This window comes from Pseudomonas sp. (assembly GCF_030690725.1).
Taxonomy (GTDB): Bacteria; Pseudomonadota; Gammaproteobacteria; order Pseudomonadales; family Pseudomonadaceae; genus Aquipseudomonas.
This window is the reverse complement of sequence record NZ_JAUYGD010000034.1, coordinates 1-111,271: the sequence shown is the minus strand read 5'-3', so window position 1 is coordinate 111,271 and position 111,271 is coordinate 1. Positions and strand designations below refer to the sequence as shown.

Below are 111,271 nucleotides of genomic sequence, written 5' to 3'. Positions count from 1 at the left end.
GTCCATCAGAAACAGCCGATCCTGCAGCTGGAACGCGGCGCCCAGATAACGGCAGCGCACCCAATCCTCACCCTGCACGTCGGCGCTGGCGGAACGCTCCTGACGCTCCTGGCGCTCGAACAGAAAGTCGCCGTCTTCCTCCCACAGCTGCACCAGCGACAACAGCACGGTGCCCGGCACCGACATGCAGTTGGAGTATTCGAAGTAGTAGCCGCAATAGCGCGACAGGTTGCCGGCATGCGCGCGCAGCGGCTTGAGCAATTCCATCAGCGCGTCGCTGCGCGCACCGGCATCCTGGCCCGGCGTGCGCGCGCCAATCAGGTCAGCAAACTGCTCGGCGGGCAAGCTCAGCTCGTAGGCCTCAACGCCGAAAAAGTCGCAGATGCGCTTGAGGTTGTAGGCCGTTGGTCGGCTCTGTCCGCTCAGGTATTTATTGAACTGGGCGCGATTGATCGCGAGCTTGCGGCAAACCTCGGCGATTGACCGGTAATGGCCACACAACAGCTTTAGATTGGGGCCTAGATGGTCGGACATGGCGGTTTTCCTGGTGATGCGAGCGGCGCGATTCTAGCATCAACTCGCGTCAGTTCGCCGCCATCCGCGAAATTGCACCACAGCCGCGTCTGCTCAACCATTCGGCCCCGCCCATATTTCCTTCACAAAACAACAAGAGAGACCTCACTGCCATGCTCGATATTCTCAACGACCTGATCTGGAGCAAGCTGCTGATCGTGATGCTGATCGGCCTTGGTCTGTACTTCACCATCGCCTCGCGTTTCGTCCAGTTTCGCTACTTCGGCAGCATGTTCCGCATCTTCAGTGAGGCCTTTCAGCGTCAGCCGGGCCAGCTCAGCTCGTTCCAAGCGCTGATGCTCTCGGTAGCCGGCCGCGTCGGTGCCGGCAACATCGCCGGTGTGTCGGTGGCAATCATGCTCGGTGGCCCGGGCGCGATCTTCTGGATGTGGGTCGTAGCCCTGGTCGGCATGGCCACCAGCTACTTCGAGTGTTCCCTGGCGCAGCTGTACAAGCGCCGTGAAGACGACGGCACCTACCGCGGTGGCCCGGCCTTCTACATCCAGCACGGCCTCGGCCAGCGCTGGTTGGGCATTGTGGTGTCGATCCTGCTGCTGGTGACGTTCGGCTTCGGCTTCAACGCCGTGCAGTCCTACACCGTGGCCAGCTCGATGCATGACACCTTCGGTCTGCCGACCTATGTCAGCGGCCTGATCCTCACCGTGGTGATCGGCCTGATCATCTTCGGCGGCATCAAGCGCATCGCCAAGTTCGCTGACGTGCTGGTGCCAGTGATGGCCTTCTCCTACATTGCCATGGCGCTGTTCGTGATCGGCAGCAACATCGACGCCGTCCCGGCGACCCTGGTGCTGATCTTCAAGAGCGCGTTCGGTCTAGAGCCTGCGTTTGCCGGTGGTATTGGCGCGGCCATCCTGATGGGCGTGAAGCGCGGCCTGTTCTCCAACGAAGCGGGCCTCGGCAGTGCACCGAACGTCGCCGCCGTTGCTGAGGTCAAGCACCCGGTAGCCCAGGGCATCGTGCAGTCGCTCAGCGTATTTATCGACACAATCATCCTGTGCAGCAGCACCGCACTGATCATCCTGCTGTCGGGCGTGTATCAGCCAGGCACCGAAATGGCCGGCGTCGTGCTGACCCAGACCGCCGTCGCCAGCGTAGTCGGTGAGTGGGGCCGGGTGTTCGTTACCGTCGCACTGCTGCTGTTCGTGTTCACCACCCTGATCTACAACTACTACCTGGGTGAAAACGCCCTGGGCTTCTTCAGCAAGAAGCGCGCACCGGTAGTGGTCTACCGCGTGCTGGTAGTGGCTCTGGTACTCTGGGGTTCGGTACAGGATCTGGGCACCGTGTTCGCCTTCGCCGACGTGACCATGGGCCTGCTGGCAATTGCCAACCTGATTGCTCTGGTGCTGCTGTTCAAGGTCGGCCTGCGCCTGATGCGCGACTACGACAACCAGATCAAGGCCGGCATAGAGTCGCCAGTATTCGATGCGAAGAACTTCGCTGACCTGGACCTCGACCCAGCTGCCTGGCCTAACGCGGCGCAAAACGCCCCGGCCAACCATGCGGAAATCGGCAACAGCGTGCATCAGCGCTAAGTCGCTGCTAAAGCTGCATTAGCTGTAATAAACAGGGGGCTTGGCCCCCTGTTTTCTTATAAGAACAATGAAAGTACGGAGACCCCCTGATGGGTTGTGAAAAACTTCTGGTGCTCTACACCGGTGGCACCATCGGTATGCAAATGAGCGCCACGGGCCTGGCCCCGGCGTCCGGCTTCGATGCACGCCTGCGCCGCCAGCAAGTGCTGGAGTCCCAGCCACTGCCGCAATGGACCTTCCGCGAGCTGCTGCCGCCCATCGACAGCGCCAATATGAACCAGAGCAACTGGCTGGCGATGGTCGCGGCGATTCGCGCCGGCATCGAGCAAGACGGTTGCGATGGCGTGCTGCTGCTGCACGGCACCGACACCCTGGCCTACAGCGCCGCCGCCCTGAGCTTTCTGCTGCTGGGCTTGCCGGTACCGGTAATCCTCAGCGGCTCGATGCTGCCGGCCGGCGCCGAGGGCAGTGACGCCTGGGGCAACCTGTTCGGCGCCATGCGCGCGCTGCAGGCTGGCGTCACCCCAGGCGTGCACCTGTATTTCAATGGCGCGCTGCTGCATGGCGCGCGGGTCAGCAAGCTGCGCAGTGATGCCTTCGATGCTTTCCACGTGCTGCCGCGCAAGCGCCAAAGTGCCCGCGCCGAGAGCATCCCGGTCAGCATCGAATACCGCCAGCCGCGCAAGCCGGTCAACCTGGCCGTGCTGCCGTTCTATCCCGGCATCCAGGCCAGCCACCTGCACGCCGTGCTCGACAGCGGCGTGCAAGGCCTGCTGCTGGAGTGCTACGGCAGCGGCACGGGCCCTGCGGACGACGCCGAACTGCTCGGCGTGCTCAAGGCTGCGCATGAGCGCGGCGTGGTAATGGCCGCAATCAGCCAGTGCCCGCACGGCCATGTCGAATTCGGCGTGTACGCCGCCGGCAGCCAACTGGCCAGCGCTGGGCTGATTTCCGCCGGCGGCATGACCCGCGAAGCGGCCCTGGGCAAGCTGTTTGCCCTGCTCGGTGCCGGCCTGAGCCAAGCCGAGGTGGAGCACTGGTTTGCCTTGGATCTGTGTGGTGAACGGGCCGAATAAGTAGCTGCTTGCCGACGTACAAGTCGCTATAGTCGCGCCCCCGGCGAGTCCGCTCGCCAACCTACAGACCACTCAACCACCGACTTACAAGGACGTACCTGCATGTCGTCGCTTCGCCTCGTCACGTTTCTGCTGCTCGCGCTGGCCATCACCGGCTGCTCCACCAAGGCCTACTTCAAGCTGCCCGAGCACAGCACCATCAGCGTCAACCAGCGCACCGAACAGCACCCGCAAGGCCTGGTGAAAACCCGTCCGTTCTTCTGGAACCGCACAGCGGGCGTGCCGTATCGGCTGACCAGTGTCACCGGCGAAACCCTGAGCGAAGGCAAGCTGCGCACGCGCTTTCGCGTGGTGTCGATCTTCTGGCCGCCCTACAGCATCATTTACTGGCCCATGGGCTTCGGTCAGCGTTGCTACGACCTGAGCAGCCATCTGCCGGCCGAATGCTCGCGTGAAGACCTGGGGATGCTGATCCAGGATTACCGCGCCACACGCTAATGGAGTGAATGGCGGCAAACAGGGTCAAACCATCTACCCTGTTTGCAATGCCTATCACCCAGCTACTGACGCCAAGGAGGTTGCCGCCATGCCCGTGCGCATTCCCGTCGAGATCCGTCCGGTCACCAGCGCCGACCATGCCGTCTGGCTGCCCCTGTGGCAGGGCTATCAACGCTTCTATATGACCGAGATAGCCGCCGCGACCAGCGACATCACCTGGCAGCGCTTTCTCGACCCGGCCGAGCCGATGCACGCCGCGCTAGCCTGGCATGACGGCCAGGCGATTGGCCTGGTGCACTGGATCTACCACCGCTCGACCTGGACCCCTGGCGACTACTGCTACCTGCAGGACCTGTTTATCGCCAAGGATATCCGCAGCAGCGGCGCCGGCCGTCAGCTGATCGAACACGTCTACCGCGAGGCTCAGGCTCAAGGCTGTTCGCGCACCTACTGGCTGACCCACGAGAGCAACAGCAAGGCCATGCTGCTGTATGAGCGCATCGCTGAACGCTCGGGCTTTATCCAGTACCGCAAGCTGTTCTGAGAGCCTGTTTATGATCTGCTGCGCGTCGGCCCTGCTGCGTTAAAAACAGGCTCGGAATGCTCATTTACAGCTCGTAAACTCCGCTTCCTCGCCTGTTTTTGCCTTGCATGGCTCTAGCTCGCGATATCATAAACAGGCTCTTCGCCAGCTGACCTTCTGGTCAGAAATTCCACCCTGCACTCTTGCCGCAGGCCAATTACGGCGCTATCTTCTGCGCCACGCCCGGCCACCTGCGCCGGCCGCGCACCTGGATCAGCAGACAGGGTAAACACTGAGCTGGCTAACCTGAACCCAACTTCAGAGGAGCCAACTCAATGGCTGCTACACGTATCTGGATCAAAAACCCCCTCGCCATCTTCACCGCCAACACCCTCGACGCCGCCGGCGGGCTGGTGATCGAAGACGGTGTGATCAGCGAACTGCTCAAGGCCGGCCAACAGCCGAGCCAACCCTGCAATCGCACCTTCGATGCCCGTGAGCATGTGGTGCTGCCGGGCCTGATCAACACCCACCACCACTTCTACCAAACCCTGACCCGCGCCTGGGGCCCGGTGGTCAATCAGCCGTTGTTTCCCTGGCTGAAAACCCTCTACCCGGTATGGGCGCGCCTGACCCCTGAGAAACTCGCCCTGGCCAGTAAAGTGGCCCTGGCTGAACTGTTGCTGTCCGGTTGCAGCACCGCGGCGGACCACCATTACCTGTTCCCCGGCGGCCTGGAAAACGCCATCGACGTGCAGGTCGAAGCCGTGCGCGAATTGGGCATGCGCGCCATGCTCACCCGTGGCTCGATGAGCCTGGGCGAAGCCGACGGCGGCCTGCCACCGCAACAGACCGTACAACAGGGCGAAGTGATCCTGGCCGACAGCCAACGGCTGATCCATGACTACCACCAACGCGGCGATGGTGCGCAGGTGCAGATCGCCCTGGCGCCCTGCTCGCCGTTCTCGGTGACCCAGGAAATCATGCGCCAGAGCGCCGAGCTGGCCGAGGAGCTGGACGTGCGCCTGCACACCCACCTGGCGGAAACTCTCGACGAAGAAGACTTCTGCCTGCAGCGCTTCGGCCTGCGTACCGTGGATTACCTGGACAGCGTCGGCTGGCTCAGCTCGCGCACCTGGCTGGCCCACGGCATCCACTTCAACCCGGATGAAATCGCCCGCCTGGGCCAGGCCGGCACCGGTATCTGCCATTGCCCAAGCTCGAATATGCGCCTGGCCTCGGGCATCTGTCCGACCCTTGATCTGGAAGCCGCCGGCGCGCCGATCGGCCTCGGCGTGGATGGCTCGGCCTCCAACGATGCCTCGAACATGATCCTCGAAGCGCGCCAGGCTTTGTATATCCAGCGCCTGCGCTACGGTGCCGAGAAGATCACCCCGGAATTGGTGTTGGGCTGGGCCAGCAAGGGTTCGGCCAAACTGCTGGGGCGCAGCGATATCGGCGAGCTGGCCGTGGGCAAGCAAGCGGACATGGCCTTCTTCAAGCTGGATGAGTTGCGCTTCTCCGGCAGCCACGACCCGATTTCCGCGCTGCTGCTGTGCGGCGCCGACAAGGCCGACCGGATGATGATTGGCGGCCAGTGGCGGGTGATCGACGGGCAGATCGAAGGCCTGGATGTGGCCAAGCTGATCGCCGATCACCGCCAAGCAGCCAAGGAGCTGATCGCCGGCTAAAACGCCGACTATTCCACCGCGCTGCCAGGTGCCAAATGCCAGGCAATAAAAGACCGGCCCTAGAGCCGGTCTTTTTTATCGCGCAGATCAGTGCCACATGCCCTTGATCTGACTCAACGTCAGGCCATTGATCAGGCAGTGGTTGGGGTTACCGCGCAGTGGGTCCTTGACCACATGGCCACCGAAGTTGATCACGGTGGTGGTGTTGCCGCTCATATAAGCGCCCCAGACGCGGGTGGTATCCGTGACCACCAGGGCGGCAGCCGTCTGGCTGCCGCTGCTGGCACACAGGGCGGAGACCTGACGCAACCGGCCATTACTGTCCTGGTCTTCCTTGTCGTAGTTAGCGTTCGTGTTGGCGCCGCCGCCGCGCACGATCAGTACACCCTTGGCAACGTCTTCGGCCTGCGCCGGCGATACGCTGCCAGCGCACAGCGCGGCAAGCAGGATGCAGGCGGCGATATTTTTGTGGCTATTGAGGAAATTTTGCATGGTTGCTGCCCTCCATGGGCTAAGCGAGTCGATTAATGCTAGGGCCTGGACGCCTGCCCTGGCCCCAGCCGATGTCACATCGCGATATCGTTGGCGTGGGTCTGACCCGGCCAGACGCCGGTCATCTCGATCTCGCGCTGGCCGGTCAGCCACTGGCCAAGCGGGTTCGGCCACTTGAAGCTGTACTTGTCGCTGTTGATCACACCTTTGAAGCTGATCTCGGCGGCGATGTTGGTGGCACTCAGCGGGATATTGCCGATGGTCTTGGACAGGCCACCGCTCAACGAGAACGACTCGTGCTGCGGCCCTTGTGGGGTGTCGTAGCTCAGCTTGATATCGGTGATATAGGTGCAGCCCGGTTTGTTGTTGAACAGGATCTGCAGCGCACCCAGGCGGGTAATCCAGTTGGGGATCAGCAGGTTGCCGTCGTAAGAGGCGAAGGTGTAAGCAATCGGCACCGAGCCATTGGCCAGGCTATTCGGGGTGGTGGGCCAAAGATGCTGGTCGATCTGCTTGGTCTCCTTGGAGGAGACATACGAGCCTTTGCCATTGGCGCCGGCCAGCATGTCCTGCACAGCACCGGCCGAGCCGCTGATGGAAAAGGACGAGCTGTTGTCCTGAGAGCCGATATTCAGGCCGCTGTTGGCGTAGATCACGCTGGTGACCACACCGAAACCCTGAGCGATATTGCCGCTGCTACCCATGCTCACTGCGGACGCCTGCTGGGCCATCCAGCTCAGGGTTTCCGGCTTGCTCAGCACGGTGAGGTCACTGATAAAGCTCTCGCTGGAAATGCCGAACTCCGAGGCCATCGAGCCGACATTGGCGAACTCCCAGGTGATTTCCGTGCCGGCGGTGATTTTGGTGCCGCTCTCCGGATCAGTGGCCGAACCATCCAGGTTGACGTTGGCCTGGCTGCGTTTGACGTTGCTGGAAGAAAGCTTCCACTGGTTAGGCACACCACGGCTGCTGATGGCGATGCCCGGCGTGGCTTCCTGCACCAAGGTGAAATCCCCGCTATCCGGAGAAACAATACCGACGGCACCGACCTTGAACTTGGGGTCGAGGGTCCAATTGCCCCAGTAAGCAGGACGGCCGGCGCGCAGAAGATCGGTAAACGTACGATTCCAATTCATGACTGTAATCCTTGCAGTTATCTAAATGGAGTGCACCGCAACTCATGCCGCGGCACGTACGCCGAATAAGGCAACTCGTTTGCAGCCCTGATGAGCCCCATGGAGTTAGTCGACGATTAAACTCTGGCGACTAACCGGATAACTGGATATTGGGCAAATTCGGTATATCTGGGGAAGTATTTCCATCTCGGTCTATTACTTGGCAAGCGCTAACTTCTGGTCCTCTCTGGCGCATCAGAAAGGATTGACAATGTGCTTACGCCGCGCGAGGTTCAGGCCCTGTCACTTATCGCCCGCGGCTGCACTGACCGGGATATATCCGCACTATTATGCGTGTCCATAAGTACCGCCAGAAAACATCGAGAACACTTGCACAGCAAACTTGCACTGAATAAATCTGCGCAGCTGGCTATTTATTATCTGGAAACTTTCCCGACACTTGAAACAACTAATAAAACACCGCTAAAGAGCGGCAAATTAAGTGCGCGCGAATTACAGATCGTGCAGCTATTTGCCCAAGGACTGAGCGATAAGGAAGTTGCCCGCCGACTTGGCATCAGCGACCTGACCGTGCGCAAGCACCGCAGCAATATGCAAGGCAAGCTGGCCGTCGCGAATATCTGCGAGTTGCTCTATGAAGCAGTGGTAAGCGGTTGGCTGGTGCTACCGCTAAGAGCACCAACGAAGGCGGACAACGCAGCTGATCGGGCCAACCCCACAACAGTTGGACAAGGCCACGGGCGGCTGCTTAGTTGATTATTCGGGCCGCTGCTAACGCTGGCGGCCTTTGCCCGTCGCCCTGCCTGGAGCCACAGCATGAACAGACTGCCCACCCTCATCGCCCTGTTAACGGCCAGCGGCCTGGCCCATGCCGCCAATCTGCCGGCATTCGAGGTCACTTGCCCGACCGACCTCAGCGTGCGCGCCGAGGCCGGCGGCCCGGTGTATATCAACGACAAACAGATCGTTCTGCACAAGCTCAGCGAGCAGTTCTTCGAGGCCAAGGGTGAAGGCGTTACCCTGTCCATCAGCCTGAATGCTGCCGGCACGCCGACGGTCTCCTACACCGGTAAACAGGGTGCCAACGGCATCTGTGAAAAGACCGAGAAAGCGCCGCAGGAAGAGGCATCAGCAACCGACGAATCAGCGGAGCCAATGGCCGACTGATCAGTTGTAGGAGCGGGCCATGCCCGCGAAAAGCGAGCGTCAGAACACCGACCAGCCAATCCGCTCGCTGAGCAGCTCCAGCGCCTTGATCCCGGCCAGGGAGTTGCCGGCGGCGTTCAGTTCCGGCGACCACACGCACACACTGAAACGCCCCGGCACCACGGCGACGATGCCGCCGCCGACGCCGCTCTTGCCCGGCAGGCCGACGCGGTAGGCAAAGTTGCCCGCTTCGTCGTACAGGCCGCTGGTGGCCATGATCGCGTTGACCTGCTTGCTCTGCCGCACGCTGAGAATCTGCTGCCCGCTGTGCTTGCAGAAGCCGTCGTTGGCCAGAAAGCAGAACGCCCGCGCCAGGTCGACGCAGCTCATACGCAGCGCGCAGTAGCTGAAATAGCTGCGCAGCACCGCCTCCACGTCGTTGTGGAAATTGCCGAAGGACTGCATCAGATAAGCTGCCGCCGCGTTGCGCGCGCGGTGCTGGTATTCCGACTCAGCCACGTGCCGGTCTACCACCACCTCGGGATTACCGGCCAAACGGCGCACGAAGTCGCGCATCGACAACACCGGCGCGGCAAAGCGCGACTGGTTGATATCGCAAATCACCAGGGCGCCGGCGTTGATAAACGGATTGCGCGGGCGGCCACGCTCGAACTCCAGCTGCACCAGTGAATTGAACGGCTGGCCAGACGGCTCGTGGCCCAGGCGTTGCCAGATATCCTCACCGGAATGCTCAATCGCCTGCACCAGGCTGAACACCTTGGAAATGCTCTGCACGGAGAACGCCGTGTCCACATCACCGGCGCAGTACAGCTCGCCGTCGTTGCTGTACACCGCGATACCCAGTTGCTGCGCCGGCACATCGGCCAGCGCCGGGATGTAATCGGCCACCTTGCCCTGACCAATCAGCGGGCGGACTTGATCCAGAATTTCATTCAACAACGCTTGCATGCTCAGGCTCGCACAAGGTCCGAGCGCGCCTCGGACAATGGCAGATAGACGCTTGCCTGGCGGCGCTGATCACACCCCACGCCAATCAATCCCGGACTGCGCTCACGCTTGTTCGGGCTACCTCGTCAGACCCGTAGGGTGGATGACGCTTTTCTCATCCACCGTCGCAGTTTGGTGGATGGATAAAGCGTCATCCACCCTACGCCCCAGAAGGCGCCCGTTAAAACTTTTCCGCGCGCAGCACTTCAACCTGGGCCAGGTAGCAGACCATGGCGTAATTGGCGTAGTAGCGCGCCTGCAGGTGGGCGGCGATGCGTTCGGCGACATCGCGGGTACAGATGATCTCCACACGGATATTGCCTTCGGTGTCCCAGCCGGCGCTGCGTACGCCACGGCCGCCACGACCACGGGCGTCGGAAATGGTCCAGCCCGGCGCGCCGAGCTGTTCCAAGTCAGCCACCAGCTTTTTCTCCAACGCGGCTTCGCAGATCACGGTGAGCAGGGTGCGGATATGTGCGTCCATTTCAGAGCCCCCAGGCCATCAGCTGTTCGGCCAGCATCAGGTACAACGGGATGCCGACGATGATATTGAAGGGAAAGGTGATACCCAGCGACGCCGTTAGCGACAGCGACGGGTTGGCCTCGGGCAAGGCCAGGCGCAAGGCCGCCGGCACAGCGATATAGGACGCCGACGCCGCCAGCGTGGCCAGTACCGCTGTGCCGCCCAGGCTCAGGCCCATAAAGCGGCCAAGCAACGCGCCGATCAGCGCGCCGAGCAACGGCATCAGCAAGGCAAAACCGAGCAGGCGCAGGCCGAACTGTTTGAGCGAACCCAGCTGGCCAGAGGCAATCAGGCCCATCTCCAACAGGAACAGCGCCAGCACCGGCTTGAACATACTGGTGTAGAACGGCTCCAGCGGTTTGATCGCCTCCTTGCCGGCAATCGCGCCGATGATCAGGCCACCGAGCAGCAGCATGATGCTCTTGCCGAGAAAGATCTCCCGGCCCAGTTCGCCCCAATCGGTATCGCGGGCAATGCCCTTGGCCAACAGAATGCCGACCAGAATCGCCGGGATTTCCAGAATGGCGACAAACAGCGGCATATAGCTTTCGAACTCGATGCCCTTGGCCAGCATATAGGCCACCACCACGGCAAAGGTCCCGGCGCTGACCGAGCCATAGTGCGCCGCCACCGCTGCAGCGTTGACCCGGTCAAAGCCCAGGCCGCGCAGCACGGCAAAAGCCAGCAGCGGCAACGCCACGCCCAGGCCCAACACCCAGGCCGCCTGGCCGAGCAACTGCCAGCTGGCCTGTTCGGCCAGCTCCACGCCGCCGTGCAGACCAATGGCCAGCAACAGAATGATCGACAGCGTTTCATACAGCGCAGGCGGCAGTTTCAGCTCGCTTTTCAGCAGACCGGCCAACAGACCGAAGACAAAGAACAGCACCACCGGGTCCAGACTCACCGCGCATTGCTCCTGTATTGAACTGCTATTCAGACGCCTGCCGCGTCACCACCTGCTCGAATAAAAGGTCATGCCCCCACCACGCGTTGTGCTGATACCCGCAGTTTTGCCCAGTCTCCTGCTGAGAACAGCAGAACCCTGCACAGCGGGGCATAACCGAAAAAAAGGAGCCGTACGGCTCCCAGGGGACTCAGGCACTTGGCCCAAAACCCTTGCCGACGCGACGAATAAGCCGCGCCGGCGGTATAAAAAGAAGCCCCAAAAAAACCATTCAAATGCCTGTTCAAACAGCCGGGGCTTCCGAGGTTAACCTTCGATTTCCACCAGTACGTCGCCCGGGTTGACCCGGTCGCCCTTGGCCACATGCACCGCTTTCACGGTGCCGGCAATCGGCGCCTGCACTTCGGTTTCCATCTTCATCGCTTCACTGATCAGCACCGCCTGGCCGGCCTTGACCGTGTCGCCGACCTTGACCAGCACATCGACGATATTGCCCGGCATGCTGGTGCTGACATCGCCCGGTGCGCTGGCTTGCTTGCGCTTACCGCTGGCACCCGCGACAAAATCATTCAGCGGCTCGAACACCACTTCTTCCGGCATGCCGTCGATGGACAGGTAGAAGTGGCGCTTGCCGTCGCTCTTCACGCCAACGCCGGTGATGTCGACGCGGTAGCTTTCGCCATGCACATCCACCACAAACTCGGTCGGCACGCCTTCACCACCGGCCGGGGCCACGCCGCCGGCTTCCGGGATTGGCAGCAGCACTTCCGGGGTCAGGGTGCCGGCGGCGCGTTCTTCAAGGAACTTGCGCCCGATATCCGGGAACATGGCGTAGGTCAGCACGTCTTCTTCGGATTGCGCCAGGCTGCCGATTTCTTCGCGCAGCTTGGCCATTTCCGGCTTGAGCAGATCGGCCGGGCGCACTTCGATCACGTCTTCGCTGCCAATCGCCTGCTTGCGCAGCTGCTCGTTGACCTTGCCCGGTGCCAGGCCGTAACGGCCCTGCAGGTACAACTTCACCTCATTGGTGATGGTCTTGTAGCGCTCGCCTGCGAGCACGTTGAACACCGCCTGGGTGCCGACGATCTGCGAGGTCGGGGTTACCAGCGGCGGGAAGCCGAGGTCTTCACGCACCCGCGGGATTTCCGCGAACACTTCGTTGATGCGGCTCAGCGCGCCCTGCTCTTTCAACTGATTGGCCAGGTTGGACATCATCCCGCCCGGCACCTGATTGACCTGCACGCGGGTGTCGACGGCGGTGAACTCGCTTTCGAACTGGTGGTACTTCTTGCGCACGGCGTGGAAGTACAGGCCGATCTCCTGGATCAGCGCCAGGTCCAGGCCAGTGTCGTACTCGCTGCCCTTGAGCGCGGCGACCATCGACTCGGTGCCCGGATGGCTGGTGCCCCAGGCGAAGCTGGAGATGGCGGTGTCGATATGGTCGGCGCCCGCTTCAATCGCCTTGAGCTGGCACATCGAACCCATGCCGGCGGTGTCGTGGCTGTGGATAAACACCGGCAGGTCGACTTCCGCCTTCAAGGCCTTGACCAGATCAGCCGTGGCATAGGGCGTCAGCAAACCGGCCATATCCTTGATCGCGATGGAGTCGATGCCCATCGCTTGCATGGCCTTGGCCTGCTTCACGAACGCTTCGACGGTGTGCACCGGGCTGGTGGTGTAAGCGATGGTGCCCTGGGCATGTTTGCCGGCGGCCTTCACCGCCTCGATGGACACGCGCAGGTTTCGCACATCGTTCATCGCATCGAAGATGCGGAACACGTCAATGCCATTGACCGCCGCCTTGGCCACAAAGGCGCGCACCACGTCGTCGCTGTAGTGGCGATAACCGAGCAGGTTCTGCCCGCGCAGGAGCATCTGCAAGCGGGTGTTGGGCAAGCCGGCCTTGAGTTTGCGCAGACGCTCCCAGGGGTCTTCCTTGAGGAAGCGCACGCAGGAATCGAAGGTCGCGCCGCCCCAGACTTCCAGCGACCAGTAGCCGACCTGATCGAGCTTGGCGCAGATCGGCAACATGTCATCAAGGCGCATGCGCGTGGCGATGATCGACTGGTGGGCATCGCGCAGGATGGTATCGGTGACAGTGATCTTCTTGCTCATGTTCTCTGCTCTCCTGTAGCCCGGATGCAATCCGGGGCCGCAGTTCCCGGATTACATCCGGGCTACGATTCGTTAAAGGCCGGCGTGGGCAGCAATGGCGGTGGCAATGGCGATGGCCAGGTGCGACGGGTTGCGCTTGATCGAGTACTCGGTCAGCTCCGGGTGCGCCTCGACAAAACTGGTGTTGAACTGGCCGCTGCGGAATTCCGGATTACGCAGGATTTCCTGGTAATAGGCGGCGGTGGTTTTCACCCCCTGCACGCGCATGTCGTCGAGTGCACGCAGGCCACGGGCCAGGGCTTCTTCCCAGGTCAGCGCCCAGACCACCAGCTTCAGGCACATGGAGTCGTAGTACGGCGGAATGGTGTAACCGGTATAGATCGCCGTGTCGGTGCGTACGCCCGGACCGCCGGGGGCGTAGTAACGGGTGATTTTGCCGAATGAGGGCAGGAAGTTGTTCTTCGGGTCTTCGGCGTTGATGCGGAACTGCAGGGCATAGCCACGGTGGATGATGTCTTCCTGCTTGACCGACAGCTCCAGGCCCGAGGCGATGCGGATCTGCTCGCGGACGATGTCGATGCCAGTGATTTCTTCGGTGATGGTGTGCTCCACCTGCACCCGGGTGTTCATCTCCATAAAGTACACCTCGCCCTCGGCGAGCAGAAACTCCACGGTGCCGGCGTTCTCGTAACCCACCGCCTTGGCCGCACGCACGGCCAAATCGCCGATATAGGCACGCTGCTCGGGGGTCAGCTGCGGGCTGGGGGCGATTTCGATCAGTTTCTGATTGCGCCGCTGGATCGAGCAATCGCGCTCGAACAGGTGCACCACATTGCCGAAGCTGTCACCGAGGATCTGCGCCTCGATGTGCTTGGGGTTGACGATGCATTTTTCCAGAAACACCTCGGCGCGACCGAAGGCCTTGGTCGCCTCGGAGATCACCCGTGGGAACGCCTGCTCCAGCTCCTCACGGCTGTTGCAGCGACGAATACCACGACCGCCGCCACCGGAAGTGGCCTTGAGCATCACCGGATAACCGATGCGGTCGCCCTCGCTCAGCGCCTCGGCGATATCCGCCACGTTGCCTTCGGTACCTGGGGTGACCGGCACGCCAGCCTTGATCATGCTGCGGCGCGCTTCGGTCTTGTCGCCCATGCGGCGGATCACGTCCGCACTCGGGCCTATAAACTTGATCCCACGTTCGGCGCAGATATCCGCCAGTTCGGCGTTTTCCGAAAGAAAACCATAGCCGGGATGCAGCGCATCGCAGCCAGTTTCCACCGCCAGGTTGACCAGCTTGCGCGGGTTCAGGTAGCCGGCCAGCGGGTCGGCACCAATGCCGTGGGCCTCGTCCGCACGCTTGACGTGTAGCGCCTGGCGGTCGGCATCGGAATACACCGCCACCGAACGAATGCCCATTTCGGCACAGGCCCGCACGATACGCACGGCAATCTCACCGCGGTTGGCTATCAGAATTTTCTTGATCACGAGCCAGCATCCTCGATCACGTGAGCAGGCAACCGACAAATCCGGTCGACGTGTGACCGCAGCAGCAGTAGCGGTCAGGCACTCACGCTACGCCGGCTTGGTGATTAACCAAAATCAATAATTATTGGGTTAGCCATTAGCTAAAGCTTATAGTTGAGCCTGATCGACTCCGACACACAGGTGCTAATCATGCGTAAGTCTTTGCTGCGTATGACATTTCGTCAGATTCAGGTGTTTCGCTCGGTGTGCAGTCACCTCTCCTACAGCCGCGCGGCGGAGGAAATGGCCCTGACCCAGCCGGCGGTCAGCCTGCAGATTCGCCAACTGGAAGAACTGATCGGCCAGCCGCTGTTCGACTATGTCGGCAAAAAACTCTACCTGACCGAGGCCGCCGAAGCCCTGCAACGCGCCAGCGCGGATATTTTCGGCCGCCTGGAAAGCCTCGACATGCAGCTGGCCGACCTGCAGGGCTCGCTGCAGGGACAGCTGAGCCTGGCGATTGAATCCAGCGCCAAGTACTTCGTTCCACACCTGTTCGCCGCTTTTCGCCAGCAATACCCGGAAGTCAACTTACAGCTGGTGGTGACCAACCACAGCCAGGCACTCAGACGCCTGAACGCCAACCGCGATGACCTACTGATCATGTCGCGGGTGCCTACGGACATGAATCTGGAGTTTCTGCCCTTCCTTAATAACCCGATCATCGCCGTGGCGCCGCCCGATCACCCGCTGTGCCAGCACGCACAGCTAAGCCTGCAGGACCTCACCGCCTTTCCGCTGCTGATCCGTGAAGCCGGCTCCGGCACGCGCCAGGCCTGCGAGGAGTATTGCCACCAGAAGCGCGCGCACTTCGCCCAAACGCTGGAAGTCGGCTCCATGGAAGGCCAATGCGAAGGGGTTATCGCCGGCCTTGGCCTGGCTTTACTGCCACGCCACGCCGTGCGCCGCGAGCTGGAATGCGGCGCCCTGCGCGAGCTGCCGGTAGCCGAACTGCCACTGCTGCGCAGCTGGTGCCTGGTGCACCCGCGCAGCAAATACCTGTCACCGGTGGCCCAGGCGTTTTTCGCCTTCGTGCGCGATCAACGCAGCCTGATCAACACGCTGGCTGAGCGTTTTGCCGAGCCCATCGGCGACGCTACTCCCAGGCATATAACCAGCCCACTGCACTGACCCGCCCCTCGCTGAAGGCCACCAGCAGCTGATCATGCTGACCGCGCCAGTGATAACTCCACAGCAGCGGCCCCGGACTGCCTTGCCATTCAGTGCGGCGCTGCCAATCGGCGTAGTCCGCCTGATCGACCGTTACTTTGGCATCCGGCTCGCCTAGCAGCGCCAGCACCGCCGGCGTATCGCTGCGCGCAGCCAGCACCTCGGCGGCCAACGCCTGCATCAGTTGGTGCTTACGACCCTGCCAGGCATCCAGATCCTGGCGCCACTCGCCCCCGGCAAAATGCCCCTTGGCCTGCCGCAGCTGCGTCCACTCAGCCGCCATCGCGTGCGCCTTATCTGCACCAACCTGCTGCTCGGTTCCGCCTGAAGCACAGCTCACAGCCAGCCCCAGAGCTAGCAGCAGCACGCCCATGCGCAATCCGTTGATCCCTTGCATACATCCCTCCTACGCGGTTGCCATACATAGCCAGTAGCCATCATTTTCGCGGGCATCGTGTCGGCTATATGTCGTGAAAATACGAAAAACGACAGCGATCTACGAAGAAATTGACAGGCTTTAAAGCGCCTTCTAAGTTCCTTTGCACTCTTGTACCAGATCGGCCTGCCTCCCATAACAAGATGTTCAGCGGCATGCAGTAGCGCCAACGCATTCGGCATCAAGAGCTTCCACTGCCAAACATCCCTCGCCCTCCACAAGGGGGCAAAAAACACACCGTTCCTTACCGGGGGCGGATAAACAATAAGTGAAGGATAGGAATCTCAAGAATGAGAAAGCGGAAGTTAACCCTCGCCATCAGTGCCAGCATCACCGCGCTTTGCATGCTCAACACGGTTCAGGCACAGGCCCACCCCCAAGAAGACTTTATGCTGCTGGAGCAGGAAAAAGCCGCCAACCAGGTGTACAAGGCGTTTTTCCCCAACGAAGACCTTGCCCGTAAAGCGGCCATCAGCTTCCACGGCCAGTTGCTTGAATCGCACTATGAGCAGGGCTACCTGATCATGGAGCTGACCGAGGAAGAGCAGGAAAAACTCGCGGTCTTCGGCTTCACCTTCGAACCGGCCAAGGAGTTTATTGCCAAGCGCAATGAAGTCCTCACGCTGATCCAGAATCGCCTGCAACAACGCAGCCTGCAAAGCGCAACGGCGATGAGTGATACAAGCCTGGCCAGCATCCCTGGCTACGCCTGCTATGAAACCCTGGAGAGCACCTACAGTGTGGCCAGCGGCATGGCCAGTCAGTTTCCCGGTATCGCCCAGTGGTTACTGGTAGGCCAGTCCTGGGAAAAGCTTAATGGCCAGGGTGGGCACGACATCGGCGTGCTCAAGCTGACCAACAAAGCCATTACCGGCAATAAGCCCAAGCTGTTTATCAACAGCGCCATCCATGCCCGCGAGTACACCACCGCGCCGCTGGTGCTGGATTTCGCCCGTTGGCTGGTCAACGGCTACGGCACCGATGCCGACGCCACCTGGATTCTCGATCACCACGAGGTCCACTTGATGCTGCAGACCAACCCGGACGGTCGCAAGAAAGCCGAAACCGGCCTGTCCTGGCGCAAGAATGCCAACCAGAACTACTGCGGCGCCAACAGCAACAGCCGCGGCGCCGACCTTAACCGCAATTTCACCTTCGGCTGGAACAGCACCAACGGCCAAGGTTCCAGCGGCAGTGCCTGCAATGACACCTACCGCGGCCCCAGCGCCGGCTCCGAACCGGAAATCCAGACCCTGGAAGCTTATGTGCGCAACCTCTGGCCGGATCGTCGCGGGCCCGGCAAAAACGATGCAGCGCCAAGCGACACCAGTGGTATCCACCTGGATATCCACAGTTACAGCGAACTGGTGCTGTGGCCGTGGGGCGATACCAGCCAGGCCGCACCCAATGGCAGCGCGCTGCAGACCCTGGGGCGCAAGTTCGCCCTGTTTAATGGTTATACGCCGCAGCAGTCCATTGGCCTTTATCCAACCGACGGCACCAGTGATGGCATCAGCTATGGCGAACTGGGTGTTGCTGCCTACACCTTCGAGCTGGGCACACAGTTCTTCCAGACCTGCACGGTCTACCAGAACACCATCAAGCCGAAGAACCTGCCTGCCCTGATCTACGCGGCCAAGGTTGTCCGCACGCCTTACATCACCCCTGGCGGCCCGGACATCAGCAGCCTGGCACTGAGTGGCAATGCCGCCAGCGGTGTGCCTGCCGGCACCCTGGTGACGTTGAGCGCCACCGCGAGTGACCTTGGTTTCAGCACCCGCAATGGCACCGAGCCCACGCAGAACGTTACCGCTGCCGAGTACTACATCGACAAGGCGCCCTGGGAATCAGGCGCTCAGGCGATGCCTCTGCAACCCCTGGACGGCAGCTTCAACGGCAAGACCGAAGGCCTGACCGGCAGCATCGCCACCACCGGGCTGCAGCCTGGCAAGCACACCGTGTATGTCCGCGCGCGGGATGCGTCCGGCACCTGGGGTGCGGTCTCGGCGGCATTTCTGGTAATCGGCACCGGTACGCCGCAGCCGAACTACTGCAGCGCAGCCAGCGGTAATGCCAACGATGAGTGGATCAGCCAGGTCAGTTTCGGCAGCTTCACCCGCAGCTCCGGCGCCAGCACCTACAGCGACTTCACCGAGGCGCGGATTGGCCAGGTGGTGAACCTGCAACGAGGTAGCAACAGCCTGCGCCTGACGCCGCAATTTGCCGGCTCGGCCTACAACGAGTACTGGAAGGTGTGGGTCGACCTGAACAAGGACGGCGACTTCACCGATGCGGGTGAAGAACTGTTCACCTCCGCGCGCGCGCTCAGCACGGTGGTGAATGGCAACCTGGTGATCCCCGCAGGCGCCGCCACCGGGAAAACCCGCATGCGCGTAGCCATGCGCTACAACACCGCGCCCGTGCCGTGTGGCACCTTCAATTACGGTGAAGTGGAGGATTACACCGTCAATATCGAGTAAGGCCTGGCAGCCTGGGGCCGTCGTATGCGGCTCCAGGCTTGCTACCCACCGGCACGTATTCAGCGCGCCGTTGCTGCCGCGTCTTTCTTAGACCCCGCCTGCAGACTGTGCAGGTAGCTGGTCGCGATCAACTCCGGAAAATCGATCAACTCATGCTGCAGCTGACGCTGCTCGGCATAGCTTTCAATCGCGCGGCGATATTCCATGCGGCGCTGATCCAGCAGCTTGCGCCGGGCCTTGGCGTCGCTGCTTTCGTGAGACTGCGGTTTATCCAGATAGCCAGACATAGGGTGCAACTCCCAAGCTGAATAAGGGGAGTACCAGCATCGACCCTGGATATGACGCTTTGATGGCCACGCGATAACGTGGCGATGAAATCAGTCTTCGACGCTCTTATGCGCCTTGGGCGACAGCCGCAGGCTACGCAGACTGCGCTTGACGCTTTTCAGGTGGTTAACCAGGCCGGGGCCACGGGCCATGGCCACGCCCATGGCGAGCACGTCGATCACCACCAGGTGGGCGATACGCGAGGTCAGCGGGGTGTAGATTTCGGTGTCTTCCTGCACGTCGATGGCCAGGTTGACCGTGGCCAGATCAGCCAGCGGCGTCTGGCTCGGGCACAGGGTGATCAGCGTCGCGCCGGTTTCACGCACCAGGTTGGCGGTGATCAGCAAATCCTTAGAGCGCCCGGACTGCGAGATGCAGATGGCCACGTCGGTAGGCTTCAGGGTCACCGCACTCATCGCCTGCATATGCGGGTCGGAATAGGCCGCCGCAGTCAGCAGCAGGCGGAAGAACTTGTGCTGGGCATCCGCCGCCACCGCGCCGGATGCGCCAAAACCATAAAACTCCACGCGCTGGGCATTGGCGATGGCCGCGATGGCCTGCTGCAGCGCCTGGGTGTCGAGCTTCTCGCGCACCTCGATCAGGGTGTGCAGGGTGGTGTCGAAGATCTTCAGGCTGAAGTCCGCCACCGAATCGTCTTCATGAATCGCGAACTGGCCAAAGCTGGCGCCTGCGGCCAGGCTCTGCGCCAGCTTGAGTTTGAGGTCCTGAAAGCCAGTGCAGCCAATCGCCCGGCAGAAACGCACGATGGTCGGCTCGCTGATGCCAACGCTGTGCGCCAGCTCAGCCATGGAGCTGTGCATGACCGAGGCCGGGTCGAGCAGAACATGGTCGGCGACCTTAAGTTCCGATTTGCGGAGGAGATGACGCGACTGGGCAATGTGCTGCAACAGGTTCACAGGTTTAGGCTCGGCATTTGGCTAACGAATCCATCTAGCACGCCGCATTGGAGTCATGACTCGGTTATGATCGGCGTACGACGGGTTGTAGTGGTCTTGTAGTTATACTACATGGCCGCCGCCCTCGCACGGTTAAACCGAGTCGGAGTTCCCACCTTGAGCATTCCCTGCGACATGCTGGTGTTTGGCGGCACCGGCGATCTGGCCCTGCATAAACTGCTGCCAGCGCTCTACCACCTGCATCGCGCTGGCCGCCTGCATGGCGACACACGCATCCTCGCCCTGGCCCGCAGTGCCCATAGCCGCACAGCCTTTCAGGCCCTAGCCGAACGCCATTGCCGCGCTCAAGTGGCGCGTAACGACTTCGACAACGACACCTGGGCCAGCTTCGCCGCGCGCCTTGATTACTTCGCCATGGACGCCAGCCAGAGCGCCGACTTTGGCCGCCTGGGCAAGCGCCTGGGCGAAGACCATGAGCGCGTGCGCATCTACTACCTGGCCACCGCGCCGGATCTGTTCGAAGACATCGCCTCGCACCTGAAGGTCGCCAGTCTGGCCGGCCCCAAGGCGCGCATCGTGCTGGAAAAACCCATCGGCCATTCGCTGCAGTCGGCGCAGGCGATCAACGCCGCCATCGGCGCGGTGTTCGATGAGTCACGGGTATTCCGTATCGACCACTACCTGGGCAAGGAGACGGTGCAGAACCTGATGGCGCTGCGCTTCGCCAACGCGCTGTTCGAGCCGATCTGGCGCGCCGGGCATATCGACCACGTGCAGATCAGCGTGTGCGAAACCCTCGGCGTGGAAAACCGCGGTGCCTACTACGAAAAAGCCGGCGCCATGCGCGACATGATCCAGAACCACCTGCTGCAGCTGCTCTGCCTGGTGGCCATGGAAGCGCCGGTGCGTTTCGACGCCGAAGCGGTGCGCAACGAGAAGGTGAAAATCCTCGAAGCGCTGAAACCCATCACCGGCCTCGACGTGCAGGACAAGACCGTGCGCGGCCAGTACACCGCCGGCAAGATCGGCGGCCAGGAAGTGCCGGCCTATTACTTCGAGAAGAACGTCGACAACGACAGCGACACCGAAACCTTTGTCGCCGTGCAGGCCGAGATCGACAACTGGCGCTGGGCCGGCGTGCCGTTCTACCTGCGCACCGGCAAACGCCTGGGGCACAAGACTTCGGAAATCCTGATCCAGTTCAAACCGGTGCCGCACCAGCTGTTCGGCGGCGGCGAAGCCAACCGCCTGCTGATCCGCCTGCAGCCGGAAGAGCGCATCAGCCTGCAATTGATGGGCAAAAGCCCAGGCAAGGGCATGCACCTGCAGCCGGTGGAGCTCGACCTCAACCTGGCCGATGCCTTTCACAAACAGCGCCGCTGGGATGCCTACGAGCGCCTGCTGCTCGACGTGATCGAAGGCGACTCGACACTGTTTATGCGCCGTGACGAAGTCGAAGCGGCCTGGAACTGGGTCGACCCGATCATCAAGGGCTGGCACCAGCACTACCAGAGCCCGCGCCCCTACCCGGCCGGCAGCGACGGCCCGGAGCAGGCCAGCAACCTGCTGGAGCGCCATGAACGGCAGTGGATGGAGTAGCGGCGCCAAGAACCTAATGAGCTATACAACTAGCAAACCGGAATAGGGTAACCAAACGGCTTTAATGAGGTATTTTCAAACACAATACCCCATTTAAAGTCTATGATTGCCCCATTTAGGCAGCTTGAGCTTACATTTCCATGCATTCGCTTACTCCCGAGTACCTTGCCGCGCTTCGCTTCGATGGCACTCAGGCCGCCACACTGCGCGCATTGGGCGAACATCAGGGCAAGCAACAGCTCTACGCCGCTCAGTCTCCCGAAACCCTCAAGAGCCTGTGCCAGATCGCGGTAGTTGAATCCACCGAGTCATCCAACCGATTGGAAGGTGTAGTCGTCGCACCCTCCCGGCTGAAGTCTCTGGTCATCCGTAATGCAGCACCGAAGAGTCGCTCCGAACAGGAGATTGCAGGCTATCGCGATGCCCTGGCGCTGATCCATGAATCGGCTGCGCACATGAACTTCAACGATGGCGTGGTGCTGCAATTGCACACCATGCTGTATCGCTACATGCCGCAGACCGGCGGACGCTGGAAAGCCACCAACAATGACATCATCGAACGCCATCCGGACGGCACGTCACGGCTGCGCTTCCAACCGGTCGCCGCTCATTTGACGCCAATGGCGATGGCCGATATGACCCGCTACTACGCCACCGCATTGGACCAACATTTGGCCGACCCACTGGTGCTGGTGCCGCTGGCGATGCTCGACTTCCTATGTATTCACCCCTTCCCGGACGGCAACGGCCGCATGTCTCGCTTGCTGACCCTATTGCTGCTCTACCACTTCGACTACGCCGTGGGCCGCTACATCAGCCTGGAGCGCATCTTCGAGGAAACCAAGGAAGGCTATTACGAGACGCTGGAAGCCAGCTCACAGGGCTGGCATCAAGGGCAACACAACGTCAAACCCTGGCTCGACTACTTCTGGGGAGCTCTGCTGCGGGCCTACCGCGAGTTCGAGGAACGTGTCGGCACCATTGAGCGCGGTCGAGGTAGCAAAGGCGACCGGGTGCGCGCGGAAGCCCTGGGGCGAACCCTGCCGTTTTCGATTTCGGAGATCGAGGAAGCCTGCCCAGGCGTGAGCCGGGACATGGTGCGGCTGGTACTGCGGGCAATGAAATCAGAGGGGTTGATCGAATCGACCGGTAAAGGCCGTAGCGCGAAGTGGCGTCGCACGGCGTAAAAACAAGGGGCTTAGCATGAAGTTTAATGAAGACACCCGAGTCAAAATCCCGGTCATCCTCCATCTGATGCGGCTGGGCTATCAGTACCTGTCGCTCAAGGATCAAACCTGGGATCAGTGACCATCATCGACGTGCCGCTCCTAGATGTAGCTTTTGTGTGCCGGGATCAATAATCCCGACTCCCATCAGCTAGCACACCTAGGCCAATTGCTGCTCAAACACCTGTAGCACGGCTTCCGGCAACTGCTTGCGCAAGCCATCGCCGCTGATCAACAGCAGCAGCGGCAACAGCTTGCGCAAAGTCGCCGGCTGCAATCCGGCGCAGACATCCGCCTGCCGCGCCAGTGACAAGCCGCCCAGCACCTGAGCAGCCACCGGCAGATTGCGATCCAGCACTGCCGCTTCGGTGAGTTTGCACAGGTAGCCCGTGGAGAAGCTGCGCAGGCTCTCGCTGATCAGCGGCATATCGACAATATGTCGAGCAATCTGCAGCACATGGTCGACATCGTTGATGCCGTAGATCAGCACCTTGATCTGCTTGGCCGACAGGCACTCGGCATACAGCGCTGCCGTGGCAAACGCACCATCGGCGCAGAGCTGACGCGCCACCTCAAGATGCAAGCTGTCCGGCAGGCTCAGGTAAGTATCGAGGATCAGCCGCGGGTCGAGGTGCGTGGTCACCGCAGCGGCAAATTCGATGGGCATGGCCATGATCAGTTCACGCAATTGCCCAGGCGGCATATGCGGCGCCAGCAGCGCGGCCTTCTCGGCCCCCAGTTGCTGCACCAGCCCCAGCTTGACGCTTAACGGGGCCATGGCCTGGGACGCCAACAGCAGACGCAGGCCAACACTCAGGCTCGCGGGTTTGCGCATACGCACCTCTATTCAATCCGGACAGGCCCGCAGGATTGCCCGCGCGCAGCACAAAGGCAGCCATCTTTGATCCGGTTGCGCGCCCGCCGGGCGAGCAGCGCCCGGCACAGGTGGGAATAGAGGAAACACCTAACGAAAAGCCGGCGACTTATGCCGCGCTGGCGGCCGGCCGTGCGCCACGCCAGAAGTACAGCAGCACGATGGGCAGCGCCAGCAGCCCCAATACACCGGCACTGATAAACAGACTGGCAAAACCCAGCTGCTCGGCCAGCCAACCGCTGGTGGCGCCCACCAGCCCGGCCAGCAAGAGTTGCACACTGGCCTGCAGGGTAAAGTCCGCGCCCTCATGCTCGGGCCGGCACTGGCGCATCATCACCGCGAACAGCGCCACCGTGGACATGCCATCCGCGGTCTGCTCGAACAACGCCACCAGATAGACCAGGCCGATGCTGCCGCCGGCATTTACCAGTACTGCCATGGCAGCGATGCCGCAAGCCTGCAACAGACCGAACAGCAGCAGCGCGCGCAACGCGCCGATGCGCGCATACAGCAGGCCGCCAAGCAACGCACCGGCAATCCCGGCCAGGCTGCTGATAAGGGTCAGCTGGCCCAGTTCGGCATTGCTCCAGCCCTGATCCACCAGCATCGGCTTGATCATCGGCGAACCCAGCGCATCGCCCAGCTTGAAGCTCAGCAGCACCGCCAGCCAGAACAGCATGCCGGGCTGCAGCAACAGGCCACGGTAATGCCGCAGCAATAGTCCCGGCCCGGCCGGTTCCGCCTGCGCCGGCTGAAACGGCAGCTCGCGCCGCTCGTTAAAGCGCCAGATCGGCAGCGTCATCAGCACCAGCAGCCCCGCCACCAGCGCCACACTCAGGTTCCAGCCCAGCGCATCCATCGCCAGCAGCAGACCACTGCCGCTGACCAGCATGCCGACCTTGTAGCCGCCCACCTGCAGGCTATTGCCCAGCCCGCGCCAGCGCTCCGGCAGCAGGCGCACGGCCAGGCCGTCGGTGGCGATGTCCTGGGTCGAAGCCGCCAGGTTGACCAGCAGCAACAGGCCGATCAGCAAGATGAAGTGGCTGTCGAACAGCCGCGCGGGACTCATCAGCGCCAAGGCCGCCACCACGCTGATAACACCCAACTGCAACGGCAGAATCCAGCCGCGGTGATGGCCCAGGCGCGGCGAAGCCAGCCGATCCACCCACGGCGCCCAGAGCACCTTGAGCAGCCAGGGCAACGCCAACAATTTGAGCAAGCCGATCAGCGCCAGATCAACGCCGTGCTGACGCAACAATACCGGCAGCGAATGGGCCAGCAGCCCCGAGGGCAAGCCCTGGGCGCAATACAGCGAGGCCAGCAGAATCAGCGTGCTACGCGGGGGAGCAGAAAGCAGTCGGCTCATGGCAATAAAGGGTTTGTCCGGATAGTCATAACGGAATACTTGGCGGGTGCGACAGGATCAACCTTTACCCTCGACAAGTCGTTTGATTAGAATGCTGGCCGATTGCCACGCTTAGTCGGAAATAGCCTGGTAAATGGATTTCTTATAATCATCAAGGAATAAAGGAATGATGATCAAACGCTGTCTGGCACTCTCTATCGCCGCCGTACTGGCTGGCTGCCAAGCTACTGGTGAACAGTACCAAGCCGATGTCTTCGACGCGAGCCAGGTCAATACTCAACAAGAAGCTAAAACCGTCAAGATCCTTACGGTTTCGCCCACCAAAATCAAAGTCAGCAACGAGAAAAACCAAAAAGCCGCGATGATGGTGGGTGGTTTGCTGGGCGCTGTTGGCGGCGCGGCACTGGGTGCGCAGAATCACCGTGATACAGCGATTGTTGGCGGTGTGGCCGGTGGCGCTGCGGGGGCGATGGCCGGCTCGCTGGTTAATGACACCACGCTGGTACCTGGAGTGCTGATCGGTTACACCGAAAACGGCAAGATCTTCACCTCCGCACAAGTAGGCCGCCCTTGTGAATTCAAGATCGGTGAAATCTCCCTGATGGTCATGATGCTGTCCAACGAGACGCGCATCCAGCCTAATGCCGCCTGTCCTGAACCAACTAAAGGCTGAGGGGCATGCAGATGAAGCATATCGTTCTGGGCTCAGCCCTGGCGTTGCTGGCGCTGCCAGCCCTGGCCAATCAGTTCGACCAGCTGTACCAAATCGAACAGGAAACCAAGCAGGCGCAGGCCAATGCTGAAGCGGAGCGCATCCGCCAGGCCGCCGCCGAGCAAGCACGTGCAGATGCCCGCGATGAAGCTAATCGTCGTCAACGCGCTGCAGCACAACAAGCAGCCGCCCAAAAGGCTGCCGCACAGCGCCAGCTTCAGGAAGCTGAAAACAAGCGTGTTCGCACCCGCGAAGAAGGCTTTGAAGACGAGCTGCGTGCACTGGAGTTGGAAGAGCGCAAGCTGGAACTGCAGGCTAAACGCGCACGCGCGGCACGGGCCAATGACTATATCGACGCTGAACTGCGCGAGAGCGCAGCCAGAACCGATGTCATCCAGTCGGATGCGGATGCCTCACGCAATGTGACCTCGGGCACCAAGGCCTTGCTGGAAGACACGGGTAAAGCCGAAGTCAATCGCTCCAACCGCCTGTTCGGCGAATAGCCAAACACCTGCCCACACCTAGCGCTGTGGGCAGGCACTCATCAAGAGAGTTCATCATGCTGCGTTTAGTAACGCTGGTAGCCGCCAGTTTGCTGCTGGCTGCCTGCAAAGAAGAAAAAGCCCCCGAGTTCCCGACTGTTGATCTGCATGGCCGCTTGGTAGTCGATCAGGAGATGACCATCAGCCGGCAAGCACAGGGTATTCAGGGTGAATACTTCAAACGTGTGCTGACCGTGAATGGTCAAGACATGGCGTTTTCCGACTTTATCAAGCAGTACTGTGCAGACAGCAACACCCGCAATGAAACCTGCCTAAAAGCCTTCCGCATCAAGAAAATCGACGACGTCAGCGGGGCCACCCGCTTTCTCCCCAACGGTCTCTGACCGCCAAAGCGCGCCTGCTTGCAGGCGCGCTTGCGGTTCCTGCGACACCCAACTAATCGCTAGAACTTGCTGGCCTGCTCGCGCAGCAGCTGGGCGAACTGTTCGGCCGGCACCGGTTTGCTGATCAGGTAACCCTGGATCTCGTCGCAGCGCTGGCTCTTGAGGAAGTCCATCTGCGCCTGGGTTTCCACGCCCTCGGCGACCACCTTGAGTTCCAGGCTGTGGGCCATGGCGATGATCGCGCGGGTGATCGCGGCGTCTTCGCTGCCGGGGGTGAGGTCGCGGATAAAGGTTTGGTCGATCTTCACGTAATCCACCGGGAAGCGCTTGAGGTAGCTCAGCGAGGAATAGCCGGTGCCGAAGTCATCGATCGCCAGCTTGACCCCCAGCTCGCGCAGTTGCTGGAAGGTGCTGATCACGCTTTCGACGTTATCCAGCAGCTGGCTTTCAGTCAGCTCCAGTTCGAGGAACTGCGCGGCCAGGCCGGTTTCATCGAGCACCTGGCGCACCAGGCTGAGCAGGTTGCCCTGGCGCAGCTGATGCACCGAAAGGTTCACCGACACGCGAATCTGCGCCAGCCCCTGCACCTGCCAGGCACGCGCCTGCAGGCAGGCCTGACGCAGGACGAATTCGCCGATGGCGCCGATCAGCCCGGTTTCTTCGGCCAGGCCGATAAAGTCGCTCGGCGGCACCAGGCCCAGCTCCGGATGGCGCCAACGCACCAGCGCCTCGGCGGCGTTGAGACTGTCGGAGGCCAGGCATAGCTTGGGCTGGTAGAACACTTCCAGCTGGCCTTCGTTGATGCCTTTGCGCAGCTGGTTTTCCAGTTGCAGGCGCTCCAGGGTGCAGGCCTGCAGGTTGTCGGTGAAGAACTGGAAGGTGTTGCCGCCCAGGTGCTTGGCATGTTGCATGGCCATATTGGCCTGGCTGACCAGGGCGGAAATCTCCCGCGCGTTGTCCGGCAGCAGGCTGATGCCCAGGGAAGCGCTGACCACCAACTCATGACCGCCCACGGTCATCGGCACGCGCAGCTTGCTCAGCAAGCGGCTGGCCAGGCGCGCCAGGCTGGAGAGGCTGCCGTAGGAGTCGATCAGGATGGCGAATTCGTCACCGGACAGGCGCGCCAGGGTGTCGGCTTCCGGCACCGCCTGGGTCAGACGGCGACTGACCTGGCGCAGCAGCTGATCGGCCACTTCATGGCCGAGGCTGTCGTTAAGCAGTTTGAAGCGGTCCAGGTCGACGTGCAGCAGGGCGATGCTGCGTCCGCCCTGCCGTGCGCGCTGGCTGGCCTCGTGCAAACGCTCCTTGAACAGGCTGCGGTTGGCCAGGCCGGTCAGCTCGTCGTAGTGCGACAGGTAGCGCAAACGCTCTTCGGCTTCCCGGCGCGACGACAGATCGGCGAAGAAGCCGACAATATGGCTGACGCTGCCCCGCGCATCGCGCACCACGTTGAGCTGCAGCCACTGCGGGTACAGCTCGCCGTTCTTGCGCGTTTCGATCAGCTCGCCGCGCCAGGTACCGCTGTTTTCCAGCTCCAGGCGAATCAGCTGGTACTGCCGGCGGCTGTCGCCACTGCTGATCAGGCTGATCACGCTTTTGCCGACCACTTCATCCTGGCGATAACCGGTCACGTCGCTGAAGGCCTGGTTGACCGACAGCAGGCGATAGTCGGGGTCGAGGATCACGATGCCTTCGCTGGCCGCCTCGAACACCGTGGCGGCCAGTTGCTGCTGCTGTTCCTGTACCTTGCGCGCGCTGATGTCGCGGCGGGTGCCGAGCATGCGCAGCACGCGGCCCTCGGCGTCACGCTCGACCGCGCGGCCCCGGTCTTCGATCCACACCCAGTGGCCCTGGGCGTGTTTGATGCGGTATTCGACCTGGTAGTCGTCGCTGCGCCCCTTCATATGTTCGACCAGGGCGCGGCGCAGCACCGGCAGATCATCCGGGTGCAGGCGCGGCTTGAGGTCGCGCAGCATCACCTGCACTTCATGGGGTTCCAGGCCGAAAATTTCCTTGAGCCGCGAGTGGTGCACTTCATCACTCTGCAGGTCCCAGTCCCACAGGCCCAGCTCGCTGGCTTCGATGGCCAGGGTCAGGCGCGCGCGGCTCTTGCTCAGGGCGTAGGTGGTTTCATCCAGCTCCAGGGTGCGCTCGGCCACGCGCATCTCCAGCTCGCCATGGGCCAGGCGCAACTCGCGCTCGGCGCGGCGGCGCTGTTCCACTTCATGGGCCAGCTCACCGTTGAGCCCTTCGGCCTGCATCTTGGCGTGCTCCAGATTGCTGATCAGCGCCTGGTTGTGAAAACGCTGCAGCAGGCTGCGCTGCACCAGGCGGTTGACCTGCCAGGCCACCACCAGCAGGGCCAGCAGCAGAATGCTGCCAAGCAGGCCCCAGCCGCGCTGCAGCGGGTTATCACTGAGCAGCAGATAGCCCACCGAAGGCAGCAGGCAGGGCAAGGCAAAACTGAGGAAGGCGGTAAAGCTGATGGCATAGGCCACGCTGGCCGAGAGAATCGCCGCAGCAATCAGACCGTAGACCAGCGCTTGCAGGTAGAACACATCCGCCGGCACCAGGGCGATGGCGGCAAACGCCAGGGTCAGCCCGGAAGCGCCCGCGCCGAACAGAAACAGCCGGCGCCAGTGGCGTTCGGCCTGACGGCTGGGCAAGGCGTTAGTGAAAGCGCGTACCTGCACCAGGCGCAGCACGGCGAGGATCACCAGCCAGATCGCCCAGCTGACCAGCAACACATGTGGCAGCGCGCCCCACAACAGGAAGGCACACACCACGCCGCTAAGCAGCATAAACAGGGTCGGCACCTGCGAGCCCTGATAGAGCATGCGGGTGCGTTCGGCGGCGATATCTGTAGCAAACAACTGGGCCACTTCCCGCCCGGAAGTCGGCTTGAAGCCATTGGCGCCAGCGTATGGAGTCGATGCGGTCATAGGCGATTTTCTTATAGTGGTTGCCTAAACGTCGGCGCAGCATACGCGAGCTAGACGCTTCGCCCAAGCCAGACGTGCGCTAATTCACAGTACAAATACCCAACTTTCGATGAGCGCGGCCACAGCCCGTCTACGCCCGCCGGGCTGACTCACCGGTCGTCCACTAAAACCCCTGGTTTGCCCTGTCTGGCGCAGCCCCCTAGAATGCCGCGATGCAAAATGACCCCGAACTCCTGATTGCCTCTCTTAATGATGCCCAACGCCAGGCTGTAGCCGCGCGCGTGGGCCGCCAACTGGTGCTGGCCGGTGCTGGCTCCGGTAAAACCCGCGTGCTGGTGCACCGCATCGCCTGGTTGATCCAGATCGAGAATGCCTCGCCGCACAGCATCCTGTCGGTGACCTTTACCAACAAGGCCGCTGCCGAAATGCGCCACCGCATCGAGCAGATGCTCGGGCAGAGCCCGGCCGGCATGTGGGTTGGCACCTTTCACGGCCTGGCTCATCGCCTGTTGCGCGCGCATTGGCAGGAAGCCGGCCTGGCCGAGAACTTCCAGATTCTCGACTCCGATGACCAGCAGCGCATCGTCAAACGGGTGATCCGCGACCTCGGCCTGGATGAACAGCGCTGGCCGCCGAAACAGGCGCAGTGGTTTATCAACGGGCAGAAAGACGAAGGCCTGCGGCCGAAGAATATCCAGCCCGGCGGCGACCTGTTCCTGGCCACCATGCTGAAGATCTACGAAGCCTACGAAGCGGCCTGCGCCCGCGCAGGCGTCATCGACTTCTCCGAGCTGCTGCTGCGCGCCCTCGACTTGTGGCGTGACAAGCCCGGCCTGCTGGAGCACTACCAGCGGCGCTTCCGGCACATCCTGGTCGACGAATTCCAGGACACCAACGCCGTGCAATACGCCTGGCTGCGCATGCTCGCCAAGGGCGGCGATAGCCTGATGGTGGTGGGCGACGACGATCAGTCGTTCTACGGCTGGCGCGGGGCGAAAATCGAGAATATCCAGCAGTTCTCCGACGACTTTAGCGATGCCGAAGTGATCCGCCTGGAGCAGAACTACCGCTCCACCGCCGGCATCCTCAAGGCCGCCAACGCGCTGATCGCCAATAACCAGGGGCGTCTGGGCAAGGAACTGTGGACCGAAGACGGCGACGGCGAGCCGATCAACCTGTATTCGGCGTTCAACGAGCACGACGAAGCGCGCTATGTGGTCGAGTCGATTGAGGACGCCTTGCGCAAGGACGGCCACAAGCGCAGCGAAAACGCCAATCTCTACCCCTCCAACGCCCAGTCGCGGGTGCTTGAAGAAGCCCTGCTGCGCGAGAAAATTCCCTACCGCATCTATGGCGGCCAGCGCTTCTTCGAGCGCGCGGAAATCAAGAATGCCATGGCTTACCTGCGCCTGCTCGACGGCCGCGGCAATGACGCGGCGCTGGAGCGGGTGATCAACGTGCCGGCACGTGGCATCGGCGAGAAGAGCGTCGAGACCATCCGCGAATACGCCCGTGCCCATGATGTGTCGATGTGGGAAGCGATTCGCCTGATGGTCGCAGCCAAGACCCTGCCTGGCCGCGCTTCGAGCGCCCTGGCCGGGTTTATCGAACTGATCGAAAACCTCGCCGCCAAGGCGCTGAGCATGTCGCTGCACCTGATGACCCAGACCGTCATCGAGCAGAGCGGCCTGATCGCCTATCACAAGGCCGAGAAAGGCGAAAAAGCCCAGGCGCGCATCGAAAACTTGGAAGAACTGGTCAGCGCCGCGCGCACCTTCGAGAACAACGAAGACGACGAACTCAGCCCGCTGCAAGCCTTCCTCAGCCACGCCTCGCTGGAAGCCGGCGACACCCAGGCCGCAGAAAACGAAGACAGCGTGCAGCTGATGACCCTGCACAGCGCCAAGGGCCTGGAGTTCCCCCAGGTGTTTCTGGTGGGCATGGAAGAAGGCCTGTTCCCGCACAAGATGAGCCTGGAAGAGCCCGGCCGTCTGGAAGAAGAACGCCGTCTGGCCTACGTCGGCATCACCCGCGCCATGAGCAAGCTGGTGATCACCTACGCCGAAACGCGCCGCCTGTACGGCGCCGAGACTTACAACAAGGTGTCGCGCTTCGTCCGCGAGATCCCACCGCAGTTAATCCAGGAAGTGCGCCTGTCCAATAGCGTCAGCCGGCCGTTCGGCGCGGTCAGCCGCAATATGGGCAGCAACAGCATGAGCGGCGACAGTATGTTCGCTGGCAGCGCCGTGCCGGACACCGGCTTCAACCTCGGCCAGCGCGTGCAGCATTCGCTGTTCGGCGAAGGCACCATCCTCAACTTCGAAGGCTCCGGCGCGCAGGCGCGGGTGCAGGTGAATTTCGAGAACGAAGGCAGCAAGTGGCTGATGCTGAGTTACGCCAAGCTGCAGGCGCTTTGATCGACCGTCTACTCAAATAATAAGGAGCCTCAATGATCCGCCGCCCTCTGCTGCTCGCCAGCGCCCTGCTCGCCGCCATCGGCCTGAGCGGTTGCAAGGAAGAACCTGCCGCGCCGCAAGCCACCGCCACGCCGGCCGTGGAGCATTTCCAATGGAAGATGGTCACCGCCTGGCCGAAGAACTATCCGGGCCTCGGCACCGCTGCCGAGCGCCTGGCCGAGCGGGTCAGTGCCATGAGCAACGGCCGCCTGACCATCAAGGTGTATGCCGGTGGCGAACTGGTGCCGCCGCTGGAGGTATTCGATGCCGTGTCGCGCGGCACCGCCGAGCTGGGTCATGGCGCCGCCTATTACTGGAAGGGCAAGGTGCCGGCAGCGCAGTTCTTCACCGCCGTGCCGTTCGGCCTGTCCACCAGCGAAATGAACGCATGGTTGAGCAAGGGCGGCGGTCAGGCGCTGTGGGACGAAGCCTATGCCCCCTATGGCGTAAAGCCCATGGTGGTGGGCAATACCGGTATGCAGATGGGCGGCTGGTACAACAAGGAAATCAACTCGCTGGATGACCTCAAGGGCCTGAAGATCCGCATGCCGGGCCTGGGCGGCGAAGTGCTGAGCAAGCTCGGCGCCACCACCGTCAACCTGCCCGGCGGCGAAGTGTTTACCGCCCTGCAGACCAACGCCATCGACGCCACCGACTGGGTCAGCCCTTACAACGACCTGGCCTTCGGCCTGCACAAGGCCGCCAAGTTCTACTACTACCCAGGCTGGCAGGAACCCCAGGCGGTGCTCGAACTGCTGATCAACCAGAAGGCCCTCGACAGCCTGCCGGCCGATCTGCAGGCAATCCTCACCGAAGCCGCCCGCGCCGCCAGCCAGGACATGCTGGATGACTACGTCTATCACAACGCCATGGCTCTGGATGAGCTGAAGCAACAGGGCACCCTACTCAAGCGCTTCCCCGACGAAGTGCTGACCGCCATGCAGCGCGAATCGGAAGTGGTACTCGGCGAACTGGCCGCGCAGAGCGAGCTGAACGGCCGTATCTGGGCCTCGATGCAAGCCTTCCAGGCCCAGGTCAGCCAGATGCACCAGCTGTCGGAGAAAGAGCTGTACAACTGGCGCTGAACATTCAGATCCCAACAGGGCTAGGTCACACTGCGGCTAGCCCGCCCTGATAACAACAATAAGGATTACCCCGATGAAACGCGCCTTGCTCCTTGCTGCTCTTCTGACCCCGCTGCCCACCTTGGCCCAAGGCTTCGAGGGAGCCTACATAGGCCTCTATACGGGTTACTCCTGGGCCAAAGATGAGGGCACCAGCTACGCCCAAGGGCTTGACGTGAAAACCGGCTGGACTCAAGAAACCAACCCAAAGTCGGCGCAGTACGGCGCGCTCGCTGGCTACAACTGGACGCTGGCAGATCGCTGGTTGGTAGGGGTTGAAGCCGATTACGACGGCCGTGGCGGCGCGAGCGACAGTAACGACCAGGAGCTCAATGGCACCAGCAGCCCCCTTTTCAGTGGCACTAGCAGTATCAACGCCAGCGGCTCCCTGCGCGCTCGCGCTGGCTATATGCCAAGTAACGATCTGCTGCTATTCGTAACGGGCGGCTACGCCTACGCCAAGGTCGAGCGCGAGTGGCAAACTAACTTCCCTACCGCCGCATCCGAATCCAGCAGCAATGGCCAGGGCGGCTGGACAGCGGGACTCGGCGCCGAGTACCTGCTAAGTGATAGATTTTCAGCCCGATTAGAGTATCGCTATGCCGATTACGGCACCCAGGAAGACCTTCCTGTCGATATGTGGAATGAAAAATTCAATCACCGCCTGACCGAGCAGAGCGTACGCCTGGGTGCGGCTTACCACTTCTAAGTCGCCCGGCCACCCAGCAGCACAAGGACAGCGTAATAACGGAAAGCCCGCCCGTCGTATCCCGCCACTCACCTCCCGCTCAGCCGCCATACTGCTGGGCGGAGGTCAACCATGCCGCGCTCCAACCCTTCTGCGTCACAGATACTCGATAGCGCCCTGCAACTGGCCGATGTCTGCGGCTGGGAGCGCCTGCATCTGTTCGATGTGGCCGCCGACCTGGGTGTGGGGCTGGACGCCATCGCCGTGCATTACCGCGAGAAGGATCAGCTGGTCGAAGCCTGGTTCAACCGCGCCGACCAGGCCCTGCTGGCCCGCGGTACTAGCGCAGACCTGCTGACGTTGGACCCGGCCAAGCGCCTGGAAGAACTGCTGATCGCCTGGCTCGACAGCCTGGCAGCGCACCGCGCAGTCAGCGGCCAGATGCTGCTGTACAAGCTGGAACCGGGGCATATCCACCTGCAGATTGGCGGCCTGCTGCGCATCAGCCGCACCGTGCAATGGTGGCGCGAGGCGGCGCGGCGGGAAACCCTGCACCTGTGCCGTATCGCCGAGGAAAGCCTGCTGACCGGCGTGTACCTGCGCTGCTTTATCCACTGGTTGCGCCACCCCGAGGAAGACCCCGCCGACTTCCGCGCCTTGCTGCGCAGACAGTTACGCTGCGGCCCGCTGCTAGTACTACTGCGCCGCTGACTCAGTCGCATGGGCAAAAGCCAGAAACATTCTATGTCTAGCCAGCGGCGGCTACGCCGGGCAAGATGCCGCGCGTAGATCCAATCACCAAGAGACAGCTAACCATGCAGCGTTTCCTTAGCATCGCCCTGGCCATGTTCCTCAGCCTGGGACTGACCACCATGAGTTTCGACGCCGAAGCCAAGCGACTGGGCGGCGGTAAATCCTTCGGTTCCGCGCCAAGCCACCAGGCTCGCCAGGCACCGGCCCAGCAAACCGCTGCACCGGCTACCGCCGGTCGTCAACCTGCTGCAGCCAGCGGCGCCTCGCGCTGGTTGGGTCCATTGGCCGGTCTGGCCGCCGGTGGTCTGCTGGCCTCAATGTTTATGGGTGACGGCTTCGAAGGCCTGCAAATCATGGACATGCTGATCTTCGGTCTGATCGCCTTCCTGCTGTTCCGCTTCCTCGCTGCCCGTCGTCGCCAGGCCCAGCCGGCTGCCGCCGGTGGTGTGCCGTATCAGCGCGAAATGCCAACCCAGGCTGCACCTAGCTCGATTTTCGGTGGCAGCAGCGCCGCAGCCGTTATCAAGCCGGTGATCAACGCTCCGGCCTGGTTCAACGAGCAGAGCTTTATCAACGCCGGTCGTGAGCATTTCCTCAGTCTGCAACAGCACTGGGATGCCAACGAGATGGACAAGATCGGCGAGTTCGTTACTCCGCAGCTGCTGGAATTCCTCAGCCGCGAGCGTGCCGACCTGGGTGATGGCTTCCAGTCCACCTACGTCGACAACCTCGATGTTCAGCTGGATGGCGTCGATGATCTGAGCGACAAGACCGTCGCCACCCTGACCTTTACCGGTGTGGCCAAGACCTCGCGCTTCGACCAAGGCGAAGTGTTCAGCGAAAGCTGGCGCCTGGAGCGTGCCGTCGGTGACAACCAGCCATGGCTGGTTGCCGGTATCCGCCAGAACGGTTAATACCTGCTGCAACAAAGAAAACCCGGGCAAGCCCCGGGTTTTCTTTGTCCATCATTCAGCAAACGCATGGGCTGGCGCCCGATCCACTCAAGGTGCAATCTGCCCCTAGCTTAACCACCACGAGGACAGAGCAATGATCGGATACACAACGGTTGGCACCACTGACATGGAAAAAGCCAAGGCTTTCTACACCCCCTTGCTGGCTGAAATGGGTGCAAGAGTGGTCATGGATTTGGGCCGCATCGCCTTCTACGGCATCGCCAAGGGCCAGCCGATGTTTGCCGTCTGCCTGCCCTATGACAAGCAAGCGCCTACCCCAGGTAATGGCCAGATGATCGCCCTGCCCGGCGGCTCACGCGAAGGTGTGGACAAGCTCTACGCCAAGGCCATCGAGCTCGGTGCAAGCTGCGAAGGCAAACCGGGCGAGCGCATCCCGGGTTTCTACGGCGCCTATTTCCGTGATTTGGATGGGAATAAGCTGGCCTTTTACCAAATGGGCTAAGAACCTGCTTACGATCTGCTGCGCGTCGGCCCTGCTGCGTTAAAAACAGGCTCGGATGCTCATGTACAACTCGTACACTCCGCGTCCTCGCCTGTTTTTGCCTTGTATGGCCCTAGCTCGCAAGATCGTAAACAGATTCCAAGGCATCAGCCTGGATCGACGCTGGTACCCGGCGGTTTGGCCGCCGGGGCAGGCTGCTGGGCCTTGTCGCTCCAGGCCTGAATATCCTCGCTGCGTTGCCGGCTGTTGAGCTGCGCGCGATCAATCGCTTCCTCGTAATCCGCCAGCCAGCTGCGCGAACCCGGCAGCATATTGGCCAGGTCACGCATACCGGCCTTCAGGCCCTGCATCACCTGCTGATAATCGCGCTCCTGAGCCTGCAATACCTTGCTTACCTCGGCAATGCTGTCGGGATTTTCCGCGCGGTCGAAGAGGCCGGTCAGCTGCGATGCCTGCTGGCTGGCCAGCAGTTCTTCCTGATTGCTCAACGCGGTCTGCTGCACCACCAGCTGCTGCTCAAGCCGTAGCACCTGCTTTTCCAGGGCCTGAATACGCGGCTCATCGCCGGCGCTGAACGCGCTGTAGATATTCATCCCCACCGAGGCCAGCATCAGACTGCCCAGCACCCCGGCCAGCGCCAGGATAAACAGGCGGTTGCGCTTGCCAGCGGTGGTCAGCAACTGCAGCCGCTCTTCTTCGCTGAGTGCACCACCTTCAGATTCTTGCGTTTGGCTTTTCATGACTCAACCACTTTATGACGTTCAAAAATTGACGCACTGTTCAGCTGCACAATAGCACTGTGCCAGCTTTTTGCTTAGACCCGTCTAGGGTATAAGACGCTCCCGTATACCCCGTAATAAATGAGGCAGACACCGTGGAAGAAGTCATCGAACAGTTGCGCGAACTCAACGAGCCGGTGCCCGTCCCGCTGGAGTTGCCGGAAGAAGAAACCCTGGTGGAGATTCAGGAGCAGATCCTGATCCATCTGCCCTTCGCCCTGCGTGAGTACCTGCTGCAGGTCAGCGATGTGGTTTACGGCCGCCTGGAGCCGGTTACCGCCAGCGACCCGCAATCGCACACCTACCTGCCGGAAGTCGCCGCCACCGCCTGGTCCCTGGGCGTGCCGCGCGAGTTCGTGCCGCTGTGCGAAGACCACGGCAACTACTACGTAGTCGAAGAAGACGGCACCGTGCTGCTGTGGGAAGCGGAAACCGGCGAAGTCAACGAAGACGAAACCTGGGAATCAGTCTGGCACTGGGTGCGTGACGTCTGGCTGGAAAGCTAAAGACCTTTACGATCTGCTGCGCGGCCCTGCGGCGTTAACCACGACGACGGGCCGCAGTCGCTTTAAGGCAGATAAATCCTAAACACCCCACCACCCAGCGGCGCGCCGTTGGCCAGTTCGATATGGCCGCGCACGCCATTGCGTTCGTGCAGTTCGGCGATGCGCCCGGAGAAGTACAAACCCAGGCCGGTGCTGCCGGTGCTTTGCTTGAGGCCGAGGGCATAGCTGGATTGCTGGCTGAGCATCTCCTGCGGGTAGCCCTGGCCGTCGTCGCAGATCGCCAGCACCAGTTTGCCGTTCTCCTCCCAGGCCTTGATCAGCAACGTGCTGTGGGCGTAGCGGATGGAGTTGGTGACGATATTGGCGACCACCGAGCCGAGCAGTTCTTCATCGAAGAAGCCCATCAGGTCGAAGCTTTCCACCTCGCAGCGGGCGCTGATCTGCCGGCTGTGCAGCACCTCGAAATGCCGCGCCAGCTGGGCCTGAAGAAAATCCTCGACCTCGTGATAACCGGGGCGCATGGGGAGCTGGTTGACGCCGAGCTTATACAGGCCGAGCAGCTGTACCAGCATGCCGTTGAGGCGGGCAAACTCGTACTCGATCACGCCCTGCTCGCTGGCCTGTTGCTGCTCGGGCGGCAGCTGCGCCTGCCACTGCGCATGGGCGCGGGTGAGCATGGCCAAGGAGTTTTTCATGTCGTGCACGGTGGAGGCGATCACCGTGGAGAAGTCCAACCCGCCTGGGTTATCACTCATTGGCCGGACGCCCGACGCTGCAACTGCAGGTAACGCGCATAACGGGCATCGGTCTCGGGCATCTGGCTGACCACCTCCAGACAGCGCTGGCATTCTTCCAACAAGGCCGCCGACATCTCTCCCCCAGCGGATTGCAGCAGCGATTGCGCGGTATTGAGGGCGATGCTGATGTTCTTCGGCTGCAGAGCAAAGGCCTGACGGAATAGCTTGAGCGCCTCGTCGTACTGCTTCTGCTGGTAGCAGCGCACGCCCTGACGGTTGAGCTCCACGGCCTCTTTGCCGCCGGAGAGAATCTCCGCATTGTCGGTCTGCCGGGCCACGCCCTGCATCACCTGCGGGTCGTCGCCGTAAACCTCGACACAGGTTTTCAGCAGGGCATCACTGGCTGCCGTCTGACCCAGCGCGCGCAGCTGGCTGGCGACGTTGAGTGCGGTATCGGCGGCAAAAAACTGCGGCAGCTGTTCCATCGCGGCGGCGGCTTCGGCGGCCAGTTGCGCGGCGCGCTTGGGTTCCCCGGATTTATTCAGGCTACTGGCCAGGGCCAGGCGTGAACGCACTTGCACATTGGGGTCATTGGCGTAGGTCTTGTCCAGCTCACCGAGAGCCTGGCTGACTTCGATCTGCAGGCGCTTGTCCAGCGTGCCATCGCCGGCCTGGGCAGTGATCGCCTGGGCCAGGCCGAGGTAGTTCTCCGGGCTTTTGAACTTGGAGGTACGGCCCTGCTCCATGGCCTGCCGATAGGCTTTGCCGGCGCTGTCAAAGTCCTGATTATCCAGGGCCAGCTTGCCCAGCTGCATCTGCCGCCGAATCGCCAGCGGGGCCAATTTGACCGCATCTTCCAGGGCCTGCTGAGCACGTTGGCTTTCGCCCTGAGCCAGCAGCACGGCGGCCAGGCCGTCGTACAGCGCCGGCATCATCGGGAACAGCTGCAAACCCTGCTCGTACAAGCTCTGCGCGCGGCTCAACTCGCCACGTTTGTGCATCAAGCCGGCCAGCGCCACCTGCGCCCAGGGCAACGGCCGTTCGGCCAATACGCCATTGAGCAGCTGCTCCAGCTCATCCAGGCGGCCCAGCTCGCGCAGCGCCGTGGCCTGGTAGCGCTGGCATAACGGCAGGTAGCGTTTGTCCTGCTGGCTGAGGCTCTTGCAGGCATCCAGTACGGCGGCCGGGTCCTGTTTGTCGAGGCCTTGAAGAATGCCCTTGAGCGCGGTTTTACGCTCGACCAGCTTGTCCAGGCGCTGATCGAGGCTGGCGCGGTTGAACGGCTTGGTCAGGTAGGCATCCGGCTCGTGTTCGAGGGCGCTGAGGACCATGGCCTGGCTGCTTTCGGCAGTGACCATGACGAAGATGCACTGGTGACTGATCAGCTTGCCGGCGATCAGCTCTTCCAGCACCTGCTGGCCGTTCTTGCCGCCGCCCAGGTTGTAGTCGTGCAGGATGATGTCGTAGCGCTTGTTGCGGCACATGCTCAGGGCTTCTTCACCGCGGTCGGCGGTGTCCACATCGCGCGCACCCATATCGCGCAGCATGGCCTTCAACGAGCTGCGAAAGTCAGTGAAGTCATCGACGATCAGGATGCGCTTGCTGCCGTAATCCAGCATTGAAGAAGTCCTTGTACTGCAGTCTCAGAGTCGCATCAGTGTAGTTGTCGGCTATCGCGCTGCCAGTGCGTCAACGCTGGCCCGGCTCAAGGTCGAGCAGGTTGAGCAGAAAGCGCGCGAAGTAGGTCAGGTCCTGTTCCATGGCCTGGCGCGCAGCCTTGGCGTCACCGGCTTCGATGGCGGCAAAAGCATCCTCGTGAAAGTCGTTGAGGCGCAGCGACAGATCGGCGTCGGTGAACAGTCGATTGAAGAACGGCCCGACCTGCAACCACAGCGATTCGATTGAGCGCAGCAACACCGGGTTGCCGCAGGCGCTGTAGAGGTGCAGGTGGAACTGGCTGTTGGCATCCAGATAGGCCTGCACCTGGCGCTGCTCGATGGCCTGGTCCATACGCGCCACGCAGTCGCGCAGCTCGACCAGGTCGGCCGGGGTCAGGCGCGGCGTGGCCAATTCCACAGCCAGACCTTCAAGGCCCAGACGTACCTGGAAGATATTCTGATAACGCTCACGGGTCATCGGCGGCACGCGCACCGAGCGCTGCGGCTCGCCTTCCAGCGCGCCTTCGGCCACCAGGCGCTGTAGAGCGGCGCGCACCGGCATCGGGCTGGTGCCCCATTCGGCGGCGATGTCACGGATTTTCAAGCGCTCGCCGGGCTGGAAGCGCCCCGCCAGTAGGCTTTCACGAATACGTTGGTAGAGCTGGTCCTGCAGGTTATCGGCCATATTCGTTCAGCCCCGTAGCGGTGGCGCGGGCAGTTGGGCGAGGGTCAGCGAGCAGTTGCGCATGGACAATCCTTATATTGAAGAAGGCCGCACTAGAGCGGCGCAATGAATTCTAATGGCTCACGGAGCCTTGTTCTCGATCAAGCAGTTACCGCCATCCACCACAATAACTTCGCCGGTGATATAGCTGGCCTCCGGCGAAGCCAAAAAGGCCACCGCTGCCGCCACTTCCTCAGGCCGGCCGGCGCGGCGCATAGGTGTGTATTGCGCCGCGTGGCGCTCCTCCTCAGTGCTCGAACCCGTGGCGATCCAGCCCGGTGCCACGCTGTTGACCGTAATACCCTGCTTGGCCACTTCCAGCGCCAGGCCCATGGACAGGCCGAGCATGCCGGCTTTGGCGGCGCTGTAGGCCGCCTCACCAGGGTTGCTGCCGCGGGTGCCGGTGGTCGAGCTGATATTGACGATGCGCCCGTAACCGCGCGCACGCATACCCGGCAGCACCGCGCGGGTGAGCAGAAAAGCGGTGCCGAGGTTACGCGCGATGGACAAATTCCAGGTGGCCAGGTCCATATCCGCCAGCTCGGCGAACGGCTCGGGGCTGCCTTGCATAGCCATGCCGGCGTTGTTCACCAGAATATCGACCTGCCCCCACTGCGCCTGCGCCCAATCGAGCAATTCAGCAACTTGAAGCTCATCGGTCAGGTCAGCGGCGCGACCCCGTGCTTGAATACCTTCAGCGCACAACTCGGCGACCCGTTGCTCAACCCGCGCACTGCTGGCGGTCAGCAACACCCGCGCCCCGGCACGACCCAGACGGCGAGCAATGGCCAGACCGATACCCGATTCACTGCCCGCGCCGCTGATCAATGCAACGTGCTGTTGAAAGACCATTTCACAATATCCTGTGATCACAAATATGGCGTTAATCTAGCAATAAAGCCTGATCAAACCAATGCTTGAGTTTTCTGTGATCACAAAATAGCATGTGCAGATATTCGAACGAGGTGTTCAACATGACTGCCAGTGGTATCAGCTCATCCGCCGTAGCAACCTTCGCCAGCCGCGAGCGCCAGCGCTTTATCGAGCGCAACCCCAAGTCCGTGGCCCTGGCCGAGCGTGCGCGTAACTCGCTGTACGGCGGAGTGCCGATGCACTGGATGGCCGACTGGTCGACCCCGGTGCCGCTGTTTGTCGAGCGGGCCAAGGGCGCGCGCTTCTATGACGTCGACGGCCACGAGTACATCGACTTCTGCCTGGGCGACACCGGCACCATGTTCGGCCACTCGCCGGACCCGATCGCCAAGGCCATTGCCGAACAGGGCAACAACGGCCTGACCACCATGCTGCCGGGCGAGGACGCGGTGGTCTGCGGCGAGCTGCTGGCGGCGCGCTTCGGCCTGCCGTTCTGGCAGGTCACCGCCACCGCCACGGATTCGAACCGCTATGTGCTGCGCTGGGCCCGCGCCATCACCCAGCGCAAGACCCTGCTGGTGTTCGACGGCTGCTACCACGGCACCGTCGATGACGTGATGGTGCGCTGCATCGACGGCGAAACCGTGCCACGCTCCGGCCTGGTCGGCCAGGCCTACGACCTGACCCAGTACAGCCGCTCGATCCCGTTCAACGATGTGGCGGCACTGGAAGCCGCGCTGGCGAAAGGCGACGTCTGCGCCCTGCTCTGCGAGCCGGCGATGACCAATATCGGCATGGTCCTGCCCGAGCCGGGCTTTATGCAAAAGTGCCGCGAGCTGACGCGTAAATACGGCGCGCTGCTGATTATCGACGAGACCCACACCATCTCCACCGATATGGGTGGCTGCACGAAACTGTGGAACCTCGACCCGGACTTCTTTGTGGTCGGCAAGCCGATTGCCGGCGGTGTGCCGTGCGGGATCTTCGGTTGCAGCGCGGCGATGGCCGAGGCCATGACCGCCGCGCGCCAACGCGCCAGCGAGGGCAGCCACGGTCACGGCCATAGCGGCATGGGCACCACCCTGTCGGCCAACGCCCTGGCCATGCACTGCATGCGCGCCAATCTGGAACAGGTGATGACGCCCGCCGCCTACGCGCATATGTTGCCGCTGGCCAAGCGCCTGGCCGATGGTTTCCGTTCGCTGATCGGCAAGCACGACCTCAAGTGGTCGGTCACCGAGCTGGGCGCACGCAGCGAGTTCCAGTTCTGCCCGGTGTCGCCGAAGACCGGCGCCGAGGCCGAAGCGGCATTCCACGACGAATTGCAGATGGCCCTGCACCTGTACCTGATCAACCGCGGCATCCTGATCACCCCGTTCCACAACATGACCCTGTGCTGCCCGAGCACCACGGCGGACGATGTGGACAAACTGATCGGCATGCTCGACCAGGCCCTGACCGAACTGCTGGCCATCCCCGGCGCCCGCGAATAAACGAGACGACATCATGCAATTCGCTAATCCCCAGGAAGCCCGTGACTTCCTCGCCAAGCATCCCGAAGTGCGCAGCATCGAGCTGATGCTGATCGACGCCAACGGCATCCCGCGCGGCAAGCTGCTGCACCGCGACGAGCTGCTGGCCATCTATGAGAACGGCCGGCCGCTGCCCAGTTCGATCCTGGCGCTGACCATCCAGGGCGAGGACGTCGAAGAAAGCGGCCTGGTCTGGGAAGTCGCCGACGCCGACTGCTGGACCTACCCGCTGCCCGGCAGCCTGACTCTGCAACCCTGGCGCACCACGCCCACCGGCCAGCTGCAGGTCAGCATGCACCCGACCCAGGGCCTGCCAGCCGCCCCGGCCGACCCACGCCATGTGCTGGTGCGCGCCATCGACCGCCTCAAGGCCGACGGTTACCACCCGGTAATGGCGGTGGAGCTGGAGTTCTACCTGCTGGACAAGCAGCGCGACGCCAACGGTCGTCCGCAACCCGCGCTACAAGCCAATGGCGTGCGCCCGCAGGCGCCGCAGGTGTATGGGGTGTACGAGCTGGAACAGCTGCAACCCTTCCTCGACGACCTCTACGCCGCCTGCGAAGTGCAGGGCCTGCCGGTGCGCACGGCGATCTCCGAATACGCCCCGGGCCAGGTCGAGCTGACCCTGGAACACCGCTTCGATGCCCTGCAGGCGATCGACGAAGGCGTGCGCTACAAGCGCCTGGTCAAGGGCGTGGCCAACAAGCACGGGTTGCAGGCCTGCTTTATGGCTAAGCCGTTTGGCGACCAGGCCGGCAGCGGCCTGCATATGCACGTGAGCTTGGCGGATGAAAACGGCAACAACCTGATGGCCTCCGAAGACCCGCACGGCACGCCGCTGCTCAAGCATGCCATCGGCGGGATGATGGCCACGCTGAATGACGCCCTGGCGATCTTCTGCCCCAACGCCAACTCGTTCCGCCGCTTCCAGGCCAACAGCTACGCGCCGCTGGCCAAGAGCTGGGGCGTGAACAACCGCACCGTGTCGTTCCGCGTACCGGGCGGCCCGGCCAATAGCCGGCATGTCGAGCACCGCATCTGCGGCGCCGATGCCAACCCCTACCTGGCGGCGGCGGCGATCCTCTCCGGTATCCACCACGGCATCAAAAACCAGATCGATCCCGGCGAGGAAATCATCGGCAACGGCTACGAGCAGGCCCGCGAGACCCTGCCCACCGACTGGCTGACCGCCCTGCGCGCGCTGGAAAACTCGGTTTGGGCCAAGCAGGCACTGGGCGAGGACTTCCTCAAGGTGTTCCTGGCGATCAAGTGGAATGAGTTCCGCCAGTTTATGGGCGAGGTCGGCGAGCAGGACTGGCGCTGGTACCTGACCCACGCCTGACGGCCGGGGCGCTACCAGCTACGCTGTACAGATTCTGAGCACCCTGGAGTGGCCCATGCGCCTCTGCATTATCCTGGCCTGCTGGCTGTACAGCGCATTTGCAACGGCCGAACCGTTGCGCGTGGGCTTGGAGAATCACGACTACTACCCCTATTACAGCGCCGTAGAGGGTCAGGGCTTCGATGGCTACTGCATCGCCCTGCTGCAAGCCTTTGCCAAGCGCGAAGGCCTGGAGCTGGAACTGCGCCCGCAACCGGTCAACCGCCTGTACCGCAATATGCTCAGCGAACAGAACCTCGACCTGCTGTTTCCCGACAACCCGGCCTGGGCACGCGAAGCCCGCGATGGCCAGACGCTGTATTACAGCCAGCCGGTGGTGCAGGTTGTCGACGCCACCCTGGTGCGCCCGGAGCAACTGGGCAAGGGCCTGGCTGCGGTTAAACGCCTGGGCATCGTACGTGGCTTTACTGCCGAGGCCTGGCAATCTGTGCTGGCCAAGGGCGGTGTTGAGCTGGTGGAAGTTCAGGATATTCACAGCCTGATCCGCATGCTTGAGCGCGGCCGCCTGGATGCCATCTACGCCAACCCGCAGGTGGTGCAGCACCAGCTGCGCCAACTGGGCCTCGACCCAGGCCACGTGCAGCTCGACCCGCAACTGCCGCAGGTCAACACCCACTTTCACCTGAGCAGCTACCAACACCCCGACCTGATCAAGCGCTTTGACCGTTTTCTGCTTGAGGACACCGCACAGTTAAGCCAGCTGCGCCAGCAGTTCAACCTGCCTTAAACGCAGCCAACCGCCAGCGTCAGCTGCTATGGTTGGGCAAATCCCTGTACAGAGCCTGTTATGGAACCCGGAAACGCCCAGCTGACGATGACCGTACTGATGACCCCAGACATGGCCAACTTCTCCGGCAATGTGCACGGCGGCACCCTGCTCAAATACCTCGATGAAGTCGCCTACGCCTGCGCCAGCCGCTATGCCGGCTGCTACGTGGTGACCCTGTCGGTGGACCAGGTGATCTTCCGCGAGCCGATCCACGTCGGCGAACTGGTGACCTTCCTCGCCTCGGTCAATTACTCCGGACGCACCTCGATGGAAGTCGGCATCAAGGTGATCACGGAAAATATCCGCGAACGCTCGGTGCGCCACACCAACAGCTGCTTCTTCACCATGGTCGCGGTGGATGAACTGGGCAAACCCGCACCCATTCCCGCGCTGGAGCCGACCACCGCCGACGCCGAACGCCGCCAGCGCCAGGCCTTGCAGCGCCGGCAGATCCGCCACGAACTGCAGCAGCGCTACCAGGCGCTAAACGAAGAAAAAAGCTGAATCCGCAGACAACAACACATGCCATCGGCACAATTGTGCCCTGCGCATAACACCGAGTAAGGCCATGGAAAGCCTGTATTTTTCCCCCATGCTGCTGGGCCTGAACCTGATGCTGGCGAGCGCCATTGCCTGCAGCGGGCTCTGGTATTTTTCCCGCCCCTACCGTGGCCCCGGCTTGTGGATGCTGGGCAGCTGGACCCTGATCATCGGCATCCTGCTGTTTATGGGCTTTATGGCCAGTGGCAGCAAACTGCTGAATATTCTTGGCAATGCCCTGCAACTGGCAGGTGAAGCGATCATCCTGCTCGGCGTGTTCCGCTTTCTCGGCCTGCCGCTGCCCTGGTGGACCGTGCCCGCCAGCGCCGGGTTGATGAGCCTGGCCCTGAGTTGGCACTGGTGGCTGAGCCCCATCAACTCGGAATACCTCGTCGCGCTGTACGCCGCAATTGGCGGTCTACTGCCCCTGCAAGCCTGCTGGGCGCTATGGCGTACGCCCAGCGAGGTGGAACTGCGCGGCGTCTGCCAGTTTGTCGCCATCTCCCTGCTCGGTTATGCCCTGGTCACCCTGCTGCGCGGTGTGATCGGCCTGCACGATGGCCTGCAAGGCATCGTCCATGACGACGTCACGCGCTCGGTAAGCTACCTGCTGCCCTACAACTTCGGCATTCCCCTGTGGCTTATGGCCTTGGTCGGCCTGGTGCTGCTGACCATGCGCCGCATCCTCGCCGACAGCCAGCGTAACGCCCAGCAGGCCGCTGCCAACGCCGAACGTTTCGAACGCCTGATGAGCGTGAGCAACGCCGGGGTGATGGTGCTCGACGGCGAACGCATCATCGACAGCAACCCCAAGCTGGAACAGCTGTTTGCGCAAACCCGCGAACAACTCCTCGGCCAACCGCTATCGCGGCTATTCGACAGCAGTAGCCAACAGCCACTGAGCGAACTGCTGCAACAAGCCGATGGCCACCCCCATGATCTGCTCGCCCAGCGCGCGGATGGCCAGCCGTTCGCCGCCGAACTGAGCATCGCGCGTCTGGCCGAAGCGCAGCAGCAGGTCGCCGAAATCCGCGATGTCAGCCAGCGCAAGGCCCTGGAAGAACAGCTGCGCCAACTCGCCACCACCGACCCGCTGACCAACGCGCTGAACCGCCGCGCCTTCCAGCAGCGTGCCGAACATGAGTTGGTGCGCAGCCAGCGCCAGGGCACGCCGCTGTGCCTGGCGATGCTCGACCTCGACCACTTCAAACGGGTCAACGACCAATACGGCCATGCCGTCGGCGATCAGGTGCTGGTGGCCTTCAGTGAACTGTGCCGGCAGCAGGCGCGCAGCACCGACCTGTTCGCCCGCTTCGGCGGTGAGGAGTTCGTCATCCTCCTGCCCGACAGCGACCTCAACGCCGCGCAACAGCGCCTGGAACGCCTGCGCAATGACCTGCACGCGCAACCCCTCGACACTGCTCAAGGCCCACTGCACGTCACCGTCAGCATCGGCCTGAGCTGCACCCAACCTGGCGACAGCCTGCAACAGCTGCTGCAACGCGCGGACGCCCAGCTATACAACGCCAAAGCGCAGGGGCGTAACCGTATCTGCGTGGATGCGTAAGCGAACGACAGGCTCTGTTAAGCTCAGCCTCCTGCCGCCGGAGCCGCCATGATCGACCTCTTCGATGTTTTTCTGCTGATGCTGTTCGCCACCGCCTGCGCCTGGCTGTGGCATGCCCATGGCCTGCGTGAACACGCATTGGGGTTGGTGAAACAGCACTGCGCCAAATCCGACATCGAGTTGCTGGATGAAAATGTCGCCCTGCGTCGGCTCGCCCTGCTGCCCGATGCACGCGGGCGCAAGCGCCTGGCGCGGGTGTATGGCTTCGAATTCACCGTCACCGGCGAGCAGCGGCATGTCGGCAGCATCACGCTGTTTGGCAAACAGCTGGGGCGTATCGAACTGGCGCCGCACCCTTTCCGTGAACCGCCGGCACCCAGCGCTCAGGTGATTGAGATGCAGCAGTGGCGCAGTCAGCGTCAGGATTCGGACAACAACACGCCGCATTAAGGCCGACTAATTAAAATCCCGATCAGCCAGAAAGGCCAAGATATGCTGCCATTCGGCGCGACAGCCGTAGGTCATCGGCCGGCGTAGCACGCGGCATTTCAAACGATGCCAACGCCCGCCCAACTGATTGCGCCGGCAACCCGCAAACAGCCATTGCGCTTCGAATCCCTCCCACACCCCGGCGACGGCCCAGTGGTTAAGCCAGACCTGCGGTGCCACCTCATACGCGTAGATCTGCTGCAATTCATCCAGGCTCAAATCACTGGCGCACAGCCGCGTGGCGATAGATCGGAGCGCCGTCTCATCCAGCTCAGTGTCCAGCCACAGCTCGGAGAGCGCCAGCCAGGCATCCTCACGGCAGCTCATCGGGCTTAATCGCGCTGCAACAAGAAATGCGTAACCCGCGCGGCGCTGTCAGTCGGGTGCTCCTGCATAAAGCAGTGTCCGCCGGGTACCACATGGGCGCTGACCTGGGCGTTACTGGCGCACCAACGTGCCACCGATTTGGCGACAAAGGGGTAGCTGCGCTCGCCATAAAGAACCTGCGTCGGCGTCGTCACCTTGGCCAGTGACGGCCACAGGCGCTTGGGAAAGGAGCTGAAAATATCGGCTTCGCGACTTGGCCGGCAACGCAGTTCGGCGCCCTTGTCGCTGTCTTTCAAGGCATGCTGGATATACGCGGCAAACGCTTCTTCGGTCCAGCCACGGAACATCCCACGGCCATGCAATGCGTCATACGCAGCGGCGCGATCTGGCCAGCTGCTGCGGCGCTTGAGCGCCTTGCTGGCCAAGGTTGTGCGCCGGCTCAGGCCCACAACATCGGACAGCGCCATAACGCCGATCATTGCTGGGCTGAACAGCACCGGATCAAGCAACACCGCACGCTGAAACAGTTGCGGTTGCTGGGCCAGGATCAGGCTGGTCAACACCCCGCCAAAGCTGTGGCCCAAGGCATAAGCCGGCGCACCGCCAAACCGCTCACGCCCGGCGTTAAAAGCTTCTACTGCCAGTTCGGCGCTGCGGTTCCAACCGTGGAAGCGGCCACCGTGATCACTCTCACCATGGCCCTGTACATCGCATAACCACAGGTCGAAATCCTCGGCCAACAGCGCCAGCAATGGTGTGTAGACCCGCCCGCAGTAGCCGTTGCCATGCAGAAAATGCAGCACGGGCTTGCCCGAAGGCGGTGAATGCCAACCGCGCAAGGTAAAGCCGGCGCTGCTGTCGTGTGACCAGGGGTGGAGATGCATGAGCGCGCCTTGCGTGATCGTATTCAGGTGGGGATTATCCGCATCGCCAGAGGACTCGTCAGTTCTATCTGACTCCGGCATCCTGGCCGCAGACCTATCAAGGAGGACGTCAGGGTGTTTGTTTTACTGGAATCCAGCCATGCAGGCTTTATCGAGCACCTGCAAGAACAACTCAGCAGCGCCGGCATCGACTGCCATGTAATGGACATGGGACGCGCCGCAGATGGCGAACTGCACTTTGCTATTCGCCTACCGCTTTACAGTCAGATGAGCCACGCTCGGCACCTGCTGTACCGCGACAGGCTATTTGCCCTGCGCATCGACCCTGTGTTCCGCCAAGAGTGGCATGCACTGCGTGAAGCCCCCAAACAGCAAGTGTTGCAGTGGGTCACCTCACCCCTGGCTTTGCGTATCAGCGCCCTGGCTGTGCTGATTCTGCTGTTCGGCAGCCTGGCCGAAATGCTCTGGCGCTAATGCACAGGCCGCGAACCCGGCCTGCAACGCCGACACCTCCTGCGCCTCGCTGAAGATCAGCTCCAGCCGCGAGTCCTTGCGCCATTCGCTGTTTTGCCAATGCAGGGCATCACCATTGAGGGCGTTGGCGGACAGCCAGCCGGCGTTGGTGTGTAGCACCAGCTTGGCGCGGCGCCAGGGCAAGCTGCTCAGCCACTCTTGTACACGCATCAGCTCGAACTGCTGGCTGGGGTGCCAGCGCCAACCGATGCTCCAGCCTTCGGCCTGCTGCTGCACCTGGCAGATCGGCTCGCTTGAGCTGCGCCACAGTTGTGGCAATGGCGCCGCGGCCGTGGGCAGGTTATCCGGCGCATCGTGGCTATCGGCCTGGGCACTAAAGCCGGGCAGTTCTGCCAGTGGCAATGCGCCCTGACGGGTCCAGTAAATCGGTCGTGGCGGCAGCTGCGCCTGGATGCGCGCCTTGCTCGCATCATCCAGCCCTTCGGCCTTGTTCAGTAGCAACAAGCCGGCGCGGCCAAGCGTCGCCTGCTGGCTCTCCGGCAGCGCAACACCGGTCACCAGGGCCTGAGCATCCAGCACCAGCAACGGTGCCTGTACGGCCAGCACGCCAGCCCAGGGCGCAGCGCCCAGCTGCTCCAGCAATTGCAGGGGATGGCCGAGGCCGGAGGGCTCGATCAGCAGGCGATCCGGTTTGGCCTTGCGCAGCAGGCGACCTAGGCCGACCTGGAACGGCACGCCGTTAACGCAGCACAGGCAACCGCCTGCCACTTCGCCCAAGGCAACGCCGTCGTCGTCCGTGGTCAGCAGCGCGGCATCCAGGCCGATCAGGCCGAATTCATTGATCAGCACGGCCCAGCGCTCGTGCGCCGGGCGCTGCGCCAGCAGATGGCGGATCAGGCTGGTCTTGCCGGCGCCGAGCGGCCCGGCAATTACATGGGTAGGGATATTTTTCAGCATGGGCCTATGGTGCGGGTTTGCCTGCGGGGCGAGAAGCCCAAGCAGGGCGCAGACTGAATAAAAGCTGCGTGCTAGAGTCGCCGGCATATTTTTTGGGGGATCGGTCGATGCGTGTTTTTCTGTTGCTGAGCCTGTTTACACTGTCCGGCCTGGCCTGGGGTGAAGCCTGTGTGGTGCATAGCCAGGCCGAGCGCCTGGATGTGAAGGTCTGCCAGCAAAACCGCAGCATCCCGCCCAACCTGTTCCGCACCGGTTTTTGCCAGCCGCAGTTGCAGGGCCAGAAGGTCGAGGTGGAGTTTGTCGAGCAGTGCCCGATGGGCTCGTTTGGCGTATGCCGCAACGCCACGGTCGGCGGCACGCCCTATAAGCAGGATGTGCACTATTACGGCGTGGCCAGCGACGCCACCTACCTCAAGCCCTTCTGCGAAAAGCAGAGCAAGGGCGTATGGATGGCGCGCTAGCCGGCGGTTAAAACTCCGGCGCAGGCAATATGCAGTGCTCATACCACTTTGTCGGTGCAACGCCAGGCTATGTGGGAGGGGCCGGGCGGCGTTCCGCTTTAGCCGCGATTTTCTCAACGCAGCCACATCAGTCGCGGCTAAAGCCCCTCCCACGGAAAGCGACAGCCCATAAGGGCCTCACGCGAGTTCTCTGGCGTACAAGCACCGTCATCAAAGCGTCACCATGCCTATGCTCTAGTGGCCTTGGGTACCTCACCCCTGCATGCCGGGTCACGCGCCGGTGTGCCTTTCTGGTGCTTAAGGCTGCTTTCCCGCAGCCTATTTTTTTGCCTGAAATTCAGGCCAGCCAATCCAGCGTCAGCAATAAACGTCGCTCACCGGCCGGTGGTTGCGGCGAGCGGTGAATCAGCCCGCCACCCTCGTTGCCGATCCATTTCTCGCCCTTGGCCAGCAGCACATGGCCGCTCTCGGCACGCTTGATCAGCGCAGCATCACTGGGCTCAGCCGCCGGATCACCCAAACGCCTGCGCGCCATCACGCCCTCTTCCAGCCATTCACTGCCTACCCCGGCATAGCTGGTAATCAGCCGCACCGGCACATGATCAACGTGAAAGCGCGGGCACATGGCCTTGTCGAGAATGCGTAGGCGCAGGCCGAGGCGTTTGGCGTCGAACAGGCAGGCAAACGCGCTGACCAGCCAGCTGACATCCTGCAAAAAAGCCGTCTGCCCCGGCAGATCGCTGTAAGCATCGACCAGGCCACTGAGGTTCGCCTCGCTCTCCGAACTGGCCAATTCCAGCACCATGGATTGCCCCAGCGGCTCGCCCTGAGCTAACAGGGCGTTGGCGAAATCGGTGATCTGCGCAGGCAGCTGGCGTTGCCAGACAGCCAGGTTGACCTCATCACGCAGCACCTCGCCGAATACAGCAATCTGCTCGCTGCTGACCTGCTGCAGTGGATGACGCAACACAGGCGCGAGCATCAGGCGGCCTGCTCATGCCAGGGGCCAAACGGGTCGGGCAGCGCGCGCCAGGCGTCTACACCCAAGGCCATTTCCGCATCAGTCAGCAGGCAGGCATCCAGCTCTGCGGTTAGTTGGGCGAAGTCGATGTTCTGGCCGATAAACACCAGTTCCTGACGGCAGTCACCGGTCTGCGCCTGCCAGTTTTTCATAATTGCCTGCAGGCCCTCGTCGTCCTGTGGCCACTGCGCCTTGGGCACAAAGCGCCACCAGCGCCCGGCAAAGCCGTGGCGCATCAGCCCGCCCGCCTGGGACCAGCTGCCGGCCTCCTGGTATTTGCTGGCCAGCCAGAAGAAACCCTTGCTGCGCAGCAGACGGCCGTTGCTCCATTCGCGGTTGATGAAATTGAAGAAACGCTCGGGATGCAGCGGCTTGCGCGCCCGGTACGCCGTGGAGGCAATGCCGTATTCCTCGGTTTCCGGAATGTGCTCACCGCGCAGCTCCTTAAGCCATCCAGGCGCTTCGGCCGCGCGCGCGAAGTCGAAGCGGCCGGTGTTGAGGATCTTTTCCAGCGGCACCGCGCCCATGGCCATCGGCACAATTTCGGCGTGGGTGTTAAGGCCCTTGAGAATGGCCATCAGCTCTTCACGCTCGCGGCTGCTGATCAGGTCGATCTTGCTCACCAGCAGCACATCGGCGAATTCCACCTGCTCGATCAGCAGGTCAGTGATCGAACGCTCATCCTCTTCACCCAGGGTTTCGCCCCGGCTGGCCAGGCTTTCGGCCTCGTGGAAATCACGGAGGAAGTTCACCCCGTCGACCACCGTCACCATGCAGTCCAGGCGCGCCACATCGGCCAGGCTCTGGCCATCTTCGCCACGAAAGGTGAAGGTTTCCGCCACCGGCAGCGGCTCGGAAATACCGGTGGATTCGATCAACAAATAGTCGAAGCGGCCATCGCGGGCCAGGCGGCCAACTTCTTCCAGTAGGTCTTCGCGCAGGGTGCAGCAGATGCAGCCGTTGCTCATTTCCACGAGCTTTTCTTCGGCGCGGTTCAGGCTGACATCACGCTGAACTTCGCTGCCATCGATATTGATCTCGCTCATATCGTTGACGATCACCGCCACTTTCAAACCCTGGCGGTTTTTCAGGATGGCGTTGAGCAGGGTGCTTTTACCGGCACCAAGAAAGCCGGATAAAACGGTGACGGGAAGACGCTTGGTCATGGTTGCAGGCTCCATCAGAATTCTGCGTGGCGCAGATGCTTTTCACGTTGTTCTTGGCGCTCTTTGGCTTCGATACACAGGCTTGCGGTGGGCCGCAGCAGCAGGCGCTTAAGGCCGATGGGTTCGCCGGTCTCGACGCACCAGCCGTATTCGCCACGGGCCAGGCGGTCGAGGGCTTCGTCGATCTTGTCGAGCAGCTTCTTTTCCCGCTCCAGCAGGCGCAGCTGCCATTGGCGCTGCTCTTCGGCGCTACCGATGTCGGCGGGGTCGCTGCTGGTTTCGCGCTCGCGCAGGCCTTCAAACTCTTCGGCAATGCGCGCTTGCAGTTCATCGCGTTGGTTGAGCAACAGCGCGCGGAAGAACTGCTGCTGCGCGGCGTTCATATAGTCATCCGCCGGCTGGGCGAGCAGCTCGGCGTGGGTGAGCGGCGTTTCAGTCATCATCAGGATTCGCTGGCCTTGTCATTTACTTGTTATAACATAACATTTAAATCCATCACCAAGCGGCAGATTTCTGATGAACGCACTGACCTTGCCAGACATAGCCACGCAAATACCTGCCCACGCACAGGCGCTGGACTGGGTTGGCATGCAGGGCATCGCGCTGCCGATCAACCTGGCTGGGCAGCGCGCCCATGCCCACGCCGATGTCGGGGTCAGCCTGGATGACGGCAATGCCCGCGGCATTCATATGTCGCGTCTGTACCTGGCGCTGCATGCGTTGGAGCATCAGGCACTCAGCCCGGCGACGCTACAGCAGCTGCTGAGCGCGTTTCTCGATAGCCATCAGGACCTGTCGCAGCAGGCGTCGATCACCTTGCGCGGTGAGGTGTTGCTCAGTCGCCCAGCGCTGGTCAGCCCCCTCGCCGGATGGAAGTCATACCCCTTCGAAGTGCGTGCACGCCAGGATTCATGGGGGTTTCACGTGGAACTGCAGGTAGAAGTGGCCTATTCCTCGACCTGCCCCTGCTCCGCCGCCCTGGCGCGCCAGCTGATCCAGCAGCGCTTTATCGAGGACTTCGCAGGCCGGCCGCTGGACCACACACAACTGTTGGCCTGGCTCGGCTCGCCCCAGGGCATCGTCGCCACACCGCATAGCCAGCGCAGCACCGCCACCCTGCAAGTGCGGCTGCAGGCCGACAGCACGCAGTTACCGCTGGTTGAGCTGATCAACGCCGCCGAACAGGCCCTCGGCACTGCGGTGCAGACGGCGGTAAAGCGCGCCGACGAACAGGCATTCGCCCTGGCCAATGGACAGAACCTGATGTTCTGCGAAGACGCCGCCCGCCGCCTGCACAGCGCATTGCGCGAACAAGCGGCCTTCAGCGCCTTTCACTTGCGCGTGGTGCACGCGGAAAGCCTGCACGCCCACGATGCGGTGGCCGCCAGCGCCTGGAACTGGCGCTGAGGCGATTTACCTGACCCATACGCAGCGCTAACCTGCCGGGCAGCCCATTGCAGGTATGCCCGATGACCAGCCCACTGCCCGCCACATTCCACCTGCGGGCCTACCAACCCGAGGATCTGCCAGCCGTGGTCGCGCTGTTTCAGGCCTCAGTCAGCCAATTGACCACCGAGCACTACGACGCGGCGCAGCGGCAGGCCTGGTCTCCCGAGGTTGCAGACTTGCAGGCCTGGCAAACACGTTTCGCTTTAATTGAGCTACTTATCGCCGAAGATGGCTGCGCTATAGCCGGTTTTATCGGCTTTAGCCTGGATGGACATATCGATCTGCTATTCACCGCACCCGGCTATGCCCGCCAAGGTGTCGCCAGCGCCTTGTATGCCGCTGCCGAGCAACGCCTGCGGGCGGCGGGTGTGCGTGAGCTGCATACCGAGGCCAGCCTGGTGGCCCAGGCGTTTTTTGCCGGCCAGGGATTTTCTGTGCAGCAGGCACAGACGGTGACGCGCGGCGCTGTTATTTTGCCGCGCATGCTGATGGGCAAAATTCTGGAGCCGCGATGAACACCCTGACGATGATCGTGCTGGCCGCCGTGGTGCTGGCCGCCTGCGCCCTGGCGCTGTGGAGCTGGCACAACCAGCGCAAGCTGGAAAAGCTCGATGAGCGAATCAACCGGCAGAGTGAGCTGATCGCGCAACTCGACAGCGTGTTGGAAAACCCGCAACTCAGCGAGGCCGAGCAGCTGGAAAAAAGCGAAGCCTTGCTGGCCAAGCTGCAGGAAACGCGCAAGCCTTAAGTCGCGCGACAGATGCCGCCACTTGTAGGAACCGCGGGGATGCCTAATCCATGCGTGCGAATCGCGGGCATGGGCTAGGCGCCCCCGCCGCTCCTACAAAAGCATGCGCCGCCGAGCCGAAGCGCGCCCTACCAACCGCCACCTCCCCCGCCACCGCCGCCGCCACCTGACGAACCACCGCCGGATGAACCACCACCCTCTGACGAGCTGCTCGATGGCGGCGATGAGGCTAGCGCCGTGGCACTGCTTAGCCCGGCCGCCAGTGCGGTGCTCATCGCCAGCGGGGTGCTGAAGCTGCTGCGGCTGTGATACCAGTCGGGTTGATAGTCACGCTGCGCCGGGTCGATCAGGCCGCTGGCCAGCGCTGTGCTAAAGCGTGCGCTCCATTTGTCTTCCACGCCCAGAGCCATGGCGTAGGGCAGGTGTTTTTCGTACAGCGCGATGCTCATCGCCGGGGCATTGCCGGCCAGGGCCAGGGCGTCGCTTTCCGCCAGTTGCAGGTAGTCGCGATAGCCTTCCAGCTGATCAAGCAGGCGCCGCCCTTCAATCGATGGCGCCGGCAACAGGTAATAGAACAGCACCACCACCAGCACATACACACAGAGCAGCAGCAAGGCCGGCACCGACGCTGCATCACTGAGCATCCACAAGCCAACCGGCACCGGCCAGACAAACATCAACCCCGCCAGACCCAGGCCGATCTGCTTGCCCAAGCTGGGCTGATGCCAGGCCATATACAGCACAAACAGCGACGGCACGCCAAAGCCCAGGGTGAACACCACACCGGCCAGGCCGACGGCCACATCATCCTCGCTACGCGCGCCGGTCAGCACCATCACCAGGCAACCGACCACCGCCCACACCAGGCCCCAGGTCCAGATGCCGCGGTTATTGCTGAACCAGGCCTTGCCCTGGGTGTGCAGCTGGGTTTTCAGCCCGGCCACAGCATCGGCCAGGCGCGGCTCGTAGTCGCTGCCAATCTCCAGGGCAATACCTTCCTTGTTGGCCGGAAACAGGCGCTTGCGCAGCTCGCGGTCAGACTCGCTGAAGTCCTCACGCGCGCCTGCGCCACGGGCCAGGGTAAAACCGCCGCCGCGCGGCTTGTCTTCAATATGCAGGTGCTTGCGGATCGCCATATCGGTGAGCCACACACTGAACGCCCGCGCGTCCTGATAGCGGCCCTTCAACCCGCGATGCCAGAGGTAGCCGGCCTGCACTGCGCTCATGCCCCGGGGGGCCTCGAACAGCGGAATGATCAGGCCTTTTTCAGGGTCACGGCCGACCCGATCCCAGGCCCGCAGATAAAAAATCACCAGGCCGACCAGCAGCAGCGCGCCCAGGCACAGACCGAGGTTATCCAGCAGCAGAGAGCCCAGGCGCTGCGCTACACCCGGCCGCGCCACCAGGCCCGCCGGCCAATCCACGGCCACCGTCAGGCCGTGGTAGGCCGGCAAGGCTTCGGTGGTGGCCAGGCGCAGATAGTCGTCGCGCTGCTCAAGCACCTCGTAGGCCTGGCCCTGCTCACCGTCAGCGCCGGTATAGGCGGCCAAATCACCAATCCGCGCACCCGGCGGTAGCTGGACCTCGACCGAGGCCTGGAGAATCGGGAACACCCACTGGTTACCGGTGACGTTCCAGTACAGCTCGTCGCTATTGAAGTGGTGCAACAGCTGGCGCCCAACCCGGTAACGCAGCTCGTACTGATAACGCCCCGGCTGCAGCAGATGGTCGGCCGAGCCGAGGTAATAGCGCACCCAGCTGCCGTTCTGCTCGACCCGCGCCCGCTCTGCCTGGCCATCGCGGCTCACCCCAAGCAGGGTGATCGGGCTGCTCTGCAACAGACCCAGGGGCAAGCTGTAACTGACTGGCAGATCGCGGTAGATACCGCGCTTGATCTGCTCGCCCTCGGCCTGCACGGTAATCCGCTCGGTCACCAGCAGGTTGCCGTCTGCCTGCACCTGCAGGGTCACGGCAAAGTCTTCGATCACCTCGGCGGCTGCGGCCCACAACGGCAGCAGACACAGGCTCAACAGGGCAAAACGCAGCACTCGCAGCATGTCAAAACTCCATTTTTGGCGACTGGGCGTCACGCGGATCATCCAGACTGAAGTACTCGGACTGGGTAAAGGCAAAGGGTCGCGCCACCAGGTTGCTCGGCACCGACTCGACCAGCACATTCAGCTCGCGCACCGCGCCGTTGTAGTAACGCCGGGCCATCTGGATATGCTCCTCGACCTCGCTGATATTGCGCTGCAAATCGAGAAACTGGCCGTCGGCCTTGAGCGCCGGGTAATCCTCGACCAGGGCGAACAACTGGCGCAACTGAGTGCTCAAATGCGCCTCAACCGGCGCGCGTTCGCCCAGCGGCGAATCCGCCAGCTGCACCGCGCGCATGCGCTCCTGCACCAGCGCCTGCAGGGTGCCCTGCTCGTAGCTCATGTACTGGCGCACGCATTCGACCAGCGCCGGAATCAGACTGGCGCGGCGCTTGAGCTGCACGTCGATACCGCTCCACGCTTCGGCCACCCGCGCGCGGTTGAACACCAGGCGGTTGTAGTAATAAATCGTCAAACCAGCGAGCGCCAACAGCAGCGCCAACACCACCCAGAATCCCGCCCCTTGCATAGCTACTCCTTGATAAAAACCCGCTAATTGCCTGCGCTATCCGCCTACCACCTCACACCATAGCCGCCACCGACCGCGCCTGCCGGCACACCCGGTAACGCCAGCAAGGCGGACAGCACCCGGCAATCGCCGTATCCTCTAGTGCCTGTTACTGCGAGGCCACCCATGCAGATCGAGTTACTGGAGATCCGCGACCACCTGCAGCGCTTCCCGCCCTTCGATGCGCTGCCCGACGACAGCCTCGACGCCATCGCCCGGCAGGTCGAGGTGGCCTACTTCAAGGCCGGCACGGACATCCTCCTGTACGGCGCGGCGATTCACGAGCTGCACTACGTGCGCAGCGGCGCGGTGGAAATCTACCGGCGCAGCGGCGAGCTGTACAACCGCCTGAGCGAGGGCGACATCTTCGGCCAGGCCGGCCTGCTGCGCAGCAACAAGGTGCGCTTTCCGGCGCGGGCGATTGAAGACAGCCTGATCTACTTTATCCCCGCCACGCTGTTTGCCCAGCTGTGCGAAGAGCACGACGGCTTTGCCGAATTCGTCGAGGCCGAAGGCCAGTCGCGGCTGAAATCCGCGGTGGAAAGCCAGGGCCAGGCCAGCGAACTGATCCAACTCAAGGTGCACAAACTGATCTCGCGCCAGCCGGTCTGCGTGAGCCTGGATACACCGGTGCAACAGGCCGCCCAGCTGATGACCGAGCAAAGCGTGTCCTCCCTGGTAATTGTCGACGGCGATGCGCCCGGCGCGGCGATGGTCGGCATCCTCACCGACCGTGACCTGCGCACCCGCGTACTCGCCGTGGGGCTGGCTAGCAGCACGCCGATCAGCCAGGTGATGACCCCCGAGCCCTTCACCGTGCAGGCCGATGACAGCGTGTTCGACGCCATGCTGTGCATGCTGCGCCACAACATCCACCACTTGCCGGTGATGCAGCGACGCCGCCCCATCGGCCTGATCAGCCTGAGCGACATCATCCGCTACGAGTCGCAGAGCAGCCTGTACCTGGTCAACTCGATCTTCAACCAGCCGAATGTCGCCGGCCTGCAAAGCCTGCTGGCGGACCTGCGCGGTACCTTCGTGCGCATGGTCAACGAGCAGGCCACCGCGCATATGGTCGGCAGCGCCATGGCCGGCATCGGCCGCGCCTTTACCCAGCGTCTGCTGGAACTGGCCGAGCAGAAACTAGGCCCGCCGCCAGTGCCCTACTGCTTTATGGTCGCCGGCTCCATGGCCCGCGACGAACAGCTGCTGGTCACCGATCAGGACAACGCCCTGGTGCTCGATGACAGCTTCGACCCGGCGCAGCATGACGCCTACTTCGCCGCCCTCGCCCAGTTTGTCAGCGACGGCCTGGCCGCCTGCGGCTACAGCTACTGCAAGGGCGGCATCATGGCCAGCAACGCCCAGTGGCGGCAGCCGCTGAGTGTCTGGCGCGGCTACTTCAACCAGTGGATTGAGCAGCCCAAGGCGCAAACCCTGCTGCACAGCTGCATCTTCTTCGACCTCGACGGCGTGTATGGCGAGATCGACCTGGTGGAAAACCTCAAAGACCTGCTCGCGCAGAAGGCCAGCAGCAACCCGGCCTTCCTCGCCGCCCTGGCGCGCAACGCCCTCAACCGCACGCCGCCGCTGGGCTTCTTCCGTACCTTTGTGATGGAAACCGACGGCCAGCAGAAGCACATCATCAACCTCAAAGGCCGTGGCACCGCGCCGCTCACCGACCTGATCCGCGTGCACGCCCTGGCCTGCGGCAGCAAGGCGCAGAACTCCCTGGAGCGGCTGGACGCCATCGGCAAAACCAAACTGCTGCAGCCCGAAGCCCTTAGCCAGCTGCGCTACGCCCTGGAGTTTCTCAGCCTGGTACGCGCCCGCCACCAGGCCATGGCCGCCGCCGACGGCGCACAGCCAAACAACTACATCGAGCCGGAAAAAGTCTCCGCCAGTGATCGGCACAATCTCAAGGAAGCCTTTCAGGTAATTAGCAACGCGCAGAAATTCCTGCGCTTTCGCTACCCCGCGCAGCCAGGCAAAAGCCTGTGACAACACCCGACACAGCACTGGACTGGGCCGCGCGCTTTGCCGAACTCGCCGCCAACGCCCGCGACCCACGCCTGCAAGCCTTCTACCAGGCCGGCTGCATAACCGCCGACACCCCGCTGCAACAGGTGCCGCTGTTGGCCCTGGACGTGGAAACCACCGGCCTGGATGCCAACCAGCACGCTATCGTCAGCCTCGGCCTGCTGCCCTTCAACCTGCAACGCATCCGCTGCGGCGCGGCGCGCTACTGGGTGGTCAAACCGGCCAGCGAGCTGAGCGGCGAATCGGTGACCTTTCACCACATCACCCACTCCGACATCCGCCACGCGCCGCGCTTGGGGCAGATTCTCGACGAGTTGCTGACCGCCATGGCCGGCAAGGTGATGGTGGTGCACTACCGCAATATCGAGCGCAGCTTTCTCGACCAGGCGCTGCGTCAGCAGTTGGGTGAAGGTTTGCAGTTCCCGGTGATCGACACCATGCAGCTGGAGGCACGTCTGTATCCCAACCGTCAGCCCGGCTGGCTGGGCCGCTTGCTGGGTCGGCAACCGGTGTCGATCCGTCTGGCCGACAGCCGCCTGCGTTACAACCTGCCGATGTACCAGGCGCACCATGCGTTGACGGATGCGCTGGGGACCGCAGAGCTGCTGCAGGCGCAGGTGGCAACGCGGTACTCAGGGGATACGCCGGTGGGAGAATTGTGGAGTTGAGGCAGTTGCTGAGGAACGACTTGGGCGGCACAAACCACCACGATTGATTTATAAGCTGAACAAGCCATGTAAATAACCCAGCCCGGATTTACTACTTCGAGAACTCAGGATGAATAGTTTCGACTGGCACAGCGATACGATAACGGCAGAAACACCGATCACTACGACCTATCGAAATACGCAAAATGTTCGCCGGTTTTTGACGGAAGCTTGCGGCCCTGGCTTCCAATTTAATCGCGCGTTTATGGCTTGGATAAAAGATGGGGCGCCCAAAACAATGGGCGACGTGGCGGCAGAATGGTTGCGGCGCCAGCAACAATAGCGAAGGATGGGTCGGGCTGCGTAGGTTGAGCATCGCGCTGCTCATCATTTGGCCATTTCGTCGACGTGTTTTCGGCATTGCATCGCATGTACTGATGTTTCTGGTTGCACCCCCTCGGGCGCGTGACTTGATTCGCTACGCTCACCCTTCGGGCCAGCCTGCGGATGTTACTACGCTTCGCTCGCTCAGGCGGCCTGTGACCACTACGCATGGCCACTTCAGACCATTCCTAAGGCAGCTACTCACCACTAGGCTGCAAGAAACCGTTAAGAAATACCGCCCACTCTTCCTCTACCTCTCGTCCGACGAAGAGATGGTCAATCAACCCCTGATTTAGTAAGTCAATGAAGCGTCTCATATCAGACTTCCGCACTGACCACTGATCGAGTCCGTCGATGAAGACCGCGTGGGTTACCCGCGAGCCGCCTCTGCTCTCATACTCTCTGAGTTCCAGGCCAACTAGGTGGCATTCGTAGACAGCGTCGCTCATCTTGCTGCCACCCTTAGTTTTTCCCCAGTACTCCTTGATTTCCCAAATAATGCGCGGGTTAGTGAGCCCAGGAATCGCTCCGTCCAAGTTTCGAGCAGAGACGTGTAACTCGTTGTCAGAGCACCACACGCAGCGTTTCTGTGGGTTTGATTCGATAGTTATGCCTTTCTGATTGCAAATTTGCTCCGCTACAGCGGATACCGCCGCAATCATCGCTTTAGAGGATTGGTGGTGATCCGCGTTTTGCGTCGCTGTATGGCCAACAACTTGTTCCAATCGGTTGCAGAATGCTAAAGCCTCCTCTTCGGTACGAAGGTTGGCCTCCGCAATCAACGCTTGGCTATCACGCTCGACCTGATAATCTAAAAACAATTCGACAACTTCCGCCGCTATCGGGAGCTCACTCCCGTCTGGCAATTCGATTAGTCGTTTCGTCTGGAGCTCGGCTAACCACTGCTGCTGGAACGTTTTCTGCCTCGCTAGTGACAAATAAAAACGGTGTAAGTCCCATAAAGGGTGCCGCCAGCCTAAAGCCAGCCAACGCTCGTTTCCTCGCACAACAAAATCCTATATGTATTTTCGTATTTTGATATAGCTACGCCAGCATGAGGCTCAAAGGTAATCTTCAAAATGGTGGACGGTAATCCAAGTCAATTTTCGTAGCCGACAGTTCCCCGAGTACGCTGAGAGCTGGAGTCACTATGGCTTTAGCAGGCGTAGTGTTTTGTCTGCAATGTAGATAAATCAGTACTGATCGCCGGGAAGTAGGTCTCTAGCCGGCACGGCAAGGCTGTTCGCAATGCGTTGAATCGTTGTGAGAGTGGGGTTGCGCTCTCCGCGTTCTATACCCCCGATGTACGTACGGTGGATACCGACGGTATCTGCAAACTGCTCTTGGGATAGCCCCCTGGCGACGCGTAGAGTGCGTACGGCCTCTCCAAACGCCACGCATGTCGCGTCTTTCTTATCCATCCATTCCTCGTGAGCGGCATTAACTCTGCGGGAAGCATTGAGAAATGCTACTTGACAGTCTACAGACTATAAGTATCATTCCAGCCATGATATTGACCTCTACACTCTCACCAAAACCTTTTATTAAGTGGGCAGGTGGCAAGCAGGCTCTGGCTCACCGCTTGTTTCAGGCGTTCCCTGCTGACTTCGAGCGTTTCTATGAGCCTTTTGTGGGTGGGGGCAGCGTGTTTCTTTCGCTATCTCCACACAAGGCTATTATCGGCGATCAGAATCAATGGCTGATTGATACCTATCGTGCGATCCAAGATAGCTGGGAAGAAGTAGCCTCCGTCCTAGATACTCTTCCCAATACGAAAGAAGATTTTCTGCGTATCCGTAAAATGCTTCCAGCATCGCTTTCGCTTACGGAGCGGGCGGCCCATTTTATTTACCTTAACAAAACTTGCTTCAGGGGACTTTTTAGGGTGAATCAAAAAGGGCAATTCAACGTTCCTTACGGTGAGTATGATCGCAGGTACTATGACCCCTTCAACTTAGAAGCTGTTTCTTTTGCACTTCAAGAAACTTTAATAAGACCCGGTGACTTTGAGCGTGCATTATTTGATGTTTCTTGCGACGACTTTGTGTATTTAGACCCCCCCTACTACAAGCTCGGAGGTCACTCGGACTTTAATCGATACACTGAAATGCAGTTTCGCGAGCAAGATCACCTACGACTTGCGGCGCTGTGTCGTGAGCTGGACGTAAAAGGCGTTAAGTGGGCTGTAAGCAACAGTAATACCGTGTTTGTGCGGCACATTTTTGCAGGCTTCAATATTCAGGAAATAACGGCGCGCCGGGAAATCAACTTAAACTCCCAGAGTAGAAATATCATTGAATTGCTTATTACGAACTATTAGCACTTTATAAAGCGCCCTGCCAGGTACTTTCTACAAAAAAGTGGACTCATTTATTTTTAACAGCTCAACACACTATACAAATAAACTACCCATTCCCGTTCGTTTTTAGCTCTCCCTGCCGCAGGCAGGGCCGGATGTCGGGGCGTGTTTCTTTTGCTTACTTTTCTTTGCACCGGCCGGCGCTCCGGGAGCAAAGAAGAGTGAGGCGCCCGAGGGGGCGCAACACGAAATATCAGCGCACGCGGTGGTATGCCGAACAGCAAAAGCGCCCTCTCCCTGCCCCTCTCCCGTAGAAACGGGCGAGGGGTGAAAAACAAAGCATCGCGGCCATGGAACTAGGCGTCCCCGCCGCTCCTACGGGTGCCAACCGGCACAAACCCCGGGCATAAAAAAGCGCGCCCGAAGGCGCGCTCTTGTACTACCTACCAACAGCGGTCAGCGCGGTTCGCTCATCAAGCCTTTGACGATCGACACACAGCCCACCAACAGCACGATGGTAAACGGCAACCCCGTCGACACCGCCATGGCCTGCAAGGCCACCAGCCCGCCGCCGAGCAGCAGAGCGATGGCGATCACGCCTTCGATAATCACCCAGAACACCCGCTGCGGCACAGGCGCATTGACCTTGCCGCCGGCGGTGATGGTATCGATCACCAGCGAGCCGGAGTCCGACGAGGTGACGAAGAACACGATCACCAGCACGATGCCGATAAACGAACTGATCTCCGCCAACGGCAGTTCGGCCAGCATGGCAAACAGCTTCAGCTCCAGCGCAGCGTCCTGCACGCCGGTAAAGCCATCGCCGACCAGCTGACTGATGCCGGTGCCACCGAAGGCAGTCATCCACAGCACCGACACCATCGACGGCACCAGCAGCACGGCGATCAGAAACTCGCGCACGGTGCGGCCACGGCTAACGCGGGCGATAAACATGCCCACGAACGGCGACCAGCTGATCCACCAGGCCCAGTAGAAGGCCGTCCAGCCTTGGCTGAAGTTGGCGTCTTCACGGCCGACCGGGTTGGCCAGCGCCGGCAGGTGTTGCAGGTACGCGCCGAGGTTGTCGAAGAAGCCGGTGAGGATGGCCAGGGTCGGCCCGGCGATGATCACGAACAGCAGCAACAGAATGGCCAGGCCCATGTTCAGCTCGGACAGGCGTTTGACACCTTTGTCCAACCCCGCCAGCACCGACACCAGGGCGATGGCGGTGATGCCGATAATCAGCAGCACCTTGCTCGCGTCTGTGGCGGCGATGCCGAACAGTTTATCCAGGCCGGCGGCGGCCTGTTCCGCACCCAGGCCCAGGGAGGTGGCCAGGCCGAACAGGGTGGCGAACACCGCGAGGATGTCGATGATATGCCCCGGCCAGCCCCATACGCGCTCACCGAGAATCGGGTAGAAGATCGAGCGGATCGACAGTGGCAGGCCCTTGTTGAAGGAGAACAGCGCCAGCGCCAGGGCGACGATGGCGTAGATCGCCCAGGGGTGCAGGCCCCAGTGGAAGATGGTCGCAGCCATGCCCAAGCGCGCAGCGGCTTCGGCATCACCGGCAGCGCCGGCCAGGGGCGCCCAGTCGGTGCGTATGCCGTCTTCACCGACGCTGACCCCGCCCATGGCCGCCGAGAAGTGCGACATCGGCTCGGCCACGCCGTAGAACATCAGGCCGATGCCCATACCGGCGGCGAACAGCATGGAGAACCAGCCGGCGTAGCTGTAGTCCGCGGTGGCATCCATACCACCGAGGCGCACCTTGCCCAGCGGCGAGACAATCAGGCCGAGGCAGAGCAGTACGAAGATGTTGGCTGAACCAAGGAAGAACCAGGCCAGGTGATGGGTGAGCCAGCCGCGCATGGCGCTGAACAACGGCTCTACATGGTTTTGCAGGGCCAGGGTCAGCACCACAAACAGCACGATGGTCAGTGCGGAAATGCTGAAAACCTTGCCGTGGATGTCGAGGGCGAAGGAGAACTGCCCTTTGATGTTGTCCTGACCGATGACGTAGTCGGTGTCGATCAGATTAGCCTCGCCCGAGGGGGCGGGGATGCCGTCCAGAATTGCCGCTTCTGGTTGCGGGGTCGTGTCAGACGAAGGGTCTTTTTCCATATGGAATGCTCCTTTGGCGTGTGGCACGCATTACGCGCACGAGGACGGGATTGCCCTACTCGTACAGCCGCCCAACCGGCAGCTGCGGGGTACAGGGTAACAGCCATAGCCCATGCGTGCAGGCGCAAAGCCAGTATTGGCGGCCATTGCAGCCCGTGGCGGGATGGTTATTTGCTCTGCCTGGTCAGTTTTTCTCGGCACTTGCCTCCCGCAGGGCGAGGCTATTAGCTATGGTTGGCCTATGGCCTGCTCGGGGTCGCTGTTCGAGATGTCGCTGATGAGAGCATTGCTGACACTGCTGGCCTGCCTGCCGTTTACCCTGGCCTCGCTGACACAGGCCGAGACCTTCAAGGTCGGGGTCGAGCTGCAGCCCTACTTGCCTTACTCCAACGTGCAGGATGGCCAATACCTGGGCTACGGCCGCGACCTGCTCGACGCCTTTGCCGCGCACCAGGGCCATGAATTTATCTACCAGCCGCTGCCGGTGCGGCGCCTGCTCAGCGACTTTCTCAGCGGCCGGGTGGATTTCAAATACCCGGACAACCCGCGCTGGAACGCCGACCTGAAACAAGGCCACAAGGTGCATTTCAGCCAGGCGGCGGCGCCAGCCATCGACGGCGTGCTGGTCAAACCCGAGTTTCTCGGCAAGGGCAAACAGCGCCTACTGCGCCTCGGCACCCAGCGCGGCTTTACCCCATGGCCGTATCTGGATGAGATCGAGGCCGGCAAGATTCTGCTGATCCAGGCCAACCAGATCGACTCGCTGCTGGCCATGGCCATGAACGACCGGGTCGACGGCGTTTACCTCAACCCGCAAGTGGTGCGCCACCAGCTCTACAACAACGCGGAAAGCGGCCTGGTCTTCGACCCCAAACTGCCCTATCAGGATGACCACTACTTCCTTTCGAGCATCAACCACCCCGAAGTGATCGAACAGTTCGACGCCTTCCTCACGAGCCAGGCCGAGCTGGTGCAAACGCTAAAAGAACGCCACGGCATCAGTGATCCGCTGAACGGGCAGTGACCACTGGCTGCTTACTGCGGCTGCAAACTTCCGCAATCCGCCGCCACCCAGCGCGCATGGCTTTGCATGCTGCTGCTCTGGCCATCGAAGATGCCGTTGACCGTTGAGGTGAATTCCTTGTCGCTGACAAAGCGCGTCTCGCCTTCGCCCTCACCGTTGGGGCAGCTGAAGCGGAACTTCCACAGCTCGTCGCTGCGCTCGGTGATTTCATTGCTGCAGCCGGACTCGGGGTCTTGCATGGGGATCTGCTGAGCCTTGATCTGTGCCTCGCTCATGCAGATGCGCACGCCCTTGTCGCCTAGTTGCACGCCTTGCTGAGCCAGCATCTGCTCCATCATCTGGCGTTGTTCGGGCGGCAGGTTTTTCATCTGCTCAAGCATCTGCTCCATCCCCGGCACCGCCTGGCCGCCGACCTGCATATTGTTCGAGCTGATTTCCCAGAGGCCGGGCTGGATATCCACCGCGCTGGCCAGGGCGGGCAGCAGGCAGAGGCTGAGTAGCATGGAATTACGAAGGGCGCGGCGCATAAGCGGCTCCTGAAATAAGTGGGCGACCCTGCAAGCGTAGACCGCTGCATCCGCCTGTGCGCCTGATGGGTTATGCCGCGCCGGAGCATGCGACAGACCGTCTGCAGCTGCCGCGCGGTTAAGCCCACCCGGCCTTCGAAGGCCGGAATATAGCCCGGATAAGCGCAGCGTAATCCGGGGCACCGCGATCCCGGATTGCGCCAAGGCTTATCCGGGCTACATAGGTTCGTCGTAGCAGCAGTGGGGGCGTCCAGGTGCTAACCCATCAATTGGCTGACGGGTCAGCCCCCTCTACGGGGTGACCTCCTCTTGATAGATACGCAGGCCGCGCGCCTGGTAGTTGGCCAGGGCGCTGGGGTGATCAAGGCTGCAGGTATGCACCCAGACCTTGGTGGTGCCCGGCCAGGCCCAGGCGGATTGCAGGGCGTGGGTCAGCAACGGGCCGCCAAAACCCTGACCGAAGAAGGCCTCGGCCAGGCCGAAATAGAGAATTTCCACTGCGCCGTCGGCATCACGCAACAGCTCGTAGTAACCAGCGATAGCGCCCTGGTGATAGGCCACCCAGGTGCGGTGATTGGGCTGCTCGATCAGCTCGCGCCACTGCGCGTCGGTCCAGCTGAGTTTGTCAGTCCACTGCCAGGGCTCGCCGACCAGCTGGTAGAGAAAGCGGTTGAGCTGAAACTGCTTGAGCTGGCATTCCACCACGCTCAGGTCGGCCGGCAGCGGCTTGGCAAGAATCTGTTCGGGGTGCTGCATATCCAGGTAATAGGTGATGGTGCCGCCCTGCTCGCTCATGCCGTCTCCGCCGCTCTGTTAAGGCCATCTAGCCCATGAAAAAACGCAGGCTAATGGCCCTCGATGGGTTCGGCAATCCTGTTGAAGATATCCCATTAACCAAAATGAACAGCACAGCCTGAGCCTTCTAAAAACTTACATATGGCCGAACACTTTTTTACACATGGACGATATGAAACTTACATATGGCCGAAGCTAAACTTTCATTCGTAAAGTGAACGCCTGTTTGCAGATGCGTCAGGCCAAACGAACAAAACCCCCACCGGCTACGCCAAATGGGGGTTCTCCTCTACAACAACCAAGGCTTGTGGCCCGGGAGCAGACGCAGCCTTAGCCGTCGTCCTGGCCTGCCGCCGAGGCGGCCGGGGAGCTTTGCTCACAGCTCCAGAGTTCCAACGCCGGCTGGGTCGCTTGTGGCGGGCCGAGCCATTCACTCATCGAGTAGCAACGCTGGTTGAAACACAGTTGATAATCCCCTGCCTCGGGGGTTCGCCCCAAACGCAGTGGTTGCAAGGGTGGTAGCTGACGCTGGTAATGCCAGCTGCCCTCGCGCAGTTCGGCGCCGTCTGGAATCTCCATACCGGCCCCGGAACCCTTGACCCGCGCCTCGCCGAGCAGCAACCCCTCAGGCGTCACGCGGTAATCCTCTTCCCAACGAATCTTCTCGATGGTGTGTGTCCAGGCCAGGGTAAAGCTGGGTGTGGGCACGTCTGCCCACACCGCGCCAGCCAAACCCAGGCACAGGCCAATCACGCCGCCGCCACCTGGGCGCGATGCGCGCGCCAGAAGTGCTGGGCGATAAACAGCGCCGCCAGGGCGAAGCCGATCTCATCACTCATCGGCGTAGCCAGAATCAGGCTGGCACCGGCGGCAAAGCCCAGCGCACGCTCCCACCAAGGCATCTTGGCCTGCAGATAGCCGGTAAAGATTGCGCCCCAGATACCAATCGCCAACGCCGCCTTGGCCACCACATACAGCGTGGCCAGTAGGCTGTCGCCCTGCAGCATCAGCGCCGGTTCGTACACCGCCATAAACGGCACGATAAACCCGGCCACGGCGATACGAATGGCCCACAGGCTGATCTTCAGCCCGCTTTCCTTGGCAATCGGTGCGGCTGCGAAACAGGCCAGCGCCACCGGCGGCGTAAGGTCGGCCATGATGCCGAAATAGAACACGAACATATGTGACACGATCAGCGGCACGCCCAGCTCCAGCAGCGCCGGCGCGGCAATCGAGCTGGTGATGATGTAGTTGGGAATGGTCGGGATGCCCATGCCCAGCACCAGGCAGGTGAGCATGGTGAGGATCAGCGAGAGGAACAGGTTGTCCTGGCCGATGGCGAGGATATAGCCGGCGAAGGTCGACGCCACACCGGTCAGCGACACCACGCCGATAATCACCCCGACCAGGGCGCAGGCGATGCCCACCGGCACGGCATGGCGTGCACCTTCCACCAGCGCATGCAGGCAGATCACCAGGGTGTCGCGGCCGCCTTTGATAAACCAGCAGATAGCCACCAGCAACGCGACAACGCCAAACACCACGCCGATGCCGAGCTGGAAGAAGCCGGCGCAGAGCACGCCCAGGGCAATCCAGAAGGCAAAACGCATGACCTTGGACGACACCCGCAGGATGATCGCCGAGCCAAGGATCACGATGGCGGTCAGCGCCAGGCCGACCATCCCGGAAAACAGCGGCGTGCGCCCGGAGAACAGTAGGTAAATGAGGATGAACAGCGGAATCAGCAAGTACCAACGCTGCTTCACCGCCGCCCAGGGATTGGGGCACTGATCTTTTGGCAGGCCGCGCAGGTTGGCGCGCTTAGCCTCCAGGTGAACCATCCAGAACACCGAGCCGAAGTACAGCATGGCCGGAATCAACGCAGCCTTGGCCACCTCGAAAAACGGCACGTTGATCGTCTCGGCCATGATAAAGGCCACCGCGCCCATGATCGGCGGCATGATCTGGCTGCCCATCGACGAGGTCGCTTCCACGCCACCGGCAAACGCTGGCTTGTAGCCGAAGCGCTTCATCAACGGGATGGTGAACTGGCCGGTGGTGACCACGTTGGCCACACCCGAACCGGTGATGGTGCCCATCAGCGCCGACGACACTACGGAAACCTTGGCTGGGCCGCCGAGCTTGTGGCCGAACAGGCCCATGGCGAAATCGGTGAACAGCTTGATCATCCCGGCCTGTTCAAGGAACGCGCCGAACAGGATAAACAGGAAGATATAGGTGGCCGATACATAGGTCGGCGTGCCGTACAGCCCCTCGGTGCCGAAGGCCAGCTGGTTGACGATCTGGTCGATGGCGTAGCCACGGTGCATCAGATCGCCCGGCAGGTACTGGCCGAACAGGCCGTAGACCAGAAACAGCGCGCAGATCAGCGGCAGGGCAATGCCCATCACCCGCCGCGCGGCTTCAAACACCAGCACGATCAGCACCAGGCCGACGACCATGTCACTGCTGGTCAGATCGCCCGAGCGCTGGATCAGATCCGCTTCGAAATACCACTGGTAGAACGCCGTGGCCATTCCGGCCAGGCCCAGTAGCCAAGCCAGCGGCTGCCAGGGCTGCTCCTTGCCACGGGCGGGAAAACAGAGAAACACCACCAGCAGCAGAAAGCCCACATGCACGGCACGCAGAATCTGGCTGGATACCGGGTGGAAGGCCGCGGTGATGATCTGGAAGATGGAGAACAGCAGCGCGACATAAAACAGCGCTTTTGGCCAATCGCTGGGACTGCCGGCGAGGCCTTGGTTTTGCTCACTCATGAAGGTCACACCCTCGTTACAACGTCGATAGCACAAGAGTCGCCAACAAAACCTGCCGTGGCGGGCACGCCGGTTTTATTTGCAGCTCTAGACATAGAGCGGCCTGGGTAGGATGGGTTGAGCGAAGCGATACCCATGCGGCCGAATTGATGGGTTACGCCGCTGCGCGGCTAACCCATCCTACGATTCAACCCATCCTACCCAGCCAACCCTTCAGCAGCCTTACAGTGCGCCGGCTTCTTTGTAGAAGCGCTCAGCACCCGGATGCAGCGGGATCGGCAGATCCTTGGCGGCGCCTTCCAGCTTGATGTCCTTGGCCGCCGAGTGGGCGTTGCCCAGGCGCTCAAGGTTGTCGAACATCAGCTTGGTCATCTGGTAGGCCACTTCATCGGACACGCCTTCGTGGCTGACCAGGATGTTGTTGATCGCCACGGTCGGTACATCGCTGTCCTGACCGTCATAGGTGCCGGCCGGGATGGATGCAGCCTGGTAGGCGGCGTTGTCGATCTTCGCAGTGATGTCGGCCGGGATGGCCACGAAGGTGATCGGCAGGGTTGCGGCCAGGTCGCGAATCGCCGCCATGCCCAGGCCCGAGGACTGCAGGGTGGCATCCAGCTGACGGTTCTTGATCAGCTCAACCGACTCGGCGTAGGGCAGAAACTCGACCTTGCCCATGTCTTCATAGCTCAGGCCGGCGGCCTTGAAGATCGCGCGAGCGTTCAGCTCGGTGCCGGATTTCGGCGCGCCGACGGAGATGCGCTTGCCTTTCAGATCCGCCAGGGTGGTGATGCCGGATTCCTTGCTGGCAACGATCTGGATGTAGTTCGGGTAGGTGCCGGCAATCGCCCGCAGTTTTTTCAGCGGGGCCTTGAAGCCGGCGTCTTCCACGCCATTCCAGGCATCGGCCACGGAGTCACCAAGGGCGAAAGCCAGCTCGCCGCGACCGGCTTCGAGCAGGTTGAGGTTTTCCACCGAGGCCTTGGTGGCCTGCACCGAGGTCTTCGCGCCCTCGATGCCGTTGCTGTACAGCTGCGACAGGCCCACGCCAATCGGGTAATACACCCCGCTGGTGCCACCGGTCAGCACGTTGATAAAGGTCGGGGCGGCGAGTACCGCGGTGCTTGCGGTAAAGGCTGCGGCAGCAGCAAACAGGCTGAAACGTTTGGTCATTCGCATGGAAGAATCTCCGTCGTTGTTATGGCTTTATGCAGAGGTTTTCACTGTAGACGCTGCGCGCCACCCAGGCGGCGGTGCAGCGCCGGGACTAACGCAATGACGAAAAGGAGCAGAGGCTCACGCGCGGCCTGAGCCGAGCGCACAAGAGATGGGCGGTTGATGCCGGACGCGACGAGCGCGCAGATGCTGCGGGGCAGTGCATGGGATTCACCTCTTGTCTTTCTTATCGATGGCGAGGCAATCGAGTGCCTGGCTGACAAGAGCTATAGCAGATGCCGTGCCAGCGAAAGAAAAGCCCGTGCTAGAGCCTTTGCGTTGAGCTACACGGCCATCCAACCCGTCGTAACAAGCGGAAATCCGCCAGTGCAAAAACCGGGATAAGCGAAATTCCGCCGACTGTATCGCCGTAGCCCGGATAAGCGCAGCGCAATCCGGGGCCGCGACCCCGGATTGCGCCAAGGCTTATCCGGGCTACGAGCGTTCAGCGTAGGGTGGATCGGGGCGCGTAGCTGACGCTGTCTTCACCCACCATGGCAGTTGGTGGATGGGTGAAGCGTCATCCACCCTACATCCGGGCTACGACTTTAATCCTCGTCGCTGCTACCGGCCGGTCGATAGCTGCTGCGTTGCAAGCCGTGGCGCTGCATCTTTTCATTGAGGGTGCGGCGTGGCAGCTGCAGCAGCGCCATCACCTCGGCGATATTGCCCTGGCAGTGCTGCAGGGCGCGGTGCAGGCATTGTGCTTCGAAGGCTTCCATCTGCTCGGCCAGCGACTGTTGCGGCAGGCCATCGTCGCCCTCCACACCGCCACTCAAGCCCAGGGCATGGCGTTCGGCGGCGTTGATCAGCTCGCGCACGTTGCCCGGCCAGTCGTGCCCGAGCAGCCGGGTCAGCTCGCTGGGCGGCAGGTTCGGTGTCTCACGGCCATGGCGTTGCGCAGCCTGGTTGGCGAAGTGTTCGAACAGCAGCGGAATGTCTTCACGGCGTTCACGCAGCGGCGGAATGCGCAGGGTGGCGACATTCAGCCGGTAGTAGAGGTCTTCACGGAAACGCCCGGCCTTGACCTCATCGAGCAGGTCCGGCTTGACCGCGCTGATCACCCGCAGGTCGACCTGAATGCTGCGGTTGGAGCCCAGGCGTTCGAGGGTTTTTTCCTGCAGCACGCGCAGCAGTTTGACCTGCTGGGCCAACGGCAGGCTTTCCACCTCATCGAGAAACAGCGTGCCGCCATCGGCATGCTCGATGCGGCCGATGCGCTTGCCCTGGGCGCCGGTAAAGGCGCCGCTTTCATGGCCGAACAGCTCGCTCTCAAACAGGTGCTCGGGAATCGCCGCGCAGTTCAGCGCGACAAACGGCTTGCCGGCGCGGTTGCTGAAATCATGCAGACAACGGGCAACCCGCTCCTTGCCGCTGCCGGTGTCGCCGCGCAGGAGGATATTCACCGAGGTGCCGGCCAGTTCGAGTATCTGCCGGCGCAGGGTTTCCATCGGCCGCGAGACGCCGAGCAACTGCGCCTCGATATGGTCCTTGAGGGCGAACTGCTGGCGCAGCTGGCGGTTCTCGCAGACCAGGCGGCGCTTGTCCAACGCGCGGCGCACGCTGTCGAGCAGGCGTTCGGGGGTAAAGGGCTTTTCGATAAAGTCATAGGCGCCCTGGCGCAGCGCCTGCACCGCCATCGGCACATCACCGTGCCCGGTGATCAGAATCACCGGCAGATCGCGGTCGCGCTCCAGCACGCTGTCGAGCAGCTGCAGGCCATCGGTGCCGGGCATGCGCACATCGCTGATGATGATGCCGGGGTAGTCACGGTCGACCAGCGCCAGCGCGGCCTGCGCCGTGGCGCAGCTGTGCACGCGAAAGCCGGACAGTTCTAGCCACTGCTGCACCGCCTCGCGGATGGCCGCTTCATCGTCGACGACTATTACGTGCCCGGTCATATCACCTCCTGATCAATCGGCGGCAGTGTAGCGCGGATAAAATCCGGGAAATAACCCGCACTACGCATTCGGCGCTGCCGGCAAGCGCAGGGTAAACACCGCGCCCTGCTCGCCATTGGCCGCCTCCAGGCTGCCGCCCAGCTCACGGACGATGCCGTAGGACACCGCCAAACCGAGGCCCAATCCGGCGCCCACCGGTTTGGTGGTAAAGAACGGCTCGAACACATGCCCTAGCGCCTCGCTGGCGATCCCGCCGCCGCTGTCGGCGATGCTCAGCAGGCACTGCTCGGCCTGGCGTTCGATACGAATCTGCAGTTGCCGCGACTCACTGGGGGCCATGGCATCCAGGGCGTTGTTCAGCAGATTGAGCAGCACCTGTTCCAGGCGAATCGCATCACCCAGCACCCGCGCCTCGGTGTCGATCTCGCTGTGCAGCTGCACCTGTTCGCTGCGCAGGCGCGGCGCCAGCAGTTGCAGAGCCTGCTCCAGCACATCGCTCAAACGCAGACGCTCGCTCAGACCCGCCGGGCTTTTGCGGGCAAAGGTTTTCAGGTGACCGGTGAGCCCGGCGATGCGTTGCAGCAGGCCATCGATACGCTGCAGCCCTTCGCGCACATCGTCCTGACGACCGCTATCGAGCAACAGACGCAAGCTGCCCAGCTGCATCTGCATGGCAGTCAGCGGCTGGTTGATTTCATGGGCCATGGCCGCCGACATTTGCCCCAGCGCCGCCATCTTCGCCGCGTGCACCAGGCCTTCCTGGGCCTCGCGCAACTCGGCGGTGCGCAGCGCCACCTCACGTTCCAGACGCTCACGAATGCCGGCCTGCAAACGCTGAGTCTTGCGTCGCTGGGCCAGGTAGAGCAGCAGAAACGCCAGGGTCATCCACACCCCGGCGGCGGCCAGGCGATAGCTGCGCACGCTGTCGACCAGGGTTTTCGGCTCGTGCAGCAGATGCAGGGTCCAGCCTTCATCGCCCAGGGCCTGGCGTTGCCAGAGGTAGTCACGCGGGCCATCCGGTCCCTCGACCCGGCGCCACTGGCTGTCGCTGTCGATCTGCCGGCGCAGCGTGCTGGCCAGCGGCTGCAATGCCTGTTCGGCGTATTTGCGCACCTCCACCAGCTCGGCGCGGGCCTGCTCGCTCAAACTGTCGAGGGCGAGAAAACGCCAGGCAGGACGGTTGCTGAGGATCACCACCGAGTAGCTATCGGCCACCAGCAGCACGCCAGGCTGGCTGGCCCATTCGCGTTGCAACTCTTCCAGCTCCAGCTTGACCACCAGCACGCCGAGCACCGTGCCGTCGTCGTCGCGCACCGCATGGGAGAGAAAATAGCCGGGGATGCCAGTGGTCACGCCCACCGCAAAATAGCGCCCGGAGGACTGGCGCACGGCATCCTGAAAATACGGGCGGAAGGCGTAGTTGTTGCCAACAAAACTGCTCCAGTCGCGCCAGTTACTGGCCACCAGGGTTTCGCCTTGGTCGTTGAGCAGATACAGCACATTGGAGCCGGCGGCCGTGTTGAGCTGCTCCAACCGTTCATTGAGTGTGCTGCGCAGCAAGCTGTCATCCGGCGCACGCAGCAGCGACTTGATATCGCTGTCCAGCGCGAGCACCTCGGGCACCGAGCGGAAGCGTTCGACCAGGGTGTGGATCGACTGCGCATACAGCTGCAACTGCCCGCGCGCCTCCAGGCTGCGCTCCTGCCAGGCGCGCTGCTCGGCATAACGCCCGGCCAGCCAGATGCTCGCCAGCAGGCCGAGCAGAATCAGCAGGACGATCAGGGCAACGCGGTAACGCAGCAGAAAGGCAGACATGCACGGCTCGCAACAAGGCAGAGCCGGCATGGTAAGACAAAGCACCGCGCCGTGCAGAGCGCAGCGGCTCGACTGTTTGAACAAGCGCCAGCGGCCGCTATAGTCAGCGCTGGCGGCACGCCGATTTAACCTGGGATGCATGATGAGCTCTGAGCAACAGGCCACCACCCCACGCTTCTGGCGCGACCCGGCGCTGCCCTTCGTGGAAACGCGCGAAGCCCTCGATGGCCGTCTGTTGTGCTACGCCAAGCATTCCCATGAGTGTTTTTCGATTGGCACCATCACCCGGGGCCGCAGCACCTACCTCAATGAAAAGGCGCGCGAGCAGGTCGCGGCCGGCACGCTGGTGCTGATGAACCCGGGTGACGTGCATGCCTGCAACCCCGTTGATGGGCAGCCCTGGTCGTATCGCATGTTCTACATCGACAGCACCTGGCTGGGCGACCTGCAACACCAGCTGGGCTTCAGCCACAACCCGCACCTGCAGCCCTTCTCCGCCATCCTCAGCCGCGACCCTGAGCTGTTCAACGGCCTCAACCAGCTGTACGACCTGCTCAATGCCGCGTCGGTCGATCAGCTGCGCAAAGAGTGCGCCCTGATCGACTATTTCAGCACCCTGCAACAGCGCCTGGCACCCGCGCCGGCCCCCGCACGCGAGGACAACCCGCGCATCCGTCTGGCCGCGGAATTTATCCGCACGCACTGCACCCAGACGCTCAAGCTGGAAGACATCTGCAGCGCCGCCGAGCTATCGCCCTCCTACCTGATTCGCAGTTTCCGCCAGCACTACGGCATGACCCCACATGCCTACCTGCTCAACTGCCGCGTGCAAGTGGCCCAGGCCGGGCTGAAACGCGGCGAGTCGATTGCCGAGGTGGCGCTGGACGCCGGCTTTGCCGACCAGGCGCACTTGCAGCGCACCTTCAAACAGCTGCTCGCCGCCACACCCGGGCAATACCGCCGCGCCTGATCAGACCAGCAGATAAACCGCCGACAGCACCAGCAGCAAGGCCAGGCCGCGATTGAACCGGCGCAGGTAAAGCGGATTCTCCAGATACTGGCGCAGGTAAACCCCGGCCAACGCCCAGCAGCTGATCGACAGATAACAAATCACGAAATACAGCGCCGCGAACTGCCCCACCCGCCACAGATCGCCATCCGCCGCATAGGCGCCCATGCCTGCCATCGAGGCCAGCCAGGCCTTAGGGTTGAGCCACTGCATCAGCGCGCCGTTGAACAGCGACGGGCGCTGCTGCGCGGCGTTGCCACTCAGCTGCCCGTCAGACCGGGCCAGGCCGTAGGCCATGTACAGCAGAAAGGCGACGCCAAACCAGGCCACCCCGTGCGTCAGCGCCGGCCACTGCTGCAACAGCTGCTGCAAGCCCAGGCCCATGGCCAGCAACAGCGCGGTAAAGCCGAACGTCGCCCCCGTGACGTGACGCATGCTGCGGCGCAGGCCATGGGTCGCGCCGGCGCTAAGCGCCAGCAGGTTGACCGGGCCGGGAGAAATCGAGGCAGCGAGGGCAAAGCCCGCCATGGAATAAAACAGCGTATTCATCATTCACCTGTCAGCACTACAAAGGAGGTGCCAGGCTGACAGGCCCACCGCGCAGGGTATTGAAGGAAAATGCCCTGTCAGGGTATGCCAGACAGGGCAGAACAATCAGCGCGAGAGGTGATCCGCCCTCTGCAACAGCCCATCCGCCAGCCACTGCCGCAACCAGCTCACCGCCTGCACCGGTGCCTGTTCACCGAGGTGCGCCAGCTCGCCGCACAGCTCAGCGAAGCTCCAGCCTTGCAAGGCCATGCCCTGCAGTGCCGCCGCTTCATCGGCCGCCAGGCTGCGGTAGCGGGTAATCAGCTGATCGCGCCAGACCACACAGGTCTCAGTCGCAACCAGTGGCTGGCTGCCAGGAAAGTCACCCTGCTCCTTGCCCGCACGCCAAATCGCCAGGCTGTTATGCCGGCACGCCAGCCACTGCACGCTCGGTAGCAAACGCACCTGCAGGGTCGGCCAGTCTTCGGCGGGCAGTTCGGCCATCTGCGTCAGGCTCAGGGGCGCGGCGTCGACGGCATCAAAAGCCAAAGTAAACGCCCATTCCAGCCGCGCCAGTTCGCTGAGCGGCGCGGCCTGTGCGGGAATCAGGTAGCCGTCGATAAAGTCAGCCAGCTGTGCACCGAGCCAGCGCAGGCTGAAATGCTGCGAGGGGTGCGCGTCGAGATAGGCCAGGGCCAGGGCGTCGAATTCTTCATCACCGAGCCAGCCATGCACCGCCGGATAGTCACCACGCAAGGCTTCCAGCAGGCGCGCGCGGTAAGCGTTGTGGTAAATCGCCAGGCCCTGTTCGGCACTCAGCGCCGCACTGCCCAGCAGACTGGCCTGCAGCGCCGGGTTGGGCTGGGCATCAGGGTTGAGCAGGTAGGCCTGCACCTGCGCCTGCCAGTCACTCAGGCGCATTGCGCTGTGCCTTGCAGTGCTTGGGCGGCAAACCGGCGTGCGGTATTCAGCTCGTCGAGCAGCACATCCAGATCGGGGAAATGATCGTCACGCTCCAGCAGCGTGGACACCGGACCGAGGTGCTGCAGGGTGCGTTGATAAAGCTGCCAGACCGGATCGCTGACCGGCTGATCATGGGTGTCGATCAGGTAGCTGCCGTAATCGCTGTGGCCGGCCAGGTGCAGCTGACGGATACGCTGCTTGGGCAGGCTACTGATAAAGGTCCAGGCATCAAAGCCATGGTTGCGCGCGCTGACGTAGACATTGTTGACGTCCAGCAACAGCTCGCAGCCGCTCAACTCGCTGAGTGCAGCAAGGAACTGCCATTCGCTGAACTGATCATCGGCGCAGCGCAGGTAACTGGAGACGTTTTCCAGCACCAGCGGCCGCTCGATCACGTCCTGCACCTGGCGCACCCGCTCGGCCACATGCTGCAGGCTCTCCTCGGTATAAGGCAGCGGCAGCAGGTCGTGCAGCTGGTGGGCATTGCCCCGGCTCCAGCACAGGTGATCGGAGATCCACGCTGGCTGCACGCGTGCGGCGAGGTGTTTGAGCTGACGCAGGTAGTCGCGGTCCAGCTCATGCGGGCCGCCAATCGACAGCGACACGCCATGCATCACCAGCGGGTACTGCTCGCCGATGGCATCGAGAAAGTAGAGGGCCTTGCCGCCTGCTACCAGGTAATTTTCCGAGACGATCTCGAACCAGTCGATGGCCGGCTGCTGCTCGAGAATGGCTTGGTAGTAGGTGCTGCGCAGGCCCAGGCCAAAGCCCAGATTGCCGCGTTGAGCATTCATCGCTCGCTCCTTGCAGGGTGATGCGGGGCAACCGCGCGGCGGCCGCCCCGGCTCACTTACTCGCCGACAGTACCTTTGGCGGCATTGCACTCAGCGAGGGTCATCGACTTGAAGCCGTGACCTTTGCAGGCACCCTGACCTTTGCAGCTGTTTTCGGCGGTCTTGCAGTCATTCTGGCCTTTGCAGGACGTGACGCCGTAACAATGTACTTTGGCTTCTTCAGCCACTGCTACGGTGCTTGAGAGACCAGCGAACAGGCTGGCAGCAGCGAAGGCGATAGCAGCACCAGTAGCAGCGGTGGATTTCATATTCATGTGCGTATCCTCGGGTGATCTGGGTTGGCCGGGCGAAAGGGGTTTTGCGTGCCGGCATTCAACTAGAGCGACGAGACGAACAGGCGTTACAGCGGCGCTGAAAAAAACTTTAGCGATTCAGCGCCGACGCAGCAAAAGCACGAAAAACACCCCACCAATTGCCGCCGTGGCGATGCCGATGGGCAGGTCCTGCGGCGCCAGCAGGGTGCGCGCGGCGACATCCACCCAGACCAGAAACAGCGCGCCAAGCAGCGCACTCACCGGCAGCAGACGACGGTGTTCGGCGCCAACCAGAAAGCGCGCGACATGCGGCAGGATCAGCCCGACAAAACCGATAGCACCGCTTAGCGACACCAGCACCCCGGTTAGCAGCGAAGCGCAGACAAACACCAGCAAACGCACCCGACGTGGTTCCAGGCCCAGGCTGACCGCGCTGTGTTCGCCAGCCATCAGCGCATTCAGCGCCCGCGCCAAACCGAGCAACAGCAGCAGGGCCAGCGCCAGGCACAGCGCCGGCAACCAGAGCAGTTCCCAGCGCGCCAGACCAAGGCCGCCGAGCATCCAGAAAATCACCGAACTGGCGGCATGGTGATCGCCGAGAAACAGCAGCAGGTTGCTCGCTGCCATCATCACAAACGACACCGCCACCCCGGCCAGCAGCAGGCGGTCGCTCTCCAGCCGGCCGCCGCGACTGGCAATCGCCAGCACCAGCAGCATGCTCGCCAGCGCGCCGACAAAGGCCGCCAGCGGCAGGCTGAGCAGGCCGATAAATTCACCCAGATAGAGCACCACAATCACCGCGCCGAGCGCCGCGCCGGAACTGACGCCGAGCAAATGCGGGTCGGCCAGCGGGTTGCGGGTCACCGCCTGCAGCGCCGTGCCGACCAGCGCCAGCCCGGCCCCGACCAGCGCACCGAGCACCACCCGTGGTGCTCGGATCAGCCAGACGATGCTGTCCTGAGCGCTACTCACCGCCTGCGCCGGCTGCAAGTCAAACAGGCGCTGGCCAAGGATTTCCAGCACGCGCGACAAGGGCACTGGCGCGGCGCCAAAGCCCAATGACGCGGCACAGGACAGCGCCAACGCCAAGGCCAGCACCAGCAGCAACAGGCGGTAGGCGCGCGGGCTGCGAATCATCGGGCAAACGCCTGCGGGTGCAGCGCGGCGGCCAGGGTCTCGATGGCGGCGGCGTTATCCATACTCGGGGTTACTGCCAGGTACGGCAGCACCACAAAGCGCTGTTCACGGATCGCCGTCAGCCCCTGCAACGCTGGATGTTGCAGCAGAAAGTCACGCTTCTGCGCCGCGCTGCGCTCGCCGTAATCGACGATCAGAATCACCTCGGGGTCGCTGCTGATAACCGCTTCCCAACCAACGCGCACCCAGCTCGCGGCCAGCTCATCCATGACATTGCGCCCACCAGCTGCCTCGATCAGCGCCTGCGGCATGGCCAGGCGGCCGGCGGTAAACGGGCTTTCCTCGCCGCTGTCGTAGAGAAATACCCGTCGCGCCGGGCCGCTGTCGGCCAGGCGGGCGCGTACCGCCGCCACCCGTTGCTGCATGCCCTGCACCAGCGCCTCGGCGCGCGGCTCAACGGCGAAGATGCGGCCGAGGTTGTGCAGGTCGTTGTAGACATCCTCCAGGCTGGCCACCCGCCGTGGCATCACGTGGGCGCAGGACTCGCTCAGCTCGTACACCGGGATGCCGAAACGCGCCAGGCTAGCCGGGGTGACTTCACCACCGACGCGCATGCCGTAGTTCCAGCCGGCAAAGAAGAAATCCGCCTCGGCGTTGAGCAGGTTTTCCAGCGACGGGTGCCGCGCGGCCAGCTCGGGCAAATCGGCCAGCTGCGCCATCAGCTCGGGGTTGGGGGTTTTCCAGGCGCTGATGCCGCTGTAACCGACCATCCGCGATTTCAGCCCGAGAGCCAGGAGCATGCCGGTCAGGTTGATGTCCTGACTGACCGCGCGCTGCGGCGGTTGCGCGATGGTCAGCTGACGGTCGCAGCTGGTGACGGTAACCGCCTGGACGGACAGGGCGGCGCCCAGCAGCGGCAGGCACAGGGCGTAACGCAGAAAATGCTTCATGGATTGATCCAGGTAATACGCGGGTGCCCCGCGAGGGGATGACGGTCGACCAGCGCCTGCACGCCATACACCTCGGCCAGCAGCGCTTCAGTCAGCACCTCAGTCGGGGTGCCGCTGGCCACCACGCGGCCGTGGTCGAGCACATACAGGCGGTCACAGAAGGCCGCCGCCAGGTTGAGGTCATGGAAGCTGGCCAGGGTCGCCAGGCCGAGGGTTTTGATCAGCCGCAACAGTTCCAGCTGATAGCGCGGGTCGAGGTGATTGGTCGGCTCGTCGAGGATCAGCAGCGTCGGTTGCTGCACCAGGGCGCGGGCCAGCAGCACGCGCTGCTTCTCGCCGCCGGAGAGATGGGCGAACGCCTGGCGCTTGTGCTCAGTCAAACCCACCCGCGCCAGGGCCTGCTCGACCAGGGCAACATCGGCCAGATCATCACCATCAAACAGGCCCTTGTGCGGCGTGCGGCCCATGGCGGTAACTTCGGCCACGGTGAGGCCGAAGTCCTGGGGAAACTCCTGCAGCACCACTGCCACCCGCTGCGCGCACCAGCGCGGCGAACGGCTCCAAAGCGCTTCGCCGTCCAGCTCGACACGGCCCTGATCGGGCCGCTGAAAGCGATAGGCGCAGCGCAGCAGGCTGGTCTTGCCGCTGCCGTTGGTGCCGAGCAGACCGACCAGCTGGCCGTCGCCCACCGCCAGACCGATACCGTCGAGCAAGGCCTGCTCGCCATTGGGCGACCAGGCCAGCTCGCTGATCTGCAAACGCGGCATCAGAAACGGTAATCGGCAGTGACGAACACCGAACGCGGCGCGCCCAGGTACCACTGCTGGCCGTCGCTGCTGCTGGTAGTGGCGTACTGGCGGTCGAACAGGTTGTTCAGCTCCAGGCCCAGGCGCACATCTGCCTGCACCTGCCAGCCGATATTGGCATCGACCACGGTGTAGCTCGGCACCTCCACGTTATTCGACGTATCGGCGTAGCGCGAATCGACATAACGCGCGCCGACACCGGCCTGCACCTGCTCGCTCAGCGCCTTGCTCAGCCACAGGTTGGCGGTGCGCCGTGGCACGTTGGTTGGCCGATTGCCGCTGCGGTCACCACCAGCCTCGCGGAAGTCGTCGTACTCGGCGCGCACCAACGCGGCGTTGGCCGACACCTGCCAGCCCTGCCCCAGCGCCAGCTCCAGGGTGGCTTCCAGGCCGTCGGAAGACTGCTGGCCGATCTGCTCGGTCGGCGCGGTCGGGGTGGCGCGGCTGAGCAGCTTCTCCTTGACGATGTGGTATGCGGCCAGCGTCCATTCGCCTTGGCCATTCCAGAACGCCTGCTTGAGGCCTATTTCGGTCTGCTTGGCCTCGCTCAGGTCGAACTGCTGCTGACTCGGATTGAGCGTCAGCAGGTTGCTCACGCCCTCGGTGCTGGTCGCGTACTGGCCATACAGCGACAGCTCGGGCGTAACCTCGAAGACCAACCCGGCGCGCCAGTTGTCGCCGCTCAGGCTGCGGTCCGTATGCGAGTCATCGACCAGGTTGCTGCGGTCGATATGTACCTGATCGCGGCGCAGGCCAGTGACCAGCGACAGGCGCTCAGTCAGCTGAGTGCGGTTCTCGGCGAACAGCGAGAATTGCCGGGCCAGATTGCGCTCACGCGGACCGTAACCCAATGGATCGGTGCTCTGGTACTGGCCGCCGCTGCTGCCGGCGAGCGGCACGCTGTCAGTGAAGCTGCTGGAGAAGTCGTGCTGGCGAGCGAAGTGGATGCGGTTGTAGTCCACGCCCACCACGCTGCGGCTATCCAGGCCGAACAGGGCGTGCTCCAGGGTGAAGGTCTGGCGGTGGCCGACCTGCTCCTGGGTGTGCTTGATCTCGTAGAAGTCACTGCGCTTGACCTGATCACCCGGCTGCCAGCGGTAGGACTCGGCATTGCGCCAGTAGCGCTGGGTTTTGATGTAGTACAGCTGGTTGCTGGCGCTCAAGGCATCGTTGATGCGCCAGTCACTGACCAGCCGAGTGATCTGGTCGTTGTAGCGAATCTCGGCGTTATCGACGTTGTAATTGCGCTCGCGCAGGCTCTCGCGGTACTGGCCGGCGACCAGCGGCGTGCCCAGGTAGCGCTGCGGGTCCTGATCGCCCTGATCATGGGACAGGGTAAAACTCAGCGCATCGCTGGCATCCCAGCGCAGAGCCGCGCTGAGCGCCTGGCTCTGTGACTCGCCATCATCGACCCAGCCATTGCTGGCCTGCTGATTGAGGTTGAGCCGGTAGCTCAGCGTATCGGTCAGCGAGCCGCCGCTGTCCAGCGCGGCCTGGCGGCGGTCATCACTGCCGTAGCCAAGACGCAGCTGGTTGCTGATGGCGCCGCTAAACGGCTTTTTCGGCACCACGTTGATCACCGCGCCGGTTGCGCCTTCACCGTAGAGCATCGATGCCGGGCCGCGCAGCACGTCGACGCGCTCCACCGACCAGGTGTCGACCGGGAAGGTCACGGTGCCGGCCCCGACATACTGGCGGGTGCCGTCGTAGAGTTGCATGACGGCCGAGTGCCCGGTAAAGCCGCGCGCCGACAGCGCGGTGCCGCCATTGCCGGGGCTGCCGATGCTGCTGATGCCGGGGGTGCGGGTGACCGCCTCCTGCACGCTAAGGTTGTTGCGCCCGCGCACCTGCGCGCCGCTCAGACTGCTGGTACTGGCCGGGGTTTGCAGGGCCGTCAGGCCCAAGCGAGAGCCGCTGCTGCTGGGCGTATGCAGATCGCTTTCACCCTCCGCAGCAGCCTTGGCCTGCACGGTCGTGGCAGGCAGATTGACCGGGGACTCGCCCGCCACAGCCGTAGCGACCAGGCACAGGGCAAGGGAAACAGAGAGTTGAGACAGGGGATAGCGCGCCATGATGCTTCCATCGCAAAAGGGATAGGCACGGCAATCCCGATGGAAACGCGCAACAGCAAAACACGGGCGAGCAGGCACCCACGATCGGCGTCAACGCCCGCCCACCGCGGGTTGCCAAACAGTTGGGGGTTGCCGCAGCGTGCTAAACGCAGCGGCCAACATCCCTAAGAACCTGTTTACGATTCCGCGAGCTAGAGCAATGCAAGGCAAAAAGAGGCGAGGAAGCGGAGTGTACTTTTGTACATGAGCATTCCGAGCCTGTTTTTAACGCAGCAGGGCCGACGCGCAGCAGATCGTAGACAGGTTCTAAGAATCAGGCCGGTCTCCGGGCTCACGAGGGTCATGACGTCATCGCCTTCCCATGCAGAAACTGCACAGTGGCATCGTGATGACGTCGCTCGCTTACCGTTGCGGGGGCAGCGTCGGACTAGCCCAAAGGGCGCACCGACTTCCCGTTTAACCTCACGCACGGCGGCGTGAGACACCTGAAACGGCGCGGATATGACCATCCAGGCCGATCCGCGTCAAGTTTTTAGCTGTTACCGAATGGCCCTACAGCGGTCTTTTCAGCCTTGATCAAGGCGTAAGCGTAGGGTGGACAACGCGAAGCTTGTCCACCACTCGTGGCGTAGTGACTCAGCCCTGATCAATCCGCAGCTCAGGCACTGGGCGGCCGGCCACCAGGCGCTCATCGACCAGGCGGATCAGCTCGGCCTCATCGCGCACGCGGAACCACTCGCCGGCCGGATAGAGGCTAGCCGTCGGGCCCAGATCGCAAGGGAACTGGCATTGGCTACGAGTGATATGCACCCCGCCCTCGCACTCCAGCTTCCCGGCGGCCTTGAGGCGCTGACGCAGGGTTTTCCACAGGTCCAGCGCACCACGCCGGGTACAGCGCGGGCCATTACACAGCAGCAGGCGCTGGGTGTGCGGCGGAATCTGCGACCAGGCGTGATGCCCCGGCACGGCGGCCACACCGACACAGGGCAGGTGCAGCTCGGGACGCTCGATCAGCGCGCAAGCGGCCTCCACCGACAAGCCTTCGGCCTGGCCAATGGCACTGGCGACAAACAGCTGCTCCGGGTTGGCCTGCTGGCCTAGCTCGCTGCGCAGCCAATCGAGGTGCGGGCTGCTGCTCTGCGGTTCCAGATCGATCACCAGCAGCGGCCGCTCGCCCTCGGCCACGCGCTGCCAGAGCGGCGCATAGCCTGCGCTGGTATCAACGATATCGGCCAGCGCCGCTTCCCCTCGCAGCTCAACCAGACGACGGCGGAATAGCTCGGCAAACGAGCCTTCGGCCAGGTCGGGGCCGACAAACAGAATGCGGGCGTATGGGGAAACGGGCGTGGTCATAGCGGCCTCCAAAGCGGGGCGGCAGTCTAACAGGGGATTTTTTGCTCGGGTGGCGGCACGTAGGGTGAAGCGTCATCCACCCTACCTTGCTCGACCCCCTGTAGCCCGGATAAGCCTTGGCGCAATCCGGGATCGCGGCACCCCGGATTGCGCTGCGCTTATCCGGGCTACGTTCCTACCGCTATCCGGCGCAACGCCTCGGCAAGGGCTTCGAGGCTGACAAACTCGCGATCCACGCTCGGCAACTCGGGCCGGCGCAGCAGCAGCACCGGCAGGCCCAGCTCCCGCGCCACCTGCAATTTCGGCTCGGTGGACTGGCTGCCGCTGTTCTTGCTGATCAGCACATCGGTGCCCAACCGGGCGAATAGCGCGCGCTCCTCATCCAGCGCGAACGGCCCGCGCGCGCCGATAATTTCCGCACGCGGCACGGCTTGCTGGGCCGTCAGGCAGCGCACGGTCCAGTGCTGATGCAGGGGAATTTCGTGCAGATGCTCCAGTGGCTCGCGGCCGAGGGTAAATAGCGGACGGCAGAAACCCTTCAGGGTTTCGATCAAACCGGCCCAGTTATCCACTTCACGCCAGTCATCACCCTCGCCGGCCTGCCAGCCGGGGCGGCGCAGCGCCCAGCAGGCAATCCCGCTCAGCTCGGCGGCGCGGGCGGCATTGGTGCTGATCTGCGCGGCATAGGGGTGGGTCAGATCCAGCAGCAGCTCGATGCCCTGCTCGCGGATATACCCCGCCAAACCTTCGGCCCCACCAAAACCGCCAACGCGCACCTGACAGGGCAAGTCATCCGGCACCCGGCCCAACCCGGCCAGGCTGTAGATGGCTTCGGGACTCAGCCGCCGCGCCAGACGCAACGCCTCGGTGGTGCCGCCAAGCAGGAGGATACGCGGGCTCACGGCTTGCGCACCTCCAGCAGGGTGATCGGCAAGGCGCTGCGCCAGGTGTCGAAACCGCCCAGCGGCTGCGCCTGGGCCACGCTGATGCGCGTCAGCTCGCCGCCGACCTGCTCGCGCCAGGCCACCAGCGCCGCCTCGCTTTGCAGGGTCACGGCATTGGCCACCAGACGCCCGCCCGGTTTCAGGCTGGCCCAGCACTGCTCCAGCACACCGGGGATGGTCACCCCGCCGCCGATAAAGATCGCATCCGGCGCCGCCAATCCAGCCAGGGCTTCGGGCGCGCGGCCGGCGACCAGTTGCAGGCCCGGTACACCGAGGGCATCGCGGTTGTGCTGGATATGCGCCTGACGACCGGCATCAGCCTCAATCGCCAGCGCCCGGCAGCTGGGGTGCGCGCGCATCCACTCGATGCCGATGGAACCGCAGCCGGCACCCACATCCCAGAGCCGCTCACCGGGTTGCGGCGCCAGCCGCGCCAGGGTAATGGCACGCACATCGCGCTTGGTCAGTTGGCCGTCGTGCTGATAGGCGTCGTCCGGCAACCCCGGAGTGAGCGGCAGCAGGCGCGCATCGGCGCCAGCCACGCACTCGACCGCCAGTAGATTGAGATCGGCAGCGCGCGGCAACACCCAGTCGCTGGCCAAACCGTCGATGCGCCGCTCCTGAACGCCGCCCAGATGCTCCAGCACGGTCAAACGGCTGGGGCCAAAACCACGCTCACGCAGCAATTCGGCCACGGCCGCTGGGCTGTCGCCGTCATTGCTCAATACCAGCAACCGCGCGCCGGGGAAAAGCTGCGCCTGCAACGCCGCCAACGGCCGCGCCACCAGCGACAGCACCGTCACGTCCTGCAGTGGCCAACCCAGGCGAGCAGCAGCCAGTGAGACGGATGAGGGCGCGGAAAACACCCGCAACTCCTCAGCCGGCAGCTGCCGCGCCAGGCTCGCACCCACGCCATAGAACAGCGGGTCGCCGCTGGCCAGCACGCACACCGGCATCCCGCGCCGCGCCAGCACCGGTTCCAGGCTAAAGGGGCTGGGCCAGCGTTCGTGCTGCCCCGGCAGATCACTCGGCAATAGCGCCAGCTGCCGTGGGCTGCCGACGATCCACTGCGCCTCGCCCAGCACCCGGCGCGCCGCCTCACCCAGGCCGGCATAGCCGTCTTCACCGATACCCACCAGGGTTAACCAGGCCGTCATACCTACTCCTCTGCGCCCGCCCGACGAGCAAGGGTGTCTGCACGTCAAACAAAGCGGGCATAATAGCGCCTTCGTCGGTGCCCGCCGCCATTGTGCATAGGGCCTAAGAGGGAATCCGGAGCGATCCGCTGATCGTGACCGAGCTGCCCCCGCAACTGTAAACAGCGAGTCTGCCGCAACTGCGCCACTGGGAAACCGGGAAGGCCGCGGCAGATAAAGACCTGTCAGCCAGGAGACCTGCCGACGACGCTAGTCGCGAGTGCCAACATCGGGCGGGGTGTACCGATGCCATGAAACCCCCTGTGGGCGGATTTCGCTGGTTCGGTCGCCGCGTCTTTGTTGCTGGTGAAACCGTTGCGCGACCTTGCCACCACTATCGAGATACTTGCCCCACGCTCCGAAAAATCGGGATCGGCGTGCCCAGGCCTGCTGCGTATCGTTCCGGCGCTGGACGGCGGTATCTGCCGGGTCAAGCTGGCCGGCGGCGTGCTGAGCAGCCAACAGGCTCGGGCCATCGCCGAGGCCGCCGAACGCTGCGCCAGCGGTGTGCTGGAGCTGACTAACCGCAGCAATCTGCAGATTCGTGGCGTGTTGCCCGGCCAGCAGGCCGAGTTGATCGAGCGTCTGCTGGCTGCCGACCTCGGCCCAAGCAACCCCGCCGCTGATGACGTGCGCAACCTGCTGCTTAGCCCCGCTGCCGGCCTCGATCCGCAGGCCCTGCTCGACACCCGCCCGCTGGCCGCCGCGCTGCTTGAGCTGCTGCAAAACACCCCGGCGCTGCATGGGCTGTCGGCCAAGTTCGCCCTGCAGCTGGACGGCGGCGAAGCCCTGGCCATGCTCGAACACCGCCACGATATCTGGCTAAGCGCCCTGCCTGGCACGCCAACCCGACTGGCCTTTGGCCTGGCCGGCTGCCCGACTGACCGGCCGCTGGGCGTGGTCGAGGCTGAGCAAGTCATGCCGCTGGTGGAACAATTGCTAAGGCTGTTTATCGAACTGGCTGGGAGCGAACACAGCCGGATGCGCCAGCTGCTTGCCGTAATTGTCCCCAACCAACTGCTGCAACAGCTGCAAATGCGCCTGCCCTTTGCCGTGCAAGCGCCGCTGACCGATTGGCAACGCAAACCAGTCAGCCCACGCGCGCCGATGGGCATTTATCCACAGCAGCAGAACGGCCTGTGCATGGTCGCTACCGCCACGCGCCTAGGCAGGATCGACGCCGCACAACTCAAAGCCCTGGCCGAACTGGCTGAGCACTACGGCGATGCCAGCCTGCGCCTGACGCCCTGGCAGGGCCTGTTGCTGCCCAATATCCCCGAGCCATCAGCAGACAAACTGCTGCAAACCCTGGCCGAACTCGGCCTGCTTACCGATGCGCAGGAGCCGTTAAGCCAGCTGATCGCCTGCACCGGTTCGGCCGCCTGCGCCAAAGGCCTGGCCGACAGCAAGGCCGATGCCCTACGCCTGGCCGAGCGCCTGCGCGCCAGCACGGCGCGGCCGCAGGTGCATCTCAGCGCCTGCCCGCGTTCCTGCGCCGCCGCGCATACCGCGCCCTTTACCCTGCTGGCCAGCAGCGCCGGGCATTACCAGCTCTATCAACGCACGCCCGAGGCGGCCGGTTTCGGTCAACTGCTGGCCAGCGCCATGACTATCGACGAGGCCGGCGACTGGTTCGCCGCCCACTGCGCAACAGGAAACAGCGATGCTTGAGTACATCCGCGACGGCCAGGAAATCTACCGCCAGTCCTTCGCCACCATCCGCGCCGAGGCCGACCTGTCGGCGATCCCGGCAGACCTGGAAAAGCTCGCCGTGCGGGTTATCCACGCCTGCGGCATGGTCGATGTGGTGCAGGATCTGCGCTTCTCGCCCGGCGCCGGTGCCGCTGGCCGCGCTGCCCTGGCCAAAGGAGCGGCGATTCTCTGCGATGCGCGGATGGTCGCCGAAGGCATCACCCGCCCGCGCCTGGCCGCCAACAACCCGGTGATCTGCACCCTGCATAACGACGGTGTGATTGAGCAGGCCCGCGCACTGGGCAATACCCGTTCGGCCGTCGCATTGGAACATTGGCGCGAGCATCTGCAAGGCAGCGTGGTGGTGATCGGCAACGCGCCCACTGCGCTGTTTTACCTGCTGGAAATGCTCGACGCCGGCGCACCGAAACCGGCGCTGATCATCGGCATGCCGGTGGGCTTTATTGGCGCGGCGGAATCCAAGGACGCCCTCGCCGCCGACAGCCGCGGCGTGCCCTATGTGATCGTGCGCGGCCGTCGTGGCGGTAGCGCCATGGCGGTGGCGGCGGTCAACGCCCTGGCCACGGAGGTTGAATGATGAGTGCGCAAAAAGGCCGCTTGCTTGGCATCGGTGTCGGCCCCGGCGACCCCGAACTGATCACCCTCAAGGCCCTGCGCCTGCTGCAATCGGCAGCGGTGGTCGGCTACTTTGTGGCCAAGGCTAAAGCCAATAAGGGTCAGGGCGGCAACGCCTTCGGCATCATCGAACAGCACCTGACGGACGCGCAGCAGCGCCTGCCGCTGGTGTACCCGGTGACCACGGAAAAACTCGCCGCGCCGCTGAGCTATGAAGATGTGATCAGCGATTTCTACGACACCTGCGCGGTGCAGATCGCCGCCCAGCTCGACGCCGGCCATGACGTGGCGGTGATCTGCGAAGGCGACCCGTTTTTCTACGGCTCTTACATGTACCTGCACGACCGCTTGGCCGGCCAGTACGACGTCGAAGTGGTACCCGGCGTGTGCTCCATGCTCGGCTGCGCCTCGGTGCTCGGTACCCCGCTGGTGTACCGCAACCAGAGCCTGAGCGTGCTCTCCGGCGTGCTCCCCGAAGACGAACTCAAGCAGCGCCTGCACAGCGCCGAAGCCGCCGTGATCATGAAACTGGGGCGTAATTTCGAGAAAGTTCGCCGTGTGCTGCAGGAGCTGGGCATCGACCAGCGCGCGCATTACGTCGAGCGCGCGACCATGGGCAACCAACGCATCGTGCCGCTAGATGAAGTGGAGCCGATGTCCTCGCCCTACTTCTCGATGATCGTGATTCCCGGCGAGAAATGGCGCGGTTAACACGGCTGTAGGGTGGATGACGCTTCACCCATCCACCAACCGCGATTGGTGGATGAAAAAAACATCAGCTACGCGCCCCGATCTACCCTACCCAACTGAACGTAGCCCGGATGCAATCCGGGAAACCGCACGCCCCGGATTGCATCCGGGCTACAGGATTCAAACATGAGTACCGCCCCCGCCATCATTGTCCTCGGCCCCTCCGCCCTGCCTTGTGCGCGGCGCATACAGGCGCTTTATCCACAGGCCAAAATCCACGGCCTGCACAGCCGAGTGGCGGACGTTGAGCGGACCTATGCAGACTTTGGCGACACCCTGCGCACGCTCTATCGTGCCGGTACGCCGCTGATCGTCCTGTGCGCCGCCGGTATCGTGATTCGCAGCCTGGCCACTGTGCTCGGAGAGAAAGATAGCGAGCCGCCGGTGCTGGCCGTGGCCGAAGATGGCAGCGCCGTGGTGCCGCTGCTTGGCGGCCTCGGTGGGGTCAACCGCATGGCGCGAGAGATTGCTGCGCACCTGCAGGTCAGCGCGGCGATCACCACCAGCGGCGAACTGCGTTTCGGCACCTGCCTGCTGGAGCCGCCGGCCGGCTATGTGCTGGCCGATCTGGAACAGGGCAAAGGCTTTGTCAGCGACCTGCTCGGTGGCCAGGCCGTGCGGATTGAGGGCGACGCACCCTGGCTGGCCCAGGCCAAACTGCCGGTGGATAACCAGGCTAGCCGGGTGATCCATATCAGCCCACATAACCGCGCCGCCAATGCCGATGAGCTGCTAATCCACCCACAACAAGTGGCCGTATGGGTCGAACGCGCCAGCGCCGATTTACTGAGCGAACTGCAACAGGCGCTACAGACCAGCGGCCTGGCCGCGCAAAGCCTGGCCTGCCTAGTGGCCGCGCCGGAACTAATGGCCAACGCCGACCTGCACGCCTCCGCCGCGCAGCTCAAATTGCCGCTGCGCTTTATCGACGACGCCACGCAACTGCCGCCGCTGCATAGCCAGCACGCCAATCTACGCCTGCTGCTGGCCGCTGCACCTATCGACGCCAGCCAGTTCGGTCGCCCCCGTGGCCGCCTGACAGTGATTGGCCTCGGCCCCGGCGCAGCCGAATTTATGGTGCCCGCCGCCCGCCAGGCACTAGACGAAGCACAAGACCTGCTCGGCTACGAAACCTATATCAATATGGCCGGCCCGCTGCGCCCGGAGCAGGTGCGCCACTGCACCGATAACCGCGAAGAAATGCAGCGCGCCCGCCATGCCTTCGCACTGGCCGCCAGCGGTCGGCGCGTGGTGGTGGTGTCTTCCGGCGACCCCGGCGTATTCGCCATGGCCGCCGCGGTGCTGGAAGCCCTGCATGAATCGACCGACGCCGAATGGCAGCGGGTCGATCTACAGGTATTCCCCGGCGTTTCCGCCGCACTGGCCACCGCCGCCAAAGCCGGCGCGCCGCTGGGCCACGACTTCTGCCTGATCTCCCTGTCGGACAACCTCAAGCCCTGGGCGATTATCGAAAAGCGCCTGGCGCACGCCGCCGCCGCCGACCTGGTGATGGCCTTCTACAACCCCATTTCCAAAGCCCGTCCCTGGCAGCTCGGCTCTGCGCTGGAAATCATCAGCCAACAACGCACACCAGAAACCCTGGTGGTCCTCGGCCGCGATATCGGCCGCCCCGGCGAAACCCTGCGTACCCTCACCCTCGGTGAACTGACGCCAGAGATGGTCGATATGCGCACCCTGGTCATCATCGGCTCCAGCCAGACTTGCCGCTTCCCAAGAGCCGAGGGTGGGGAGTGGGTGTATACGCCAAGGAGTTACCCGCAGCTGTAACGAACGTAGGATGGGTTGAGCATGCTCAACCCATCCTATCTATAAATACCTAACTAAAATGATAAGTCGTGACTTTGACTTTCGCTCAGTGAAGCGAAGTACGCTACCTTCTACACCCCCACTATCTAATAAACGACGAAAGCTCGGGGCAAGTGCTTTGTTAACAAAGCCAACAACACTACCACTGTGTATTATTTTTACCGCATTCTTATCATGCTCATTATCAAAGTCTGCTTCAAATGTTACCGGGTCATCTTCTGAAAATATTTTACCTTCCTCAGTATGATATTGAGTGCCGGATGCCTCAATGACGAAGTCTAACGGCGCCTTTGCATCACTTAAATCTGGACATAATTCAAATGTATCGCTTGCAAGACGAGCGCCGGTATAACCAAGCAATGAAAATGCCGAACCGGAAAAATCAGAAGGCAAACTATACTGAGCTAGATACTCTTTGAAGTCCTCTCGCTTACGAGGGGGCAAGCGCCGCATAAAGACATCAAGAGCACCCGTATGATGCTCACCTCCTGCTTTATCTGAAAAAGCTGGAAACTCATGGAAACCCTCTTCAAGCGCCGCGTGAAAATCATCAGTATTTTTCAAATAACGAAATGATGCATCTTCACCATGACGAACGAGTTCACCAACTACTCTCCGATGGCGTGGAGTACCTGGCTGTGAGTGATGCCATACTAATAGCAACCTAGATGGCTCAAAAATATTCTCAATTACGCTCATTTAGGGTTTCCATTGCTAACTGAGCACGCCTTTGCGTTAGCCGAAAGATGAATTCTGCGCGTGCTTTGGTGAGATTACCACCTGCGGGAGCAGGTAGGTCAACAAGGCGCTCAAGGACCGCTCCAAGAGCATTCAGATCAAAATCCCTCAACCGCTTTAGGAGCAGAACACGGACTCCTGCATGGCTTTTTATAAAGCTTAGGGACTCTATGTGTCCCATCCGTTCAAGGTTATCCCTGGAGTACCTCATATGATGCTTGCCACGTCGAATATAGCGATCGAGCGTTGCGGCGTCCCAACGGGAAAATTTCTCACTCAGAAGCTCATGTCCCAGACTGGTTCCGTTATCAAACCACGGCGCAAAACGCCATTTGACATCAAATTTATCTCCTCGACGACGGGCCACACTTTTGCTTAGTTGCACAGCCTTGAGTAAGTGGCCCCAGTTATCTTGATGCCGGTCTGTGTTACCGATAAGCATATCAAACAAGAGCATACTCCAGAATCCATATATCTGATCTTTACCGAGTACGCGATTGTTAAACTCGTCACAATCAACAATATTGTGTTGTGTGCCACGCTCTCTATCAAACCCTGGGACAATCTTGTGAAAAAAGTTACCTGCTGAATAAAATGATTCATCGCCATCTTTATAGAACCAGGCACTAAGCGCACCACACTGACCATTTCTAGAGTCAAAAGCTGCATAGCATGGCGGCGCAGATATCCCAAGTAACAGAGAGATTTCATAAGCAATTATCTCTGCCCAAAACTGCTCAGGATAGCGCTCAGCTGAGCGCTTAAACATATGACGCCAGTCCGGCTTTATATATTTTTGATCTGGAGTTAGTGGGGAGAACAGTGTTCGCTTAGGGCGGGCTCCTTCCGGATAAGCGGCTGAGAATTCATCGTCATCTGGCCAGTCTGCAATATCAATGAAATCTGTTTGCATTTCTAAACTGGCTCCTTGCCAAAGCACTCATAAAAGACATATGAATTATTTAATTTAAAACTAAGCTAGCGATGAAATATCTGAAAATTATTAGAAAGTAGCTTGGAGACCAAATCCTACGCGAAATATACTGACGTGTAGAGTAGGCAATACTTGCTAGCCCGCCTGTATCATCAAGTAGTCCTGCTCTCCAGTTTACGCAGCAAGCAACCCGGATAACCCATGGTGGAAAACGCTGCGCGGTTTTCCACCCTACACGGACTTGATAGATAGGTAGGGTGGGCAACGCTTCGCTTGCCCACCAATAAAAGCAAACGCCCCTCCTCTCACCCTTGCGCAACAGCTCACCACCCCTAATCCCACCCCTGCCCCCAGCCTGCTCAGCTAAACCTGGCACTTACTCAACACTAAGTTACACTTACCGTCACTTTCTGTTGAGTGCCCCTGATGAGCCAGCCCCGCGAAGCCGCGCAACCCATACGCCGCCTTTATCAAGGCCTGGACGCGCTGGCGAGCCCTGAGCGCTATCTGTTTACCCCTTCAGATATGCGCGCCCTGGTGCCCGATATTTCTGCGCAGGCCTACCGGACACTGCTTAGCCGTGCTGCAAAGGAAGGCAAGCTGGAGCGCATTTGCCGTGGGCTCTACTTCTACAAACCCGCAAAACCCAGTTCCGGTCTGCTGCTGTTTCATGCAGCGGCGCGGCTGCGGGCGCATGAGTTCAATTACATCAGCCTGGAAACCGCGTTAAGCGACGCTGGCATCATCTCGCAGGTGCCAATGAACTGGATCACCCTGATGTCATCGGGGCGCAGCAGCCAGATCAACTGCGGCCAATGGGGCACCCTGGAGTTTGTCCACACCACACAACAAGCCGAGGCGTTGGCCGATCAGCTCAGCTATGACAGCAGATGCCGGATGTGGCGCGCCAAACCTGCGCTGGCCATTCGCGATATGAAGGCTGCCAAAAGGAATCTCGACCTGATCGATTGGAGCATCGCCAATGAGTTTGTTTGATCAGTTGGTAGACCAGGCCATCGGCAACAATACCGAGCTGGCCAACCTGCGCGTGGTGGTGGAAAAGGAACTGCTGCACCACGACATCATGCTGGCGCTGAGCGAAGCCGGCCTGCTGGAAAAGCTGTGTTTTATCGGCGGCACCTGCCTGCGCGCCTGCTACGGCTCCAACCGCCTGAGCGAAGACCTCGACTTCACCGGCGGAGCTGACTTTAACCGGGATGACTTGGCCCAGCTGAAATCGACCCTGATTGGCAAGTTGCAGGCGAAATACGGTCTGCATGTGGAAGTCAGCGAGCCGAGCAAAGAGTCGGGCAACGTCGACACCTGGAAGCTGCGGGTACAGACCCGGCCTGGTGCGCAGCACCTGCCGGCTCAGCGCATTCATATCGATGTCTGCGCCATCCCAAGCTATATGGGCGTACCGAAAACGCTGCTCAACCCCTATGGCGTGGATATGGGCACCCAGGGTCTGATCCTCAACGCGGAGGCGCTTGAGGAGATCTATGTGGACAAGATTTTGGCATTTGCCCTGAGACGCGGGCGGATCAAAAGTCGTGATCTCTGGGACTTGCTGTGGCTAAAGCAGCAGAGAATCGAGCCGGCGTTGCAGTTGATCCCAAACAAGCTCAGGGATCACAAGGTAGAGCTACCGGACTTTCTGCAAAAGGCCGCGCAACGCTCAGCCGCGTTAACTGACGACCCGCAGGTAAAGCAGGATTTTCGCAATGAAATGCAGCGTTTCTTGCCGGCGCAACTCGTCGCGCAAACGCTGAACAACGATAAGTTCTGGGCTTACCTGACAAACGAAATTCCATCGTTGATGCGCCGCGCCGAAAGCAGCCTCAAGCCACAGGCCGACTCGAACGACTTTATGATGTAAGCCCCTTGTCGCTTCTACGCAGCAGATAGCTATCCATAATCCAGCCATGCTGCTCGCGCAGCTCGGCGCGGCGGCTGCGGATGGTCTCGGCCACCTCACTCAACGGCCCGGCGATCAGTACCTCATCCGGCGTGCCGATATAAGCGCCCCAATAGATCTGCATATCCTGGTCGACAAAGCGCTGGTAGCTGTCCTGAGCGTCGAGCATCACCAGCACGCTGTCCAAGCCTGGAGGGAAGCCGCCCTCGGCCAGGCGGCGCGCTGGGGTGATCTGGAAGGCTTGGCCGATGCTGTTAAAGCAGACCTTATGCTTGGCCGCCAGGGCTTGCAGGCTGGTGATGCCGGGGATGACTTCGTACTCGATCTGCTCGCTGCTGTTGGCGACGATCTGCTCGACGATACGCAGGGTGCTGTCGTACAGCGCCGGGTCACCCCAGACCAGAAAGGCGCCGGTTTCACCGTCGCGCATCTGCTCGCGGATCATGCCTTCGAACACCTGCTGCTTGTCCTGATTCAGGTCGACCACGCTGCCGCGATAGTCCGGCACATCGCGCACCCGTTCCGGGCAGTCGGCGCTGGCAAAGCGGTAATCGCGGCCCTGGATAAAGCGCTCGCAAATGGTTTTGCGCAGGCCGATCAGGCTGTCTTTGGCGCTGCCCTTGTCCATCAGAAAAAACACATCCGTGCGGTTGAGGGCGTTGATCGCCTGCACGGTCAAGTAGTCCGGGTCGCCGGCGCCGATGCCGATTATCAACAGGGTTTTCATAAAGCGGTCTCCAGGCTGCCGGCTACAACCGGCAGCGAATCGATATGTCGGTAGTCGGCGCCCAGCTCGACAGCCAATTGGCGCGCGCGGCCGAGGCGGATCGGTGCGCTTTCGATATCCACCAGCAGCGCCGGGCAGGCGCTCGGGATTAACGCCGGCCAGTCGCGCAGGCGGCCATCGGTGATGATCAACAAGCGCTGACGCTCGGCCGGGTGCAGGCGCTGCCGCCGCGCCTGCCAGTCGGCGGCCTGCTGCAACGCATCAAATAGCGGCGTGCCGCCGCCCGCGCCCAACTCGGCCAGCCACTGCTGCAAGGCCTGGGAGGCTTTCTGCCCCTGCCAGAGCCATTGCGCCTGGCGGCCGGTGGCATGCAGCACGGCCAGGCGCGCACGTTGCCGGCGCGCCTGCTCGAACACTTCACTGAGTAAACCCTTGGCCTTGCTCAACGCGCCATGGCGGCGGGTCGAAGCCGAAGCATCAACGATCACCAGCCAGAGTTCCGCCGGCTTGGCGCTGCGTGGACGCAGCACGAGATCCTGACGGCTGCGCGGGCGGCCTTTAAGGCCACCTCTAAAAACTACCTGCGTTGTCATCGCAGCGTTAAAAACAGGCTCAAAATGCTCATTTACAGCTCGTAAACTCCGCTTTTTCGCCTGTTTTTGCCTTGCGCTGACTTCCTCGCCTACGTTTTTAAAAGTGGCCTTAAGCAGGCTTGCCGGCCAGTCGATACGCCCTGCCGCACCACTGCGACTGGCACCGTTGCGACCATTGCCGAGTGAGCCGGGAGCGGCCCGGGCATCCGCGCCTGGGGCTGTGCGCGGGCGGATGCCTAGGGCTTTTTTGTCCAGCGCGGCGGTTCACGCCGGATGCCAAGGCTTTGCGCCTGGGCAGGTAATTCACCCAACTGGCCTTCGCCTTGCGGCTGCTCGCTGGGCTTATCGCTGCTGGGCTGAGATTGCGACTGGGGTTGTGGCGGTTGTGCGGCAGGCGGCGGGTTATGTCGGCGACGGTGACGCAGCACGAAATCCGCCACCGCATCGATATCCGCCGACTCAATGTGTTCCGCACCGCGCCAGGCGGCATGGGCACGGGCGGCGCGCAGCCAGACCAGATCGGCGCGCAGGCCATCGACAGCGGCGGCGAAACAACGCTGGCTGATCTGCTCCAAGGCGGTGTCATCCAGCGGAATAGCCATCAAGCGCAGGCGAGCGCTTTGGCAACGGTCGCGCAGTTCATCTTGCTGCGCCTGCCAGCGCTGCAGAAACGCCTGCGGGTCGGCATCAAAGGCCAGCCGGCGACGGACGATCTCGGCGCGCTGCGCCGGTTGAGGCTGGGCGTCCAGGGCTAGGTTAAGGCCGAAGCGATCGAGCAGTTGTGGGCGCAACTCGCCCTCTTCCGCGTTCATGGTGCCGATCAGCACAAAACGCGCGGCATGCCGATGGGAAATGCCGTCGCGCTCGATATGGTTGACCCCGCTGGCGGCGGCATCCAGCAGCAGGTCGACCAGATGATCGGGCAGCAGATTGACCTCATCCACATACAGTACGCCGCCATTGGCCTTGGCCAGCAAGCCGGGGGAAAACTGCGCGCGGCCCTCACCCAATGCGGCGTCCAGATCCAAGGTGCCGACGATGCGCTCCTCACTCGCGCCCAGCGGCAGGGTGACAAAGGTGCCGCTGGCCAGCAGATCAGCCAGGCCACGGGCCAGGGTCGATTTGGCCATGCCGCGCGGCCCTTCGATCAGCACACCGCCAATCGCCGGATCGATGGCCGCCAGGCACAGCGCCAGTTTCAGGTCATCGGCAGCGACCACGGCGGCGAGGGGGAAGTGGCTATCGGTCATGGCAGGGTCCGTTTCGCTAAAAGATGAAGGGTCACTGGCCGATGCCGAACACGGCAAAGGGCAGCAAGACGATGCCAATAACTTTTGGCCAGATGGCGCCCAGCACCGCACCGACGCAGGCACCGAGCCCTGCCCAGATAAACAGGTCAACCAGCGGAGTTGGCAACGGGCCGAGAACCAGGCCAGCCAGCAGGCCCAGCCAGAAACCACCAAACAGGCCGATACCGGCGGCGCCGATGCGCTCCTTGCGGGTAACTGGCCTGCGCCACCAACTCACCAGCCGGTGTCGCAAGCGTTGCGACACCGGCTGGTGAGGCTGTTTGCTCTCGCTCATGCTTCCTCGCTATCGATCAGCAGGTTTTCCAGGGCTTCGCGGTACTCGCCCGGGTGCTGCCAGAGGCCGCGTTGCTGGGCTTCGAGCAGGCGTTCGAGGATGTCCTGCAGGGCAGCGGGGTTGTGCTGCTGGATAAAGTCGCGGGTACTTTTGTCGAGCAGATAAGCATCGGTGAGCAGTGCGTACTGATGGTCGTCGACCAGTTCGCTGGTGGCATCGAAGGCGAACAGGTAGTCGATGGTTGCCGCCAGCTCGAACGCGCCCTTGTAGCCGTGGCGCTTCATGCCCTCGATCCACTTGGGATTGGCCGCGCGGGCGCGCACCACACGATTCAGTTCTTCCTTGAGGGTGCGAATACGCGGCGTATCGGGCTGGCTATTGTCGCCGTGATAACTGGCCACCTTGGCCCCACGCAGGGTTTCCACGGCCGCGAGCATGCCACCCTGAAACTGGTAGTAGTCATTGGAATCGAGGATGTCGTGCTCACGGTTGTCCTGGTTGTGCAGCACCGCCTGCATCTGCTCCAGGCGCTCGGCGAACTGAGCGCGGGCCGGCGTGCCTTCGCTGTGGGTGCCGTAGGCGTAGCCGCCCCAATTCAGGTAGACCTCGGCGAGGTCCTCACGGGTTTGCCACAGGCGTTCTTCGATGGCGTTCTGCACACCCGCGCCATAGGCCCCCGGCTTGGAGCCGAACACCCGCCAGCCGGCCTGCTTGCGCGCCTCGACTTCATCCAGGCCGCTGTCCTGCAGGGTCAGAGATTCACGCCAGACCCGCGCCGATAGCGGATTCATATCTTCCGGCTCATCGAGATCAACCACCGCCTGCACCGCGTCATCGAACAGACGAATCAAGTTGCTAAAGGCATCGCGAAAAAAACCGGACACCCGCAGGGTCACGTCCACCCGCGGGCGGCCGAGTTGTGCCAGCGGCAGCACCTCGAAACGCTCGACACGCTGGCTGCCGGCCTGCCACACCGGGCGCACGCCCATCAGCGCCAGGGCCTGAGCCATATCGTCGCCGCCGGTGCGCATGGTCGCGGTGCCCCACATCGACAGGCCGAGCTGACGCAGATGGTCGCCGTGGTCCTGCAGATGCCGCTCAAGCAACCGATCCGCCGCCTGCACGCCGATACGCCAGGCCGTCGGAGTCGGCAAATTGCGCACATCGACGCTATAGAAATTGCGCCCGGTAGGCAGCACATCCAGGCGACCACGACTCGGCGCGCCACTCGGCCCGGCAGGGACAAAACGCCCGTTCAACGCCGTGAGCAGACCATGCATTTCTGCATCGCCACAGGCGTCCAGCAGCGGTGCGATCTGCTCACGCAGGCGTTGCAGCACCTGGGTGCTTTCCGCACCAACGGATTCAAAATCCGCCGCGCTAATCAACTGCAAGGCCAGCAGCTCCAAGCGTTCACGGGTATCGCCCGCGCTGCGCCAGCTGTCATCGCTCAGCTCTGCCAACACGGCCGGGCGCGGGCCCTGCCAGGGCGCGGCCATATCGCAGTCGAGGGGATCGAAATCCAACTCCAGATCACGGGCCAGGGCGCGCAACAGGCTGGCATTGCCGCCCTGGCCGTCGCCACGGGGAATTCGCAGCAGCGCCAGCAGGGTATCGCGGCGCAGGGTGCCGGCCGGTGATTCGCCGAATACGTGCAGGCCATCGCGGATCTGCGATTCCTTGAGGTCGCACAGGTAGGCGTCCAGCTGCGGCAGCCAGCTATTGGGGTCTGCATTCAGTTGCAGGCCCAGCTCGCGGTCGAGGCTGGCCTCGCGCACCTTGAGCAGAATCTCGCCGCGCAGCTCGGCGGCGCGGCGCAGGTCGAGCTGGCTGGCTTCGTAATATTCGTCAGCCAGGCGCTCCAGATCGCGCAACGGGCCGTAGCTTTCGGCGCGGGTCAGCGGCGGCATCAGGTGATCGATAATCACCGCCTGAGTGCGGCGCTTGGCCTGGGCGCCCTCGCCCGGGTCGTTGACGATAAACGGGTAGATATTCGGCAACGGGCCGAGAATCGCGCTCGGCCAGCACTGCTCGGAAAGACCGACGCTCTTGCCCGGCAGCCATTCCAGATTGCCGTGCTTGCCGACATGGATCACCGCGTCACACGCAAAGGCCCGGCGCAGCCAGCAGTAGAACGCCAGGTAGCCGTGCGGCGGCACCAGGTCGGGGTCGTGATACACCGCTGCCGCGTCCAGCTGATAACCGCGCGCCGGCTGGATGCCGACAAAGGTCAAACCAAAGCGCAGGCCGGCGATCATCAGCCGACCGCCGCGGAACATCGGATCGCTCTGCGGCTCGCCCCAACGCTCGCGCACTGCCTGCTGGTTGGCTGCAGGCAAACTATTGAAGAACTCCAGATAGTCGTTCAACGCCAGACTCTGGGCGCAGGGCCGTGCGTCGAGCATGTCCAGATCATTGGTCACGCCGCCGAGCAGCTGGTGGATCAATGCGGTGCCGCTATCGGGCAAGCCTTCCACCGGATATCCCTGCTGTTCGAGCGCTCGCAGGATATTTAGCGCCGCCGCCGGGGTGTCCAGGCCGACGCCATTGCCGATACGGCCGTCGCGGGTCGGGTAGTTGGCGAGGATCAGAGCAATGCGCTTATCGGCGTTACTTTTGTGCGCCAGGGCAATCCAGTTACGCGCCAACTCAGCGACGAAATCCATCCCCGGCAGGTGGGGCTGGTAACAGACCACATCACTCTGGCTGCGCTCGCTGCGCCAGGCCAGACCCTTAAAACTGATCGGCTGAGTGATCAGCCGGCCGTCCAGTTCGGGCAGCACGATATGCATGGCCAGGTCGCGCGAGCCCAGACCCTGAGCATTGGCCTGCCACTGTGCATGGTTATCCAACGAACAAATGGCTTGCAGCACCGGAATATCACGACGGAAAGGTCGAGCGCTCGGCGCTTCCGGGTTAGACAGGGCGAAGGCAGTGGTGTTGATAATCAGGCGGGCATCGGCTTCGTCCAGCCAGTCCTCGACTTGGGCCAGGCAGGCCGCTTCCTTAAGGCTGGCCACGGCAATCGGCAGCGGATTAAGGCCCTGGGCCTGCAAGCGCTGGCAGAACACATCGATAAACCCGGTATTCGCCGCCTGCACCTGGGTGCGGTAGAACAGCAGCGCCGCCACCGGCGCACCGGCCTGCCAGCTGGCTTGCCAATCGGCCAGGCTCGGGTTAGCCAGTAGCGGGTGATACAGGCCCACGCGCGGCAACGGCTGCGGGTCGCCCCAGGCATAGTCACGCTGCAGCCACTGGCTGGCGATGCAGTTAAGCAGCTGCAACGCATTGCCCGCACCGCCCTGGCGCAGGAACTGCCAAAGCCGCTCGGCGTCAGCCAGCGGCACGTTGCTCAAGGCCATCAGCTCCGGATCAGGGTTGTCGCAACCCGGCACCATAATCACCTGCGCACCGCGCTCGGCCAGTTCGACCAACCGCTCGATGCCGTAGCGCCAATAGCTGACGCCGCCGTGCACGGAAATCAGGATGACCTTGGCGTGCTGCAGCACCTGCTCGACGTAGAGATCCACCGAGGCGTGATTGCTCAGCTGCGCCGGGCTGGCCAGGCGCAGGCTGGGGTAATCCGCCGGCAACTGCCGCGCCACTTCGGCCAGCAACGACAGGTGCGAATCGCCGGTGCAGAGGATCACCAGCTCGGCCGGGGTCTGGCCAAGGTCGGCAATGCTGTCGACCGGCAGCTGGCTGCCGGGCTGGGTGCGCAGCAAATGCATGCGGGCTTAGCCTGCCAGCGCTGCTTGCAGCTCGGCTTCGATAGCGGCTTGATCCAACGTCTGGCCAATCACCACCAAGCGGGTGATGCGCGGCTCATCGGCCTGCCAGGCGCGGTCGAAGTGTTTGTCGAAACGCTGACCAACGCCTTGCAGCAAGAGGCGCATCGGCTTGCCGGGAATCGCCGCAAAACCCTTGATGCGCAGAATGCCGTGTTTGCTGACCGCATCCTTCAGCGCTTGCAGCAGACGGGCTTCCTCGGCCTCGGGCAGCTCGACGTGGAACGAGGCGAATTCGTCGTGATCGTGGTCTTCATGGCCTTCCAGATCATGGTGAGTCTTGCGGCCCTCGATATGAATCTCGGTCTCGCAATTCAGGCCCAGCAGCACGTCCAGCGGCAGCTCGCCTCCATGGGCTTCGATGATTTTCACTGCGGGCGGCAGCTCCTCGGCCACTTCCGCACGCACCGCAGCCAGGGCGGCGGCGTCGAGCAGATCGGCCTTGTTGAGGATCACCAGGTCAGCGCTGGCCAGCTGATCGGCGAACAGCTCGTGCAGCGGCGATTCGTGATCGAGATTGGGGTCGAGCTTGCGCTGCGCATCAACCTGATCGGGGAAGGCGGCAAAGGTGCCGGCGGCCACGGCCGGGCTGTCGACCACGGTGATTACCGCGTCCACCGTGCAGGCGTTGCGGATTTCCGGCCAGTTAAAGGCCTGCACCAAAGGCTTGGGCAGAGCCAGGCCGGAGGTTTCAATGAGGATATGGTCGAGCTCACCACGGCGTGCCACCAGCTCGCGCATCACCGGGAAGAATTCTTCCTGCACGGTGCAGCACAGGCAGCCGTTGGCCAGTTCGAAGATGCGGCCGTTGGCTTCTTCTTCGCTGCAACCGATGGAGCACTGCTTGAGGATTTCGCCGTCGATGCCCAGCTCGCCGAACTCGTTGACGATCACTGCGATGCGTCGCCCGTCGGCGTGGCCGAGCATGTGCCGCAGCAGGGTGGTTTTGCCGGCGCCGAGAAAGCCGGTAACGATGGTAACGGGGAGTTTGGCGAGGGTTTGCATGGCGAGTCCTGCATGACGTCGAAAGAAAGACGAGCAGGAGGCGGCACAGACATGACAGCCACGGGGCGTCAGCCAACACCACCGGATCACCCCGCCCGGTTGTCGAAAAGCGTGACGAGGCAGGTCTCCTGGCTCACGGTCTGCGCGTTGCGCCACCCTCCTACCTTCCCGCCGTACGGCAGTGGTGTATCGAAGGGCTTTGGACCGTTCACAGTTGCGGGGGCAGCCAAGGCATTAACCTTGTTCCCTCTTAGCTTCATGGGCATGCCCACGAAGAACCTCGAACGCGACAAGGCTACGCAGGCCATGGCGGCCGGTCAATCGCGGTTGACCACTGCCGGCCGCCATGTTGAGCTACGCGGCCGCACACACTGAGCGCCGCAGATGATCCCCAGCAACGCCCCTCGCCACCCCGCTGTCGCCGTTCAGGTGGTCGCCGGACTGGGCTGCCGCAGTGGCTGCAGCGTTGAAGATTTATCCACATTGCTGGTTCACAGCCTGCAGGCGCATGGTCTGACTGTGGATAACCTGACGGGGCTGGCCAGCATCGCGCATAAACGCGACGAGCCGGGTCTGCTGGCATTGGCCGAACGCCTCGGTTTGCAGTTGAGCTGCTTTAGCGCCGAAGAACTGCTGCCCTATCAGCAAGGTGTGCAAGGCTCGCCACTTGCCCTGGCCGCTACCGGCAGCCCGGCCATCGCCGAACCCTGCGCCCTGGCCTTGGCCGAACGCATGGGCGGCAATACTGCCCGTCTGCTCGGCGAGAAAACCCGTAACGCCAGCGCCACCTGCGCCCTGGCGTCGATTGCACCCAAGGATGTGTCATGACCGTTTACTTTATCGGCGCCGGCCCCGGCGACCCCGAGCTGATCACCGTCAAAGGCCAGCGCCTGCTGCGTAGCTGCCCGGTGATTCTCTATGCCGGCTCGCTAGTGCCGGAAGCGGTGCTAGAAGGTCACAGCGCCGAGCAGGTGATCAACACCGCCGAGCTGCATCTGGATGAAATCATCGAGCTGATCCGCCAGGCCCACGATAAAGGCCAGGATGTGGCCCGCGTGCACTCCGGCGACCCGTCGCTGTATGGCGCGATTGGCGAGCAGATCCGCCACCTGCGCCGGCTGGGCATTGCCTTTGAGATCATTCCTGGGGTGACCGCCACTGCGGCCTGCGCCGCCCTGCTGGAAAGCGAGCTGACCCTGCCCGAGGTATCGCAGACGCTGATTCTCACGCGCTACGCGAGCAAGTCGAACATGCCCGAGGGCGAGGCGCTGGGCGACCTGGCCCGCCACGGCGCGACCATGGCCATTCACCTGGGCGTAGTGCATCTGAACAAGATCGTCACTGAGCTGCTGCCGCATTACGGCGCGGACTGCCCGATTGCCGTGGTCCATCGCGCCAGCTGGCCGGATCAGGATTGGGTCAGCGGCACCCTCGCCACCATCGAGGAACAGGTGCGCGCCAAGGGCTTTCGCCGCACCGCGCTGATCCTCGTCGGGCGCGTGCTGCACGCCGAACAGTTCGCCGACTCGGCGCTGTACAACGCCGAGCATCGCCACCTGTTCAGGTCTGCAGAAGACTAAGCAGCGGGCAGTCGGCCAAGCTTATCGACGCAATACGCGCCGTGTGAGCAGCAGCAGATCATCCAGCGCCGGCACACTGGCCAATAACACCAGCAGCAAGGCCAGCGGCACGGTGGCGATATAACCCAGGTGGTTAAAACCCAGTGCGCCGATCACCCCGCCGAGGAAGAAGTACAACGCCAACAGGCTGAGCACCCGCAGACGTTGGCGGTCGGCCATCACCCGAGCGATATCAGGGCCACGCGTGCGATTCCAATAGAACAGCTTGCCTAGCTCGATACCGATGTCGGTGATGATTCCGGTGATATGGGTGGTGCGGATTTCCGCCCTGGAGAGTTTGGTAATCAGGGCGTTCTGCAGGCCCATGATGAAACACAGCAGCATCACCGTCAGCGGCACGAACAGGCCGGTAATCTGCGCCAGCGACGCGCCAAGAAAGCCAAAGCACAGCAGCAGCGCGGCTTCGAGCAGCAACGGCAGGGCGTATTCGCTGTGCAGCTGGCGCCGCCGTGAGTAATTGATCATCACCGTCGAGCAGGCTGCACCCAGGAGAAACGACAGCACGCCGCCGAGACCACTCCACACCAGGCCATAGGCACCCAGAGCAATATTGTCCGCCATGGCAGAGACAATGCCGGTCATATGCGAGGTGTATTGCTGCACGGCAAGAAAGCCGCCGGCATTGATCGCTCCTGCAACGAAAGCCAGGGCAAAACCCAGATGCCGATTGGCTGCGACACTGCGCGTCCGTCCGGTCAGGCTTCTCGCATAGCGAATAGGCATAAGTGCCTCGGGTGAACGGCAGGGCTTAGAGATGAATCTCTGCGCCCTTGATGCCGAGTAGGCGCAGCTCTTCGATCAGACCATTGAGATCGGCGAAGGACTCCACCTGCTCCTGGTCATCGACCAGAAAGAAGCTGGTGCCCGCGCCTTTCTTCAACAGCACGATCCATTCCCGGGTATTGGCCGGGTTGGCGATGATATGGGTATCAAAGAGCACGCCCTGGGCTTGCTTGCTCTTTATATCTTCACGCCGCATCGGCCAGCCTCTGCTTACTCAACCGTTACGCTCTTGGCCAGATTGCGTGGCTGGTCGACGTCAGTGCCCTTGAGCACGGCGACGTAGTAGGACAGCAGCTGCAGTGGGATGGTGTAGAGGATCGGTGCCAGGGCGTCGTGGATATGCGGCATGTTCACCACGTGGGTGCCCTCGCCATTGCTCATGCCGGCCTGCTCGTCGGCAAACACCACCAGCTCACCGCCGCGGGCGCGCACTTCCTGCAGGTTGGATTTGAGCTTTTCCAGCAGCTCGTTGTTCGGCGCCACGGTGACCACCGGCATATCGCTGTCCACCAGCGCCAACGGGCCGTGCTTGAGCTCGCCAGCCGGGTAGGCTTCGGCGTGGATATAGGAAATTTCCTTGAGCTTGAGCGCACCTTCCATCGCCACCGGGTACTGCGCGCCACGGCCGAGAAACAGGCTGTGGTGCTTCTCGGCGAACAGCTCGGAGACTTTCTCGACCACGCTGTCCATGGCCAGGGCTTCGCCCAGACGGGTTGGCAGGCGACGCAGTTCGTCGACCAGCTCGGCTTCCAAACCTTTATCCAGGGTGCCACGCACCTGGCCGAGGGACAGGGTCAGCAGCATCAGCGCGACCAGCTGGGTGGTGAAGGCTTTGGTCGAAGCCACACCGATTTCCGGGCCGGCCTGGGTCAGCAGGGTCAAATCGGATTCACGCACCAGGGAGCTGATGCCGACGTTGCAGATGGCCAGGCTGGCCAGGTAGCCGCCCTGGCCAGGCGCATGCTCCTTGGCATTGCGCAGCGCGGCCAGGGTGTCGGCAGTTTCGCCGGACTGGGAGATGCTGACAAACAGGGTGTCCGGCTGCACCACCACCTTGCGGTAGCGGAACTCGCTGGCCACTTCGATCTGGCAAGGGATACCGGCCAGGCCTTCCAGCCAGTAACGGGCAACCATCCCGGCGTGGTAACTGGTGCCGCAGGCGACGATCTGCACGTTGCGCACCTTGGCGAACAGCTCGGCAGCCTGCGGGCCGAAGGCCTGAACCAGCACGTGGTCTGTGCCCAGACGGCCTTCCAGGGTGCGCTGCACGACCTTGGGCTGCTCATGGATTTCCTTGAGCATAAAGTGACGGTACTCTCCCTTGTCCGCAGCTTCCGCACCCTCGTGGTATTGCACGCTCTCACGCTCTACCGGCTGACCGTCGACGCTCCAGATCTGCACGCTTTCACGCTGAATCTCGGCGATATCGCCTTCTTCCAGGTACATAAAGCGGTCGGTGACCTGACGCAGAGCCAGCTGGTCGGAGGCAAGGAAGTTCTCGCCCAGGCCCAGGCCGATCACCAGCGGGCTCCCGCTGCGGGCGGCGAGCAGGCGATCCGGCTGCTTGGCGCTGATCACCGCCAGGCCGTAGGCGCCGTGCAGTTCCTTGACCGCTTCTTTCAACGCTGCGGTCAGGTCCGGCTGGGTTTTCAGCTTGTGGTCGAGCAGGTGCACGATCACTTCGGTGTCGGTATCGGAGCTGAACACGTAACCCAGGGCCTTGAGCTGGGCACGAAGTTCTTCGTGGTTCTCGATAATGCCGTTGTGCACCACCGCCAGATCATGGCTGGAGAAGTGCGGGTGGGCATTGCGCTCGCTCGGAGCACCGTGGGTAGCCCAACGGGTGTGAGCGATGCCGAGACGGCCGGCCAGCGGTTCGGCGCTCAGCGCGCTTTCCAGCTCGCTGACCTTGCCCACGCGGCGGCGACGGTCGAGGTCACCTTTATCCGTCAGCAACGCCACACCGGCGCTGTCGTAACCGCGGTATTCCAGGCGCTTGAGGCCTTCAACCAGCACGGCAGTGATATTACGTTCGGCGACTGCGCCTACGATTCCACACATAGTCTTCTCCTTAAGCTTCAACAGTCGCGCAGATCAGCTTGATGCCGCGCTCGGTCAATTGTTCACGGGCCTCAGGGCTGAGGCGTTCGTCGGTTATCAGGGTATGGATGCCGCTCCAGGGCAGCTCCAGGTTGGGAATCTTGCGGCCGATCTTGTCGCTCTCGACCATCACCACCACTTCGCGGGCTACATCCGCCATTACCCGGCTAAGCCCGAGCAATTCGTTGAAGGTGGTGGTGCCACGGTTCAGGTCGATGCCATCGGCACCAATAAACAGCTGGTCGAAGTCGTAAGAGCGCAAAACCTGTTCGGCGACCTGACCCTGGAAAGACTCGGAATGCGGATCCCAGGTGCCGCCGGTCATCAGCAGCACCGGCTCATGCTCCAGCTCGCTGATGGCGCGGGCCACATTCAGCGAGTTGGTCATCACCACCAGGCCTGGCTTGTGGCCAAGCTGCGGGATCATCGCCGCGGTGGTGGTGCCGCTGTCGATAATGATCCGCGCATGTTCGCGAATGCGCGCCACCCCGGCGCGGGCGATGGCCTGCTTGTACTGGGAGATCGGCTGGATATCGCTGATCAGCTCCTGCGGCATGGGCACCGCACCGCCGTAACGACGCAGCAGCAAACCACTTTTTTCCAGTGCGGCGAGGTCTTTGCGAATGGTCACTTCGGAGGTGGCGAAGGCTTTCGACAACTCATCCACACTCACCTCGCCTTGCTCGGCGAGCAGGGCAAGAATGGTGTGGCGACGTTGCGGAGTGTTGCGTTTCGACATGCTAAGTTTCGATTCGAAAGATAATGGCACGAATCAAAACCTAATCGAAGTTTTTCGTCAAGTAGCAATCGACGTAGGGTGGACATGCCGAAAGCTTGTCCACCAAGTGCGCGGTGACGGCGGACAAGGCTGCGCCATGTCCGCCCTACCCGGCTTCACTTCTTGGTCGGGCGCTTCCAGCCTTCGATATTGCGCTGCTTGGCGCGGCCGACCGCCAGGGTGTTATCAGGCACGTCACTGGTGATTACCGAACCGGCACCGGTAGTGGCACGGTCGCCCAGCGTCACCGGAGCCACCAGGGCGCTGTTGGAGCCGATAAACACGTCCTCACCCAGTACGGTCTTGAACTTGTTGGCGCCGTCGTAATTGCAGGTGATGGTGCCGGCGCCGATATTGCTGCGCGCACCGATCTCGGCATCGCCCAGGTAAGACAGGTGCCCGGCCTTGGCGCCCTCACCCAGCTTGGCGTTTTTCAGCTCGACGAAGTTACCCACATGGGCTTTGGCGCCCAGCACGGAACCCGGACGCAGACGCGCGAACGGGCCGCAATCGGCACCCTCACCCATTTCGGCCCCTTCCAGATGGCTGTTGGCTTTGATGATGGCACCTTTACGCAGGATCGAGTTTTTGATCACGCAGTTCGGGCCGATCTGTACACCGTCTTCGATCACCACCTGGCCTTCGAGGATCACGTTGATATCGATAGACACATCACGGCCTACCGTGACTTCGCCGCGCAGATCAAAACGCGCCGGGTCGATCAAGGTCACGCCCTGCAGCATCAAACGACGCGCGGCGCGGTACTGATAGTGGCGCTCCAGCTGCGAAAGCTGGATACGGTCGTTGGCGCCCAGCACTTCCATCTCGTCAGTCGCCTGCTCGGTGGCGACTACCAGGCCGTCGGCCACGGCCATGGCGATCACGTCCGTCAGGTAGTACTCACCCTGAGCGTTGCTGTTGGACAGACGACCGAGCCAATCACCGAGTTTTTTCCCTGGGACGGCGAGGATGCCGGTGTTGCCTTCACTGATCAGGCGCTGCTCGGTGCTGGCGTCCTTGTGCTCGACGATGGCTTTCACCACGCCCTGCTCATCGCGCACGATGCGGCCGTAGCCAGTTGGGTCTTTCAGGTTGACCGTGAGCAACCCCAACTGCTGCTCGCTAACTTTCAACAGCAGACGCTGCAGGGTTTCCAGTTCGATCAACGGCACGTCGCCATAAAGAATCAGCACACGCTCTGCGCTCAACGCCGGCAGCGCTTGAGCCACGGCATGACCGGTGCCGAGCTGCTCGTTCTGCAGCACGAAATTCAGGTCATCCGCCGCCAGTTGCTCGCGCACTAGTTCCGCGCCATGGCCGATTACCACATGAATGCCTTGCGGTTTCAGCAGGCGGGCGGTGTCGATCACATGGCCAAGCATGGCTTTGCCGGCAACCGGGTGCAGAACTTTCGGCAAGGCAGAACGCATGCGGGTGCCTTGGCCGGCGGCGAGGATAACGATATCGAGCGACATGGAGGGCAGATCCTATTGAGTAGCCCGGATGCAATCCGGGGTGATCGTCCCGGATTGCATCCGGGCTACCTGCTAAATGACAGGCAAAGAAAAAGGGTAGCCAAGGCTACCCTTTTACTCGTTTGCGATGAAGCGTCGGAATTAACCGCCGAACTTCTTGCGCAACTGCTGAACGGTACGCAGCTGAGCCGCGACCTCGGCCAGGTGAGCGGCTGCGGAACCGTAATCGAACTCCGCGCCCTTCTCATTCAAGGCATTCTCGGCAGCCCGGAGGGCTTCCTGAGCAGCAGCTTCATCGATATCGGCAGCACGCTGCACGGTATCGGCGAGAACTTTCACCACACTCGGCTGAACTTCGAGGAAGCCACCAGAGATGTAGAACACCTCGGTTTCGCCACCCAGCTTGACCAGACGAATCGGACCCGGTTTGAGGTCGGTGATCAGCGGCGCGTGGCCTGGAGCGATACCGATATCACCCAGGTTGCCGTGCGCAATCACCATCTCGACCAGACCGGAGAAGATCTCGCCTTCTGCGCTGACGATGTCGCAATGGACTGTCATAGCCATGTCTAACCTCACGTATCGATCTGCTTACACACTACTGCGGATAAACAGACCGTAAGCGCCCGTTGCCGGGCGCACGGGTGATTACAGTTTCTTCGCTTTCTCAACAGCTTCTTCGATGCTGCCAACCATGTAGAACGCCTGCTCTGGCAAGTGATCGTAGTCACCTTTCAGAATGCCGCTGAAGCCGGCAATGGTGTCCTTCAGGGAAACGTACTTGCCTGGCGAACCGGTGAAGACTTCGGCCACGAAGAACGGCTG

At 62.3% G+C, this 111,271-nt stretch carries 108 protein-coding genes, 1 pseudogene and 3 riboswitches (1 of these 112 cut by a window edge); of the genes and pseudogenes, 46 read left to right on the top strand and 63 right to left on the bottom strand.

Features of this window, described 5'->3' with window-relative positions; all coding sequences use genetic code 11:
• On the bottom strand, nt 1–534 hold the 5' portion of the coding sequence (locus Q8O69_RS08220) for a helix-turn-helix transcriptional regulator (protein WP_305591144.1). 285 nt of this gene lie to the left of the window's left edge; 534 of the gene's 819 nt are visible here — the first part of the coding sequence; its start codon is at nt 532–534; its stop codon lies beyond the left edge, outside the window.
• Nucleotides 535–686: 152 nt separating this feature from the next.
• Here Q8O69_RS08220 and Q8O69_RS08215 point away from each other — a divergent pair, with 152 nt between their 5' ends.
• The 5 genes from Q8O69_RS08215 (at nt 687) to Q8O69_RS08195 (ending at nt 5,917) form a co-directional block, all read left to right on the top strand.
• Nucleotides 687–2,129, top strand: a complete 1,443-nt coding sequence (locus Q8O69_RS08215; RefSeq protein ID WP_305591142.1) for a sodium:alanine symporter family protein — start codon at nt 687–689, stop codon at nt 2,127–2,129.
• An 89-nt stretch (nt 2,130–2,218) separates the two neighbouring features.
• On the top strand, nt 2,219–3,205 hold the full coding sequence (locus Q8O69_RS08210; RefSeq protein ID WP_371136076.1) for an asparaginase: 987 nt from the start codon (nt 2,219–2,221) through the stop codon (nt 3,203–3,205).
• 102 nt (nt 3,206–3,307) lie between these two features.
• Nucleotides 3,308–3,703, top strand: coding sequence for a hypothetical protein (locus tag Q8O69_RS08205; protein WP_305591140.1), 396 nt, complete (start codon nt 3,308–3,310; stop codon nt 3,701–3,703).
• Between the two features lie 88 nt (nt 3,704–3,791).
• Nucleotides 3,792–4,247: a GNAT family N-acetyltransferase gene (locus tag Q8O69_RS08200; RefSeq protein ID WP_305591139.1), complete on the top strand. Its 456-nt coding sequence runs from the start codon at nt 3,792–3,794 to the stop codon at nt 4,245–4,247.
• Nucleotides 4,248–4,561: 314 nt separating this feature from the next.
• Nucleotides 4,562–5,917: an 8-oxoguanine deaminase gene (locus tag Q8O69_RS08195; RefSeq protein ID WP_305591137.1), complete on the top strand. Its 1,356-nt coding sequence runs from the start codon at nt 4,562–4,564 to the stop codon at nt 5,915–5,917.
• An 87-nt stretch (nt 5,918–6,004) separates the two neighbouring features.
• Here Q8O69_RS08195 and Q8O69_RS08190 read toward each other — a convergent pair whose 3' ends face one another.
• Nucleotides 6,005–6,409 (bottom strand): hypothetical protein, encoded by a 405-nt coding sequence (locus Q8O69_RS08190; protein WP_305591135.1) that lies wholly within the window; start codon nt 6,407–6,409, stop codon nt 6,005–6,007.
• 74 nt (nt 6,410–6,483) lie between these two features.
• On the bottom strand, nt 6,484–7,545 hold the full coding sequence (locus tag Q8O69_RS08185; RefSeq protein ID WP_305591133.1) for a hypothetical protein: 1,062 nt from the start codon (nt 7,543–7,545) through the stop codon (nt 6,484–6,486).
• A gap of 252 nt (nt 7,546–7,797) precedes the next feature.
• Between Q8O69_RS08185 and Q8O69_RS08180 the strand changes: the two genes are divergently transcribed.
• Together Q8O69_RS08180 and Q8O69_RS08175 are read left to right on the top strand one after the other, a co-directional pair.
• Nucleotides 7,798–8,301: a response regulator transcription factor gene (locus Q8O69_RS08180; protein ID WP_305591131.1), complete on the top strand. Its 504-nt coding sequence runs from the start codon at nt 7,798–7,800 to the stop codon at nt 8,299–8,301.
• A gap of 60 nt (nt 8,302–8,361) precedes the next feature.
• Nucleotides 8,362–8,712 carry a hypothetical protein gene (locus Q8O69_RS08175; protein ID WP_305591129.1) on the top strand — a complete coding sequence of 117 codons (351 nt, stop codon included), beginning with the start codon at nt 8,362–8,364 and terminating at the stop codon, nt 8,710–8,712.
• Between the two features lie 39 nt (nt 8,713–8,751).
• On the opposite strand, the gene glsB is transcribed toward Q8O69_RS08175, so the two are convergent.
• The 5 genes from glsB to Q8O69_RS08150 all read right to left on the bottom strand — a co-directional run bounded on the left by glsB (nt 8,752) and on the right by Q8O69_RS08150 (nt 14,729).
• A complete protein-coding gene (gene glsB / locus Q8O69_RS08170; RefSeq protein WP_305591127.1) occupies nt 8,752–9,660 on the bottom strand; it encodes a glutaminase B in 909 nt (302 codons plus the stop codon).
• 220 nt (nt 9,661–9,880) lie between these two features.
• Complete coding sequence (locus Q8O69_RS08165; RefSeq protein WP_305591125.1) at nt 9,881–10,183, bottom strand: DUF3240 family protein; 303 nt, start codon at nt 10,181–10,183, stop codon at nt 9,881–9,883.
• A 1-nt stretch (nt 10,184) separates the two neighbouring features.
• Nucleotides 10,185–11,126, bottom strand: a complete 942-nt coding sequence (locus tag Q8O69_RS08160; protein WP_305591123.1) for a sodium-dependent bicarbonate transport family permease — start codon at nt 11,124–11,126, stop codon at nt 10,185–10,187.
• 306 nt (nt 11,127–11,432) lie between these two features.
• Nucleotides 11,433–13,241 (bottom strand): sodium-extruding oxaloacetate decarboxylase subunit alpha, encoded by a 1,809-nt coding sequence (gene oadA, locus Q8O69_RS08155; RefSeq protein ID WP_305591121.1) that lies wholly within the window; start codon nt 13,239–13,241, stop codon nt 11,433–11,435.
• A gap of 72 nt (nt 13,242–13,313) precedes the next feature.
• On the bottom strand, nt 13,314–14,729 hold the full coding sequence (locus Q8O69_RS08150) for an acetyl-CoA carboxylase biotin carboxylase subunit (protein ID WP_305591119.1): 1,416 nt from the start codon (nt 14,727–14,729) through the stop codon (nt 13,314–13,316).
• 189 nt (nt 14,730–14,918) lie between these two features.
• Between Q8O69_RS08150 and Q8O69_RS08145 the strand changes: the two genes are divergently transcribed.
• On the top strand, nt 14,919–15,899 hold the full coding sequence (locus Q8O69_RS08145) for a LysR family transcriptional regulator (RefSeq protein WP_305591117.1): 981 nt from the start codon (nt 14,919–14,921) through the stop codon (nt 15,897–15,899).
• Here Q8O69_RS08145 and Q8O69_RS08140 read toward each other — a convergent pair.
• The gene (locus tag Q8O69_RS08140; protein WP_305591115.1) at nt 15,865–16,335 is read right to left on the bottom strand and encodes a hypothetical protein; all 471 of its coding nucleotides are present in this window, start codon (nt 16,333–16,335) and stop codon (nt 15,865–15,867) included. The two genes, Q8O69_RS08145 and Q8O69_RS08140, sit on opposite strands and share 35 nt — an antisense overlap.
• A gap of 329 nt (nt 16,336–16,664) precedes the next feature.
• Between Q8O69_RS08140 and Q8O69_RS08135 the strand changes: the two genes are divergently transcribed.
• Nucleotides 16,665–18,854, top strand: coding sequence for a M14 family zinc carboxypeptidase (locus Q8O69_RS08135; RefSeq protein WP_305591113.1), 2,190 nt, complete (start codon nt 16,665–16,667; stop codon nt 18,852–18,854).
• Between the two features lie 59 nt (nt 18,855–18,913).
• Here the strand turns inward: Q8O69_RS08135 and Q8O69_RS08130 are convergent, their stop codons facing one another.
• Both Q8O69_RS08130 and hexR read right to left on the bottom strand, forming a co-directional pair.
• The gene (locus Q8O69_RS08130; protein ID WP_275960122.1) at nt 18,914–19,141 is read right to left on the bottom strand and encodes a PA3496 family putative envelope integrity protein; all 228 of its coding nucleotides are present in this window, start codon (nt 19,139–19,141) and stop codon (nt 18,914–18,916) included.
• 90 nt (nt 19,142–19,231) lie between these two features.
• Nucleotides 19,232–20,098, bottom strand: coding sequence for a transcriptional regulator HexR (hexR, locus tag Q8O69_RS08125; protein ID WP_275960121.1), 867 nt, complete (start codon nt 20,096–20,098; stop codon nt 19,232–19,234).
• A gap of 111 nt (nt 20,099–20,209) precedes the next feature.
• On the opposite strand from hexR, the gene zwf reads away from it, so the two are divergent.
• Together zwf and Q8O69_RS08115 are read left to right on the top strand one after the other, a co-directional pair.
• Entirely contained in the window at nt 20,210–21,697 is a 1,488-nt protein-coding gene (zwf, locus tag Q8O69_RS08120) for a glucose-6-phosphate dehydrogenase (protein WP_305591110.1), read from the top strand.
• Between the two features lie 140 nt (nt 21,698–21,837).
• On the top strand, nt 21,838–22,884 hold the full coding sequence (locus Q8O69_RS08115) for a Fic family protein (protein WP_305591108.1): 1,047 nt from the start codon (nt 21,838–21,840) through the stop codon (nt 22,882–22,884).
• Between the two features lie 199 nt (nt 22,885–23,083).
• On the opposite strand, the gene Q8O69_RS08110 is transcribed toward Q8O69_RS08115, so the two are convergent.
• Both Q8O69_RS08110 and Q8O69_RS08105 read right to left on the bottom strand, forming a co-directional pair.
• Nucleotides 23,084–23,758 (bottom strand): hypothetical protein, encoded by a 675-nt coding sequence (locus Q8O69_RS08110; RefSeq protein ID WP_305591106.1) that lies wholly within the window; start codon nt 23,756–23,758, stop codon nt 23,084–23,086.
• Between the two features lie 148 nt (nt 23,759–23,906).
• The gene (locus Q8O69_RS08105) at nt 23,907–25,163 is read right to left on the bottom strand and encodes an MFS transporter (protein ID WP_305591104.1); all 1,257 of its coding nucleotides are present in this window, start codon (nt 25,161–25,163) and stop codon (nt 23,907–23,909) included.
• A gap of 166 nt (nt 25,164–25,329) precedes the next feature.
• Here Q8O69_RS08105 and Q8O69_RS08100 point away from each other — a divergent pair, with 166 nt between their 5' ends.
• Genes Q8O69_RS08100 through Q8O69_RS08090 form a run of 3 tightly spaced genes read left to right on the top strand, consistent with a single transcriptional unit; the run spans nt 25,330 to nt 26,761 of the window.
• Nucleotides 25,330–25,836, top strand: a complete 507-nt coding sequence (locus Q8O69_RS08100; RefSeq protein WP_244152851.1) for a hypothetical protein — start codon at nt 25,330–25,332, stop codon at nt 25,834–25,836.
• An 11-nt stretch (nt 25,837–25,847) separates the two neighbouring features.
• Complete coding sequence (locus tag Q8O69_RS08095; protein WP_305591100.1) at nt 25,848–26,378, top strand: DUF5384 family protein; 531 nt, start codon at nt 25,848–25,850, stop codon at nt 26,376–26,378.
• A gap of 56 nt (nt 26,379–26,434) precedes the next feature.
• Complete coding sequence (locus tag Q8O69_RS08090) at nt 26,435–26,761, top strand: hypothetical protein (RefSeq protein WP_305591098.1); 327 nt, start codon at nt 26,435–26,437, stop codon at nt 26,759–26,761.
• A gap of 59 nt (nt 26,762–26,820) precedes the next feature.
• On the opposite strand, the gene Q8O69_RS08085 is transcribed toward Q8O69_RS08090, so the two are convergent.
• Entirely contained in the window at nt 26,821–29,703 is a 2,883-nt protein-coding gene (locus Q8O69_RS08085; RefSeq protein WP_305591096.1) for a bifunctional diguanylate cyclase/phosphodiesterase, read from the bottom strand.
• A gap of 212 nt (nt 29,704–29,915) precedes the next feature.
• Here Q8O69_RS08085 and uvrD point away from each other — a divergent pair, with 212 nt between their 5' ends.
• The 6 genes from uvrD to Q8O69_RS08055 all read left to right on the top strand — a co-directional run bounded on the left by uvrD (nt 29,916) and on the right by Q8O69_RS08055 (nt 36,140).
• Nucleotides 29,916–32,120, top strand: a complete 2,205-nt coding sequence (gene uvrD / locus Q8O69_RS08080; RefSeq protein ID WP_305591094.1) for a DNA helicase II — start codon at nt 29,916–29,918, stop codon at nt 32,118–32,120.
• A gap of 32 nt (nt 32,121–32,152) precedes the next feature.
• Nucleotides 32,153–33,244 (top strand): TRAP transporter substrate-binding protein, encoded by a 1,092-nt coding sequence (locus Q8O69_RS08075; RefSeq protein ID WP_305591092.1) that lies wholly within the window; start codon nt 32,153–32,155, stop codon nt 33,242–33,244.
• 73 nt (nt 33,245–33,317) lie between these two features.
• Entirely contained in the window at nt 33,318–33,992 is a 675-nt protein-coding gene (locus tag Q8O69_RS08070) for an outer membrane protein (RefSeq protein ID WP_305591090.1), read from the top strand.
• Between the two features lie 111 nt (nt 33,993–34,103).
• Nucleotides 34,104–34,682, top strand: coding sequence for a TetR/AcrR family transcriptional regulator (locus Q8O69_RS08065; RefSeq protein ID WP_305591088.1), 579 nt, complete (start codon nt 34,104–34,106; stop codon nt 34,680–34,682).
• A gap of 104 nt (nt 34,683–34,786) precedes the next feature.
• The gene (locus Q8O69_RS08060) at nt 34,787–35,638 is read left to right on the top strand and encodes a Tim44 domain-containing protein (protein WP_305591086.1); all 852 of its coding nucleotides are present in this window, start codon (nt 34,787–34,789) and stop codon (nt 35,636–35,638) included.
• A gap of 133 nt (nt 35,639–35,771) precedes the next feature.
• The gene (locus tag Q8O69_RS08055; protein ID WP_275960111.1) at nt 35,772–36,140 is read left to right on the top strand and encodes a VOC family protein; all 369 of its coding nucleotides are present in this window, start codon (nt 35,772–35,774) and stop codon (nt 36,138–36,140) included.
• Between the two features lie 146 nt (nt 36,141–36,286).
• Here Q8O69_RS08055 and Q8O69_RS08050 read toward each other — a convergent pair whose 3' ends face one another.
• The gene (locus Q8O69_RS08050; protein WP_305591083.1) at nt 36,287–36,880 is read right to left on the bottom strand and encodes a hypothetical protein; all 594 of its coding nucleotides are present in this window, start codon (nt 36,878–36,880) and stop codon (nt 36,287–36,289) included.
• Nucleotides 36,881–37,014: 134 nt separating this feature from the next.
• On the opposite strand from Q8O69_RS08050, the gene Q8O69_RS08045 reads away from it, so the two are divergent.
• Entirely contained in the window at nt 37,015–37,425 is a 411-nt protein-coding gene (locus tag Q8O69_RS08045; RefSeq protein WP_296218922.1) for an SMI1/KNR4 family protein, read from the top strand.
• 62 nt (nt 37,426–37,487) lie between these two features.
• On the opposite strand, the gene Q8O69_RS08040 is transcribed toward Q8O69_RS08045, so the two are convergent.
• The 4 genes from Q8O69_RS08040 to Q8O69_RS08025 all read right to left on the bottom strand — a co-directional run bounded on the left by Q8O69_RS08040 (nt 37,488) and on the right by Q8O69_RS08025 (nt 41,396).
• Complete coding sequence (locus Q8O69_RS08040) at nt 37,488–38,180, bottom strand: sensor histidine kinase KdpD (protein WP_305591081.1); 693 nt, start codon at nt 38,178–38,180, stop codon at nt 37,488–37,490.
• Entirely contained in the window at nt 38,177–39,781 is a 1,605-nt protein-coding gene (locus Q8O69_RS08035) for a tetratricopeptide repeat-containing response regulator (RefSeq protein ID WP_305591079.1), read from the bottom strand. The genes Q8O69_RS08040 and Q8O69_RS08035 overlap by 4 nt, the downstream gene beginning before the upstream one ends.
• 70 nt (nt 39,782–39,851) lie before the next feature.
• Nucleotides 39,852–40,505 carry a GntR family transcriptional regulator gene (locus Q8O69_RS08030; RefSeq protein WP_305591077.1) on the bottom strand — a complete coding sequence of 218 codons (654 nt, stop codon included), beginning with the start codon at nt 40,503–40,505 and terminating at the stop codon, nt 39,852–39,854.
• 120 nt (nt 40,506–40,625) lie between these two features.
• Nucleotides 40,626–41,396, bottom strand: a complete 771-nt coding sequence (locus Q8O69_RS08025) for an SDR family NAD(P)-dependent oxidoreductase (RefSeq protein WP_305591075.1) — start codon at nt 41,394–41,396, stop codon at nt 40,626–40,628.
• Between the two features lie 122 nt (nt 41,397–41,518).
• Between Q8O69_RS08025 and Q8O69_RS08020 the strand changes: the two genes are divergently transcribed.
• The 6 genes from Q8O69_RS08020 to Q8O69_RS07995 all read left to right on the top strand — a co-directional run bounded on the left by Q8O69_RS08020 (nt 41,519) and on the right by Q8O69_RS07995 (nt 47,677).
• Complete coding sequence (locus Q8O69_RS08020; RefSeq protein ID WP_305591073.1) at nt 41,519–42,910, top strand: aspartate aminotransferase family protein; 1,392 nt, start codon at nt 41,519–41,521, stop codon at nt 42,908–42,910.
• A 13-nt stretch (nt 42,911–42,923) separates the two neighbouring features.
• Nucleotides 42,924–44,291 carry a glutamine synthetase family protein gene (locus Q8O69_RS08015; RefSeq protein ID WP_305591072.1) on the top strand — a complete coding sequence of 456 codons (1,368 nt, stop codon included), beginning with the start codon at nt 42,924–42,926 and terminating at the stop codon, nt 44,289–44,291.
• Between the two features lie 55 nt (nt 44,292–44,346).
• Nucleotides 44,347–45,078: an ABC transporter substrate-binding protein gene (locus Q8O69_RS08010; protein WP_305591070.1), complete on the top strand. Its 732-nt coding sequence runs from the start codon at nt 44,347–44,349 to the stop codon at nt 45,076–45,078.
• Nucleotides 45,079–45,138: 60 nt separating this feature from the next.
• On the top strand, nt 45,139–45,624 hold the full coding sequence (locus Q8O69_RS08005) for an acyl-CoA thioesterase (protein ID WP_305591068.1): 486 nt from the start codon (nt 45,139–45,141) through the stop codon (nt 45,622–45,624).
• A 64-nt stretch (nt 45,625–45,688) separates the two neighbouring features.
• Nucleotides 45,689–47,227 carry a sensor domain-containing diguanylate cyclase gene (locus tag Q8O69_RS08000; RefSeq protein WP_305591066.1) on the top strand — a complete coding sequence of 513 codons (1,539 nt, stop codon included), beginning with the start codon at nt 45,689–45,691 and terminating at the stop codon, nt 47,225–47,227.
• Between the two features lie 48 nt (nt 47,228–47,275).
• On the top strand, nt 47,276–47,677 hold the full coding sequence (locus Q8O69_RS07995; RefSeq protein ID WP_282874558.1) for a DUF3301 domain-containing protein: 402 nt from the start codon (nt 47,276–47,278) through the stop codon (nt 47,675–47,677).
• A 6-nt stretch (nt 47,678–47,683) separates the two neighbouring features.
• Here Q8O69_RS07995 and Q8O69_RS07990 read toward each other — a convergent pair whose 3' ends face one another.
• Both Q8O69_RS07990 and Q8O69_RS07985 read right to left on the bottom strand, forming a co-directional pair.
• Nucleotides 47,684–48,043 (bottom strand): hypothetical protein, encoded by a 360-nt coding sequence (locus Q8O69_RS07990; RefSeq protein WP_305591062.1) that lies wholly within the window; start codon nt 48,041–48,043, stop codon nt 47,684–47,686.
• A 5-nt stretch (nt 48,044–48,048) separates the two neighbouring features.
• The gene (locus Q8O69_RS07985; protein ID WP_305591060.1) at nt 48,049–48,927 is read right to left on the bottom strand and encodes an alpha/beta fold hydrolase; all 879 of its coding nucleotides are present in this window, start codon (nt 48,925–48,927) and stop codon (nt 48,049–48,051) included.
• Nucleotides 48,928–49,041: 114 nt separating this feature from the next.
• Between Q8O69_RS07985 and Q8O69_RS07980 the strand changes: the two genes are divergently transcribed.
• The gene (locus Q8O69_RS07980; RefSeq protein WP_305591058.1) at nt 49,042–49,401 is read left to right on the top strand and encodes a hypothetical protein; all 360 of its coding nucleotides are present in this window, start codon (nt 49,042–49,044) and stop codon (nt 49,399–49,401) included.
• Here Q8O69_RS07980 and Q8O69_RS07975 read toward each other — a convergent pair.
• Entirely contained in the window at nt 49,321–50,358 is a 1,038-nt protein-coding gene (locus Q8O69_RS07975; protein ID WP_305591056.1) for a GTP-binding protein, read from the bottom strand. The genes Q8O69_RS07980 and Q8O69_RS07975 overlap by 81 nt on opposite strands.
• 107 nt (nt 50,359–50,465) lie before the next feature.
• Between Q8O69_RS07975 and Q8O69_RS07970 the strand changes: the two genes are divergently transcribed.
• Nucleotides 50,466–50,819 carry an NADH:ubiquinone oxidoreductase gene (locus Q8O69_RS07970; protein WP_305591055.1) on the top strand — a complete coding sequence of 118 codons (354 nt, stop codon included), beginning with the start codon at nt 50,466–50,468 and terminating at the stop codon, nt 50,817–50,819.
• Nucleotides 50,820–51,156: 337 nt separating this feature from the next.
• Here Q8O69_RS07970 and Q8O69_RS07965 read toward each other — a convergent pair whose 3' ends face one another.
• Genes Q8O69_RS07965 through dksA form a run of 3 tightly spaced genes read right to left on the bottom strand, consistent with a single transcriptional unit; the run spans nt 51,157 to nt 53,446 of the window.
• Nucleotides 51,157–51,801: a DUF1826 domain-containing protein gene (locus tag Q8O69_RS07965; RefSeq protein WP_305591054.1), complete on the bottom strand. Its 645-nt coding sequence runs from the start codon at nt 51,799–51,801 to the stop codon at nt 51,157–51,159.
• Nucleotides 51,801–53,006, bottom strand: coding sequence for a zinc metallochaperone GTPase ZigA (gene zigA, locus Q8O69_RS07960; protein ID WP_305591052.1), 1,206 nt, complete (start codon nt 53,004–53,006; stop codon nt 51,801–51,803). Before zigA ends, Q8O69_RS07965 begins: the two co-directional genes overlap by 1 nt.
• Before the next feature lie 14 nt (nt 53,007–53,020).
• Complete coding sequence (dksA, locus tag Q8O69_RS07955) at nt 53,021–53,446, bottom strand: RNA polymerase-binding protein DksA (RefSeq protein WP_305591234.1); 426 nt, start codon at nt 53,444–53,446, stop codon at nt 53,021–53,023.
• 76 nt (nt 53,447–53,522) lie between these two features.
• On the opposite strand from dksA, the gene folE2 reads away from it, so the two are divergent.
• The 3 genes from folE2 to Q8O69_RS07940 all read left to right on the top strand — a co-directional run bounded on the left by folE2 (nt 53,523) and on the right by Q8O69_RS07940 (nt 55,203).
• The gene (folE2, locus tag Q8O69_RS07950; protein ID WP_305591050.1) at nt 53,523–54,413 is read left to right on the top strand and encodes a GTP cyclohydrolase FolE2; all 891 of its coding nucleotides are present in this window, start codon (nt 53,523–53,525) and stop codon (nt 54,411–54,413) included.
• A 62-nt stretch (nt 54,414–54,475) separates the two neighbouring features.
• On the top strand, nt 54,476–54,970 hold the full coding sequence (locus Q8O69_RS07945) for a GNAT family N-acetyltransferase (RefSeq protein WP_305591049.1): 495 nt from the start codon (nt 54,476–54,478) through the stop codon (nt 54,968–54,970).
• Nucleotides 54,967–55,203: a hypothetical protein gene (locus tag Q8O69_RS07940; protein ID WP_304869784.1), complete on the top strand. Its 237-nt coding sequence runs from the start codon at nt 54,967–54,969 to the stop codon at nt 55,201–55,203. The genes Q8O69_RS07945 and Q8O69_RS07940 overlap by 4 nt, the downstream gene beginning before the upstream one ends.
• A 128-nt stretch (nt 55,204–55,331) precedes the next feature.
• On the opposite strand, the gene Q8O69_RS07935 is transcribed toward Q8O69_RS07940, so the two are convergent.
• The gene (locus Q8O69_RS07935) at nt 55,332–57,260 is read right to left on the bottom strand and encodes a DUF2207 domain-containing protein (RefSeq protein ID WP_305591046.1); all 1,929 of its coding nucleotides are present in this window, start codon (nt 57,258–57,260) and stop codon (nt 55,332–55,334) included.
• Nucleotide 57,261: 1 nt separating this feature from the next.
• Nucleotides 57,262–57,828, bottom strand: a complete 567-nt coding sequence (locus Q8O69_RS07930) for a LemA family protein (RefSeq protein ID WP_305591044.1) — start codon at nt 57,826–57,828, stop codon at nt 57,262–57,264.
• A 165-nt stretch (nt 57,829–57,993) separates the two neighbouring features.
• On the opposite strand from Q8O69_RS07930, the gene Q8O69_RS07925 reads away from it, so the two are divergent.
• The 3 genes from Q8O69_RS07925 (at nt 57,994) to Q8O69_RS07915 (ending at nt 60,897) form a co-directional block, all read left to right on the top strand.
• Nucleotides 57,994–59,868, top strand: coding sequence for a DUF294 nucleotidyltransferase-like domain-containing protein (locus Q8O69_RS07925; protein ID WP_305591042.1), 1,875 nt, complete (start codon nt 57,994–57,996; stop codon nt 59,866–59,868).
• Complete coding sequence (locus tag Q8O69_RS07920; RefSeq protein WP_305591040.1) at nt 59,865–60,575, top strand: 3'-5' exonuclease; 711 nt, start codon at nt 59,865–59,867, stop codon at nt 60,573–60,575. Before Q8O69_RS07925 ends, Q8O69_RS07920 begins: the two co-directional genes overlap by 4 nt.
• A gap of 109 nt (nt 60,576–60,684) precedes the next feature.
• Complete coding sequence (locus Q8O69_RS07915) at nt 60,685–60,897, top strand: DUF6434 domain-containing protein (RefSeq protein ID WP_305591039.1); 213 nt, start codon at nt 60,685–60,687, stop codon at nt 60,895–60,897.
• A 238-nt stretch (nt 60,898–61,135) separates the two neighbouring features.
• Here Q8O69_RS07915 and Q8O69_RS07910 read toward each other — a convergent pair whose 3' ends face one another.
• Both Q8O69_RS07910 and Q8O69_RS07905 read right to left on the bottom strand, forming a co-directional pair.
• Nucleotides 61,136–61,945, bottom strand: coding sequence for a hypothetical protein (locus Q8O69_RS07910; protein ID WP_305591037.1), 810 nt, complete (start codon nt 61,943–61,945; stop codon nt 61,136–61,138).
• 186 nt (nt 61,946–62,131) lie between these two features.
• Nucleotides 62,132–62,359, bottom strand: coding sequence for a helix-turn-helix domain-containing protein (locus tag Q8O69_RS07905; protein ID WP_305591035.1), 228 nt, complete (start codon nt 62,357–62,359; stop codon nt 62,132–62,134).
• A 44-nt stretch (nt 62,360–62,403) separates the two neighbouring features.
• On the opposite strand from Q8O69_RS07905, the gene Q8O69_RS07900 reads away from it, so the two are divergent.
• The gene (locus Q8O69_RS07900; protein WP_305591033.1) at nt 62,404–63,258 is read left to right on the top strand and encodes a Dam family site-specific DNA-(adenine-N6)-methyltransferase; all 855 of its coding nucleotides are present in this window, start codon (nt 62,404–62,406) and stop codon (nt 63,256–63,258) included.
• 435 nt (nt 63,259–63,693) lie between these two features.
• On the opposite strand, the gene Q8O69_RS07895 is transcribed toward Q8O69_RS07900, so the two are convergent.
• Nucleotides 63,694–65,361: a BCCT family transporter gene (locus tag Q8O69_RS07895; protein ID WP_305591031.1), complete on the bottom strand. Its 1,668-nt coding sequence runs from the start codon at nt 65,359–65,361 to the stop codon at nt 63,694–63,696.
• A gap of 277 nt (nt 65,362–65,638) precedes the next feature.
• Here Q8O69_RS07895 and Q8O69_RS07890 point away from each other — a divergent pair, with 277 nt between their 5' ends.
• Nucleotides 65,639–66,385 (top strand): ABC transporter substrate-binding protein, encoded by a 747-nt coding sequence (locus tag Q8O69_RS07890; RefSeq protein ID WP_305591029.1) that lies wholly within the window; start codon nt 65,639–65,641, stop codon nt 66,383–66,385.
• An 11-nt stretch (nt 66,386–66,396) separates the two neighbouring features.
• Here the strand turns inward: Q8O69_RS07890 and Q8O69_RS07885 are convergent, their stop codons facing one another.
• The 7 genes from Q8O69_RS07885 to Q8O69_RS07855 all read right to left on the bottom strand — a co-directional run bounded on the left by Q8O69_RS07885 (nt 66,397) and on the right by Q8O69_RS07855 (nt 75,412).
• The gene (locus Q8O69_RS07885) at nt 66,397–66,912 is read right to left on the bottom strand and encodes a DUF3617 domain-containing protein (protein WP_305591027.1); all 516 of its coding nucleotides are present in this window, start codon (nt 66,910–66,912) and stop codon (nt 66,397–66,399) included.
• 291 nt (nt 66,913–67,203) lie between these two features.
• The gene (locus Q8O69_RS07880) at nt 67,204–67,707 is read right to left on the bottom strand and encodes a GNAT family N-acetyltransferase (RefSeq protein WP_305591025.1); all 504 of its coding nucleotides are present in this window, start codon (nt 67,705–67,707) and stop codon (nt 67,204–67,206) included.
• A gap of 330 nt (nt 67,708–68,037) precedes the next feature.
• Nucleotides 68,038–68,460, bottom strand: coding sequence for a DUF1850 domain-containing protein (locus tag Q8O69_RS07875; protein ID WP_305591023.1), 423 nt, complete (start codon nt 68,458–68,460; stop codon nt 68,038–68,040).
• A complete protein-coding gene (locus Q8O69_RS07870) occupies nt 68,457–70,484 on the bottom strand; it encodes a TRAP transporter permease (RefSeq protein ID WP_305591021.1) in 2,028 nt (675 codons plus the stop codon). Before Q8O69_RS07870 ends, Q8O69_RS07875 begins: the two co-directional genes overlap by 4 nt.
• A gap of 222 nt (nt 70,485–70,706) precedes the next feature.
• Nucleotides 70,707–71,660 carry a TAXI family TRAP transporter solute-binding subunit gene (locus tag Q8O69_RS07865; protein ID WP_305591019.1) on the bottom strand — a complete coding sequence of 318 codons (954 nt, stop codon included), beginning with the start codon at nt 71,658–71,660 and terminating at the stop codon, nt 70,707–70,709.
• A gap of 584 nt (nt 71,661–72,244) precedes the next feature.
• Nucleotides 72,245–73,597, bottom strand: a complete 1,353-nt coding sequence (locus Q8O69_RS07860) for a sigma-54 dependent transcriptional regulator (protein ID WP_305591017.1) — start codon at nt 73,595–73,597, stop codon at nt 72,245–72,247.
• A 60-nt stretch (nt 73,598–73,657) separates the two neighbouring features.
• Nucleotides 73,658–75,412, bottom strand: a complete 1,755-nt coding sequence (locus Q8O69_RS07855) for an ATP-binding protein (RefSeq protein ID WP_305591015.1) — start codon at nt 75,410–75,412, stop codon at nt 73,658–73,660.
• Nucleotides 75,413–75,554: 142 nt separating this feature from the next.
• Between Q8O69_RS07855 and Q8O69_RS07850 the strand changes: the two genes are divergently transcribed.
• Nucleotides 75,555–76,382 carry an AraC family transcriptional regulator gene (locus Q8O69_RS07850; protein ID WP_371136072.1) on the top strand — a complete coding sequence of 276 codons (828 nt, stop codon included), beginning with the start codon at nt 75,555–75,557 and terminating at the stop codon, nt 76,380–76,382.
• On the opposite strand, the gene Q8O69_RS07845 is transcribed toward Q8O69_RS07850, so the two are convergent.
• From Q8O69_RS07845 to cbiE, 11 genes are all read right to left on the bottom strand, one after another.
• Entirely contained in the window at nt 76,383–76,970 is a 588-nt protein-coding gene (locus tag Q8O69_RS07845; RefSeq protein ID WP_305591011.1) for a LysE family translocator, read from the bottom strand.
• Between the two features lie 105 nt (nt 76,971–77,075).
• On the bottom strand, nt 77,076–77,870 hold the full coding sequence (locus Q8O69_RS07840) for a DUF2063 domain-containing protein (protein WP_305591009.1): 795 nt from the start codon (nt 77,868–77,870) through the stop codon (nt 77,076–77,078).
• A complete protein-coding gene (locus Q8O69_RS07835) occupies nt 77,861–78,706 on the bottom strand; it encodes a DUF692 domain-containing protein (RefSeq protein ID WP_289239814.1) in 846 nt (281 codons plus the stop codon). Before Q8O69_RS07835 ends, Q8O69_RS07840 begins: the two co-directional genes overlap by 10 nt.
• Nucleotides 78,707–78,762: 56 nt before the next feature.
• A complete protein-coding gene (locus Q8O69_RS07830; protein ID WP_090378569.1) occupies nt 78,763–79,020 on the bottom strand; it encodes a hypothetical protein in 258 nt (85 codons plus the stop codon).
• Nucleotides 79,021–79,137: 117 nt separating this feature from the next.
• Complete coding sequence (locus Q8O69_RS07825) at nt 79,138–80,157, bottom strand: iron ABC transporter permease (RefSeq protein ID WP_305591005.1); 1,020 nt, start codon at nt 80,155–80,157, stop codon at nt 79,138–79,140.
• The gene (locus tag Q8O69_RS07820) at nt 80,154–81,107 is read right to left on the bottom strand and encodes an ABC transporter substrate-binding protein (protein WP_305591003.1); all 954 of its coding nucleotides are present in this window, start codon (nt 81,105–81,107) and stop codon (nt 80,154–80,156) included. The genes Q8O69_RS07825 and Q8O69_RS07820 overlap by 4 nt, the downstream gene beginning before the upstream one ends.
• Nucleotides 81,104–81,874, bottom strand: coding sequence for an ABC transporter ATP-binding protein (locus Q8O69_RS07815; protein ID WP_305591001.1), 771 nt, complete (start codon nt 81,872–81,874; stop codon nt 81,104–81,106). The genes Q8O69_RS07820 and Q8O69_RS07815 overlap by 4 nt, the downstream gene beginning before the upstream one ends.
• Nucleotides 81,874–83,985, bottom strand: coding sequence for a TonB-dependent siderophore receptor (locus tag Q8O69_RS07810; RefSeq protein ID WP_305590999.1), 2,112 nt, complete (start codon nt 83,983–83,985; stop codon nt 81,874–81,876). Before Q8O69_RS07810 ends, Q8O69_RS07815 begins: the two co-directional genes overlap by 1 nt.
• Nucleotides 83,986–84,283: 298 nt before the next feature.
• A riboswitch (cobalamin riboswitch) is annotated at nt 84,284–84,489 on the bottom strand.
• Nucleotides 84,490–84,621: 132 nt separating this feature from the next.
• On the bottom strand, nt 84,622–85,338 hold the full coding sequence (locus Q8O69_RS07805; RefSeq protein WP_305590997.1) for a ferredoxin: 717 nt from the start codon (nt 85,336–85,338) through the stop codon (nt 84,622–84,624).
• A 167-nt stretch (nt 85,339–85,505) separates the two neighbouring features.
• Complete coding sequence (locus tag Q8O69_RS07800) at nt 85,506–86,240, bottom strand: cobalt-precorrin-6A reductase (protein ID WP_305590995.1); 735 nt, start codon at nt 86,238–86,240, stop codon at nt 85,506–85,508.
• Nucleotides 86,237–87,439: a precorrin-6y C5,15-methyltransferase (decarboxylating) subunit CbiE gene (gene cbiE, locus Q8O69_RS07795; RefSeq protein ID WP_305590993.1), complete on the bottom strand. Its 1,203-nt coding sequence runs from the start codon at nt 87,437–87,439 to the stop codon at nt 86,237–86,239. Before cbiE ends, Q8O69_RS07800 begins: the two co-directional genes overlap by 4 nt.
• Nucleotides 87,440–87,497: 58 nt before the next feature.
• A riboswitch (cobalamin riboswitch) is annotated at nt 87,498–87,699 on the top strand.
• A gap of 94 nt (nt 87,700–87,793) precedes the next feature.
• On the opposite strand from cbiE, the gene cobG reads away from it, so the two are divergent.
• The 4 genes from cobG to cobJ all read left to right on the top strand — a co-directional run bounded on the left by cobG (nt 87,794) and on the right by cobJ (nt 92,344).
• Nucleotides 87,794–89,149 carry a precorrin-3B synthase gene (gene cobG, locus Q8O69_RS07790; protein WP_305590991.1) on the top strand — a complete coding sequence of 452 codons (1,356 nt, stop codon included), beginning with the start codon at nt 87,794–87,796 and terminating at the stop codon, nt 89,147–89,149.
• On the top strand, nt 89,142–89,768 hold the full coding sequence (locus Q8O69_RS07785) for a precorrin-8X methylmutase (protein WP_305590989.1): 627 nt from the start codon (nt 89,142–89,144) through the stop codon (nt 89,766–89,768). The genes cobG and Q8O69_RS07785 overlap by 8 nt, the downstream gene beginning before the upstream one ends.
• Nucleotides 89,765–90,517: a precorrin-2 C(20)-methyltransferase gene (locus tag Q8O69_RS07780; RefSeq protein ID WP_305590988.1), complete on the top strand. Its 753-nt coding sequence runs from the start codon at nt 89,765–89,767 to the stop codon at nt 90,515–90,517. The genes Q8O69_RS07785 and Q8O69_RS07780 overlap by 4 nt, the downstream gene beginning before the upstream one ends.
• A gap of 165 nt (nt 90,518–90,682) precedes the next feature.
• Nucleotides 90,683–92,344 (top strand): precorrin-3B C(17)-methyltransferase, encoded by a 1,662-nt coding sequence (gene cobJ, locus Q8O69_RS07775; protein WP_305590986.1) that lies wholly within the window; start codon nt 90,683–90,685, stop codon nt 92,342–92,344.
• 39 nt (nt 92,345–92,383) lie between these two features.
• Here the strand turns inward: cobJ and Q8O69_RS07770 are convergent, their stop codons facing one another.
• Both Q8O69_RS07770 and Q8O69_RS07765 read right to left on the bottom strand, forming a co-directional pair.
• The gene (locus tag Q8O69_RS07770) at nt 92,384–93,082 is read right to left on the bottom strand and encodes an HIRAN domain-containing protein (RefSeq protein ID WP_305590984.1); all 699 of its coding nucleotides are present in this window, start codon (nt 93,080–93,082) and stop codon (nt 92,384–92,386) included.
• Entirely contained in the window at nt 93,069–94,034 is a 966-nt protein-coding gene (locus tag Q8O69_RS07765; protein ID WP_305590982.1) for a hypothetical protein, read from the bottom strand. The genes Q8O69_RS07770 and Q8O69_RS07765 overlap by 14 nt, the downstream gene beginning before the upstream one ends.
• Nucleotides 94,035–94,481: 447 nt before the next feature.
• On the opposite strand from Q8O69_RS07765, the gene abiEi reads away from it, so the two are divergent.
• Together abiEi and Q8O69_RS07755 are read left to right on the top strand one after the other, a co-directional pair.
• Complete coding sequence (gene abiEi, locus Q8O69_RS07760; RefSeq protein ID WP_305590980.1) at nt 94,482–95,051, top strand: type IV toxin-antitoxin system AbiEi family antitoxin; 570 nt, start codon at nt 94,482–94,484, stop codon at nt 95,049–95,051.
• Nucleotides 95,038–95,934: a nucleotidyl transferase AbiEii/AbiGii toxin family protein gene (locus Q8O69_RS07755; protein ID WP_305590978.1), complete on the top strand. Its 897-nt coding sequence runs from the start codon at nt 95,038–95,040 to the stop codon at nt 95,932–95,934. Before abiEi ends, Q8O69_RS07755 begins: the two co-directional genes overlap by 14 nt.
• Here Q8O69_RS07755 and cobF read toward each other — a convergent pair.
• The 6 genes from cobF to cobW form a co-directional block, all read right to left on the bottom strand.
• The gene (gene cobF, locus Q8O69_RS07750; RefSeq protein ID WP_305590976.1) at nt 95,924–96,700 is read right to left on the bottom strand and encodes a precorrin-6A synthase (deacetylating); all 777 of its coding nucleotides are present in this window, start codon (nt 96,698–96,700) and stop codon (nt 95,924–95,926) included. The genes Q8O69_RS07755 and cobF overlap by 11 nt on opposite strands.
• Nucleotides 96,697–97,293 (bottom strand): VWA domain-containing protein, encoded by a 597-nt coding sequence (locus Q8O69_RS07745; protein WP_371136071.1) that lies wholly within the window; start codon nt 97,291–97,293, stop codon nt 96,697–96,699. The genes cobF and Q8O69_RS07745 overlap by 4 nt, the downstream gene beginning before the upstream one ends.
• A 236-nt stretch (nt 97,294–97,529) precedes the next feature.
• Nucleotides 97,530–98,543, bottom strand: coding sequence for an ATP-binding protein (locus Q8O69_RS07740; protein WP_305590972.1), 1,014 nt, complete (start codon nt 98,541–98,543; stop codon nt 97,530–97,532).
• A 31-nt stretch (nt 98,544–98,574) separates the two neighbouring features.
• On the bottom strand, nt 98,575–98,877 hold the full coding sequence (locus Q8O69_RS07735; RefSeq protein WP_305590970.1) for a hypothetical protein: 303 nt from the start codon (nt 98,875–98,877) through the stop codon (nt 98,575–98,577).
• A complete protein-coding gene (cobN, locus tag Q8O69_RS07730; protein WP_305590968.1) occupies nt 98,874–102,608 on the bottom strand; it encodes a cobaltochelatase subunit CobN in 3,735 nt (1,244 codons plus the stop codon). Before cobN ends, Q8O69_RS07735 begins: the two co-directional genes overlap by 4 nt.
• A gap of 6 nt (nt 102,609–102,614) precedes the next feature.
• Nucleotides 102,615–103,670, bottom strand: a complete 1,056-nt coding sequence (gene cobW / locus Q8O69_RS07725; RefSeq protein WP_305590966.1) for a cobalamin biosynthesis protein CobW — start codon at nt 103,668–103,670, stop codon at nt 102,615–102,617.
• 100 nt (nt 103,671–103,770) lie between these two features.
• A riboswitch (cobalamin riboswitch) is annotated at nt 103,771–103,968 on the bottom strand.
• An 86-nt stretch (nt 103,969–104,054) separates the two neighbouring features.
• Between cobW and Q8O69_RS07720 the strand changes: the two genes are divergently transcribed.
• The gene (locus Q8O69_RS07720; protein ID WP_305590964.1) at nt 104,055–104,498 is read left to right on the top strand and encodes a cobalamin biosynthesis protein; all 444 of its coding nucleotides are present in this window, start codon (nt 104,055–104,057) and stop codon (nt 104,496–104,498) included.
• Nucleotides 104,495–105,250: a precorrin-4 C(11)-methyltransferase gene (gene cobM / locus Q8O69_RS07715; protein ID WP_305590962.1), complete on the top strand. Its 756-nt coding sequence runs from the start codon at nt 104,495–104,497 to the stop codon at nt 105,248–105,250. The genes Q8O69_RS07720 and cobM overlap by 4 nt, the downstream gene beginning before the upstream one ends.
• A gap of 21 nt (nt 105,251–105,271) precedes the next feature.
• Here the strand turns inward: cobM and Q8O69_RS07710 are convergent, their stop codons facing one another.
• The 7 genes and pseudogenes from Q8O69_RS07710 to Q8O69_RS07680 form a co-directional block, all read right to left on the bottom strand.
• Nucleotides 105,272–106,033 (bottom strand): YoaK family protein, encoded by a 762-nt coding sequence (locus Q8O69_RS07710; RefSeq protein WP_167145880.1) that lies wholly within the window; start codon nt 106,031–106,033, stop codon nt 105,272–105,274.
• A gap of 25 nt (nt 106,034–106,058) precedes the next feature.
• Nucleotides 106,059–106,289: a hypothetical protein gene (locus Q8O69_RS07705; protein ID WP_275960039.1), complete on the bottom strand. Its 231-nt coding sequence runs from the start codon at nt 106,287–106,289 to the stop codon at nt 106,059–106,061.
• A 14-nt stretch (nt 106,290–106,303) separates the two neighbouring features.
• A complete protein-coding gene (gene glmS, locus Q8O69_RS07700; protein ID WP_305590960.1) occupies nt 106,304–108,154 on the bottom strand; it encodes a glutamine--fructose-6-phosphate transaminase (isomerizing) in 1,851 nt (616 codons plus the stop codon).
• 10 nt (nt 108,155–108,164) lie between these two features.
• Nucleotides 108,165–108,932, bottom strand: a complete 768-nt coding sequence (locus tag Q8O69_RS07695) for a DeoR/GlpR family DNA-binding transcription regulator (RefSeq protein ID WP_305590958.1) — start codon at nt 108,930–108,932, stop codon at nt 108,165–108,167.
• A 155-nt stretch (nt 108,933–109,087) separates the two neighbouring features.
• A complete protein-coding gene (gene glmU / locus Q8O69_RS07690; RefSeq protein ID WP_305590956.1) occupies nt 109,088–110,446 on the bottom strand; it encodes a bifunctional UDP-N-acetylglucosamine diphosphorylase/glucosamine-1-phosphate N-acetyltransferase GlmU in 1,359 nt (452 codons plus the stop codon).
• A gap of 141 nt (nt 110,447–110,587) precedes the next feature.
• On the bottom strand, nt 110,588–111,013 hold the full coding sequence (locus tag Q8O69_RS07685; RefSeq protein WP_090254171.1) for a F0F1 ATP synthase subunit epsilon: 426 nt from the start codon (nt 111,011–111,013) through the stop codon (nt 110,588–110,590).
• A gap of 81 nt (nt 111,014–111,094) precedes the next feature.
• Nucleotides 111,095–111,271, bottom strand: a pseudogene (locus Q8O69_RS07680) (F0F1 ATP synthase subunit beta); the annotation flags it as partial.

Excerpts from the sequence above, each read along its gene's own strand:
- Q8O69_RS08215 (WP_305591142.1), top strand. The coding sequence starts at position 687 with ATGCTCGATATTCTCAACGACCTGATCTGGAGCAAGCTGCTGATCGTG.
- Q8O69_RS08210 (WP_371136076.1), top strand. The coding sequence starts at position 2,219 with ATGGGTTGTGAAAAACTTCTGGTGCTCTACACCGGTGGCACCATCGGT.
- Q8O69_RS08205 (WP_305591140.1), top strand. The coding sequence starts at position 3,308 with ATGTCGTCGCTTCGCCTCGTCACGTTTCTGCTGCTCGCGCTGGCCATC.
- Q8O69_RS08200 (WP_305591139.1), top strand. The coding sequence starts at position 3,792 with ATGCCCGTGCGCATTCCCGTCGAGATCCGTCCGGTCACCAGCGCCGAC.
- Q8O69_RS08195 (WP_305591137.1), top strand. The coding sequence starts at position 4,562 with ATGGCTGCTACACGTATCTGGATCAAAAACCCCCTCGCCATCTTCACC.
- Q8O69_RS08190 (WP_305591135.1), bottom strand. The coding sequence starts at position 6,409 with ATGCAAAATTTCCTCAATAGCCACAAAAATATCGCCGCCTGCATCCTG.
- Q8O69_RS08185 (WP_305591133.1), bottom strand. The coding sequence starts at position 7,545 with ATGAATTGGAATCGTACGTTTACCGATCTTCTGCGCGCCGGCCGTCCT.
- Q8O69_RS08175 (WP_305591129.1), top strand. The coding sequence starts at position 8,362 with ATGAACAGACTGCCCACCCTCATCGCCCTGTTAACGGCCAGCGGCCTG.
- glsB (WP_305591127.1), bottom strand. The coding sequence starts at position 9,660 with ATGCAAGCGTTGTTGAATGAAATTCTGGATCAAGTCCGCCCGCTGATT.
- Q8O69_RS08165 (WP_305591125.1), bottom strand. The coding sequence starts at position 10,183 with ATGGACGCACATATCCGCACCCTGCTCACCGTGATCTGCGAAGCCGCG.
- oadA (WP_305591121.1), bottom strand. The coding sequence starts at position 13,241 with ATGAGCAAGAAGATCACTGTCACCGATACCATCCTGCGCGATGCCCAC.
- Q8O69_RS08145 (WP_305591117.1), top strand. The coding sequence starts at position 14,919 with ATGCGTAAGTCTTTGCTGCGTATGACATTTCGTCAGATTCAGGTGTTT.
- Q8O69_RS08140 (WP_305591115.1), bottom strand. The coding sequence starts at position 16,335 with ATGCAAGGGATCAACGGATTGCGCATGGGCGTGCTGCTGCTAGCTCTG.
- Q8O69_RS08135 (WP_305591113.1), top strand. The coding sequence starts at position 16,665 with ATGAGAAAGCGGAAGTTAACCCTCGCCATCAGTGCCAGCATCACCGCG.
- Q8O69_RS08130 (WP_275960122.1), bottom strand. The coding sequence starts at position 19,141 with ATGTCTGGCTATCTGGATAAACCGCAGTCTCACGAAAGCAGCGACGCC.
- zwf (WP_305591110.1), top strand. The coding sequence starts at position 20,210 with ATGGCCGCCGCCCTCGCACGGTTAAACCGAGTCGGAGTTCCCACCTTG.
- Q8O69_RS08115 (WP_305591108.1), top strand. The coding sequence starts at position 21,838 with ATGCATTCGCTTACTCCCGAGTACCTTGCCGCGCTTCGCTTCGATGGC.
- Q8O69_RS08110 (WP_305591106.1), bottom strand. The coding sequence starts at position 23,758 with ATGCGCAAACCCGCGAGCCTGAGTGTTGGCCTGCGTCTGCTGTTGGCG.
- Q8O69_RS08105 (WP_305591104.1), bottom strand. The coding sequence starts at position 25,163 with ATGAGCCGACTGCTTTCTGCTCCCCCGCGTAGCACGCTGATTCTGCTG.
- Q8O69_RS08100 (WP_244152851.1), top strand. The coding sequence starts at position 25,330 with ATGATGATCAAACGCTGTCTGGCACTCTCTATCGCCGCCGTACTGGCT.
- Q8O69_RS08095 (WP_305591100.1), top strand. The coding sequence starts at position 25,848 with ATGAAGCATATCGTTCTGGGCTCAGCCCTGGCGTTGCTGGCGCTGCCA.
- Q8O69_RS08090 (WP_305591098.1), top strand. The coding sequence starts at position 26,435 with ATGCTGCGTTTAGTAACGCTGGTAGCCGCCAGTTTGCTGCTGGCTGCC.
- Q8O69_RS08085 (WP_305591096.1), bottom strand. The coding sequence starts at position 29,703 with ATGACCGCATCGACTCCATACGCTGGCGCCAATGGCTTCAAGCCGACT.
- uvrD (WP_305591094.1), top strand. The coding sequence starts at position 29,916 with ATGCAAAATGACCCCGAACTCCTGATTGCCTCTCTTAATGATGCCCAA.
- Q8O69_RS08075 (WP_305591092.1), top strand. The coding sequence starts at position 32,153 with ATGATCCGCCGCCCTCTGCTGCTCGCCAGCGCCCTGCTCGCCGCCATC.
- Q8O69_RS08070 (WP_305591090.1), top strand. The coding sequence starts at position 33,318 with ATGAAACGCGCCTTGCTCCTTGCTGCTCTTCTGACCCCGCTGCCCACC.
- Q8O69_RS08065 (WP_305591088.1), top strand. The coding sequence starts at position 34,104 with ATGCCGCGCTCCAACCCTTCTGCGTCACAGATACTCGATAGCGCCCTG.
- Q8O69_RS08060 (WP_305591086.1), top strand. The coding sequence starts at position 34,787 with ATGCAGCGTTTCCTTAGCATCGCCCTGGCCATGTTCCTCAGCCTGGGA.
- Q8O69_RS08055 (WP_275960111.1), top strand. The coding sequence starts at position 35,772 with ATGATCGGATACACAACGGTTGGCACCACTGACATGGAAAAAGCCAAG.
- Q8O69_RS08050 (WP_305591083.1), bottom strand. The coding sequence starts at position 36,880 with ATGAAAAGCCAAACGCAAGAATCTGAAGGTGGTGCACTCAGCGAAGAA.
- Q8O69_RS08040 (WP_305591081.1), bottom strand. The coding sequence starts at position 38,180 with ATGAGTGATAACCCAGGCGGGTTGGACTTCTCCACGGTGATCGCCTCC.
- Q8O69_RS08035 (WP_305591079.1), bottom strand. The coding sequence starts at position 39,781 with ATGCTGGATTACGGCAGCAAGCGCATCCTGATCGTCGATGACTTCACT.
- Q8O69_RS08030 (WP_305591077.1), bottom strand. The coding sequence starts at position 40,505 with ATGGCCGATAACCTGCAGGACCAGCTCTACCAACGTATTCGTGAAAGC.
- Q8O69_RS08025 (WP_305591075.1), bottom strand. The coding sequence starts at position 41,396 with ATGGTCTTTCAACAGCACGTTGCATTGATCAGCGGCGCGGGCAGTGAA.
- Q8O69_RS08020 (WP_305591073.1), top strand. The coding sequence starts at position 41,519 with ATGACTGCCAGTGGTATCAGCTCATCCGCCGTAGCAACCTTCGCCAGC.
- Q8O69_RS08015 (WP_305591072.1), top strand. The coding sequence starts at position 42,924 with ATGCAATTCGCTAATCCCCAGGAAGCCCGTGACTTCCTCGCCAAGCAT.
- Q8O69_RS08010 (WP_305591070.1), top strand. The coding sequence starts at position 44,347 with ATGCGCCTCTGCATTATCCTGGCCTGCTGGCTGTACAGCGCATTTGCA.
- Q8O69_RS08005 (WP_305591068.1), top strand. The coding sequence starts at position 45,139 with ATGGAACCCGGAAACGCCCAGCTGACGATGACCGTACTGATGACCCCA.
- Q8O69_RS08000 (WP_305591066.1), top strand. The coding sequence starts at position 45,689 with ATGGAAAGCCTGTATTTTTCCCCCATGCTGCTGGGCCTGAACCTGATG.
- Q8O69_RS07995 (WP_282874558.1), top strand. The coding sequence starts at position 47,276 with ATGATCGACCTCTTCGATGTTTTTCTGCTGATGCTGTTCGCCACCGCC.
- Q8O69_RS07990 (WP_305591062.1), bottom strand. The coding sequence starts at position 48,043 with ATGAGCTGCCGTGAGGATGCCTGGCTGGCGCTCTCCGAGCTGTGGCTG.
- Q8O69_RS07985 (WP_305591060.1), bottom strand. The coding sequence starts at position 48,927 with ATGCATCTCCACCCCTGGTCACACGACAGCAGCGCCGGCTTTACCTTG.
- Q8O69_RS07975 (WP_305591056.1), bottom strand. The coding sequence starts at position 50,358 with ATGCTGAAAAATATCCCTACCCATGTAATTGCCGGGCCGCTCGGCGCC.
- Q8O69_RS07970 (WP_305591055.1), top strand. The coding sequence starts at position 50,466 with ATGCGTGTTTTTCTGTTGCTGAGCCTGTTTACACTGTCCGGCCTGGCC.
- Q8O69_RS07965 (WP_305591054.1), bottom strand. The coding sequence starts at position 51,801 with ATGCTCGCGCCTGTGTTGCGTCATCCACTGCAGCAGGTCAGCAGCGAG.
- zigA (WP_305591052.1), bottom strand. The coding sequence starts at position 53,006 with ATGACCAAGCGTCTTCCCGTCACCGTTTTATCCGGCTTTCTTGGTGCC.
- dksA (WP_305591234.1), bottom strand. The coding sequence starts at position 53,446 with ATGACTGAAACGCCGCTCACCCACGCCGAGCTGCTCGCCCAGCCGGCG.
- folE2 (WP_305591050.1), top strand. The coding sequence starts at position 53,523 with ATGAACGCACTGACCTTGCCAGACATAGCCACGCAAATACCTGCCCAC.
- Q8O69_RS07945 (WP_305591049.1), top strand. The coding sequence starts at position 54,476 with ATGACCAGCCCACTGCCCGCCACATTCCACCTGCGGGCCTACCAACCC.
- Q8O69_RS07940 (WP_304869784.1), top strand. The coding sequence starts at position 54,967 with ATGAACACCCTGACGATGATCGTGCTGGCCGCCGTGGTGCTGGCCGCC.
- Q8O69_RS07935 (WP_305591046.1), bottom strand. The coding sequence starts at position 57,260 with ATGCTGCGAGTGCTGCGTTTTGCCCTGTTGAGCCTGTGTCTGCTGCCG.
- Q8O69_RS07930 (WP_305591044.1), bottom strand. The coding sequence starts at position 57,828 with ATGCAAGGGGCGGGATTCTGGGTGGTGTTGGCGCTGCTGTTGGCGCTC.
- Q8O69_RS07925 (WP_305591042.1), top strand. The coding sequence starts at position 57,994 with ATGCAGATCGAGTTACTGGAGATCCGCGACCACCTGCAGCGCTTCCCG.
- Q8O69_RS07915 (WP_305591039.1), top strand. The coding sequence starts at position 60,685 with ATGAATAGTTTCGACTGGCACAGCGATACGATAACGGCAGAAACACCG.
- Q8O69_RS07905 (WP_305591035.1), bottom strand. The coding sequence starts at position 62,359 with ATGGATAAGAAAGACGCGACATGCGTGGCGTTTGGAGAGGCCGTACGC.
- Q8O69_RS07900 (WP_305591033.1), top strand. The coding sequence starts at position 62,404 with ATGCTACTTGACAGTCTACAGACTATAAGTATCATTCCAGCCATGATA.
- Q8O69_RS07895 (WP_305591031.1), bottom strand. The coding sequence starts at position 65,361 with ATGGAAAAAGACCCTTCGTCTGACACGACCCCGCAACCAGAAGCGGCA.
- Q8O69_RS07890 (WP_305591029.1), top strand. The coding sequence starts at position 65,639 with ATGAGAGCATTGCTGACACTGCTGGCCTGCCTGCCGTTTACCCTGGCC.
- Q8O69_RS07885 (WP_305591027.1), bottom strand. The coding sequence starts at position 66,912 with ATGCGCCGCGCCCTTCGTAATTCCATGCTACTCAGCCTCTGCCTGCTG.
- Q8O69_RS07880 (WP_305591025.1), bottom strand. The coding sequence starts at position 67,707 with ATGAGCGAGCAGGGCGGCACCATCACCTATTACCTGGATATGCAGCAC.
- Q8O69_RS07870 (WP_305591021.1), bottom strand. The coding sequence starts at position 70,484 with ATGAGTGAGCAAAACCAAGGCCTCGCCGGCAGTCCCAGCGATTGGCCA.
- Q8O69_RS07865 (WP_305591019.1), bottom strand. The coding sequence starts at position 71,660 with ATGCGAATGACCAAACGTTTCAGCCTGTTTGCTGCTGCCGCAGCCTTT.
- Q8O69_RS07860 (WP_305591017.1), bottom strand. The coding sequence starts at position 73,597 with ATGACCGGGCACGTAATAGTCGTCGACGATGAAGCGGCCATCCGCGAG.
- Q8O69_RS07855 (WP_305591015.1), bottom strand. The coding sequence starts at position 75,412 with ATGTCTGCCTTTCTGCTGCGTTACCGCGTTGCCCTGATCGTCCTGCTG.
- Q8O69_RS07850 (WP_371136072.1), top strand. The coding sequence starts at position 75,555 with ATGAGCTCTGAGCAACAGGCCACCACCCCACGCTTCTGGCGCGACCCG.
- Q8O69_RS07845 (WP_305591011.1), bottom strand. The coding sequence starts at position 76,970 with ATGAATACGCTGTTTTATTCCATGGCGGGCTTTGCCCTCGCTGCCTCG.
- Q8O69_RS07840 (WP_305591009.1), bottom strand. The coding sequence starts at position 77,870 with ATGCGCCTGAGTGACTGGCAGGCGCAGGTGCAGGCCTACCTGCTCAAC.
- Q8O69_RS07835 (WP_289239814.1), bottom strand. The coding sequence starts at position 78,706 with ATGAATGCTCAACGCGGCAATCTGGGCTTTGGCCTGGGCCTGCGCAGC.
- Q8O69_RS07830 (WP_090378569.1), bottom strand. The coding sequence starts at position 79,020 with ATGAATATGAAATCCACCGCTGCTACTGGTGCTGCTATCGCCTTCGCT.
- Q8O69_RS07825 (WP_305591005.1), bottom strand. The coding sequence starts at position 80,157 with ATGATTCGCAGCCCGCGCGCCTACCGCCTGTTGCTGCTGGTGCTGGCC.
- Q8O69_RS07820 (WP_305591003.1), bottom strand. The coding sequence starts at position 81,107 with ATGAAGCATTTTCTGCGTTACGCCCTGTGCCTGCCGCTGCTGGGCGCC.
- Q8O69_RS07815 (WP_305591001.1), bottom strand. The coding sequence starts at position 81,874 with ATGCCGCGTTTGCAGATCAGCGAGCTGGCCTGGTCGCCCAATGGCGAG.
- Q8O69_RS07810 (WP_305590999.1), bottom strand. The coding sequence starts at position 83,985 with ATGGCGCGCTATCCCCTGTCTCAACTCTCTGTTTCCCTTGCCCTGTGC.
- Q8O69_RS07805 (WP_305590997.1), bottom strand. The coding sequence starts at position 85,338 with ATGACCACGCCCGTTTCCCCATACGCCCGCATTCTGTTTGTCGGCCCC.
- cbiE (WP_305590993.1), bottom strand. The coding sequence starts at position 87,439 with ATGACGGCCTGGTTAACCCTGGTGGGTATCGGTGAAGACGGCTATGCC.
- Q8O69_RS07785 (WP_305590989.1), top strand. The coding sequence starts at position 89,142 with ATGCTTGAGTACATCCGCGACGGCCAGGAAATCTACCGCCAGTCCTTC.
- Q8O69_RS07780 (WP_305590988.1), top strand. The coding sequence starts at position 89,765 with ATGATGAGTGCGCAAAAAGGCCGCTTGCTTGGCATCGGTGTCGGCCCC.
- cobJ (WP_305590986.1), top strand. The coding sequence starts at position 90,683 with ATGAGTACCGCCCCCGCCATCATTGTCCTCGGCCCCTCCGCCCTGCCT.
- Q8O69_RS07770 (WP_305590984.1), bottom strand. The coding sequence starts at position 93,082 with ATGAGCGTAATTGAGAATATTTTTGAGCCATCTAGGTTGCTATTAGTA.
- Q8O69_RS07765 (WP_305590982.1), bottom strand. The coding sequence starts at position 94,034 with ATGCAAACAGATTTCATTGATATTGCAGACTGGCCAGATGACGATGAA.
- abiEi (WP_305590980.1), top strand. The coding sequence starts at position 94,482 with ATGAGCCAGCCCCGCGAAGCCGCGCAACCCATACGCCGCCTTTATCAA.
- Q8O69_RS07755 (WP_305590978.1), top strand. The coding sequence starts at position 95,038 with ATGAGTTTGTTTGATCAGTTGGTAGACCAGGCCATCGGCAACAATACC.
- cobF (WP_305590976.1), bottom strand. The coding sequence starts at position 96,700 with ATGAAAACCCTGTTGATAATCGGCATCGGCGCCGGCGACCCGGACTAC.
- Q8O69_RS07745 (WP_371136071.1), bottom strand. The coding sequence starts at position 97,293 with ATGACAACGCAGGTAGTTTTTAGAGGTGGCCTTAAAGGCCGCCCGCGC.
- Q8O69_RS07740 (WP_305590972.1), bottom strand. The coding sequence starts at position 98,543 with ATGACCGATAGCCACTTCCCCCTCGCCGCCGTGGTCGCTGCCGATGAC.
- Q8O69_RS07735 (WP_305590970.1), bottom strand. The coding sequence starts at position 98,877 with ATGAGCGAGAGCAAACAGCCTCACCAGCCGGTGTCGCAACGCTTGCGA.
- cobN (WP_305590968.1), bottom strand. The coding sequence starts at position 102,608 with ATGCATTTGCTGCGCACCCAGCCCGGCAGCCAGCTGCCGGTCGACAGC.
- cobW (WP_305590966.1), bottom strand. The coding sequence starts at position 103,670 with ATGCAAACCCTCGCCAAACTCCCCGTTACCATCGTTACCGGCTTTCTC.
- Q8O69_RS07720 (WP_305590964.1), top strand. The coding sequence starts at position 104,055 with ATGATCCCCAGCAACGCCCCTCGCCACCCCGCTGTCGCCGTTCAGGTG.
- cobM (WP_305590962.1), top strand. The coding sequence starts at position 104,495 with ATGACCGTTTACTTTATCGGCGCCGGCCCCGGCGACCCCGAGCTGATC.
- Q8O69_RS07710 (WP_167145880.1), bottom strand. The coding sequence starts at position 106,033 with ATGCCTATTCGCTATGCGAGAAGCCTGACCGGACGGACGCGCAGTGTC.
- Q8O69_RS07705 (WP_275960039.1), bottom strand. The coding sequence starts at position 106,289 with ATGCGGCGTGAAGATATAAAGAGCAAGCAAGCCCAGGGCGTGCTCTTT.
- glmS (WP_305590960.1), bottom strand. The coding sequence starts at position 108,154 with ATGTGTGGAATCGTAGGCGCAGTCGCCGAACGTAATATCACTGCCGTG.
- Q8O69_RS07695 (WP_305590958.1), bottom strand. The coding sequence starts at position 108,932 with ATGTCGAAACGCAACACTCCGCAACGTCGCCACACCATTCTTGCCCTG.
- glmU (WP_305590956.1), bottom strand. The coding sequence starts at position 110,446 with ATGTCGCTCGATATCGTTATCCTCGCCGCCGGCCAAGGCACCCGCATG.
- Q8O69_RS07685 (WP_090254171.1), bottom strand. The coding sequence starts at position 111,013 with ATGGCTATGACAGTCCATTGCGACATCGTCAGCGCAGAAGGCGAGATC.